Origin of the sequence: Croceitalea marina (assembly GCF_042684265.1) — a bacterium.
Lineage (GTDB): Bacteria > Bacteroidota > Bacteroidia > Flavobacteriales > Flavobacteriaceae > Croceitalea > Croceitalea marina.
Genome location: NZ_JBHULB010000081.1, coordinates 57,672 through 157,724, shown reverse-complemented (window position 1 = coordinate 157,724; position 100,053 = coordinate 57,672). Strand labels below are relative to the sequence as shown.

The window sequence follows — 100,053 nt, the reverse complement described above, 5'->3', positions numbered from 1 at the left end:
ACCTACAGCTCTATCTTGATGAGTTCGTTTACAAACTTAATAGACGGTATTTCGGGGAAAGACTGTTCGAAAGAGTAGTTATTGCTAATATCACAGGGTTATGACACTTAACGGATATTCAAAAAAAGAAATATAGTTACTAGTGACTGTATACAATTTTTGTACTTAATAATGAAAAAAATAATCTGGATAATATTTTTTGCCTTTTCCATGAACTCTTTTTCACAAGAGAGTAATGAACCAATTTGGTGGGAAATGGATAGAAATGGAAAACATCTAGAGGTAGCAAGTTATTTACTCTACAAAGTTCAATCTGATTCGACAAGAAATAAACATGCCGACTTCTTGCATATTGCACGAGCGTATGGATATTTAAATGATTATGAAAAAGCGAGTTTCTACTGGAAAAAATGTGCGGATGACAATGCCGAAAATTGCGATGAACAATTCTGGTGGTATTATAAAGGGACCTTAGCCTTTTTCGAAAGAAATCGCGAGGAGCTCTTAAAGTATATGTTATTATTGAAAAAAAATCATTCAGATTATTATGCAAAGAATGCAAGAATATTAGAATCTCTATATTATAAATTTGATAAAGGATATCAAGAAGCATGTATACCGGAAAAATGAATTACTAAGTACAACAAAACCTAAACGTAATGCGGAGTTTAGAGCTTGGTCGAAAGGTTTGTGTATTTTTATAAAGACCGCAAAATCTTTGGGATTTAGCTTTGGACAAGAAAAAATAAAACTGTACTCGCCGGTACCCAACGGCGCGTTCGGGCGGACAATAAGCTTTAGCCCAAACCGTTAGAACACATTACCAAAAAATTATGAAAAAACTGACAATCCTTCTTGCTATAATTATACTTTCTTGTCAAACAGAAAAGAAAACCGAATGCAACTATATCACTGACTATTACCAAACTGTCTACAAAGCAGATTGGGAATTTGAAACAAAGAACTACCAAAAAGCCTTCAATTTATATAATGAAGCGTTCAAATCTTGTGAAGCAATAAATACAACTAATTACAATGAAATTGGCAAATACACAGAAACTACTGCGATATTAAAAAAATTCGGAATAACCTATGAATATGCTAAAAAGCAAATCTTAAATGGCGTAGAATTAAACACGTTTGGAAACAATGAGAATTTCAATGAATTTCTTAAATCAGAATATGGAGAAAGATTAGTTTCAGAATATCAAAAATTAAGAGAAGAGTTTGAAAAAAATGCAGATTTCAATCTTCGAGACGAACTGATTTCAATGCGAACTGCCGACCAACTTTATAGAAATGGAAATTATCAAGAAAATATTGCTAAACAGGACAGTATTGATGAACTTCATGAAAATCGACTTATTGAAATTTTTGAAAATATTGGTTATCCAACTGACAAAATAGTAGGCCCGCACACAAGAGATTACCCAGTTGATGTAGGACTTTTTCTTCTACATACGGATGACAGTATCCGAATGAACTACTTTGTTCCTAAAATGAAAGAATTTGTACAAAATGGTAAAGCTTCACCTTGGACTTTAGGAACTATTATCGACCAGTACCATCTATATAACGGAGACCCTCAAATTAATGGAACCTATAAGGCACAAGGAGGTGGATATGCTAAAATGATTTCGGATTTGAAAAAAGTGGACAGTAACCGAATTTCAATCGGACTATCACCATTGCAATTAAAAGAAAAAAAGGATAGTCTGAGAAGAATCAAATATGGATTTTAAAACACCTTGTATAACAAAGAACTAAGATAAAAAATAACTCTATTCTAAATTAAGTTTGAAACATAACTACCCTTTACCAGAACCAATCAATAAGTATTATAGTCAAAAAAAATCATTCGTCTATATTCCACTTTTTGGTCAGAACAGAAACAAAGCCGTCATCATAGGGCAATCTAGATTTTGCAATAGATTTTAAAGAATAGATTTGAACTTCAGCAGTTACTCACACTCCCACTTAAAATTCGCAATATTAGCGTTGCTACCGGCGGACAAATTGTAATGCCACCATTCAGTACGAATAGACCAAAAACCGTATTTTTCCATGGTTTCTTTAAGGAGTTTTCTATTGTCTAAAATCTCTTGTGGTAAATCTAAATTATCATGGTAAGCCCGTTTTCCAAAAAAGTCAAAATCAGTACCCATATCCAGCTCCTTACCCTCTAAATCTACCAAGGTAATGTCTACTGCACCACCTTTGTTATGTATAGAGCCTTTTACCGGGTTTGCTACATACTGTGGGTTAGGTACTATCTTCCACATTTTATATTGTACGGAATTGGGCCGATAACAATCAAAAAACTTAATCTTCACCCCTTTTTTAAGAAATTCAGTATTAGCCTTTAATAAGGCTTTGGCAGTCCGCACTCGTGTATAACATTCAGCACAATCGTATACCTTGGCCTTTAAAAAGTTGTTTTCCGTTGCATAGCGCATATCGTATTCAAAATCATGACTGAAATCCGCTAAACGAATAAAGGTGGTGTCCGCTAATCCTTCAAATGATTTTAGAACAGGTTCTTGAATCTTCTTAGATTCTTCTTCTACATGAATACCAGAATCTGTAACCACAACTTTTATCTCTTTTGGAATTTTAGTAGAAGTTGTATTCGCTGCTTTCGGTTTACAGGCTATTGCCAGTAGAATCAGCATAATAAAACTAAGATTTCGCATTAGTCTTGTTTTTGTTTTGCCATCCATTCGTATAATTCATCCGTAGTGTATGCCCTTTCCCAAGAATTATGACCTACATCTTGGTAGCGGGTGTAGGTAACATCATACCCCATCTCTTTAAGCTTTTTCACCATTCTGTCCGATTCATCAACCGCAATTACTTTGTCAACATCTCCATGAAAAACCCATATCGGTAATTTCTTATTGATCCAATGTGCGTAAGGTACCGGTGCCATGCCACAAACTACTGCTAGAGCTGCCCACTTTTTAGGGTACTGAACTGCCAAATCCCAAACGGCACTACCTCCACGACTTAATCCTGACAAATAAATACGTTTAGGGTCTACCCTATTTGTAGCTATGATAGAGTCTAAGAGCTGGTTAACGGCATTTACATTCCACCATTTGCGTTTATATGGGTTTTGCGGTGCCAATACTAAAAAAGGAAACTCTTTACCTTCGACCAATAATTTTGGAGGGCCATTTTTTTTAAGCTCATCAAGTTCTCCACCTGCCTCACCTCCACCATGTAGAAATAACAATAGCCCAAATTGTTCTTTTGGGTTTTCTTCATATTCTGCCGGATAGTATAGGTAATATTGTAGTTTTTCCGTAGTTACAGTTTCAATTTCAGCATCTATCAATTTACTTTGACCTGCACAAGATTGTAAGAGGAGAAAACTAAAAAGCAGTATACTATATCTCATTTTCTATGGTTTTCTAACAATCGACTAGTTCACAAAGTACAGAGTTATTTATTGATTAACTGTATTGATTCAAGATATTCTCAAATAATTCTTGTTTTCCGCTAATTTGTTCAGGCTCTCCATGTTCGCTTGCGTAAGCGTATAAGTCTATAAGGCCTAATTTTCCTGAGACGAACGCTGCACCTTTTCCACTTTTAAAAGAGCTATATCGCTTTTCTAGTAACGATTCATAGGCTGAATTCTGAATAATATTATCGGCTATTAAAAGTGCCCTGGCAAACGTGTCCGCCCCGCCGATATGTGCTAAAAAGATATCTTCCAGATCCGTTGAATTACGTCTGGTTTTGGCATCAAAATTTACACCGCCGCCTTGTAAGCCGCCAGATTTCAAGAAAACCAACATCGCTTCCGTTGTTTCCAAAATATTGTTCGGAAACTGGTCCGTATCCCAACCGTTCTGATAATCGCCTCTATTGGCATCTATACTTCCTAACATTCCGGCATTCGCCGCAACTTGTAATTCATGTTGAAAGGTGTGTTGTGCCAAGGTGGCATGGTTTACCTCAATATTCAACTTAAAATCATCTTGAAGTCCATATTCCCTGATGGTGTTAATTGAAGTAGCCGCGTCAAAATCGTATTGATGCTTTGTAGGTTCCATGGGTTTGGGTTCTATAAAGAAAGTGCCTTTAAAACCTTGTTGCCTCGCATAGTCTTTGGCCATATTTAAAAAACGCCCAATATTATCTTGTTCAAGCTTCATATTGGTATTCAACAAGGACATATAACCTTCTCTTCCTCCCCAAAAAACATAGTTCTCACCATCAAGTTCCATAGTGGCATCTAAAGCAATTTTAACCTGTGCCCCTGCCCTCGCAACTACATCAAAATTAGGATTAGACGCTGCGCCGTTCATATACCTAGGGTTCGAGAAACAGTTAGAGGTACCCCAAAGCAGCTTTACATTTGACGCATTTTGCTTTTGCTTTAAATAAGCTACAATACTTTGTATTCTTTTCTCCGATTCTGCTAAGGTCGGTGCCTCATCGATTAAATCAAAGTCATGAAAACAGTAATAATCAAAACCCATTTTAGTAATAAACTCAAATGCGGCATCGGCCTTTTCTTTCGCTGCGTTCAAAGGGTTGGAGTCCACACTCCATGGAAAGTTTTTCGTTCCCGGGCCAAAAGGATCTCCTCCGGTTCCGCATAAGGTGTGCCAATAGGCCATGGCAAACTTAAAATGCTCGCGCATAGTTTTGCCAGCTACCATCTGCTCAGGGTTATAAAATTTAAATGCTAAGGGATTGTCCGAATCTTTTCCCTCATATTTTATTTTTCCTATGCCTTTAAAATATTCTTTGTCACCTAAAACCGCCATGGTACTTCGCTTAATTGATTATTAATTCTAGTTCTTTTTTCCAGTTTTGATAGGCTTTTTGATAAGCCTTAATATCCTTTAAAGGATTATATGATAGTATAAAATCATTTTTCATAAAGGTCGAAAATTCATCGTATCCCTTCTCTGTAATTGCACAAGCTCTTGCTGCCCCAACTGCACCCGTAGTGTCATAGATTTCAATTTCTTGTCCTATTAATGTAGCTATGGTATTTGAAAACAAACTCGACCTGAAAAGGTTATCGTTTCCGGCTCTTATAACGCTTGGCTGCATACCATCAGCTTTCATTATTTCAATGCCATAAACAAAAGAAAAGGCGATTCCTTCCAAAGCCGCCCTACACATATGAGCTTTCGTGTGTATGTTCAAATTTAAATTAAGTACACGTGTACCAGTGTCTCTGTTGTTCAACATTCGCTCTGCACCATTACCAAATGGAATTATAACAAGTCCATCAGAGCCGACCTTGACCTTATCGGCCAATTCATTCATTTCTTGATATGAACCGACATCCAAATTATTTAGAAGCCATCGGTATTGAATACCGGCACCATTGATACAAAGTAGTTTGCCAATGCGCTGCACCCCTCCTTTTTCGTAATTGACGTGTGCAAAATTATTTACACGAGAAGTTTCTTTTGCGCTTAAAGAATCTGTTATGGCATATACAACACCTGAGGTGCCCCCAGTTGCTGCGACCTCTCCGGGATTAAATACATTAAGTGCCAAAGCATTATTAGGTTGGTCACCGGCACGGTATAAAATGGGGGTTCCTTCGATAAGTCCACTTTCACTTGCACCCTTTTTGGATAAAATCCCCTGCTTGCTAAATGTCTGCACAAGATTAGGAAAATTTTCCTTGGAAAATTGATAATACGCTACTACGTCTTTTGAAATACTATCTTCTTTAAAGTCCCAAAGAATTCCCTCTGATAATCCGGAAACAGTAGTATTGATACTATTGGTAAATTTAAATGCGATGTAATCACCCGGTAGCATAAACTTATCCATTCGTTCATAAACATCAGGCTCATTTTCTTGTACCCATTTTAGCTTAGAAGCGGTAAAGTTCGCCGGCGAGTTAAGAAGCTTCGTATCGCATACATCTTCACCGATAGCGCGATAAGCATTATCACCTATCGCAACAGCTCTACTATCGCACCAAATAATAGCATCTCGTAAAGGATTTCCTGAATTATCGACCAGTACCAAGCCGTGCATTTGGTAGGCAATACCAATGCCATGTATGCTATTTTCTGAAATATTATTTTCTGTGATTACTCTTTTTATCGCAGTACAAACATGGGTCCACCAAAGTTCAGGGTCTTGTTCTGCCCATCCAGGTCGAATAGCGGAAATAGACATTTCTTCACTCGGCTCTTGAACAACGGCCAAACTAGAACCTGTGTTACTATCTACCAATGCTACTTTAACCGAAGAGCTTCCTAAATCTATTCCTAGATAGAACATATTTTAAATCATAGAGACTCTCAAATGTAATAAATGTTCCACTGATTAAAGTATTTCCACTAAAGAGTTCAAAACACTATTACTTCCTCATTTTTTCTAATACAAAAATGAGTTAAAATTATTGGTTGCCTGTGTAACAAGCATAAACAAAGGAGTTCAACAGTTGGTATACTAGTACCGTTTAAAGTTATTTAATTTCAGAATAAGCTATTCTTAGGCTGTAATAAGACATTCATTTTATGATTGGAATCATTTGTATGGTATAAAAAGTAAGCTTAAACTTATTTTTATTACATAAGAAGTAGGATTTTATCGCGAGTAAAGCATGGAGTCCCAATAAAACTATTTTCATGTTGATAAGAAACAGATTCACCTATTTAACCCTTGTATTAATCTGTAATTTACATTTATCTGTACGCAGTCAAGAAGTAGCGAATTATGAAGCAGATTGGACATCTTTACGCACCGTAAACCCTGCTCCGGACTGGTTCAAAGATGCCAAATTCGGTATTTATACCCACTGGGGACCCGTATCATCAGCTTTTGTCGGGGCAGACCCAGAAAAAGTCTATAGTGGTTGGCATGGTATGAAAATGTACGATAACGGAAAACTCAACAAAAACAATATTAGAAAACCTAGTAACAACTATGTCCATCACAAAAAAAAGTATGGTAATCCTAAAAAATATGGTTACACCCATATTATAGAACAGTTTAATCCATCAGCTTTTAATGCAAAAGAATGGGCCGATTTGTTTGCCTTATCAGGGGCGAAATTTGCCGGGCCTGTTGCCATGCATCATGATAATTTCGCCATGTGGGATGAAAACAACGCGATGGAATTCCATGAATTATGGGGGTATTGACCCATCGGCAGAACTTAAGAGAGAAATTGAGGCTCAAGGCATGAAATTTATGGGCTCGTTTCACCATGCCTTTACATGGAAATTCTTTGCCCCTGCACATTTATATGGAGGGGTTTCTGAAAAAGACTATGATTTGTATACAAATCCGCACGAATTAGAATCAAATATTCCAGATAATGATTTTTACGAATCGTGGTGGGCAAAACTCAAAGAATTTATTGATTTGTACCAGCCAGATTTAATTTGGTTTGATTGGTGGTTAGAAAATATGACCGAAGAATCTCGAACAAAATTCCTAGCCTACTACTACAACAAGGGCTTAGAATGGAACAAGGAAGTGGCGGTGTGTTACAAAGAAAGTACTTTTGATGAGGATACCGCCGTTAGGGATTATGAACGTGGTAGGCCCAACCAACCTAAAGCTAATTTCTGGTTAACCGATACTTCACCCGGGGCATGGTTTTATAGGCCGAATGCAAAATTCAAAAATCCGAATGAACTTATTGATATCTTGATAGATATTGTTTCAAAAAATGGAAGTATGTTGCTCAACGTACCACCAAACCCAGATGGTTCCATTCCTTCAGAGATGAAAGACTTGTTGGCAAATATGGGCGAATGGCTGTCCGTAAATGGAGAGGCCATCTATGGGACAAGACCATGGACAATTTTTGGGGAAGGCCCTACACGGCTGCCGGAAGGTGGACATAAAATAGAAAAGATAAAAATAGCTTATACCAATACAGACATCAGATTTACCAAAAAATCGGACAAGGTAATATATGCTATCGTTATGGATCAACCGAATGATAACACACTGATTAAATCATTTAGTACCGAAATAGGTGTGTTGAATTCTAAAATTGAAGAAATAGAACTTTTAGGGAGTAAGGCTAAAATTCAATGGAAACGCGATACAACAGGTTTGGTGATATCAGCTCCTGAATCCTTTCCTACCGATTACGCCCATGTTTATAAGATTACCCTAGAAGGATATTCAGAAAATGACATCGGTGGCGCCGTAGAAGATCATGTTGATTGAGAGTTGATGCTTTTAAATAAAAAGGGGGCGTTTTTACGGGTATTTTTTGTTAAGTGATTGGCGATAGGATTACCACAGGTTTTCCTTTGCGCTCAATGTTGCAAATAGGAAACCCAGCAGCTTTCGCCGCTTGGCTTTTTATTTATCCCAAAACTCAAACTGAAGTTTGGCCTTTCAATAAATAAAAGAACCACGCCAAGGGGCGTGGTTTCCTGAGTATCGTGATCGCGAAAGGATTCGAACCTTTGACCGTCTGCTTAGAAGCTTCTTTAAAGGAACTTCTTCAAAATTTAAATTAAGCATATCTTATTGATTTTTAGTTGTTTAAATACAATTTGGTTTTAAATCATATCATTTGATTTCAAGTATTTGTTTGCAAATTGTTTGCAAATTTTTTTATTACCTTGAAGTGTATGAGGACGTATTTAAGCCTATTATTGGATACTAGAAGAGCCAAAAAAGACGGCTCTTACCCTATCATTTTTCGTCTTACCCATCTCAGAAAAACAACATCAATTTCAACAGGATATTCAATATTAGAGAAATATTGGGATTCTAAAAAATGTACAATTAAAAGGAACTATACTAGAGTAGAATCCATTGCTAGGCTAAACACTTTGCTTCTTAAAGAGGAAGCAAGGGCAAATGATATCATTAATCAACTATATGATAAGGGAAAGCTTAATTATTTTTCTATTACTCAGGTAAAAAATAGGATCACCCGAAACAATACCTATGATTCATTTTATAAATATGGAGAATTACTTTCTGAGGAATTGAAAGTCTCACATCAATATGGCACGTCTAGGAGCTATAGAGGAATTATTTCCATACTAAGGACTTTTACCAAAGGAAAAGACTTAAAGTTTAATGAACTCAACTATGACTTTATAAAGCGATTTGAACGCTACCATCTAGCTAAAGGAAACAGCATCAATAGTCTTTCAGTTTATCTAAGAGCTATTAAGGCTATTTATAACAAAGGTATCAAAGCCGGACTGGTTGAAAAAGAAGCTTATCCATTTGCTAATTATTCCATACGACAAACTCCAACAGAAAAGCGAGCACTGAATATTGATGATATTAGAAAAATTATGGAACTAGAAATTCCGAAGGATATGGTTTTGTATCGATACCGAAACTATTTCATTTGTTCTTTTCTATTATATGGGATGAACTTTACAGATATGTGCTATCTCAAATTGAAAAATATTGTAGATGGTAGAATCAAATTCAGAAGAAGAAAAACTTCTAAACTATATGATATCAAAATAACGGAGCAATTAGCTCAAATTCTTATCATATATCTAAAGGGAAAGGGTAAAGAGGACTATATTTTCCCAGTAATAAAAAGAGAAAATCCAGAACTACAAGAGCGAGAGATTTCTTGGGAACGCCAACGCTACAATAGAGGCTTAAAGACTATAGGGGAAATGTGTGGTATTGAACAAAGACTAACCACATATGTTTCGCGTCACAGTTTTGCCACACAAGCTATGCTCAACAATGTACCTTTGCAAGCTATCTCTGCCATGCTTGGTCATAGTAAACTAAACACCACCCAAATTTACCTAAAGTCTTTACCAACAAATATACTTGATGATTATAATCAGCAGTTGATAGAAATGATATAGGAAAAGTGAATAGTTCCTAAAAATTTAATAAACCAACTAGTTTTAAAAAAAGCCGGTTTAACTAAACCTATTCTATGAAAACTATTTTTCATCGAAAAGCATCAAAAAATCATCTACCTGAACGGATTCTGCTCAATGTCTCTTGGGTCATTCCTAAATACGAGGCTATCATGCTTAACGGAACTCTTTGTAAGATACCAGGGTGAGTGTTGATGAATATTTCATAACGTTCTGCGGCAGTATTAAAATGAATGTTGTCAAGTCTTTTGTCTAACAATAAGATTCCTTGATTACTAAATAGTCGGCCTATTTTTTCGAGTTCACGGCTAGAAGAAAACAGTTCTTCCAATTTAGCATATTCAAATTTCCATAAGACACATGGCTCCAAAGTTTCTATCCATTTATTGCTTGGCTCTCTTGTAAAAAAACTTCCAATGGCTCCAACAAATTCATTTTCTGGGCCTATCCAACAAGTCACATCTTTACCATCTTTATAGAGATAGATTCTGATCAAACCTTTCTCTACAAAATAAAGGTTATTGCATACATTGCCTTCTTCAAGAAGTATCGTTTTAGATGGGTATTCTACCCTTTCGATAGTACTAAGCAGTAGCTTTTCATTTTCGGGGGACAAATTACCAATATCCCGGAAGGTTCTCAATAAGTTTTCCATTCCACGTATTCTCTATTTTTTAATCTTCAAGGTTTCATTTCTAAGACGCTATCACAAGTGTTTTGTTACTTCAAATTTTCACTTTCTTATCATCTATATGTTACGCTCCCTATTATTTGATATATATCAAATATATTCTATTGGCAAATTTTCATTTTTGCCATTCATCAATCAATAATATAAACATGAAAAAAATCGTCCTATTCTCTTTATTCTGCTTAATTAGTACATCAACAGTAATATCTCAAAATGCAATTAACCCATCAAATCTCAAGATAGACAAAGCCTTTATATTTCCAGAAAAGTACACAATGAATATGTTCTTTATTGTGGATTCTCAAAAAATACCAATGGGGAAAATTCATACCTCATTAGTTAAAGTAAACGAGAATATTGCTATCATAACCAAGTTACAAATGCCAAATCAAACGGATGGTCAATGGATAGATAGCACCGTTGTTAATTCTACAAATTTTAAGCCTTTATATCATTCGTCAAAAAACCCTCAACGAGAAATGGTTATGGAATTTGGTAAAAAAATCACCGGTTATTATAAAGATTTAATGACCGGTTCTAAAACTCAAATTTTAGAGACGACTATTGAACCTTTTTTTGACAGCAACTTTTACCCTTATCTAATACGGTTACTACCGCTTGAAGATGAATATGCTACTGCAATATACATGTTTGATTACAACCCAAAATCAAAAATTGGAATTATGAAAGCAACCATTTTGGACACTAAGTCAAGTGAAATTGATTTTAATGGAAAAGAAAGAAAAATTTGGGTGGTTAAAACCACTAATGACATTTCTGATAATAAATTCATTACCACCTTCTATATAGATAAAACAACAAGACAAACACTGAAACAGGTTACTGAAAATGAACGTGGGCAACTTGTTATGGAGCGCACAGAATAAGTAACCATTGACACAATCAAAGTCAATTAAATAAACACCTATAAATGAGCAAAGAAAATAGAACAATAGAATTAGAAAGAACCATTAATGCACCACTAAAACTGGTTTGGAAAGTGTGGACAAACCCAGAACATATTGCCAAATGGTGGAGTCCCAAAGGAATGGAAACCCAAATAAACCATTACGAATTTAGTGAAGGGAACACCTGGAAATATATTATGAAGCTGCCAAATGGACAAGAATTTATTGCTGAAGGCCAATTTAAAGAGATTGAAGCTCCCATTAAAATTGTAACCGAAGCCCATTTTCGTCCAAAAACTGAAGGTGTTCTTCTGGAAACACTCTTTGAGAATCAAGGGTTACAAACCAAATTAAAATTTAATGTGGTACACCCCACCGAAGAATACAAACTGGCACAAGAACAAATGGGCGTAGATAGCGGATGGGAAGCAGCTATTGATAGGTTTGCTGAATGTATATGGAATTTATCATAATCAAAAAATCATATCAACATAAGATTCCATCGAATCAGTATAACCACTACAATAATACTATTTGAAAATAGACGAGTGAATTTCAGCGTAAAATACTTCTTGGATTGGAAGAAAATCAAGTTATGACCAATACCCTTAAAATCAGCATTTTTCTATTCCTAATGGTTCGGAGCATTGGATTTTCGCAACAAAAACAAGATAGTTTAGCAAATAGGATTTCAAAAATTAGTACAGCTACCACTGCAGAAAAATCAACAAAATCTTCCATTCCAGTAGAAACGATGTTCGGTAATCGAAAAGTAAACTATCTGTCAATATTAAATAATAAGTTAGGGAACAGTAAGAAGTTAAGTTATTTCAGTGTAATCACTATTGCTGCTCCATATGATAAGACCAATGGCCCTAATGAATTAATTGTTTCTAACGCATTGACTTATAAATTAAGTAAAAAATTGTTTGCTACGGGAGGGCTGCAGTACCATTTTCTAAAGGGAGTTGTTCCTGCTAGTGGTTTCCAGTTTTTTCCCGCAAATGCCAAATGGCTATTTGTTCTTAGTTCAAGCATTGCTTTTGCGTTAAACACTAGCTTTCAAAATGTTGGTATTATGGAGTTTAAGCCTTGTATTTCAAATATATTAAAGCTATACACCAGAGTACAGGGAATTTATAACATTAAATTAAAAAATAACCTTCATGAAAGAAGTCTTCTTTATCTACGTACGGGACTTACTATTAAAAGAACCAGTTTGGGTTTAGGTTTTAATATGGACTTTTACGGTCCTGATAAAACAAAACAGGAGAACTTTGGGATTTTTATCCATCAATTGTTGTGATATGATTGATATTTTAAAAAAAGTAAATAGCTATCCATCCATCTTGCTACTATTAATATTTATGTGTAGTTGTAAGAGTACCAATCTTTCGTATTTCAACAAAACGCTTCCTACCACAACACCGGTATTATTTGCTCCTAATTTGGTCAATACTAATAGGATTGAACTTAATGTGGTTTTTAATTATGATCATACAGAAATGTTCTTCTCAAGAATTGTAGAGAATAGTTTTGTGATACATCATTCTGAACTTATAAATGGTGAATGGTCCAATATCGAACCCGTTAAAATGTATGCCGATGATGTTTTAGTTTCTGTTGCCTGTGACCCTACTATTACTAAAGACGGAAAAACCATGTATTTTCTTGGTGTTGACCCAGGGTTATATACTAATGATGTTACTAGAGAAGAACTTTATAAAATACCTCCAGACATTTATAGAAGCAGAAAAGTGAAAGGAAAGTGGGAGTTAGCCTCTAAAGTGGATTTTTCAGTTTCCACTGAATATATAGAAACCTATCCTGTGGTTACGGCTGATGGGAGTTTATATTTTCGTTCAAACAGACCCAATAATAAAGGAGGAATGCAGACCTATCGTGCGCATTACCTGGGAGATGGAAAATTTGAAACACCTGTTTTAGTAAACCTTAAGACAGAGCACAAAGAACTAATAACCTATGTTTCACCAGATGAGCGATATGCCATTACCAATGGACAGGGTAGATTTCAAATAACGTTTAAAAAAAATGGCGAATGGACTAAACCGAAAGAAATACCCTTAAACTATGATAGTGATTGGAGGTATTATTGTCCTTACATGTCTTCAGATGGAAAGTATTTTTTCTATTCCAGACGATACAATGACCCCAACAAAAAAGGATGGGTTGGAGTGGAAAAAGGAGAGGTTTATTGGGTAAGCGCAGACATACTTTTAGACGTAAAATAGAATAAAATTTCAGTAAAAAAATTAAAAGATTGGGACACTGATTTTAATTAAAACTTACTACAAATAATGAAAAAAACATACTTAATAAGTTTTGTCTTACTGTTGCTTATAATAGGCTGCAACGATAAGACCAAAAAGTTATCTGAATCCAAAAAAACACCTAGAGTGCCAGATTCATCAAAAGCAACTAAAACATCCAATCAAGAAAAAATAAAACAATTCAATTGGGATGATATAGCCGAATCAACTGTTGATATTGGTGCTTTTCCATATATCTCTCCTCCGGAGGGAATGGTTGTAGATAAAGAATATTCGACGTCTTATGAGTTCGATAAACTCGAATTTTTTGATGGCAACTCTTCCTTTGTTTTAGATGGTAGGGTAGAAAGGATTAAGACAGAAATGGAAGGTGATAAAGAGTGGCAAGAATACTACTTTCAAAAAAGTATTTCAGAATATTTAAAATCCATAGGGGCACAACTACTATTTGAAGGGCAAATACCGAATGAGTTTATCCAGAAATGGGGAGAGGACCCTAATGCCATATATGCCCATATGCATGAATTCTATGCAGGCGATGTTGTGAATTACCCCGTTAGTATTTATGTCCTTAAGACACCGAATAAAAAAATAGGTGTTCAAGTTTCGCCAACCTCAAAAAGAATAGGTATTGTAGAAAACAGTGCATTTGTACAAACTATAGAAAAAATATCAGCAGATGATATTTTTAAGGCTATTGAAAAAGAGGGAGTAGCCACATTGTACATCAATTTTGATACGGGAAAATCTAGAATCAAAGCCACATCTTATGAAGTTATTGGCGAAGTTGCTAAAATGATGATAGACAATCCAAACCTAAGAATTAGTATAGAAGGCCACACCGATGCTACAGGTAACCCAATGGATAACATGAGACTATCTAAAAGCAGGGCTCAAACTGTGCTTTTAGCCCTAACTGATGAAGATGTAGATGCTGCAAGGCTACAGAGCAAAGGTTTTGGCCAAACAAAACCAATTGATACAAATACTACTGAAGAAGGAAAAGCGAAGAATAGAAGGGTTGAATTAAGAAAACTAAACTGATTGAAAAAACGGAGTTATTGAATAAGTTCAAATCTTAAAGCTAATGAAAAAACTATTAATTATCGTCTTTGGAATATCTTCAATATTACAATCATGCAAACATGATAAAGCTAAAGAGATATCAATTTTAAACCAAGAAAAAAAATCATTTGATTATTTAAATGTCGATTTAAAAGAGCAGTCAGACTATTACTGTAAAGTAAAAATCAATAATGACGAAGGGGTTACTACAGATTACCTAATGAGCAGTAGTAATGCCATGAAAAAAGAAAACATATTAACATTATTTGGTATCTCACTGAACGATGCGATGTATGAAAAATATGAACTTTATATCAGCTTAAATAGAGTTCATAACTCTATAGATCCAAAACTCGAAGTTGGAACTTACAAAATAATTCCACTTTTTTCAGATATCGAAGATGATAGTTTAAGCTTTCGAATTGGTGAAAGTGTAATTAGTGAACAAAATTTTGAGGAAACTAAAAAAAATAATCTATTACATGAGATAGAAGGAAGCTATGCACTTGTATCTGATTATCCTAACGTCTTAAAAATTAATGATGTAATCAATTTAGGAATTACAGAAAAAAGCTTGTACTACACAACCGGCAAATATCGAGTAAAAGGAGAAGCTCAACTCGAATTATTAAGTGTTGATACTGAAGAGAAACTAACGGTAAGTATTGACTTCGATGTTGAGCAAGAATGGTATTTAAGCAAAAAGAATCTTGATTAAACTAGAATATCAATAAAAAGAAAAATGATTAAAAAACAATTTTTAGCAATAACTATATTAGCTTTATTAACATTATCTTGTTCTTCAGATGATGACCCGAGAGATAATTACCCCAAAAAAAAGGACATTTCATTTTCTGTTACATCTTCTGACACGGATCGATTATCAAGAGTAACAATTAAGATTATAGGGAATGGTGTGGAAATTTCTAATTCTTCTTATAGTCAGTCCCATCTACCTTTGACAAGGGAATATTTGAAACAATCAATTCCCTTCCAAACACTATTAGGTATTACATATGAAGATAACTCAGGCGGAGAGATTGGAGTTCCTTTTGAGCCATATAATATTAAATTTATAATAAAAGTGGACTCTGAAACTGTTGCTGAAAAAGAGATTACGATTAACGGCCCTGGTACTGTTGATTCTGTTGAGTTTACATTTAATTAAGAATTTGGGTTACAAAGTTTACCCGCAATTTGACAAACTTGAATGTGTTTGGATTTACCAAAATTCCCAAACTCAAAACCAAATCGTATAAATAACTAACGATTCCTACTTTTTTCAATTATGAGAGACTGGTATAAAAAATACACAATGAAACATAGCTTTACATATTATCTTACACTCATAATAATCAAATTAAAAGGTTTAAAACAAAAATTTAGTCAAGACCCTATTGATTATGAATCCATACGCAAAGAAGATGTATATAAACCCAATGGAAAGTTCTTTAAAAAGAACATAACTAATAGGTTACAGATATTAAACACCTCAATTACTGAAATTGGGCTTAATGATTCAAATAAACTCATATTGTTTATACACGGTGGAGCGTTTATCTCTGGTCCTGGTAAACATCACTGGGATACCGTAAAATCTATTGTTCAAAGTACAGATTGCACAATTTGGATGTGCAATTATCCAAAGGCGCCCGAATTTCATATCAGTGACATCTCAGAGAATATTGATGCTGTTTTTATGAAGGCTACTGAAGTGTTTGAACCCAAAAACATAATCTTATTAGGAGATTCCGTGGGCGGAACATTAATCACAAGTTTAGTGCAAAGACTGTTACAAGAAGAATGGCAATTGCCCAAAAAATTACTATTGATTTCACCAGTAATGGATGCTTCTTTTACCAATCCAGATATTGATAAGATAGATTCCTTTGACCCCATGCTCTCAAAAAAAGGGCTGTTAAGTGCAAAGAAAATGTGCGCAAAGGACTACCATTTAAAAGACCCTATCATTTCCCCTATTTATGGAAGTTTTGAGGGTTTTCCAGAAACGATTCTTTATGCGGGGGAAAGGGACATTACCTATCCTGACCAAATTTTGGCCTACAAAAAAGCAAAAAAAGCTAACGTAAACATCAAACTGATTGAGGGAGAGAACATGCCTCATATTTGGCCCTTTTTACCTATTATGAAAGAAGCGAAGATGGCATTAAATGGATTAATAACCAAAATCAAAGAATAATCTAGGTAATTCTCTGAATAAGTTATCAGTTTAATCTCTTGAATACAGTTAAAGACAGTCTAAATCCTAAATATTTTGCATAACAATCCAATTAAAATCACAGCTTTAACCTCTTTCTGCGTTGACTTCTTTCCAGAAATCGGCACAACATATGTAGGTGGTAATTCTTTAAATTTTGCTACACAATGTAGAATATTAGGTCAACCTAATATTTCAGTAATTGGTGCCATTGGAAAAGATACATTTGGAGATCTTATCCAACAACATTTACATAGCTATACTATAAATACTTCTAGAGTATACGCTAGTGGCGAACCTACGGCATCAAACAAAATTTTTATTGATAAAAATGGAGATCGGTTCTTTAAAGAAGATAGTTGGAATGGAGGAGCTTTTGATACATTCAGATTATCTGAAAATGACTGGGATTCCGTTAGAAATAGTCAAATAATAGCCATGCCAGCAGGTGATCCCAATTTAATAGAACTGCTGGATAGAAGACATCCGGATCAATTGGTAGTGATTGATTTTTTAGACTATTTGGGATTAGATTATATAGAAAAACATATAGACAATATTGATATTGTTTTTTTAAGCGGAAAAGAAAATCAATTAAATGACCTTTTTGAACTATCTGTAAAAAAGCAAACTTTGATTGTTCCTACAATGGGGGCAAAAGGCAGTATCGCTTTTTTTGAAAACAAAAGATACTTTCAAAAAGCAATTGAAGTTGATAAAATAATTGACACGACAGGATGTGGCGATGCCTTTCAAGCAGCATTTAGCATAGAATGGTTTTATACAAAAGACATTAAAAAATCCTTATACGCTGGCGCTTTTGCTGCAAGTAAGGTCCTAAGTTTTTTAGGTGGAGTTCAAAAAATAATTAATTAAAAATCTTAATTATGAAGATAAAGACATTTCAAAAAATAGGCGGGTTCTCCTCAATTTCATTAGGTTTAATTTACATCTTAGCCTTCGTAGTCTATGGTGGGATATTAGATTATCCGAGCAAAGAAGCATCTGAAACTGAAAGACTAGCATTCTTGTCAGATAATTACTTAGTGCTATCCTCAATAACTTTTATTAGCTACGTCTTGTTCGGGATAATACTAGCTGTTCTGGTGATAGTTATGCATCAGCGAGTAAAAGATAGTTTTCCCAACAGTTCTTTGGTTACATCTGCCTTTGGTATCATCTGGGTTGGTTTGGTTGTTGCCAGTGGAATGATTGCAAATATTGGACTTAATTTGGTATTGGAAATTGGAATTGAGAATCCTGAAAAAGCCATGACAATCTGGTCTAGCGTGGGTATTGTTTCAGAAGGACTAGGTGGCGGCAATGAGATAGTTGGGGGGATTTGGGTGCTGCTATTAAGTACTATAAACCTCAAAAGTTCCCTTTTTTCAAGGTCATTGAACTTTATAGGCTTGCTTGTGGGTTTTGCAGGTATCTTAACTGTTTTACCTATTGATATATTCAAAGAGGTTTTCGGAATTAGCCAAATCATTTGGTTTATATGGATTGGTATGACATTAATTCGCAAACCAATCGACATGAAATACAATGTAATTTAAAATATGAATTCCAAATTGGCAATCAAGATAATGTTATGGGCATTGGCAGGCATCATATTCTTTCACTTTACCGTCATATTTAAACTGGTGCCTTTTGAAATCACCTGGGGAGGTAGATTAAAAAGTGATATGGAGATGTACATTTTCGAAAGCATTTCAATCCTACTCAACCTACTTTTGTGTACAGCGCTCCTTATAAAGGCTACGTATTTGAAAGAGGTTATATCAATGAAATTCGTAAATATCATTTTATGGTTTTTTCTTTTTCTGTTTGTCTTAAATACGATTGGAAATCTTTTCGCTAAAACACATATCGAGAAATTCTTTGCCATACTCACTTTTATGTTCTCCCTTCTGATTTTTATCATCCTTAAGAAAAAACCACAAGATAAATTCTACCGAAATTCTTCAACAAAAAAATCATGAAACAACTCCTTTACCTTGTAATCTGCTTATTTGGCATCCAAATTTTAGTAGCACAAAATACTCAAACTCAAATTGAGATGATTCCTTCTAATTGGAACGTCCCCAATGATGCCTTGTTTGAAAAATTTGACAATAGAAAAACCCTTGTTCTAAAAAATGGTAGAGCAACAGTAAAGAATTTGAATTTTACTAATGGATCTATCGAGGTAGATGTATATGCTAAATCTAAAAGAAGTTTTGCCGGTATCAGCTTTAGGGAACAAGACGATACATTAGAAGAGGTTTACATGCGATTACACAAATCCAATCAGGCAGATGCGGTACAGTACACACCTATGTTTAACAACGAATCCAACTGGCAACTATATCGGGAACACCAAGCAAATACATCTTTTAAGGATGAAGGTTGGAATACCTTGCGCATAGAATTAAAAAACCGAAGCGTTCAAGTATTTGTGAATAACGTCAAGGTTATGACTGTGGATAACTTAAGAACAGAACAAAAAGAAGGTATTATCGGACTTTGGGCTTTATTTGGGAACCGATTCTCAAACTTTAGGGTTACGCATGGCAGTATTTCTGAAAAGCAAGCTGAAATAGAAACACCAAATAGGGACATGAATATCATAAGGTATTGGGAAATCACAAAAGCGTATCCCTACGAAGAAGGTAAAGTAAGATTCGAAGATTTTTCAAAAGAAAATTACACTACGGTATCAACCGAAGCATCTGGATTATTACCTATATCCAAGTATGTTAAAAAGACAACCTCTGGTAGCTTTGAACGAAATAAGGAAGAATATGTGGTTGCCACTACATCCATCAATTCAAAGACAAATAAAACACAGATTTTTTCTTTTGACTATAGTGATAAAGTTTTGGTATTTATAAACGGTAAACTTTTTTTTAATGGTAATAACGCTTTTAGACAAAAAGGCGTCCAATTTATGGGGCACATAGATATCAATACCAACAAACTATATCTTCCACTTAAAAAAGGTGAAAACAAAATTCATTGTGTGGTTATAGAAAAAGCTAATGGCTGGGGATTAATTGGAAAATTAGAATAATCTTTTACAACAGGGTTGAAACCTTTCAAACTAACTTAAACGGATCATCCAAAAAGGGCTTTTATGGAAGATTTATTATTGAAATGTATAACAACAACGAGCAAATCCTTGGAAGAAGAGATCAGTCCTTTAGAGAAAAAGTTAAAGCCTTTGAAGTTCAAAATGGGTTAGACCATCCTAAATATGGTAGGAGTGTGTTCATCGGCCTATTTTATTATGGATGGAGGTTTCTATGAGTATTATTTGAATGATGATTTAAACAGTAAAGTGATTGACCCTTGAAGTAATTTCAAAAAACCTTAGCCTTGGCAATGAAATGAAAATATAACGCTTTCAGAACTTAGTAAATGGTATACTTGATGTATAAATTTAGATTTACTCAATGAATTCGGAAATAATAGAAACGAAGATAAATAGAACCAAACAGCGTATTCAACTCAGAGATAAAAGACATCTGGGTTTTGCTGAATACGGTCCTCGTGACGGATATCCAATAGTCTATTGTCCCGGCTCACAAAGCTCAAGATTAGAAATGCATTATGATCTTTCTTTTACAATTACCCATCAGCTAAGAATTATTGCAGTAGATAGGCCAGGTCATGGGATGTCAGACTTTAATCCAAAGGGTAGTATTCTTGAATTTGCACGAGACATCAAAGAACTGATGGGGTTCCTCAAGATAGATCGATTCTCAGTTGCAGCCATGTCTGCTGGAGCTCCTTTTGCTTTCGGTATTGTTTATAAAATTCCTGAGAAAATTAATCAAATGGCTATTGTTAGTGGATTTGCTCCTCTAACAAAGCATAATAAGAAAGCTTTGTCTAGAAAAATTAAGCTGATGCTTGGTGTGTCAAAATCATTTCCTAAATTCTTTGCCCTACTCTTAAGGTTTCAGGCGAAGCAAATAGCTAAGAACCCTGAGAAAGTACTTCAAAGTTTTTTAAAAATGATGAATGACTCAGACAAAAAAATCCTTGAGAACCCAGCGGTGATTAAGGTGCTTCAAAATATGTTTACAGAAGCCTATAGAAATGGCAGCAAAGGGGTTGCTTATGAGATTTCTAAGATATTGGTAAAAGATTGGGGGTTTGATTATAGCAAGACACAAGTTCCTATATCATTTTGGCAAGGAGAGAAAGACAATAACGTTCCTTATGAGTGGGCCGAATTTATGGCGAATCAAATAGAGCGATCCAGTTTGAAAACATACCCTAACCATGGACATTTATTGATATTTGATCATGCCGAAGAAATTTTTTCAAGCTTAAAAGATCCCGTATCGTTAAACTGATGATCATGATGAAAATAGTTGACAAAAAAATATTTTATAAAGCTCTAGTAAAATTCTACATCCTCTTTTTATTCTTGTTGGTTGGAGCCTGTGTCCCCGAAAATAAGAATACACTATATACTCTGGAACAGAGTCCGAATCATTTTCCAATTGACTTCAAAAGTGAACTTGTTCCCGAAGGAAAAATCATCCATAGAGGAATTTTTAGCCCCGACCTTAAAGAGTACTATTACACAGTTTCCGACACGAACTTCGGAAACTTTCAGGTCTATATAATTCATAGCCTAAATCATGGCTGGTCCGAACCCGAACTTGCTTTTTTTAATAGTCAATACAATGAGCATGGAATGAGTTTTTCTCCGGATGGAAATACTCTTTATTTCAGTTCTACGAGACCGATTCCAATGGAAGGAGTCAGTGCAACATGGCACCTGTGGAAGTCTGAGAAATTGAATGGACGATGGAGTGAGCCTGTTTTTGTAGACATTCCCAATTTAAGGAGTAAGCTGGTTTCTCATCCCACCGTTACCAATTCAGGAACCCTTTACTTTCATTCGAGTAACCTTGACTATAGTGAAATGAGCATTTATCGATCTAAAAAAGTGAAAGGAGTTTTTCAAGAGGCAAAGCAAGTCTCATTTTTCAACAATTCAGAAATACCAACCTGTACGCCATATGTTTCACCTAATGAAGACTATTTGATCTTTGCTTTGGTTGGAAATCAGCTTGATTTGATGATTAGTCATCGTGATGGTCAGGGGCATTGGTCCAATCCGATAAAATTGGATAAAAAAATAAATACGCATGGACAAGGAAACCCATATGTAACACCAGACAACAAGTTTTTGTTTTTAGCAACTGGCAAAGAGGGAGACTCATGGAAGATTCAATGGGTGAATATTGAAGGAGAATTGGAAAATCATTCATTTCAAAATGGTTACAACCTTCCTTAATAGCCGGGAAAAGTTTGATCAAATAGAACACTTATAAAAACCGATAAAATCAAATTATGAACACAAAAATATTGATGACCTGTAGCGCTACTTTCTTGTTCATAGCAGCTCCTCATAAGCTAAAAAAAATCGGATGAAAAAGATCGGAAAGACAATTTTAGCAGTGCTCGTATTGATTGTTGTAATTCTTTTTGTGTATACCAAAATAGATAAAAGTCCTTCTGAAGATACCATTAGCAAAGAATTAAGGAATTGGAAATCAAACTCGGAAGTCTTTCAATTCCAACAATTCAATATTTCCTATTTCGACACCAAGGATGCATCCAAAGAGGTTATTGTATTGCTTCATGGATATCCAACGTCGTCCTTTGATTGGAGCTTACTATGGGAAGATCTGAAAAAAAACTACAGACTCATAGCTTTAGACATGTTGGGTTTTGGTCTGTCCGATAAACCTAGTGATATTCAGTATTCCATTTCTCTTCAGGCGGACATCCAAGAGGCTATTTTAAAAAATCTCCAGATTAAAAGGTTCCATATTTTGGCTCATGATTATGGAGACAACGTTGCTCAAGAAATGATCGCGCGCTTTATGGAAAGCGGATCAAAATATCCTTTCCAAATCAGGTCAGCAACACTGTTGAATGGAGGCTTGTTCCCAGAAACTCATAAGCCTACCAGGGTGCAATCTTTACTAGCGAGCCCATTAGGAAGTCTTATTTCCCCTCTTGTTAATCAATCACTCTTTGAGAATAGCTTTAAAAAAGTTTTCGGAGCGCAATTCCTTCCATCAAAACAAGATCTTATTGACCAATGGTATTTAATATGCCAACAAGGAGGCAACAGAATCAATCATAAATTAGTTCATGCCAGCAACGACAGAATCGTCAATCAAGAACGATGGAGAAATACACTTGTTCAAGATAGAATTCCCATACTTTTTATAAATGGACTACAAGATCCTGTGACTGGCAAAGAGACCGTTGATAGATACAGAAAGATTGTTCCAAACCCAAACCTAATTACGCTTGATTCCATTGGGCACTTTCCTCAATTGGAAGCACCAAAATTGGTCCAAAAAAATCTTGTTAGGTTTATAAATAATCCAGAAATGATTTTTGAAGAACCAAAGGTCCTTATTAACGTAGTTACAACGAATTTATAAAAAATATCAAATGAAAAAGTTACTGAAGAGTACATTACTCACAATTCTTTCAATTGTCCTATTCCTAATTGTACTTTTATCAATTCAATATACACCTACTTACGTTTATCGACTCATAATTATGAATGTAGCGGATGTTTATGATTATAACAATTTTGAAAATCATAGGATTAAAGGAGCAAAACATGCGAATACATTTATTTCAAATCCAAAAGAGAAGTATATAGAATCCCTATTTGAAGAACTCGTAACTAAAACTGGATTTAACAGCTTTAAAGACTGGGCAACCGGGTCTCAAACGACTGCTCTTATTGTTATAAAAAGAGATACAGTCATTTATGAGAAATATTTTAATGGTTTTAGTAGAGATTCCTATTTCCATTCTCAATCTATGGCAAAGTCTTTTATATCGTTTTTAATTGGGACTGCTATTGATGATGGTTTTATAAAAAGTGTTAATGAACCCATCACAAATTATATTCCTGAACTTATAGAGCGAGATTCAAACTTCGAAAAAATAACCATCGAACATTTACTTGAAATGCGTTCAGGGCTTGAGTACAACACAAGTCGAATACCCTTCACTAATATTCATTCTCCTTGGCACGACGAAGCGGTTGGATACTATCATCCCAATGTTCGAAAGTTGTTGCTTAAGGATGTAGAAGTTTTATCCGAACCAGGAAAAGATTTTCAATATTCTAATTATAATACAAGCTATTTAGGATTAATTCTAGAAAGAGCTACTAACTTATCTGTATCAAATTATTTGGAGCAGAAATTATGGTCAAGAATTATGGAATATGATGCGCTTTTTTCCATAGACAGCAAAGAATCTAATTTTGAATATATGCCAAGTCGTTTGATTGCCCGAGCGATTGATTATGCGCGTTTCGGTCAGTTAATGCTAAACGAAGGAAACTGGAATGGTAATCAAATTATATCCAAAGATTGGGTTTGGGAATCTACTAGAGAAAACAAATCAATTCCTAGAGCTATATACCCTAAATGGTTTGGTAGAGGAGAAAAAAGAATTTACTATAACTACCAATGGTGGGGGCATGTAAATAAAGATGGTTCTTTTCATTTCTATGCAAACGGAAACCTAGGACAGAATATTTACATTATACCACAAAAAGAAACTGTAATTGTCCACTGTGGTAATTCACTTCAATATTACAGCAGTGATTTTGACTTATGGAACGTTGCTTTACAGTTGAAATAGAATTCAATAAGAGTTAGGATTCAAAATGAAAACTGACTGTAACACAGTGTATAAAACATAGCTAATAATTACCAAACCGAGAGGTTTGTATATTCTTATGTTGGCGGTAATTAAACTAAAGAGAACTTGAAAAACAACATAATTAAATTTTCAGCACTTATTTTCATTCTATTTTTAAATGCTTGCAAGCCTGATAAGTCGAACACAAAAGAGAATGATTCATCAAAAAAAGAGATTCTTTACCTAGGTCAAAAACCACCTGGCTTAATACCAGAGCCTTTTGCCCCTGGATTAGTTACTACTCAAGGCTGGGAATATTATGGAGATTTCACACCGGATTTAAAAGAATTCTATTTTCTAAGAGAAGTAGGAAAAACTAAAGAAGATAAGAGAACGGAATTCGTCGTTATGAAAAGAACTCATAATCAATGGCAAGATTCAGTAATATCCTCTAGAGTTGGTACACCTTTTATCTCTCCCGATGGTAAGACTATGCACTTAGGTAGAAGATATAAGGAACGTAATGATAACGAAGAATGGTCTGAAATAAAGGAACTTGATTCTCCTTTTGACAGCTTACCGATCATGCGTCTTACGGCTTCTTCTAAGGGCACCTACTTTTTTGATGAGTTCAAAAAGGACTTTACAGGTGATATTCGTTACTCGCGACTTGTAAACGGAAAATATGAAGAACCGAGGCTACTCAATAAAGAGATTAACAAAGGAAAAAGCTTTCACCCATTTATTGCTCCAGATGAATCATATCTACTTTTTGATAGCAAAAGAGAAGACGGATTTGGGGATTCTGATATTTATATTAGTTTTCGTCAACAAAATGGTTCTTGGGGTAATCCTATTAATTTAGGAAATAAAATAAACACTGAAGCTTGGGAAGCATCGGCGAGTGTTACGCCGGATGGAAAGTATCTTTTCTTCAACAGGAACATGGGTTCAAAAGAATATGAGAATGTGGATATTTTTTGGGTGAGTATGCAAGTTGTAGAGAACTTAAGACCAAAAAATTAAGATATAACTACCGCCAACACGGTGTATAAAACATTGCTGGTAAATGCTAAACCTAAAGGTTTGTGTATATTTAGAAAGTCCGCCAAATTTTTAATTTGGCTTTTAGAAAAAGAAACCATAGAAATTCGGCTCTGTATTAAACCGATAAGTTAGATTCTTTTTAAAATAGACTTATGTCAAAGAATAATTCACTTCAAAATTATTTAATACAAACCATTAAGCTTTCTAAAAGAGAAACAGACTTCGTAAAGAATAAGCTTAATCATTTAGAATTAAAGAAAGGCGATTCATTACTTAATATTGGTGATGTGTGCTCATCAGCTTATTTTATTATTTCAGGAAGTTTCTACCAATACAACCATGATGACGATTTTAATATAAAAGTTATTGACTTATATTCTAAAGAAGATTGGATGTTAAATCATCGAAGTTTTACTTCAAGAAAACCATCACAAAACTCTATTGAAGCTTTTGAAGACAGCACGGTGTATGAACTGTCCATAGAATCAATACATGAGCTCATAGCAATATCTCCTAGTTTTCTTAAGCTTGGGAAAATATTAGATATAGCCAATAATCGTCTAGAGTTTTTTGATCAAAACAAATCTGCTGATGAAAAGTATAGATATATACTAACTCAAAAGCCGATGCTGATTCAAAAATTTCCTTTAACAATTATTGCTTCATATCTGAAGATATCTCCAGAAACATTAAGTCGTGTTAGAAAAAGAATTAATTGACTTTAGTCAAGAGAGAGATCTTAGAATAAGATGAATATTTGTCGATATTTTAAATTTCTCTTCAATGAAAAGTCAATTTTATAAGATTACAGGGATTTCTTTGTCAGCAGGTTCCTTCTTGGCTATCATTACAATGATTTTACATCCATCAGGTGGCAGCTTCCAAGAAATTATTAATCAAGCAGCTAAGATGCAAATTGCACATTCAATTGCTATTGCTTGTATACCATTTATGTTGTTTGGATTTTATGGCTTAACCGATAGGCTTTTAGGTCTAAGAAAAATTTCTAAACTTGCCCTTATTTCGGTTACTCTTGGACTTTTTTCAGCAATGTTAGCAGCTCTATTCAATGGCTTAATATTACCGAATTTTTTAAACCAACACGCAAAAAGTCTAGAACAAAGCGAGTCTTTTTTGAAGATCCTAGTAAGTTATGGTTTTACCATTAATAAGGCATTAGACTATGTATTTATTGTTGCTCTTATTTTTGGAATCTTAATCTACTCTATTTTAATAATTAAAACTCAAAAAATCTCTAAGTACTTAGGCTATTTCGGATTATTAATATTAATATTTTCAATAATTGGTGGTCTTACAGGTTTTGCTTTCACAAGCTTAATTGGTTTTAGGATTTTTGTTTTTAGTGTTGCCGTTTGGATTTTATGTTCAGGAATATCATTAATTCAATCTAACAAGGCGTAGTTATGAACAAACTAAAAATCAAAGCGGCATATAATGAATTAGCCGAAAGCTATAGTAGATTGATAGAGCACAAACCTCATAATGCTTATTACGATAGACCTAATACATTAAGTTTACTTGAAGACGTAAACAACAAATCAGTTCTCGATGCAGCTTGTGGTCCTGGAAAATATGCGGAAATATTGCTTTCAAAAAATGCGCATGTAACTGGATTTGACTTCAGTTCTGAAATGATAAAATTTGCTAAAGAAAGAAACCAAAGTAAAGGTAAGTTCTTTGTGCACGACTTAAGTAGTCCTCTGACAATGATAGATGACAAATCCTTTGATTTTGTTCTATGTGCATTGGCTTTACATTACATAGAAGATTGGAACTTAACAATCAAAGAATTTCACAGGGTTCTCAAAACCAAAGGTCAATTAATTATCTCAATTGAACATCCATTTTTTGAATACAATTACTATGAATCTAAAGATTATTTTAAAACAGAACCCGTTAAATGTATTTGGTCAGGGTTTGGAAAACCAATTGAAATCAATAGTCACAGAAGACCACTTCACGATTGTATTTCACCCTTAACAAAGAATGGGTTTTATATCGACAAATTGATAGAACCAAAACCCTTAAAAGAGTTTGAAAAATTAGATCAAAAGCATTATGAAGAACTTATAGAATTTCCAGCTTTTATGTGTCTTAGAGCAGTTAAGAAATAGAAGGCATATACCGAAGACCTAAAAACAACACTATAAATAAAAATGAATCTTTTGTCTTTATTTCTCCAAACTCTTTAAATTCTCGGAATAAATACGATGTGCACGTGTTAAAAATGAATCTATCCAAACTATTTTATTCTCTTTTTTAGAAATAGTACCTGATTTACTTACAAGTTTTTGGACTTGCAAAAAAAAGTGGACAATCAGATAAAAACTACCATTAAGATTAAAAGGTTAAATAATATAAACCAATACAGTCAGTAGATTTTTAGTCTGCAAACTGTACTCTAATTAATGGACTACTTATAAAACTATACATCACTTTAACATTCATATGAAAACTAGAAGCTATAGATTGCGTGAAGTCTTTTAATTCTTGTAAGGTACTGGAACTATAATATGTGCCATTAAGAATAACACTGTTGATTGATTTTGAATTAGTTATTTTTTTTAAAGGATTTTTGTCTAGAATAACTAAGTCCGCTATTTTTCCGTTTTCAATAGTTCCATATTTGTTTTCCATATTTGCAAATTGTGCAGGAATAATAGTTGCACTTCGTAAGGCTTCTAGGTTTGAAAAACCACTTTTGGTTAACTCTTCCAATTCGTCATGAATACTAAATCCTGCAAAAGTATAAGAGTCTGTAACATCTGTTCCCGCCATAATAGGGACACCTATTTTATTAGCCATATCAACTTGCTTTTTTGAAGCTTCATAAAAAGAAGCACTAAGTCCTTTATTTACTGATGATGTATTTTGCTTTTTATTATGATTGACATCAAATCTCCACCATAGATTTTTTCGTGCCCAAGAAACATATTTTAGTTTGGGATTGCTTAAAAAAGAGTCTTTATGTGCAAGCGCTTCAAATTTCAATGTTTGTAGTGTAGGTGTCCAATACACATCATACTCTTTCATAAGATGCATGAATTCAGTAGCTTTTTCAAAATTAAAATCCTTCACCATTGATTTTTTTGATTTTTGAAAAAACTGTTTCCAGTCTTTAGATACTCTAAGGCTATCTGCTTTAGGAAAAGCTTCATACATAAAAACACGACCATGTTCAAAACTGCGCTGTCCCAACTTTATAGATTCTTCTAGACTTACAAAAACAGGTTTGTGTCCAGCTAAGTGTAATCCATGTTTTGGTGCCTGAGTTGCAAGTCTCTTATAAGCTCTAGGTGAAATCTGCTGATATACTTTTATAAAATCGACATTCTTATTTTTATAAAAGTTTAAAACTGAGTCTACATCTTCATTTTTTTGAAGTTTAAAATATTTTGGGTAGTTGTCTGGTACAGAAAAAGAACCATCCATTTGATAACTACTTTGTAATATATATTTTGGTGCTACTCGTAAATTATTATTAATGTCTTCATTCCATTGTAAACGTTCTTCACTTCCTACCCAATAACTATCTTTTTTATTTAGTTGCCCAGACATATCTCGTACTCCTGTAATACCGTTAGCAATGTACAATGGGTGATGAAGCCATTCAGACTGCTGATTAGAATGCGTATGCATATCCCATAACCCAGGAATTATGTATTTTCCTTTTCCCTCAATTACTAAATCTGTTTTTTGTATTTGGTATTTTAAAGTGTCAATAGATATAATGATATTATCTTTTATTAAAATAGTTCTATTAGACCTTACTTTACCTGATTTAACATCAATTATGTTTATAGATTTAATCAAGGTGCTAGGATACTTTTTTGGGGTCTTAAAATTTGGCAAAGGCCATAAAATAGCTACTCCAAAAATTAGAATAAGTAGTAAAATGAATACAAATAGTACTTTAATTGATTTAATGATTTTTTTCTTCATTAATAGGATTTATTATAAAATAGTAACAAAGGCTAAAACGAATCGTCTCATTTTAAAGAACCTTTAAAAATTTGTATTAATAAAATAATATCTGTCCTTATGGCGATATATATATGAATACCTATGCTAGTATGCGTTTTATAGATATTTTTCTTCTTCTTATTAGTAGCGCTGGGCTTCTGCACGGAATTACATTTGCTATTTATCTTACTTTTTTCAAGAAGAAAAAATCAACTACTAATTATCTTCTATCCTTAATTTTGCTCATTATGGCTTTTAGAATTGGCAAATCTGTTATGCTTAATTTTGGGGATAATTTAGAGCCTTTATTTATCTTTTCTGGTTTGACCTTACTTTTATTAATTGGACCATTATTAAGATGGTATGCCAAGGGAATGACAACAACTGACTTTAAATTTTCATCTTATTCTTTTATTGAAATTATTCCATTCATAACCATTTTTGTTATTAGTTTTTTTGTTCCTGAAAACGTATTCGAAACTAATCAGCAAAACGTTATAATACTATTCAGCAGTATTTTAATCTTTTGTTATTTACATCTCATAACTTATATTTTTATTGTAAGTATTTCTACAAAAAAATTAAAGAAAAAAAATCTAAATCAAACAAAGTCCCAAAGAACAATATTTGAGTGGCTGCGTTTATTAATTATTGGTTTCATCATCATATGGATTTCATATGTTTCAAACATTGTAGACAATTCAATTCCCTATATTATTGGCCCTATTCTTTATTCTTTTGTCATTTATTTTTTAAGCTTTAAAGCTTACCAACTTAAAATAATTGACATAGACGGAAATGTATTTAAAACAAATAATGGCAGCCAATTATTTAGTAAAATATCCTCGCTAATTATTGATGAAAAATTATATTTAGATTCTACCTTTTCGCTTGCTTCCTTGAGTAAATTAATAGGTGAAAGCACTCAAAAATCTTCACAAATTATTAATGAATATGCCAAACAAAATTTCAATGATTTTATCAATTATCATCGCATAGAAGAAGCAAAAAAACTTTTAGTAAATCAAAGTAATGAAAAATACACTATATCATCTATTGCTTTCGATTCGGGCTTTAGTAGTTTATCCTCATTTAATAGTGCTTTCAAAAAATTTCAGGGAACAACGCCGTCTTTATATCGAAAAAAAGGTGTTTAATTTTTTGAAAATAGTAGTACAATATTCATTTACCAAGCATCAACTCATTTTGATTTTTATTGGTCTCTATCTACTTTAGATTCACAATCTTTAGCAAAAGATACCAAACCACTAAGATTATAGAAGTCACCCATATTACCTTGCATAGCTGCCATAATACTGTGCTTTGCTATTAATAATCTATTTAAAGGTTTTTTCTCTTTTAGCAGAATAGATGTTATCATATCCTTGGCCTTAGATTTACCAAACGATTTATAGGTTGATAAGACTTTTACGGCATTTTCTTCATCGGTTACTACTCTTGGTTTTGGTTGATACCCCATTTGCTTAACCATTCCCTCAGCAACGCCCCAAGTTGACCATGGATTTTGTCCTGTTATTATATTATCATCAAAACTAATTTTTTCTAGATATATATCACCTTCATTAAATTTGGCTCCACTTTCAATTATTTTATCTTGTAATAGAAATGGAAATATGGATGCTGCATCCGAAATTAGCAACAACTCTTCTTTGTTGGTGAATGCACTTATCTTTTTATTTTCTAAGAGATGTCGACCATTGTCTAAAGTTACATTTACGAGAGCAGAAGGTCCATGGCAGACTGCGCCTATAACCTTATTAGCTTCATAATGTTTTTTGACGATAGATTGAATGTTTTCGTTATTCGGAAAATCATACATTGTACCTTTACCACCTGCAAAATATATGGCAACGTAATTTTCAGGTTCTACTTCATTTATTAGAAGGGTATTGGCTGCCTTATATTGCGCAATTGAATCATTTAAAAAAGCATAATCATAAGACCCCATATCTTCATCATCAATAACTACTGGTGATTTTCCGCCTTTGGGGCTTGCAATATCAACTTCGAAGCCATTAGCTTCAAACACATAATAGGCCCGCGCTAATTCTGTTAATTCATATCCTGTAGTTTTTCCACTAGTACCCATAGTGGCCGTACTCGTTACTACAACCAAAATCTTTCCTCTTTTGGGTATTCTATTTTGAGACAAGTAAGGCAAATCACCTTTATTTATAGTTTCTAAAGAAAAATCTTTAGGTGGTATTAAGCTTTTAAACCAAAATCCGAAAGAAACAACCCCAATAATTAAAAGAAGAATGAAAATTGATATCCGTTTGACCCATTTATATTTTCTAAACATAATTTTAAATAATTTTAAATTCCGGTCAAAAAAAAGGTTTAAAGCCCATACAAACTGTCGAAATGATAATTCCGTCAGACAATTTTATCAAATAGGAAGATACTTTTATCTGACTTAAAAGACTGATTATTTTAAGTATTTAATAATAAGAATACATAAACTAAACGTTCCTGAAGTTATACCTAATTAGGAAGAAATAATTCTTAGAGGTAAGCTTTGAAGAATTTCTGGTTTCTTGTTTATTAAAATTCCACTACATTCTTTAGCATTATTTAAGTGAAGACTGTCAAATAATTTTACAACTAAAGACAATCCATAATTAGAAAACAATCTACCAATATTTCCTAGTTCTTGAATTATAAAAAAAGAAGTAATTTCAGTAGAATATAACATTGAGGAAAAAAATACTCATAATTAAGCTTCATTTTTCCAAACTCCTTAAATTATCGGAATAAATACGATCTGTGCGTGTTAAAAACGGATCAACAGAAATCACATCTGGCAAAACATCTACTTGGATTCTAAGTATTGTAGAGCTATCCTTTAAATTATGCTGCTCTAAATAGATTGGAGTATCGTTTTTGCCTAAACCTTTTGGATGTTTTTTGAACAAACCTATTTGAATAGGTTCGTTAATTGCAATCTCTTTTTCTTCACCATCAGCCAAAGTTTTATAACGCTTTGCTTTTACTTCCATGATAATTTCAAAAGTTCCATTGTCTAGTTCTTCATAAGAGGATGAGGTAATAGATAAGTCATAACGAACTATTTGTTTCATCCAATCATCAATCAAAGAATGATGTTTTTCTGGAGTGATTTTATATAATTCATTTAAAAACTCCAAAGTATGTACTTCAAATTCTTGACTTTGTTTATATCTCTGTGAAAGTGTTCTCAATACCTGATTCAATTTATCTTCTCCTATAAGATCACGTATGGACAACATGACGAGTCCACTTTTTCCATAATTTAGATACCCTTGACCGGCTGTAAGATAGAGTGGAGACTCTTTTTTTACGGCATAAGAACGGCCCTCAAAATATCGATCATTAGATGCTTGATTCAGTTGCCAAAGTGCTCCTTTTCCGTACATCTTTTCAAGAACAACCCCTTCTGTATATTTGGCAAAACCCTCAATTAAAAATCCACTTCCAGCTAAATTTTTAGCCTTTAGAATCATACCCCACCATTGATGAGAAACTTCATGTACAGTGCGTTTAGAAACAAGATCGAAAGTCCCAGTATTTCTGATATCGATTAGGTATAAATTATCTTCTACCATACCGATAAGTCCAGGGTGCGCTGCCCCTCCAAAATTATGGAAGGACGGTATTTCTGCCATGCGTAAGTAATCAAAAGGGTAATTCCCGAAATTTGTCACAGAATATTTCAATGTGGCTTTCACACTATTGTCAATTGTATTGTGGTTCATATCATGATTTGGATGGTAATAGTGTTCTATTGAAATATCTTTAAAGGCACTTTTTCTTAATTCATACTTACCAGAAATATACGCTAGGGAAGGAATGTTTTTAGAAGGAAATTTATAGTGATAATAATGCCTGTCATTTTCTTCCCAATCCTTGATTAGATTTCCGGCAGCTAAAGCTATTTGATCATTGTCTGTAGATACAATCGTTTCATAAGTAACACTCCCAAGACGTGCTTCTTTGGAAAAAAGATGTGAATCTCCTTCTAGTTCGATCTCTTGTTTGGGAAGCCCTCTTTTTTGACGTTCATAAGCATTGGACAATTCCATGGAATGACGATATCCTAAAGCAGGCTCAAATACATCATGTCGGATATAGCTACCATTTTTTACAATGGTTTTATCCACTTTAAATGGACTGGATTGCTTTGTGAGGTTATAGCGCAATCCAGTTGTTTCGTTTGGAAGAATAGGCTGAGTAAATTTAAATAGGTAGGTGCCAAAAACGGTATCTCTAAAGATTATTTCTGCGTTTTCCAGTGTAATTTCAGAAAGTGATTTTCGCTCAGTGATAAATAGGTGCGTTATTGGAACTTCGTTTTTGTTGATCAAAACGTAATCTGCACTTACGCTATATTTTCGTTCGTTAGGATAGATATCTACTTCTGTTTTCATATCTAAATAATGAAGTCTAGGAATACTGTCATATACTTTGTATTTTCGTTCATATGCCTCAGCATAATTCATTCTTTCATCTGAGTTTAGATACCTGTTTTCAATATTTACCTCATTAAATAACACAATTCCTGAACCAAGGAAAAAGATAAACGAAACGAACATTCCTCCAATCTCCCGTTGTTTCCATTTTTTAAATCGAAAACTCTCTAGAAAATTACTAGTCCTTAATGTGCCTCGTTTCCATAACTTAAAAGACAAAATAGATAGAATTATTCCGAAGGAGGTCCAATACAATGTATATGTGTGAAAAGCAGAGGTTTGTATAGAATACCCTGTCATGTTGGAATACATAGGGATTGGCATATCGCCTAGACGCAGCATTGGGTGTTCTATCCCAATATAGAATGACAGTGAAGAACCTAGAAATAAGAGTACAAAACCAGTGATTCCCATTCCTAAAAACTTATTATTTACAACACTCTGAACAAACACGGCAAGCATACAATATACCAGCATAGAAGCTCCATAATAGTAAAAGATAGAGACGTATTGTTCAAAATCTAGATGGGAAGACCCTTTTGCTAGCTGAAACCCAATGCAAACAATGATTACTGAGGCAATAAGGAGCATCGGCACCAATACTAGTGTAAGTAATTTTGATAAGAAAAACACCCAGTTGACTGTAGGGGTTGAGTATAAAATACTATCCATTTTTCTATCTCTAGCTCTCCAAATAAGTTCTCCACTGTAAAAAACGATCAGAATAAGGCTTAAAATTGGCACTAATTCCATGACTATTTCTATCAGTACGTTTGTTAATGGGTACAAGCTATCACCATAAATACCCCCTTCAGATATTCTTGCATAGACTTCATAAATAGAAGTTACTATGAGTGTCAGAATAATCACTAAAAATGGGAGACTCTTGAAAACACTCCTCATATCCATCTCACATAATGACCAAAAAGCTTTCCATTGTCCTTTGGTATTGATTTGACTAACAACCTTGAAATACGGGGTAATTTCTAAGGGTTCGGTAGTGATTTTTTGTTTTCCAATCGTTTTTTTAGACGTCTTTCTAAAAGAAAATAAACGGTACGTAATAGCGAGAACGATACATGATAGTCCTATCCACAGTATTCTGTTCCATAAATAAAATCCTGAAAATGAAAATGTCAAATGGTTTTTGTCATAAGGTGTCCAAAATTGCGTGTGTTCGAAAAATGTTGCCCCTGAAAATGGGTCGGTCATAGCTGCCATGGCCATTGCTTCGGGTGAAGCAGAGACGGATGATGCAAGGATTGGTGAATTGGAATAAAACGCGATAAGAAAGTACAGCATATAGATGAGCACAGCACTTGCATAAGTGGCGAGATTACTCTTTGATAGTATGCTAACAGAAAAAATAAGCGTTGAGCAGATAAAAAGATTAGGGATAATAATAACGGTAAGGGGCCATATATATGATTGCAAATGAAACGGTGCTATACGAGTAGAATCTAAACCTGAAATAGACAATCCAGTAAAAAAACCCGGAAGGAAAAGGCTAAAGCCCAAAATGCTAAAAATGAAAACACCAATAAACCGACTCCAAAAAAAATGCTTTTTCTTGACCGACGTACTAAAAATAAGCGCTTCCATTTGATGTTTTTTGTCTCTAATGACACCGCTAATGGCAAAGAACATAACAATGAAAACTGAACCTAATGAAAAAATAGTCGCGTAATTAGTGATCTGATAAGCCGAGTTGAAATTTACTTGAGCAGGTGCTTGACCTCTACCTCCAATAAAAAAACCGAAGAAGAAAAAGAGTAAAGCAAAAATGAGCAGTGCGCGTTGCCTTGATTGATATAAAACTTCAAAGCGTACTAAATTTAATAACATCCTAGTCGTTTTTTAATGATTGATTTAAAAACATTTGCGCGAAGTAATAATCTTCTAACCCTACGGTAACCAACTTGAATTTTGAGGTAGGCTGCTTATCAGAAAGCACCCTTATTTGCGTCTCTCCAGCAATGAGTCTAGTAGAAATGACCTGATAATTCTCTTTGTATTCCTCTAACTGATCTTTTGGAATAATCTTACTCCATACTTTACCAGAAATACCTTCTACCAAAGCTGAAGGACTCCCTTTTGAAATAATCTTCCCTTGAGCCAGAATCGCAATTTGTGTGCATAATTCCTGTATATCCTCCACAATATGGGTTGATAGAATAACAATTATATTTTGTCCAATTTCACTTAATAGGTTCAAAAAGCGGTGTCGTTCTTCTGGATCCAGTCCAGCTGTGGGTTCATCTACAATGATGAGCTGTGGATTCCCTAATAAAGCTTGTGCAATACCAAATCGCTGTTTCATACCGCCAGAAAAAGTATGAACTGATTTTTTTCGATGCTGATACAAGTTGGTCTGTTGTAAAAGTGCTGAAACCTGATCTTGACGTTCTTTTCTGTTGAGAATGCCTTTTAAAACAGCAAAATGGTCTAGAAGTTTTTGAGCGGATATTTTAGGGTACACATCAAATTCTTGTGGTAAATACCCCAAGCCTTGACGCATAATCTGTGGTGTTTCAATAATGTCAATATTATTGAATTCAATAAATCCTGAAGAAGGTTTTTGAAGGGCTGCAATGGTTCGCATCAAGCTAGATTTTCCGGCACCATTAGCTCCTAGTAATCCAAACATTCCATTAGAGATATTTAAATTAATTGAATCTAATGCTTTTACGCCATTGGGATATCTTTTAGATACATTTTCAATTACAAGTGTATTCATCGATTTTTAATTTAAAGCGAATCTATTTTTGAACTTAAACACTGGCTAATAAAAATGACCTTTGCAGCTTTTTTTGGAGTATAAAACAGGTAAAATACCACAAACCCTTTCTTGTATTAAAACAAGGGTTATTGATGGCAAATATGATGTTGTTTGTCAATTAGTTTGTATACAGACTTTTACCACCGTAGTTTTAACGTATGAGTTCTGCTGTAAAAAAATATAAAACCTTCGGAATCGCTTTTGTTTTACTTGCTTTAGTTGTATTCTTTTTAGAATGGATGGGCTTCATAAAAATTCCTAAGGATGCCCCTCTGGAAACAGCAATTATCTTTGCTTTTTGGCTGTTGGTTGCCTCTTTTGCTTTATACCATTACAATTACTTAAAAAAGAATAAAGCAATCCTTGTAAAAGTACTGGTACTGTTCATTATTGCCTTTATAACTTTTGAAATAGAAAACCATTTTAACGTTCCAAATCACCCTTTGGTTATTTTTTTAATAGTTCTTTTTTGGCTGGGTGTGGTTTACACATTATTTCCAAAGTTTTTTGCAAAATATAAGGTTCTAATTGTGCTAACTTATGGCTTGTTATTGTGTTATTTCTTATATATACGTTTTGATGAAAACTATCTCGACCTGCACCATCAGAAAGCTATTAATTTACTTGTGTTTCCTATTCCCATTTTATTTTTCATTTGGGCTTACGAGCAATGGAAATGGTTTAATACTCTAAAATCTGAAAAGGCCAAAGCAGAATTAGAATTATTGAAAACCCAAGTAAATCCCCATTTTCTTTTTAATACGCTAAACAACTTGTACGCACTCACAGTTAAACATTCAGAGAAAGCACCCGAAGTGGTTCTAAAACTATCTGATATGATGCGATATACCATTTATGAAGGTAAAAATGACCGTGTTCTTATTACTGAAGAAATAAGTTATCTAGAGAATTATATGGCACTACATAAAATAAGACATCACAAAAATGTAAGTCTTAAATTCAATCATAATGTTTTACCTAATGATGAGGTTGCCCCATTATTATTTATTATTCTGTTAGAGAATGCATTTAAACATGGTGTTGAAAAATTGACTAATGATGCTTTTATTGAGATGACACTTAATAGCACAAAAAAAGATATTCATTTTTCAATTACAAACAATTATGATTCTTCTGTAAAACAAAGTAATAAAGGAATTGGGTTGGAAAATCTAAAACGAAGGCTTTCTCTTACCTATCCAGATTTACACAAACTTACAATTAACAAAACTGCAACGACATATAATGTCGAATTAATAATTAGTAAAGTATGATAACATATATCATAATTGATGACGAACCATTAGCTCACGAGCTCATCGAAGAATTTTGTGGCATGCTACCTCACCTTGAGCTTAAAAGGAACTGTTATAATGCTATGGAAGCCATGCAGTTTTTAAACAATGATTCAGTAGATCTAATATTCTTGGATTTGAATATGCCAAAACTTACTGGATTTGAATTTTTAAAAACACTAAGCAATCCACCTAAAGTTATTGTAACAACCGCTTACAAAGAATTTGCCTTAGAAGGTTATGAATTAAATATTTCAGATTACTTATTAAAACCTTTTAGTTTTGTGCGTTTTGTCAAAGCGATTAATAAAGCTATTGGTCCAGAACCGCAAAAGATTCATGTCAATAAAAAACCTAAAAATCATCTTCGTTTTTTCGTAAAGGGGGATAAAAAATACCATCAAATTAAATCAGAGAACATTTTATATATTGAAGCGTACGGTAATTATACTAAGCTCTACTTTCAAGAAACGTTTATAATTAGTCACGAAGGTATATCTTACTATGATGATCTTTTACCAGTTACTCATTTTCAAAGAGTGCACAAGTCATTTATTATTGCTTTAGATAAAATAGATCAGATAGAAGGAAATAATATATTGATATCCAATAGAAAAGTACCAATCGGGAGAACCTATAAAAGTAACGTTAGCCTGTTATTGTCAAATAAAAAGACTTAACTAAATAAATATGTTGATTACAAAATCCGAAAAAAGAATATTTGAGAAGCTTTATAAAAAATACTACGGATAATTATGTTAATTAAAAATGCCTTCATTGCTCTATATGTTATTACTCCAACAGCGAGCGAAACGTTGTTTCGTGCTGCAAGCCCCAAAACTTACCAAACTTCATCCTATCTTTTTGCGAGGTAAATCACAATTCTTGTTTAAGTGATTCCTTCAAACTTTCCAGATGACTTTGTTCTACATCAAGTTTGAAGTATGCTTTGCCAAATCGGGGTTTTTCCAGTGTGATTTGATTCAATAGTTTCAAAATCTGTATACGCTCCTTTTTCCAGTTTTCTTTAAGCATATAGTTATCGTATTGGGTCACCCTATCCCGCTTTAAGGATTGGTCATACATTTTTTGCTGCAACTCTAAATCCATTCTACTGTTTTTCTCTTCTTGCTCTGCAAAGTCGAATATCTTCTTTAGCATATCATGGATTTTTGGGATGCTACTGTTCTTTTCCCAATTTCGAAGGAGCTCCTCTATATAATCAAACCTTTTGGTCATGTAATGTACGTAACCCATATAGTTCATCAGATATTTGTTTTTTGGGGAGATTTTTGCGCCCTCAAAGAAGTCCATCATCAGTTCCAAAGTCAGGGTATGTGACTTGGAAATTTTCTTTGAAAACTCCCGATATCTTCCAGCGACTATCCGATTGATGCTTATGGCCGAGAATTCACTTTTTTTCTTCTTTTTCAATTTCATTTACAGTAAATTTTTTCAACGTTTATAGGGTCTCACAGGGTTTTTAATGTGTTTTTGATACAAAAAATAATTGTAACGTATCTTCAATTCATTGAAAATCAATGGTTTGTAATCCGTAACATCGCTTTAGCGTGTTACCCTCTTGCTTTACAAACCTTATCCGCTTCGCTACTAATTTTTGTAAACTCTAATCTGATGGTTATGAATTAATTTGAAGATAAAACAAGCTTAGTTAAAAACGAAGAATCTATTTTCCTTGATGGAAATTGAATCAATAAATGTTAAAATTTGATAAATTTTGAAGTGTTTGCAAATTGTTTGCAAATAAAAAAGTCTCAAAAGTGTAAAACCTCTGAGACTCTAGTAATACTAGTGATCGCGGAAGGATTCGAACCTTCGACCGTCTGCTTAGAAGGCAGATGCTCTATCCAGCTGAGCTACGCGACCTATTTTGCGGGTGCAAATATAGTAAGGTATTGTTCAAGTTAAAAATATTTTTTCAGTTATTGTTCATCAATTAAAATGTCCAATAACTGAATTGCCGCCTCCCCTATTTTTGTGCCAGGTCCGAAAACGGCTATAGCACCGGCTTCATAAAGAAAATCATAATCTTGTTTCGGAATAACTCCCCCAACAATAACCATAATATCTTCCCTTCCATATTTTTTGAGTTCTTCAATTACCTTTGGCACTAAAGTTTTATGCCCCGCTGCCAAAGATGAAACACCCAAAATATGCACATCATTTTCTACGGCTTGCTTTGCGGCCTCCTCCGGATTTTGAAACAAAGGGCCGATATCCACATCAAAACCAATATCAGCATAGCCGGTAGCAACAACTTTAGCACCTCGATCATGACCGTCTTGCCCCATTTTAGCAATCATTATACGAGGTCTACGACCGTCTTGCTTTGCAAAAACATCGGCCATTTTTTTGGCCTTTATAAAGCTCTCATCTTGCTTAATCTCTTTAGAATACACTCCTGAAAATGATTTGATTACAGCTTTGTGCCTTCCGAAAACTTCTTCGAGGGCGTTACTAATTTCCCCTAATGTAGCTCTTAGGCGGGCTGCATTTACCGCTAAAGCTAGTAAATTTTTATCCGCAGGCAAGTTTTCATCTCCAGATGACATCTTTAGTTTGGCAGCTTCGGTTAACTCTGACAAAGCCATATTTACTGCTTTTTCGTCCCTAGATTCTTTAATGGATTCCAATCGCTCTAATTGTTGTCGTCGTACCTCTTGGTTATCTACCTCTAAAATTTGAAGGTCATCTTCTTCTTCTAACCCAAATTTATTGACCCCAACGATTACATCTTGCCCACTATCTATTCGTGCTTGTTTTCTTGCTGCGGCCTGTTCGATACGCATTTTGGGGATACCCGCTTCAATGGCCTTGGTCATCCCTCCGAGTTCTTCTACTTCTTCAAGTAAAGCCCATGCTTTTTGCGCCAACTGATTTGTCAAATATTCCACGTAATAACTACCTGCCCAAGGGTCGACAGTCTTTGTGATTTTTGTTTCTTCTTGAAGAAATATTTGAGTTTCACGAGCAATGCGTGCCGAAAAATCTGTTGGTAACGCTATTGCTTCATCTAAGGCATTAGTGTGTAGACTTTGCGTTCCCCCTAAGGTAGCGGCCATGGCTTCAATGGTAGTTCGAGCTACATTATTAAATGGATCTTGCTCCGTTAAACTCCATCCACTTGTTTGGCAATGTGTACGTAATGCCAGTGATTTTTGATTTTTAGGATCAAATTGCTTTACCAATTTAGCCCATAACATTCTGGCAGCACGCATTTTGGCAATCTCCATGAAATGGTTCATACCAATACCCCAAAAGAAAGATAGGCGCGGTGCAAAATTATCGATTTCCAACCCGGCTTTAAGTCCTGTTTTAATATATTCCAATCCGTCTGCCAAGGTGTAGGCCAACTCAATATCTGCGGATGCTCCCGCCTCGTGCATATGGTAACCAGAAATACTGATACTATTGAATTTTGGCATTAACTGGCTTGTATACTCAAAAATATCCGCTACCAATTGCATAGAGGGTTTTGGCGGATAGATATACGTATTACGCACCATGAATTCTTTAAGAATATCATTCTGAATAGTACCGGCAAGCAAAGCTTTAGCTACCCCTTGTTCTTCGGCCGCAACAATATAAAAGGCCATAATAGGTAGTACAGCACCGTTCATGGTCATTGATACTGACATCTTATCCAAAGGAATACCGTCGAACAAAATCTTCATATCCTCAACGGAGTCAATGGCAACTCCAGCTTTGCCAACATCGCCAATAACGCGTTCATGGTCACTATCATAACCCCGGTGCGTAGGTAAATCAAAGGCAACGGACAATCCTTTCTGCCCCGCTTTTAAATTTCTTCTGTAAAACGCATTACTTTCTTCGGCCGTAGAGAATCCCGCATACTGGCGAATCGTCCAAGGTCGCCGTACATACATCGTAGAATATGGTCCACGGAGATAGGGTGGAATACCTGCGGCAAAGTTCAAATGCTCAACAGCTTCAATATCACTTGTATCAAAAAGAGGTTTTACCGTTATTTTCTCAGCAGTTTCAAATACCGAGGTGTTTTTGTTCTTAACTGCACCTGGTTTAACCTTAGCTGAAGCGCTTAAACTGATATTTTGAACATCTTTTCTACTCATCTTTCAGCCTATTTTGTTCTACATCCTCTGCCAAACGTCTCTCAATAATAGGCTCTAGCAAAGTCTTTCTAGCATTTGTTTTCACAAACGGATACAATTCTAAATCATCCTTCATCTTGTCGGATTCATTTAAGAACTTATTGGTTCCTACCAATACTGCTTTTCCGGTTTCAAAAGCATCCTGTTCTTTTTGCGCACTTTCCTTTATTTTCTTTTGAATGGTATGTGCTTTTAAAAGCTTTAAAAATCCCCCTCCTTTTTCAATCGATTTAAAAAGTTCGAGACCTTTATTTGCAAGTTGTTCCGTAAGCGCTTCTATATAGTATGCTCCTTCCGCAGCATTATCAATCTTATCAAAATAACTCTCGTTTTTCAACAATAATAATTGGTTTATTGCAATACGATTTCCAAAGTCGTTCTCTTTATGATAAATCGCATCATAAGGCATATTATATACCATATTTGCCCCACCTAAAACGGCTGCCATACTCTCAGTCGTCGTTCTCAGCATGTTGGTGTTGTAATCGTACAAAGTTTTATTTCTTCTTGTGGGCACTGCAATGATATGGCAAGACTCTGAAACGCCATATTCCTTGGCTAATGCACTCCATAAAATCCGTAAAGCTCTTAGTTTGGCAATCTCAAAAAAGTAATTGGTTCCTACGGAAACCTTAAAGGTGATTTCGATAGGTTTTTCGAAATTGCTCTTAATTTCATTCAAGTATTCATTTGTATGTGCCAACGCATAACCCAATTGCTGAACCATATTTGCCCCTGCATTTTGATACAGGGAAACATCTATACCAATCGTATTTTTAGCGTTAAAACTTAAAATAGTTTTGAGCTCTTCATGGTCTTTTTCTAGGTTATAAAACCAATTTCCGCTTCGGGCCAGGTTTCCAACAATATCAACATTGAGATAAATATTTTCCTTAGCATCACCCACAAAATTTAGCAGGTCTTTAATATATGCTGAAGACAAAAATTGAAGCTCAAAATAAATAGCAGTCCCTTTTGTAATGATGTCTTTTAGGAGTTCTTCTACTTTAACATCCGTTGAAGGAATGACAAAAATTAGACTCTCCGCTCCATTCTCTAGCGCCTCTAGGCCATTTTTATTGGCTAAGACCGCATTACCCGCGTAAATAGATTTACCAATGTGCCATCCTGAAGTTTTTTTGACCTGTATGGGTTTTGTCTCATCATCACTATGATAGAAAGGTTTTACCTTGATACCCTCTGGAGATTCCCAAACTAAGGTTTCATTATAATCGGCTCCTTTAAGGTCAAACTGAATTTTCTGTTTCCATTCCTTGGCTGAAACAGGGTCAAAATCCTTAAATAAGTTGGTAGTACTCATTCTTTAATTCGTTTACAAAGGAATATTTCCGTGCTTTTTCTTTGGCAAAGAAACTACTTTGTTTTGAAGCGTGGTATAAGCTTTGATCAATTTTCTACGGGTATTTTTTGGTAGAATTACCTCATCTATGAAGCCTCGCTCCGCAGCACTGTACGGATTGGCAAACTTTTCGGCATATTCTGCTTCTTTTTCAGCTAGTTTCGCCGCAGGATCATCAGCAGCACTAATTTCTTTTCTGAAAATAATTTCACTAGCTCCTTTTGCACCCATTACCGCAATTTCAGCTCCTGGCCAAGCATAATTGAAATCGGCTCCAATATGCTTGGAGTTCATCACATCATAGGCGCCACCATAAGCCTTTCTTGTAATAACAGTTACTTTAGGCACTGTTGCCTCGCTCAGCGCGTACAATAGTTTAGCACCATTGGTTATAATTCCGTTCCATTCTTGGTCTGTTCCTGGAAGAAAACCGGGAACGTCCACCAATACCAATAAAGGAATATTAAAACAGTCACAGAAACGTGTAAAACGAGCTGCTTTTCGTGAACTTTCCACATCTAAAACACCAGCCAAACTTATAGGTTGATTTGCCACTATACCGATACTTTTACCACCTAATCTTGCGAAACCAACAACAATATTATCGGCATAGTCTTTATGTATTTCGAAGAAGGTGTCTTCATCAATAATACCGTCGATCACATGACGCATATCATAAGGCTGATTGGCATTTTCGGGAACAATACGTTCAAGGTTCTCACGAACCTCATCACCTAGTTCAAATGGCAAATCTGCCGGAACATCTTCACAGTTCTGTGGCATATAGCTCACCATTTGTTTGATTTGGTCGATACACTGAATATCGTTTGCCGCTGTCAAATGGGTTACTCCAGATTTCGTTGCATGCGTTGAAGCACCTCCCAATTCTTCGGAAGTTACTTCTTCATTAGTTACTGTTTTTACTACGTTGGGCCCGGTTACGAACATATAACTGGAATTTTCAACCATAAGTGTAAAATCAGTCATGGCAGGTGAATATACCGCGCCCCCAGCGCAAGGCCCCATAATGGCAGATATTTGTGGTATAACCCCGGATGCCATTACGTTTCTATGAAAAATATCGGCGTAACCACCCAAAGAACGAACACCTTCTTGAATACGGGCTCCACCACTATCATTTAATCCGATAACAGGTACACCAATTTTCATGGCCATATCCATTATTTTACAGATTTTCTCAGCATGGGTTTCCGATAAAGCCCCTCCGAATACCGTGAAATCTTGTGCAAACACACAGACCTTTCTGCCTTTTATTGTTCCGTAACCGGTAACGACCCCATCGCCATAAAAAACCTGCTTATCCATACCAAAATCTTTGGTACGATGTGTTACCAAAGCTCCCATTTCTTCAAAAGAACCTTCATCTAATAAAAAATGCACGCGTTCACGAGCGGTAAGTTTTCCTTTGGCGTGTTGTTTATCTATACGTGCCTGACCACCTCCTAGTTGAGATTGGTTCAATTTATCTTCTAGTATCTGTATTTTGTCTTTCATCTGTATTTTTCCTAAAATCTAAACTCTATTTTTTGACCAATCAGAGGAAGTTGAAACTGCTGTTTTCAAATTCTTTTTGTCATCTAAATACAACTTTAAGCCCAATAAGGCTGCAATTTCTTTTTCCTTGGCATATTGTACCTTGAGTTGTTCCGGAGCATAATAATTCTTTACGAAATGTGTATCAAAATTACCCGAAGTAAAAGCCTCATGCTCACATACAAATTTCCCAAAAGGAAGCGTTGTAGAGATACCTTCAATCTTGTAATCTCCAATAGCTTTAATCATAAGTTGTATGGCCTCTTCCCTATTTTTACCATAGGTGATAAGTTTTGACAGCATAGGATCGTAATGAATAGGTACTTCCATACCTTCTTCAAAACCGTCATCTAGACGAATACCTTCACCAAATGGCTGTTTGTATGTGGTCAAAGTGCCAATACTTGGCATAAAATTATCGAGGGAATCTTCGGCGTATACTCTAATTTCCAAGGCGTGCCCCGTAATTTTTAAATCTTGTTGTGTAAACGGAAGCTTTTCGCCACGTGCTACTTTTATCTGTTGCTCGACCAAATCAACCCCAGAAATCAATTCTGTCACAGGATGCTCTACTTGCAAACGTGTATTCATTTCCAAAAAGTAGAAGTTCTTGTTCTCATCCAATAAAAACTCCACTGTTCCAGCTCCTACATAATCGCATGCCTTGGCTACCTTTACCGCTGCTTGGCCCATAGCTTCACGAATCTCTGGCGTAAGTACTGCCGATGGCGCTTCTTCAACAACCTTTTGGTGCCTTCGCTGCACGCTGCACTCGCGTTCAAACAAGTGCACAATATTATCATGTGTATCTGCCAGCACCTGTATTTCTATGTGTCTTGGTGAACCTACATACTTTTCTATAAAAACGGAGCCGTCTCCAAAAGCGGCTACTGCCTCACTAATGGCCCGTTCCATTTGCTCTGGAAGCTCTTCTAATGTATTTACAATTCGCATTCCTTTTCCGCCGCCTCCGGCAGATGCTTTTATTAAAATAGGAAAGCCTACCTCTGAGGCAATTTTCTTTGCCAATTCCACATCGGTTATGGCCTCTTCGATACCAGGCACCATGGGAATATCATAATCTCTGACCGCTTCTTTAGCCGCTAGTTTATCACCCATTACTTTTATAGCATGTGGTTTCGGACCAATAAAGGTTATTCCATTTTCTTCTACCATTTTGGCAAAAGTGGCGTTCTCACTTAAAAATCCATATCCGGGGTGTATGCCTTCTGCTCCCGTACTTTTTGCGGCCTCAATTACCTTATCCATAACAAGATAAGATTCTGAAGATGGTGCTTTACCCAACAAAACTGCCTCATCGGCAAATTTTACATGAGGTGAATGTCTATCGACCTCTGAATACACGGCTACCGTTTTAATTCCCATTTTCTGGGCGGTCTTCATGATTCGGAGCGCTATCTCCCCCCTATTCGCTATTAATATTTTTTTCATCGAAAACAATATTTACTTTGAATCCCATTATATCGGGAATCCGTTCTTATTCCATTTCTATAATCAATTGCCCTTTCTCAACGGCATCGTCTTTGGCCACCTCAATAGACTTGAGAACCCCATCACCTTGTGAGAGAATAATATTCTCCATCTTCATAGCAGATAGAACCAATAAAGGTGTTCCTTCCGTAATTTCTTGACCAACTTCTACCAAAATATCAAGAATAAGCCCGGGCATAGGGGCTTTAATTTCATTAACTTTTTGAGATGTATTGACCGATAAGCCCATTTCTTCAACCATCTGGTCATAGCTATCTGCAATAGCTACTTGATATGAATTCCCATTAACCTCTATGGTCAAGGTCTTATCCATAAAATTGGAATACAATACATTAGCTCTATAGGCCTTATTGTTCTGGAGTACATGAAATTTACCCGCCTCTAACTCTAAAAGGTCCAATTGACTTGTTTGCTCTTCGGAAAAAGCAAATTCTTCATCGTCTACACTGATTTTATAATTTATCATCTTATGATTCATACATTTGGGATAAATAAAAAAAGAATTAAACTCATCTAATAATTTTAATAGACACAAAATTTACATAATCACCAAGACATTTAGGCTCTTTGCGTCATTAAAATATCAAGAATATTAACTATTATATTAAGAATGTTATTTAAAGTGTAAAAAAATGGATTTAAAATTAACGGACAAATTATTTATAGTAGGCGGTGCGACTAGTGGACTTGGTAGAGCTATCATAGAACAATTGGTTGCTGAAGGAGCTAAAGTTATTGCCGTGGCCAGAACACAACAAAAACTTGAAGCCCTAAAAAAAATTCATGCTGGAATTGAAATTCTCACTGGGGATTTATCCGAAGAAAATGTTTTAGAAGAAATTTTAAATAAAATAGGAAATCGTTTGCTAACAGGTGCCGTAGTGAACTCTGGAGGACCACCGGCAATGCCTACTATGAAAACCCAGCTTTCTGATTGGGATAACGCATATAAGACCGTTATGCGTTGGAAAATTGCTTTAACTCAAGCGCTGTTACCTAAAATGATGGCTGCCGGTTATGGTCGTTTATTGTATATAGAGAGTGTTTCTACCAAGCAACCTGTTGAAAATTTGGTACTAAGCAATGCTATGAGGTTGGCCGTAACCGGTTACGTAAAAACTCTCTCACAAGAAATTGGAGGTTGTGGTGTCACCCTAAATATTCTTGCCCCTGGCTATCATGCCACACAAAGAATGGAAAGTTTATTCATAAAGAATAGTGAACTCAAAGGTGTTTCGGAAACAAAAATTAGAAAAGAATTTTCTGACCAAACTTCAGTAAAACAAATAGGAAGACCCGAGGATTTCGCTTCTTTGGCCGCATGGCTTTTATCTACACATAGCAGATATATAAATGGTCAAACGATTACGGTAGATGGAGGTTTGGTAAAAGGAACTATGGGTTAAAATGTAATAAATTCCTTTGCTACCATTTAACTATAAATATTTTTTTACGATATAGATGACCACACTACCTAGAAAGAATAGAATTACCAAATTAATTTCATCGAGTTTAACATTAGCACCTAATTGAAATCATCAAAAATTATAAAATTAAAATTGATAATGTAATATTGTACTATGGAATTTAGTACCAATCAAGAGGAAGAAATTATGATAGAAAAGAGCATTGAAGAGTCGATTGTATTAAGCATTTTTGATTTATCGAACCAACTTAAGAAAATTGGTGATGAAGTTTATCAAAAAGTAGGTTTAACAACACAACAATGGCTTATCCTTTTACACTTAGCGGATAATCCGAATCTTCCTTTTTTTAAAAGAGAGAAGCATAAAAAGGCCTTAATGGCTAGTGAATTGGCAGAATCCCTAAATGTATCAAGGGCCAATATTACTAATCTAATCAACGTTTTGTTAGAGAAAAATTTAGTAAAACAATATGAAGATGCCGATGACAGAAGAAAAAAAAGACTTCAACTTACCGATGAAGGTATTGAGCTGTTAAATAGAACCCAACCATCGCGTCTTGCGGTTATCATGTATTTGACCGAAGGGTTTAGTCAAGAAGAGAAAGAAACCTTCTTGAGGTTTATTGAGGCCTGTATGAATAAAGTGACTAATGAAGATGAAAAAATTAAGTCTTTTCACCAATTGTTGGTAGAAGCTTAAATATAAAAAAGAAATACTGTTTCCTATGAATGTTGACGCCCTTATACCGACGGACAACTCCACAGAACTCGAAAACCATTTTAAGGAATTCAAACAGCATATTATTGGTGATGATGCTAAGTTTGAATCGGTTCATGGTTCAAAAAAACTACTTTATGCCGATTGGATAGCTAGTGGAAGATTATATGGCCCAATAGAGGACAGAATGCGAAATGTAATAGGTCCAATGGTAGCCAACACCCATTCCTTTTCAAGTGAAACGGGTAAGGCGTCTACGTATGCCTATAAGCATGCAAGGGAAATTATCAAAAAACATGTCAATGCAGGTGACACTGATGTCTTGGTTACGTCAGGTACGGGTATGACTGGAGTTTTATCAAGACTTCAGCGCGTTATGGGCCTACGTTGGCCAGATTCCGTAAAGAACAAAATTGAGATAGATGAAAAGGATAGGCCAGTAGTATTCATCTCGCATATGGAGCATCATTCAAATCATGTCCCTTGGATGGAAACTATTGCGGACGTAGTTATCGTGCCTTGTGATAAGAATAATCTCGTGTGCCCTGTGAGCCTGGAAAAAGAGGTCAAAAAATATTTGGACAGACCCAACAGAATAGGAGCATTTACCGCATGTTCAAATGTAACAGGAATAATTACCCCATATCATGAATTGGCTAAAGTGATGCATAAAAATGATGGTATTTGTATCATGGATTTTGCAGCTTCCGCGCCCTATGTAGATATCAATATGCATCCTGAGGATGTTGAAGAGCGATTGGACGCTATTTGTTTTTCACCTCATAAATTTCTTGGAGGTCCTGGAACTTGCGGAGTATTGGTCTTTAATGAATCATTATACAATACCAATTGCCCGGATGTACCCGGAGGAGGCAATGTTAAATGGACAACTCCGAAGGGGGATTATGGCTACCATCCGGATATTGAGACAAAAGAAGATGGAGGAACTCCCGGCTTTTTACAGGTAATGCGTGCTGCATTGGCCATACGATTAAAAGAGCAAATGGGAATCAAAAATATCGAACAACGCGAAGAAGAACTTTTGGCACTTTGTTTTGAAAGACTTAGAAAAATACCTAACCTCTTCATATTAGGAGATAACTCTGAAAAACGCATTGGTGCAGTATCTTTCGGTATCAATGGTATTCACTATAATCTTATTGTTCGTCTACTTAATGACATCTATGGTATACAAGTTCGCGGCGGATGGTCTTGCGCCAGTACTTATGGTCATTTTCTTTTTAATTTAGATGAGAATACATCAAAACAAATAATTACCCATATAGAAAATAAGAACCTAACGGATAAACCAGGCTGGGTTCGTTTATCACTTCACCCGGTTACCACAAACGAGGAATTATTTTTTATTTGTGATGCGATAAAAGAAGTAGCCGAAAATATTGAGGAGCTAGGTAAAGATTATACCTATAACCCTAAGAGTAATGAGTTCGACCATAATAGAACCGGAGATGAAAAAATAGTGCAAACCGTTGAAGAATGGTTTGCTATTTAACTGAACTTTCTTATTCACAAAAGCAAGGTCGAAAGGAATAACAAATTACAATCCGATTAGGTCACCACAAATTTTAACCTTCACTTTTGCTGTGCCAGGTAGATATGCCAATGGTATTATCTCTTTGGACAGTGTCTTCAAGGTTTCCTTTTTAGCTCCTTTAGCTAATAAGTGTAACGTAACTTTATCAAGAAGTTCTTGCAAGGCTATCTCTTCATTTTTTTGCATGGTATTTACAACCATTTCTTCTTCACTACTAATTTGGGCGATGCAAGCGCCGAAAGCGTTTGCTACCTCAAGATGTTCTGGGAAAAGTACTTCTGAAGCCCCGTCAATACTTTTAGGAAGCAAAAATGCCCCCCCTCCACAAGCGACTACGGGAATATCTTTTGAATCTGTTTTTAGTTTATCCACTAATTTTTCTATGGCGCCTTCAATACTCTTTTTAATCATTTGAAGGGCTTCATCGTACGGAATCCCAGTTTGTTTTTCAATCATGTTCTTTATATCTGAAATTGCAATCGAGCCATCAATCTGAATTTCATTTTCCGCAATAAAAATATCTGATAAAGTCAAGGTATTACCCCCGAAGGCCAATGCTTCCTTTTTCAATAAATACCCAACAGAATCGGGCCCTAATTGACATTCATCTTCCACAAATCTAACAATCGTACCTCCACCAATACCTACGGCGACAATATCTGGCATTCTAAAATTGGTCAGTACCCCTCCTATTTGAGCAGCTTGTGTACTTTCCCTTGGAAAAAAATCGACTAACATACCGGCATCAGAGGTTGTACCTCCAACGTCAATGACAACTCCATTTTTGACTTTAGATAGTGCCCCTGCCCCTCGAATACTATTTGTTGGGCCAGAAGAAATTGTTAGGACAGGAAAGTCCCTAACTTGCTCTAAAGACATTAAAGTACCATCATTTTGACCAATGAATAATTGTGCCGTGAGACCTAAATCTTGTATAGTATTTTTAAATGCTTTCACCATTTTTGTAGCTACCTTTTGTAAGGCCGCATTCAAAATTGCTGCATTTTCACGTTCTAATAAACCCAAGCCGCCAACCTGATGAGAGCATGTTATTCTTATACTATCACCTAATATTTCTTTGGTCCATTCCGCGACCTGTAATTCTTGGTCTGGTAAAGTTTTTGAAAAAATACCTGTAATGGCTACAGACTCTACCATACCTTTCATTTTATTCAAGCAATCCTTTACCTCATCCTCTTGAAGTTCACTAATCGGTCGGCCATCGTATTCATAACCGCCATGCACCAAAAAGTTATGATTGCCCAGAACTTTTTTTAAATCTAAAGGAAAATCGGTCATCGTCGGTATTGCCTTACTAGCGGGCAGTCCAATGCGAATACTTCCAACTTTGTTCAATTCTTTGCGCTCTACCAAGGCGTTGGTACAGTGTGTTGTTCCTAACATGACATACTTTATGCTTTCTTTTGGCACATCACTCTCTTGAATCACAAATTTTATCGCATTCGCAATTCCGGTACTTACGTCTAAGGTGGTAGTTTGTTTGGTCTTCGCAAGAATTTTATTGTCTTGAGATACCAGAACAGCATCTGTATTTGTACCTCCTACATCAACTCCAATTTTGTAGCACATGTTACTTTTGGTTATTTAATTCTTCAATAGGAATATATTGTTCTTGGTATCCGAATTTTTCAGGGCCACCTAAAACAATGCCAGCATCTGTTCGCCACTGTGGGTCTGATTTCATGCCCATTACGATTACCCTTGTTCCGAACTGAATCGACTCCGCTGTAATCGGCTGGGCGTTTTCTGCATCAATAAGTACAATTAAATCTGGCGTCATCGCTATCGGTACATCATCTTTAAAGGCCATTAAAAATTCATTTTGAAAATCAATTTTTAATAAACTGCCATTGTCTTCGTCTAAACCTAAAACTTCACAAACACCCTTATTCCAACGACCATCTATTATCGTTTTTACTGAACTGACCTTTCCCGTGAATAGCTTTATAGCAGCTGCTTTTTGCATAAGAGCGTCCACTGGATTCTGTTTATTCTTTTTAGCATCTAAAATAGCTTCGCCTAAAACCTGAGCGTAACTGACAATACCATGAATCGCAGCTTTTTTAACCTGAGCTCCATTCATAGGGTAACATCCTATAGCACAACTACCGCCCATTTGAATCGTAGTAGCACCGACAAGGGTTTCACCCCATACATTGTCGATAGTATGGTATATGTTCTTATTGCCTTTTTCATCGGCCTGTGCGATAGGAGAAACAGGAATATCGTGTAGGGTAAACGTCACCATCTCTAAACGAGGAAATGCACGCCCCATGCCGTCCGCATCTACTAAAGGAATTCCTTTTTGGGCGGCAACAGAAAATGGAATAACTCCATTTAAGCCTCCAGCTTCCGCAGGCATGACCGCATCGATTTTTCGACCTAAGTAACTTTCCATCATTTCAAAAGCTTGAATAAATTCATCTCCTGAAAATAGTTTCTCTACCAATATCGTAGGTGCTCCAAACGCTGCAACGGGAACCACAAGAGCATCATCACTTAATTCTTCAGCAGCCATTAAGTTTACCTTTCCATATTTTTTAATGGCTTCTTTAGCTAAAAGCTTGCCGATATAGGGGTCGCCTCCGCCACCTGTGCCCAATACTGTAGAACCAAGGGCGATATAATCGATTTCATTTATTCCTATTTTCCGCATCTTACTTTACAATTTTTTGTAATAAAACATAGCATATGGCAGCAACAACAATACCTAGAATATTCTTAATATCTGATGTCATTACCAACATCAGTACAACACCACTCAACCACGAAACAATTCCTTTCCAATTTAGTTTTTGTGGGTTGTCAGAATAGGTCTTAGAAAGAAAATAGTCCGCTATCATTACACCTGCAATTGGTGTGATCGCAATGGTCAATATTGTTATAAAGCCCATGAAGTAGGTTAGTATACCGATTATGGCAAGTCCTATACCCACCAGACCGACAACCAAAGTAACCTTTGAACGTGAAGATTCTTTAAATCCAATCAAATTGGTAAAGGCTAAACCAGAAGAGTAAATATTCACCACGTTTGTGGTCCAAGTCGCTAAAATAAGCGTCGACATAGCAAAGAAGGGATATCCTAAAGAGGAGAATATCTCAACGATATCATAGGTGTTTTGTGTTATTGCGAATATGGCCCCGACCGCTAGCAAACATATGGCAGAAGGGATAATTCCGATAATCGAACCTAAAACGGCATCTTTTTTAGTAGCGGCAAAGCGATTGTAATCCGGAGAAATAACCCCACCTACGGCTACAAAACCAATAGTAAAACCAATAGCCTGAAAGAGTGGCATAGGTTGGGTAGGTCTAAAATTCAGCACTTCATCAAAACTATGTGCTTGAAAAGTCACCATTAAGCCGTAAATAAGCAATACCGTTAAAGCTGGTACGGCAATATAATTCAACCATTTTAGATACTTAAAACCAAAAACAGCAGTAACTATCATAACCAAACCCCAAAATGCAGAGGATAACCAAACTGGAATATCAGTACCACTCATTTCTAAAATAATTTTAGAAAATGAGGCTCCTGCTATATTACTTTGTATGCCGAACCATCCTAAAGTAGATATGCCAATTACCAGACCTACGATAATATTGGCGCCCAAGGTACCGAAACTACTTGATGCAAGTGATACCGTATTTTTTCGCTTTTCTACAGAGGCAATGCTCAAAAACGACATGAAAAGTACTACAAAACCAAAACCTATAAGACCTGCTAGTAGGGTAAATTGAAAACTTAACGCAGCAATCAAGGTACTTCCGATTAAAAGAGAGGGTACACTCACCATACCGCCAAACCAAATGCTGGCTAAGCTAAACCACTTCACATTTTCGTTGCTGTCTGACATAATTACTTTCTTAAATTAATTTTCCGTTTTAACAACTATTTTACCTTTCTGTTTGCCACTCAACATATAATTATATGCTTTAATGGTGTCTTTAAATGCAAACACTTTATCTACTATAGGTTTAAGTGTTCCGTTTTCGATTCTTTCTAAAACATATTTTTTACCTTCTTCCAAGGATTCTTCGGACATGACATAATTGAACATGGAATAGCCATGAAGTGTTGTATTATTTCTCACGACATCAAGTATGGGGAAAATAGGTAATTCGCCATCTAACAAACCATAAATAGCAGCGGACCCGCCAAAGGAAAGAGCAGACATGTATTGCTGATTAAAGCTAGTACTACCTATAGGGTCAAAAACAAATTTCACCCCTTTGTCTTTCGTGATTTCCTTTAACCTTTCTAACGTATTTCCCTCTTCAGTTACAATGACGAAATCGGCACCTAACTCAAACAAAAAATCTTTCTTTACAACTGTTCTTGTAGAACCTATGACAATTGCTCCTGCATCTTTTGCTAGTTTTAAAGCACCTTGTCCTGCAGTTCCTGATGTTGCCGCAATGAATACATAGTCGCCCTTAACCACTTTGCCTAATTTGAATAAAGCATAATAAGCAGTCAAGTATTGCATCCAAAAAGATGTTGCTTCCTCTATTGAGTATTTAGAAGGCACTTTAGTTAAATACATTTCAGGCACGATAGCATATTCACCTTGTACTCCATAGTCTTGCGTATAAAAAGGAATAGAAGTTACCCTATCTCCTTTTTTGAATTTGGTCACTTTCGAGCCAACCCCTACCACTTCACCGACAGCTTCTGAACCTATTCGAGAAGGAAAATTAGGCTGTGTGTAATGCATACCATTGATAAACAATATGTCTGCTTGATTCAAAGCAAATGCCTCTACCCTAAAAAGCACTTCTTTCTCCTGAGGTTTGTTTTCAGGTACTTCATCAAACTGCAACACTTCAGGGCCGCCTATCCTATGAAATCTTAATATCTTCACTGACTCTGATTTAATACATAAATAATCTTAGTATCCTCTAAAACATTACCTGCCTGTGCTTCACCTGCATTGATATAAACCGCATTTCCTTTTTCTAATTTACCAATAGGATGCCCTTCTTCACTTAACATTTCTATACAGCCTTCAATTATAATTGAGATTTCATTAAAAGGATGTTTAGAGAAACCTGTCTCTGGAATACGCGTTCCTTTCTTTAAAAAAACCGTTCCACAGATAGTAGCAACACCAGCGTTACTTTGAGATATCAATTCTTTGTTGTAGTACTCATCAGGTTCTGGATAGCTAACCTTTTTTAGTTCCATATTATACTAGTTTGTAGTACTCCTTCGCCTCTTTTGAAGTTATATAGCCGTTTTTCACATCTAATAAAACCTGTTCTTTAGGCCTTTTTTCAGGTTTACCATATCCTCCACCAGTTGCCGTAACGCAGCGAACAATGTCCCCTTTTTCCAATTCAATATTTGTACCTAGATTGTGTCTTTCTTTTGTACCGTCTTTTCTTATTATCATGAAATAATTATAAGAACCGTCCTGCCCTCCGTTCATACCCCAAGTCTTTGTTTTCTCGCCTAAAAATGCTCCGGTTACATAGGCACCATCTGATGTGATTTTGTAATCTAGATACTGTCCGTTACCACCTTGGAATTCTCCATACCCCCCACCTTCATTATGGAAGGCATATTGTTCTACCTGAATGCCATAGCGCATTTCACGTATTTCAATAGGAATATTGTACGACTCACCACTTCCGCAAGAAAGTTGCCCTCTATTTCCGTCGTGGGTCGCGGATGCTCCCCAACCACCAGCTAGAGGCTCTGCCTGAATATAGAATTGATTGGTATCGGGATGAATTCCAGATATAAATGTGGCACATACCGAACGCATATGCCCTGCAGGTAATTTATCTGGAATCAACGGTGCTAAAATTTTCCAAACCAAATCTATAGCAGTAATCATAACCTCATAATACACAGAGACAGCGGACGGTGTTTCTGCACTTACTATCGTCCCTGGCTCGCATATAACCTTCATTGGCCTAAAAGTGCCCCCATTGGCGTCCATTTTGGGTGTGGTAATAGCTTTGAAAAGACTTCTACAACCTGTTACCAGAGCGCTATATGACAAATTCGTTGCTCCTCTAACTTGTGGATGAGAACCGTTAAAATCTGCTATAAACTCAGTATCCGTAACTGTTATCTTTGCTTTTATCGGAAAAGGACCTTCTCCAAAACCATTATCCTCAATTTCCGCTGTTCCAAAATAAGCTCCATTAGGAATCTCTTTCAGCGCTTCCAAACACATACGCTCACCATACTCCAAAAAGTCTGTAATGGCCAATTCAAAAGTCTCTAAACCATATTTTTTAATAATGGAGCAGACCCTGTTGGCCCCCACCTCTGCCGCCGCTATACCTGCAAATAAATCACCCAAAGTACTATCGGGTAACCTAACATTTGCCTTGATCAAATCTATAATGGCCTCATTTATTTCACCTTTAGATTTTATTTTTATGAAGGGAAAATGGAGTCCTTCTTGATATATTTCAGTTGAAACTGTTGAAACCGAACCTGGAAAAGTACCTCCTAGTTCTGTCCAATGCGCTTTATTTACGGTAAAAGCCACGAGTTTCCCGTCATAAAAAACTGGAAAGATTATTGAAACGTCGGATAAATGTGTTCCACCGCCTGCATATGGGGTATTTGCTATAACAACATCCCCCTCCCTTAGCATATTCTCACCGTGAAATTTTTTTAAGGTGTCCCGTACCACTGAATCCAAGGCGGCCAGAAACGCCGTAACACCATTACCTTGAGCTAATAATTCTCCTTTAACATCAATTATGCCAACGGCATAATCTAAGGACTCATAGATAATAGGACTCATACTGGTGCGTTGCAGGGTCTGAAACATTTCGTCTCCGGCTGCTACTAATGCATCTTGTATTATCTCAAGTGTGAACCTTTCCATTTTAATGTTGTTAAAGTGTCAAAATCAAATTTCCATATTCATCTATACTAACATCGTGCTCTGGCGTAACTACTGTTGTTGTTGCTTTCTCAGCAATTATAGCAGGGCCTTTAAAATTCATTCCTGGCTCCAAACCTTCTCTTCTATAAAATGATGTTTGCTGTTTTCCTAAATCATCAAAGTCTACTTCTCTTTCATCAAAAACAGCTTGTTCAACCTGTTTACCAGAACATTTCATTTGTGGAAAATCTGGTTTATCAACTTCAACTTCAGCTACTAAGTGATAATTAACCAACTCTACCGGAGCATCTAGCTGAAAGGTAAACTGTCTTTGATGTTCTTTATGAAAAGTCATAATCACATCTTCTAAAAAATTAGCACTTGAAAGACCTTCGAGCTTTACTTTTACATAATGTTCTTGCCCCATGTACCTTAAATCTGCGTAATGCGAAAAACTTGCTTGAGCTTCTTCATAATTATCCTTCTTAAAGTTTACCAATGCTTCGTTCTTCATATCTTGAAAGTTGGCGGTAATTACATTCGTTGCATCTTGATTTAATGAAATTACACTAGTTCTAATATAGTCTCTTCGGATATCTGACATCAACATGCCAAAAGCAGAGAAAACGCCTGCGTTTTGAGGAACGACTAACTCTTTTACTTGTAATTCGCGAGCCAAATCCGCACCGTGCATCGCACCACCACCGCCAATAACAATCATGGTGAAATCTCTTGGATCATGTCCTTTATTTACAGAAATTAATTTTAGCGCATTTATCATATTGGCATTGGCTACACGTAAGATACCTTTTGCTATCTCTTCTTTACTAGCTTTTAAAGCAGTACAAAGTGGTTTGGAGGCATTTTCGATATTGTGGTAATCTGGTTGTAGTTCTCCGCCCAAAAAATAATCTGGATGAATTCTACCTGTAATGATATTGGCATCCGTAGTAGTGAGGTTCTCGCCTCCACGACCGTAAGCTGCTGGGCCAGGAATAGCACCTGCACTTTTTGGACCTACGTGCATTTTACCGCCTTTATCTATCCAGGCAATACTTCCGCCACCATTACCAATTTCTACAATCTCTATGACTGGGGTTTGGATGGGATAACCAGCCTTTGTTCTAGAATGTTCTATTTTATAATTAGTGGTAATCTTAACTTGCCCGTTTTCTACTAATGCACACTTAGCGGTTGTTCCTCCAATATCAAGTACAATCAAGTCTTTTCTACCTATTACTTTCCCTAAGGCGATTGCTCCGAAAACCCCGCTAGCCGGTCCGGACTCGACCATGGTAATTGGATTGGATTTCACATCATTAATGGTCGTAATGCCGCCATTAGACTGCATGATGTAAGGTGCATCTCTTAGTCCATTCTTGTTCAGTTTTTCTTCTAAATTGCTTAAATATCTCTTTGCGATAGGAAGCACATATGCTGATAGCACTGTAGAACTCGTACGTTCATACTCCCTCCATTCTCTTGTAACTTCATAAGAAGAAATTATCTCAATATCCGTGTTGAGTTGAGCTATTTCTTTTGCTATAGCTATTTCATGTTCGGGATTTTTATAAGCATGTAAAAGACAGATGGCAATGGCCTCTACTTGTTCTTCTTCACATGTCTTAATAATTGCTTTTAACGTACTTGTATTAAGACTCTTTAAAATTTCACCCTTGTAATTGATACGTTCCTCAACTTCAAATCTGAGAAATCGCGGAACAAAAGGGGCCTGTTTTACAAAATTAAAATTGAATAAGTCAGGTCTATTACAGCGAGCAATCTCAAGTACATCCCTAAACCCTTTTGTTGTAATTAAAGCTGTTTTCGCACCTTTTCTTTCCGTTAAGGCATTAATGACTACTGTTGTGCCATGCGCAAAAAAATCAATCTCCTTTAAATCAATAGTAGCTTTTTCAATGGTATTTAAAATACCTTCTTCAAAGTTGGCGGGTGTAGTATCAGATTTGCCAACGCGCACTCCTATTGGTTTACCGCTTTCTTGATCAAATTCCAAACACACCAAATCCGTAAAAGTTCCACCAATATCTGTAGCAACCCTCATAAATATTTTTTTTTAAGAAAAAGAAAACCACCAATACTTTAGTGGCTTTCTTAAACTAACTCTCACTCAAACTTAATTTTGTAGCGTAAATGCCTTAATTAAAACCTATAGGTTAAAGTAGCACCGTAAGCAGAAGGCTGACCTAACCAGGCCAAATCAGAACCTCCATTGGAAAAGGTTTGATCGAAAAATTCGGTAATATACTGGGTATCTGTAAGGTTTGTTCCCCATAGACCAATGGTAAACTTTTCGAATGTAAAATTAGCCCTGGCATTCAATAAACTGTATCTAGGAGAGACAGCCGCATTATCTTCATGCCAATACATTTCACCTGTTCCTTCTAAATTAACATTACCATTAAAAGCAATCTTATCAGAGATATCAAAACGAGATTCCAGTCCTAAGCTATAACTATCTTGCGGTACCAACGGGGTGGCATTGCCAGAAACATCTATTGTTTCATTCGCTCCCGTACTAACAGTTGAGGTACCATTTTCAATTCTTGATTTACTTACACCGTAACTAGCTAAAATATCTAACCAATTACTAGCTCTAATTCGCATGTCTGCCTCAAATCCAACAGATAGACTCTCTGCAACATTAAAGTTTCCAATAAGTATCTGCCCTGCTCCACCATTAAGTACTAGTGCATACAGCTGTTGGTCTGTAAAGTCTATATAGTATCCCGACACATTCAAAATAAAGCGATTGTCCCAATAAGAATTTTTAATGCCTATCTCGTAATTATCCGTTGTTTCAGCATTAAACGAGGTATCATAACGAACGGTTTGCCCCTGATTAAAACCACCAGTTCTATATCCTTTACCGTAGTTGGCATACATCAACATATTGTCTGTTGCTTGAAAAGCCAAGGATACTTTAGGTTGTAATTGTGTATCTACTCTACTTGGCTTAGTTCCTTCACTTCTATTGTCTTGACTAATATTGTCACTATCATATCGTAACCCTGCCGATAGCGTTAACTTGTCCGAAACTTTAAAATCCATAAAACCGAATACCGCGAACGTTTTGTATGTATTGGTAAAATCTCCTACGGCTAGCGGACTCTGGGTACCTGTTGGCTCAAATGGAGGGCCAAAGAAACCAAAATCAGCAGATGCTCGAGTAATCAAGGTTTTATCCAAATTTTGATAGAATGCTCCTAAATCCCAATTTATCTTGCTATCTGCATCAGTAACCGATCCTAAACGGATTTCTTGATTAAAAGTCTTGGTATCACTATCTTGGTCTTGCCTAAGAACATCTGCTGGAGTAAAGTCTAAATCACCAAAGGCATTTCTTTTTCCCTCATTATAGGTAGTCAATGATGTAACCTTAACCTTATCTAAATTAAAATCTACTTTTAAGTTTCCGTATGTACCCTTAAGCGTACCAACACCTCTTTGATCGGCAACAATACCTAAATTATCGTAATCATCTGGTGCAATTTTAGCACTGCCATTGGTTGGTGAAGCATAGTAAACCGCTCCCGCTTCAGTATCAATTATTTGACCTGTTAGCGTAGCAGAAACTTTTGAAGATAAGTTGGCCTTTATTTGTGCCCTTAAAGATAAATCTTCAATAAAATCAGGTGAGTTATTCAATGTCTCATTATTTAATAGGCCATCCCCCTTTTTGTAGGATCCTGAAATGCGGTAAAATAGTTTGTCCTTTACCAATGGTCCTGTAGAGGACAATTGTGCCTGTAACAAATTACCGTTTCCGTAACCTACTTGAAATTTGTTTCTGAACGTATTGGTAGGTTCATTGGTTACAATATTAATTGCTCCTGCGATTGCATTTTTACCATATAAAGCACCTTGAGGACCTTTTACTACTTCAATAAGAGCAACATCGAATAGTTCTTGATTCAAAAGGTTCGCATCTGGCAATGTAACACCATCTATTACAAATGCGATAGGCGCATCACCATTTCTTATTTGTGAAATACCGCGCACTGTAATAAAATTATTACCCACATTCTGAGAAGTCGTAAAATTTACATTAGGAATTTGGTCTGCAAAAGTTTGCACATTGCTAATACCCTTTGTTTCGATATCTTTTGCTGTAAATGTGACTACAGATTCGGGTATAGATTGGACGGATTCTGCCCTTCTTCTGGCTTGACCGACAACATTTTCGAATCCTTTTACCACGACCTCATCCAATTGTGAAGCATCCTCCTCCATGGTAACATCTATCGTATTTCCTGTTACTGCAACTTCCTGCGTTTTATAGCCTAAATACGAGAAAACCAATGTAGCACCATTTCTTACGCTAATGGCGTAATTTCCCTTGTAATCTGTTGTCGTTCCATTTGTTGATCCCTTTTCCACAACGGACACTCCTAAAAGAGGGCCTTCCGAAGCCGTAACATTACCGCTGACCTCTGTCTGCTGGGCAAACATTGCACTCGGCACAATCAATAGAATTAAAATAATAGCTCTGAACATAGTCTTTTTAGTTGTTAGTTATTCCCTAAATGTAAATTATCTATTATTCCAAATCATTTATTCCAAATAGTTTTTATATTTTTAGTAATTCCAATATAAATAATTGGAATTTTATGGAATATAAAAAACTTCAATCAGATAATAGTCCTTTGTTGCTCACCAAATACACCTTTAATACTTTATTAGAGGCAATTGTTCGACATTTTAAAAAATCGCATGCTATTGAAAACTACAAAGATTTTCAACTTTATGGTTTCGGTAATTACGATAGTGAAAAGCCAAACTTAAAAAACGACTTGGAACTAGTCTTAAAGGACTATGTGAATGGAAAATACCTCTACAATAAGCAACGTGAGTTAGTATCCGGCAAGCCCATTGTGAAAATAAGTAGAGAATATCGAGATTTATTTTTTAACTATTTGGGGTATACAGGGGTCTATGACTTTATAGAGAAGGAAATCAGTAGTAAAGATGAGCACTTAAAACAAATAACACTCCTGCAGAATCTTTCACAAAATGAAGAATTCTACTATGTATGTTACTATTACGGTGAAGATAAAAAAATGACCAAAGGTCAGTTAACCATCCATAATAACTGGAAAACTTTTGAACTCACTTTTGTTTATCTAAACTCGCAAAACGAACCTGTTTTTTATGACTTGTTCGGCACTATAAAACAAGAGAACAATTTTGTTCATTTTGACTGTAAGCACTTCATTCAGAATAAGAAAATACAAGGTTCAAAAATGATTTTTTATGTAGGCATGGCCTCATATTCTGAAAGGCCCATTTTAATTGGCGCATACTCCTCATTTGATAAATACGACCATAGTATTGCTGGAAAATTAATGCTGGTGCAAATGAATTCTCAACAAGAAATGGAACAAGAATCAAAATCTGTCCATTTTCATCCTGCTATATGCCAAGAGCTAATCAAATTTCGTCATATAGTTCCTAGTAGAGTTCCAATACAATTATCAAAAATATCGCCACAAAGCCCATATGCTAGCATATTTGCTAAAATACCAAATGATTATAAGGCTATCTTTTCGTTAGAAAATGAGCAGATTGAGCTAGATTTTCGCATTCAAAAATATCACTATAATATATTAAGCAATATTGAGGATATTGAATTAGAGAATGATAGAGTTACCATTGCGGGCAAGGGTCAAATATTGGAACTTCACTTTGATATTACTGGTATTTTTAGGTTACTAAAGGCTTCTTTGTACATTAAAAATTATGAGCTTCTTTCTGAAAACAAAGCAGGTACAGGAACCTTTTCTGGAGTAGACATCAATAATAATCCTGTTTCAGGAGCAGTGAGGTTATTAAACATAAACGACTAATTTGAATAGGTCATAACAAGTAACATATTGATATTCATTAAAAAGGGTATAAATCTTCATCCATCAAAACAAAGGTATCCTCTAAAAATCCGCTTTAATCTTGTGCCTACCTCGCATCCTGCTTAATCGTATTTAAATTCTTAGGTAAAATAACCTATCAGCCCAAGAACGCCATTATAAGAAATTACACAAGAAAAAAATAAGGCCCCTAATAAGCTTAAATTGACAAGCAAACTCGTCTTATATAGTTTTCTTGATTTTTTATTATTGATCAAGATCAATATTCCTATGATTACAAGTGGCAACACAAAAACATTAAATACTTGAGATACAATTTGCATTTCTATTGGATTTGCTCCAAAAACAGGAACAATCAAAGCGAAAAGGCATGCAAAAAAGGTAATTAACTTAAATTGACGTGAAGTAGTATCTAGTTTTCCTGATTGGTAATCCGCAACTAATATAGGCGCAATTAGAATACAGGGGAATATTGACGATAAACCAGCACTTAAAGTTCCAAAAAAGAAAAGGGTAAGTGCAAATTTTCCAGCAACTGGCTCTAATACTTCAACCATATCTAAAACCTTGGTTACAGGTTGCCCACTCTGAAAAAGTGCACCACATGCAACAGCCATAATTGTAGCACTGATAAAAAAGACCAAACACGCTGCGATAATGGCATCTTTCTTTTGTTGTTTAAGGTTCTTAATTGTCCATCCTTTTCCTTGAACAAATAAAGGTCTCGAAAGAAATGTAGCTGCTGCCATTGTAGTACCTACGAATGCTGCCACCATCATTTTACCTCCTTCTACAGAAGGAATTGAAGGAACTAAACCTTTGGCCACCTGAATGGGTAAAGGATAAACCATAAAAAGCGATATCAGAAAAGAGAACGCCATTATGGTTACAAAAACAACCAAAATCTTTTCAAAAAATGTATATCTCCCTACCATTAGTAGGCCATACATAATAGCAATTACTAAAATTGCTATTATTAGAACAGTCTCATATTGATGGTCACCGACTGTTGGAAAATAAATATGAATAATTTCAAAAATGATATTTGATGAAATACCTAAAATTCCCATTAGTGAATTCCACTGACCAAATGAAATACCAATAATTATTAAAATGGCAATCAACTTACCGTATTTCAAATGTTTTTTAAATGCATATAATCCTGTTTCGCCAGTAATTAAAGCATAGTTTCCATAAACATACATTAAGATTCCTGAAAAGAAAGAACTCAACAATAACACCCATAACAGTTGCATGCCATATGTACTGCCAGCAACGATCATTGAAGTAACACTACCAGTGCCAATGGTATAGCCGATAGCAAAAATACCTGGACCAAAGGCTAGTAGCGCTGCAAGCATTTTTTTGAGTAATGATGTATTACTTGCGCTTACCTTGTCCATACAACCTAGCTTCTTACTTGGGTAATAGTCTTTAAAGTAGTACGGACTTTTTCTTCAAGTCCTTTAAAATCCCCATTGGAAAGCATCTCTTTGCTAATTAGTTTAGAGCCCATACCAACACAAGTTACACCAGCATCGAACCATCCTTTTAAGTTTTCTTCATCAGTACTAACACCACCGGTTGGCATGACACGCGTCCATGGTTGTGGCCCCTTAATGGCCTTGACAAAACCTGGACCATAAGTAGATCCCGGGAATAGTTTAACAATTTCACAACCTAGTTCTTCTGCATTGTTGATTTCAGTTAACGAACCGCAGCCTGGTGACCACAATACTTTTCTTCTATTGCAAACTTTAGCAATATCTTCTCTCAATGAAGGCGTAACAATAAAATTAGCACCCATCTGCATGAACATACTTGCCGCAGCAGCGTCGGTAATTGAGCCTACTCCCATAATCATTCCTGGAAGCTCCTTAATTGCATATTTGCTCAACTCTAAAAACACTTCAAACGCAAAATCACCTCGAGCAGTGAACTCCATCAATCTTGCTCCGCCATCAAAACATGCCTTTAGTACCTTTTTACCCACTTCAACATCAGGATGATAAAATAAGGGAACCATCCCTGATTCTTTCATCACATTTGCAACTTCTATTCTTGAATATTGTGCCATAACTATATCTATCTTGCTACACGACCAGAAGCATCTCCACCCATTAATTTTTCAACTTCTGCTACCGTAACCAAATTTGCATCACCTTTAATGGTATGTTTTAAACACGAAGCGGCAACAGCAAAGTCTAAAGCATTTTGATCATCCTCAGGGTATTTTAACAATCCGTAAATGAGGCCTCCCATAAATGAGTCTCCTCCACCTACTCTATCAACTATATCCGTAATTTGATATTGGCGCGTCTCATACATTTTATTTCCATCATATAAGACACCTGCCCATGTATTATGAGAAGCAGAAATAGAGCCCCTCAGAGTGGTAATTACTTTTTTTGCCTTTGGAAACTTCTTCATCATCTGTTTACAAACTGATAGAAAAGCCTCAGCCTTCACCTCATGACCATGTTTATGAACATCTAGACCTTCTGGATGGATACCAAAGTGCTTTTCTGCATCTTCTTCATTACCTAAAATAATATCGCAATAGCTTGTCAGTTCTGTCATGATAGCTTCTCGATCACCACCATATTTCCAAAGTTTCGCTCTGTAGTTAAGGTCAGTAGAAATAGTAATACCTTTAGCCGATGCCGCCTTTACAGCTTCTAAACAAACATCTGCAGCCCCTTGAGAAATGGCTGGGGTAATACCTGTCCAATGAAACCATTCAACCCCATCAAAGACAGCATCCCAATCGATCATTCCCTTTTCTATTTCGGCAATTGCGGAATGTGCCCTATCGTAAACTACTTTTGATCCCCTTGAAACTGCACCGGTCTCTAAAAAATAAATTCCTAATCGGTCTCCTCCAAATACGATTTTATCTGTACCAACACCACGTTTGCGCATTTCCATCAAGGCACAATCACCAATATCGTTTTTGGGTAATCTTGTCACAAAATCTACTGGCACACCATAGTTGGCCAAGGATACCGCCACATTAGATTCTCCACCCCCATAGACCACATCAAAACTATTGGCCTGAGAAAACCTTAAAAATCCCGGAGGTGCTAAACGAAGCATAATCTCACCAAAGGTCACTACTTTCTTCATTTGAATACTTTATTATTTTGATTGCTATTTTACTGTTAAGTTGTATTAACTAAAGGCCAAACCGCCGTTTATATCTATATTGTTTCCTGTTATAAAAGAAGACTCATCAGAAGCTAAATAAGCAACTAAGTCTGCAACTTCTTCCGCAGCGCCCTCTTTTCGTAGTGGTGTTGAAGCCGCTACTTTAGCACGAATCTCATCTTTTGTAAAGTCATCATGGAATTTTGTACCAATTAGACCAGGGCAAATTGCGTTTACTCGAATCCCCTTTGGACCTAACTCTTTTGCCATTGCCCTACTAAAGGTTGTTACAGCTCCCTTAGAAGAAGCATATAGTGCCGAACCACCACCACCACCATCTCGGGAAGCTTGGGAAGAAAGGTTTATTATTGAAGCTCCTTTATTCATTGCCGACTCAAAAGCTTGACTTACGAAGACCGTCGATTTAAAATTAACATTCATGACCAAGTCATAAAATGCTTCGTCAAATTCTTGTAAGGTCTTGCGAGCGAAAAGTCCGCCGGCATTATTTACCAAAATATCTACATTATCACCAAAGGCTTCCATGGTCTTTTGTTTTAAATGCTCGATATCTGAAAGCTTTGAAACATCTGCTTTTACTGCTATTGCTTCTTGATCTAGTGCTTTTATTTTTGAAACAGTTTCATTTGCACCTGATTCAGTATTGTAGTAATTAACTACAACCTTAGCGCCTTCTTTTGCAAGCTTGATCGCTATTGCTTGACCAATATCTCTAGATCCTCCGGTAACTACAGCTACCTTTCCTTTTAGTTTACCCATTTGGTTTAAATTATATTCCTAAAGCTTGTCCGCCTCCTATTTGAATCGTTTCCGCCGTGATGAACGAAGCATCCTTGCTCGCCAGAAAGGAAATTACTCCCGCAACATCTTCGGGCTGCCCTAACCTGCCAAGCATGATATTATTCGCCCACGAAGCAAAAACCTCTGGCTTGGTAGCCTTTATCTGTGCATGGAAAGGCGTGTCTATAGTACCCGGTGATACCGCGTTCGCCCGTATCCCGTACTCCGCCAAATCTTTTGCCAATGCCCTTGTTATCGCATGGACCCCCGCTTTTGACGTGCCATAGATACCTGCTCCAGGACCTCCTGCCGTCCAACCTGCGTTCGAAGTGTAATTGATTATCGATGGATGTTCACCTTTTTTAAGAAAAGGTATCGCGGCCCTTGAAGCAAAAAATACCGAATCAAGGTTAAGGGCCATTACGAACCTGTAAAAATCCGTCGTCATCTCTTCGAATCGTGATCTTCCGCCTAGGCCTCCGGCATTGTTCACAAGCACGTCTATTTTACCGTACTTCTCCCCAATCTTGGTAATATTGGACGTCACGGCTTCTTCACTGGTAACGTCGAAACCATAATATTCAGCATTGATACCCTTGGCAACAAGCTCTTTTACCCGTTCCGCACCGACCTCATCTTCTATACCGTTCAAAACTACGGTATAACCATCTTCACCTAATCTTTTTGCAACTTCAAAACCTATGCCTCCCGTTGCTCCTGTTACTACCGCAACTTTACCTTCGTTATTACTCATATTTTATAAGTGTATTGTTAAGTATTATATATTTATTTTTTGTCTGTTAAAGGTTCAATCTTCGGACATAAGACCAACACACTAGTCATAGCGATTATTGCCAATGCCGCTCCGATAATGAAAGCTGGGGTATAGTTTCCTCCCGATGTAAGCCATGGAACCAATGCAGTTAACCCAAATGCTCCTAACTTAGCAGCCATACCGGCAAATCCTGCTAGGGTACCAACCGATTTACCTCCAAAAAAATCACTAGGCAAAGTCTGTACATTTCCAATAGCCGTCTGGAAACCAAATAATATAACTGCCATTAATACCACAGCTGTTTCAGGTCCCCCTGGATTAGCCATCGCCAACAAAGTGGGTAACATAATCAAACATCCAAGCGTAATTACCAACTTACGCGTTTTGTTAACAGTCCAACCTACTTTAATACGATTTTGGGCCAAAAGTCCTCCAAACCATGCTCCGAGCATTGCTCCAACATAAGGCACCCAAGCATAAAAACCAATTGCCTTTACATCCATTCCATAAACCTCATTCAGATAAATTGGTATCCAAAAGATAAATAACCACCAAATGGGATCAATAGCGGCAGATGCTATAATTACCCCCCAACTTTCTTTATGGGAAAGCATTTTACCAGTATCTGGATTATATCCTTCGTCAAATTCCCCATCAGCATCTATATCTTGGTTCTGTTGCCCCGTTAAAATATATTGGCGTTCCTCATCTGTTATCCACGGATGCTTTGAAGGTGGCGATTTTACTAAAATCCACCATGGAATAAGCCATAGCAAGCCTAGTAGGCCTACTATAATAAAAATGTAACCCCAACTGAAATAGACCGAAAGTAATCCTATTGTTGGGAAGGCAATAATTCCTCCAATAGCCGCACCAGAGTTAAAAATACCTTGTGCGAATGCTCGTTCCTTGGTCGGGAACCATTCCGCATTTCCCTTAGCGGCACCTGGCCAGTTTCCAGCTTCTGAAATTCCCAATAAGGAACGAAAAATACTGAGGCTGACAACCCCTTTTGCAAAAGCATGTAATGCGGTAGCAATTGACCAAAAACCTATAGAGAGTGTAAACCCTATCCTTGTTCCGACCCTGTCAAAAATCTTTCCGAAAATAGCTTGACCAAAAGCATAAGAAAATATAAAAATGGTAGAAATAATTGCATAAATACCCTTACGTTCGTCAGTAGTTTTATCGGGATATAAATCCTCCGCCATATCAGGCCAAAGGACAGGTAGTGCTTGTCTATCTATGTAATTAATTACCGTAGCCAAAGCAATCAGCGTAATAATCCACCATCGTAATCCTTTTACTTTCATAATACATGTTCTAATTACTATTTGGCAAACCCAATAAACAAGTCATTTAAGCCTGTTCTAAGACATTTACCATTAAATTCAATAAAGTAAAATCGGATATCAAAGACCAACCCAAAAAATTGCCTTTATTTAATACATCAAATTTTACTCCCTCCTTGTACTATAAATTGAAAACAGAATCGTGCATTTTCTGCTTTCAAAATTCGATTTTAGTTATTTGTATGATAACAATACTGATATAATACGTTGAAATGAACTTTCATCATTTCTTTAGCCCTTTTCGGATTTTGGTCCTTTATGGCCATAAATATATCTTCATGTTCTTGAATACCCTTAAATGATTGGTTTGAATCGCAGACATGATACTTTTCAAAATTTGTGATAATCTCAGGTGTAATAATCAACATAAACGTATTCATTGAGCTATTTTTACTTGCTTTGGCAATAGCCAGATGAAATAACAAATCTTCTTCTAAAGCATCTTCTTTATTCAGAACCTTTTTTTTGTAGGCATTCAGTGCAGATTGCAATGCCTCTAAATCTTCTTCTGTTCTTCTCAGTGCAGCTAACCGCACGGTTTTAAGCTCCAGAAGAATTCTTGTCTCCACCAACGATTTAAAATCCGGCTCTTCCAATCCAAGGATATCCTCCATCATTCCGCTCATAGCAACACGCCCAATATCGGCTATAAATGTTCCACTTTGAGGTTTGGAATATAAGATTCCATAAAACTCCAATTTCTGAATAGCCTCCCGAATGTTACTTCTACTAACTCCAAACTTTTCAGAAAGCATTCGTTCCGATGGTAATTTATCACCGGGCTCTAAGTTTTTATACTCAATTAAATCACGCAGTTTAGCAATTATACTTTGCTGTACATCTTGTTTCTCAGTGTTGGTTAAAACCTCAACTTTCATAGTAAATTTTTAATTGACCAAATTGGTTAACCAGATTGGTTTGTTAAATTTATGAAAATTACTTCAACTATTTGTTATTGATTTCAATTATATAAACATTAATTTTCTTGTAGTTTACATAGGCTGTCAATGACTGAAAATTTAACAGCCCATGTCATAACTAAACTAACTCAAATACTTATTAATGCTCAACTATTAAATCGTAATACTTAACCATTGCAAACCCCTCTGAATCTGTTGTTTGCAAATAATTTCCTGCCTTGAAATAGTTTTCAAAAACACCCCATTTTTCTATATGAACGCTATCAAACACTTTAGAATCACTATCGTTTAATATCACTTCCATTCTTCCTTCCGAAGCTTTTATTTCAATCGTAAATTTTTCAAAATTTACTTTTTCAGGAAAAATAAAACTTTCACCATCTTCCCAAGAGTTCGTCTCCAGTATTTCGATGCCCGTAACATTCAAATCTTTTAAGGCTTTTGTCAAAACTCTAACAGCCCCATCTTGCCAATAAATTTTTAACATCGGGGGCGCGTTATTATCATTTTCACCTATCAAATCACGTTGTGCATTTGTTAACCTTCCGTGAATTTGCATAATCATGGTTCGGTGATAATCGCCGTCATTATCCTTCGAAATTTCTTCTAAAGAAAGTGTCCCTTTCATAGTTCCACCCTCTACAAAAGTCCAATTCGTTGAATTACTACCAGGCTCCATTTGCTCCCTTAACTCGGTTCTCGAATACGACGAATTCGTTGTTGTAGCATCTGGATAGGTATAAAAAACTAATGCTCCATTAATTGAATCATTGTACATAAATGGTTTCAAAACCTGATTGTTAGCATAATCTAAGATTTCCGGTGGTTCGACTTCAATTGGTTTTCCATTGCTTGAAATCGGCAATGTCACCTTCCAATTATTTAAATCTATTTCTGGCAAAGTAAATGATTGGCTATCTTCAACCACAGCCTCTTCTTCAACAATAACCGCTTCCTCTATTTCTTCAACTACAGTTTCTTTTTCATCATTACTACATGAGTTTAGTACAATACAACTGGTAACAAATACGAGAAGTTTTATACTTATAAGCTCATATGAATTAAAGTTTCTAGTTGTTCTCATTATCAACAATTTAATGCTCAACATTTAACTCAAATACCTTAACTCTTGCATATGCACCCTGATCTCTGGTTTGAAAATAATTACCTACTTTAAAATAGTTTTCAAATATTCCCCAGCGCCTAATACTAACATCATCATAAACGAAAAATTCATTTTTATTTAAAGAGACCACCATTTTGCCATCGGTAACTTTTACTTCTATTGTAAATTTTCTAAAACCAACCTCTTGTTCAAAGTTTTTACCTTTATCATCAGTCCAAGCTTCCTTGAATAAAATGCCTTTTTGATCCACACCGGCATACTTTAAAACTTTTGTCTTTACTCGAATCTTTCCATTTTGCCAATAAATCTTTAAAATAGGTGGAGCGTTATTATCTTTTTGACCGATCAGTTCACGTTGTTCATTTGTTAACCGCCCATGAATTTGAGCAATAATTACCTTATGATACTTTCCATCATTAGCCCTAGAAACTTCGCCCATTGCCATTTTTGCCTTTAGATATCCACCTTGAGAAAATGTCCAATTAACCTTATCATTACCAGGCTCCATTTGTTCTCTTAGCTCTGACCTAGAATATTTGGTGTTCGCTGTAGTAGCATCTGTTGGATAGGCATGAAAAACCAAAGCTCCTGAAACTGAATCATTATACATAAATGGTTTTAAAACTTCATTACTCGCATAATCAAGAATTTCAGGTGGTGAAACACTTATCGCCCCTCCCTTACCTTTGCCTTCAGGAATCGTTACCTTCCAATGACTTAAATCAATTTTTGGCAGCTTTACCCTCTTTTTTTTATTCTTTTTCTTTTTTGCACTAAATTGTACATCAGTTCTATCATCATCAGATTTTTGTGCTGATGTAATAGCGCTGGTTAGAATAAAAAAACAAAAAACTACCAAAAATTTCATTAAGCTTAATTATGGTTTATCCCTAATTAACTGCAGTAATAGTTACAGAATCAATTCTAATCTCTTCATCTCCGCTTGAAAAACCATATCTGGCAAAATCGGCAGGATCTTCAGGACCTGCATTTCCAATTCCTCTTATATACAGAGCAACGCTATCATTAGATCCAGAGTTGAATATGAATGTAAAGGTTCTGTATTCGCTGTCTGCTGGATTAGTGACCACTTGAATATCCAAGTTGTTATCTGCAATTAAAGTCTGATCAACAGAAGTATAGCCAAAACCAGACTGCGGAATCTCAGTAGTATCAGTAAAATAAGCAGGAGTATAGCCATCAACATAACCCTCACCGGCCAGCACACGAATCTCTAACGAACTTGGCAAATTACCGGTAGCAATATCCGATTGAAATAAATACGGTATTTCCACTCTATAATCGGCGTTTGGTGTAACTGCAAACTCTTGATAAACATGGTCTGGTTCACGATCATCAAATTTTAAAACATCAGAACCATTTCCACTACTTGATTCTCCTTGTTCACCTACATCCGTATTAATCCATCCAGAACAAGTACAATCTGAACCTGAAGATTTCGGCGACCTTACAAACTCAGGATTTAACAATACCGGGTCAGGTACTGCCGGAGCATCTGGCTCAATCAATTCAAATGTCTCTGAATAAACATCCGTTTGGCCTAAAGCGTCAGATACAGTAAGTGTTACTGTAAACTCACCCTCTCCTGGATAAATTACTACAGGGTCTATATCAGTCGAGGTTGTGCCATCTCCAAGGTCCCAAAGAAAATCGGTAGCATTATCCGATTGATTTGCAAATTGAACCTCATTAAAATTTTCAACTTCAACACCTGCAGAAAATGTAAAAAATGCACTAGGCGGTGTTTCATCATCAATAGAATTAGCCTCAGGCAAATCTTCTATAAATTCACAACCAGCAAATACCATTGTAATGACCGCAAATGCGCCAATTCCAATTTTTGATATCATACCTTTTTTTAAGTTTATTGTCTTCATAACTCTATTTTATTTTTTAATATCCTGGGTTTTGCACCAATAATCCTTGACTTATAGATATTTCAGCAGAAGGAATAGGTAATAATAAATCTGTTGCCTGAAAATTAAAACTGTTTGCCGCAGAAAATGCTGATAGCACCTCTTGTGCTACTCCAAAGCGTTTTAAATCTAAGAAACGGTGATTTTCAAACGCTAGTTCAACGCGTCTTTCATCCATTAAGTCTTGCTTAGTAATATTTGTTACGGTATCGGTAAGTCCAGCTCTATTTCTAACCGCCTGAAAAGAAGCTAGGGCGGCAGCAACACTGGTTTCTTGACCACCAGCCATTATAGCCTCTACATGTAACAATAAGACATCTGCATATCGTATTACAATTAAATCGTTACCTGCAATTCTAGGGTTCGCAGGTGCAGAGGTAACTCCAACTTCTTCATCGATGATTGGCAAATATTTTGCACACTGAAACAAGCCAGGGTTACCCGGGTCTTCTCTAAAAGAGACCGGACCTCTGTTACCACCTATCACGTCGAAAAGTGCAACAAGTTCTGAGGTGGCATAATTTGATCCCGTACCACGGCCAACGGCATCTAAAAATTCAGCCGAAAAACCTTGACTATCATTAACAACGGTATCATCATAACCTATTGCAAAAATTGTTTCGTTGTTATCTTCATTATAAAAAACATCTAAAAGACTATCTTCTAATTGGTAATCGCCACTATCTATAACATCTTCCAATAAACGCTGTGCAGCCAAATAATTTGTACCCAAGGTCATATACACCTTAGCTAGTAAAACTTGTACTGCGGCTTTAGAGGCTCTAGTGCGACTGCTATTATCCAACTCACTAGCCTCTGCAAATTCTAGATCACCTAAAATCAAATCGTAAATTTGACTCTCAGCAACTCTGGTAAAACCAATTTCAGTTTCTTCTGGGCCTATTACCCTATCTACCAATGGTACATCTCCGTAATACCGAACTAAATTGAAATAGGCATAAGCTCTTAAAAATCTAATTTCAGCCTCAAAGACATTTCTGTTTCCGGTTGAAGCGTTATCCAAATTTTCAAGTACTAGATTTGCTCTAAAAATGACATTATACATACTGCGGTAGTATGTGGTTACTGCTAAAGTTTCCGGCAATACATCAAAAGTTTCAAAATCAAAACCTTGAGGTGAACCACTTTTGGTTCTTCCATTATCACTTAATGTCTCACCAAGCTGATACTCCACCTGTACAGATAAGTATGGGTTATTAAAACCACCTTCACCTTCTAATGGATTGCTCCCTTGAATTCCATCATATATGTTGATGATTCCTGAAAGTATTTCATCATCATCATTGAAGAAGTTTTCAACCGTAGTTGCTGACTCCGGAATCGGGTTTAAGTCACATGACCCTATTAAAATGGCCAAACTTAACAATGAAAATATTCTTATTTGTTTCATAAGTCTTGTTTTTAATCTATTAAAATTCAACATTTAGCCCAAAGGATATTGTTCTGTTAATTGGTGTACCTCCTCTTTGATAACCAAAAGTTTGAACACCTAGAGGTAAATTTCGAATATGTTCCGGATTCCAACCTGTGTAATCCGCGGCTGTAATGAACATTAGGTTTTGACCAGTTGCGTATAATCTTAAACTAGACAAATTTAATTTAGAGGTGATTTTTGATGGGAAATTATAGCCTAAACTTACGGTACGTAGTGCTAAGTAACCGGCATTTTGAACCAATTGACTTGTAAAAATTCGCTGTACCAATAATTCTTGGTTAGGTGTAGTAGCCCTATCAAAATCTACCGTGTTACTATTAAAGAAATCAAAAACATACTGATCACCTAAATTATAGGTCTTAGCCCCGTGACTTCCTTGAAATAAGAAACTAAAATCTAAATCACCAATTTTTAAGTCGTTACCAAAACTCCAAACAAGATCAGGAAAAGGGTCTCCAAGAATAGTTTTGTCGTCATCATCAATTATTCCATCACCATTCAAGTCTTTTGCATATACGAACTGCGTTCTATTACCTACTTGTCTAAAGGGATCATTTAAGTTTTCGAATGCAATATCCCGATCAAACACATAACCATAAAAAGATGATATCGGCTGTCCTTCTAAATTAATCCATTCAACCTGTCTACTTCCATCACCCGTATTCACGACCTGTCCGTTAGAATCAGCTAAATCCGTTAATGTATTTTCGTTAAAAGAACCTATAAATGAAGCACTCCATCTAACTTTCTCGGTGTTTAAGATTCTTGTTCTCAATTCGAACTCGATTCCTTCATTCTCTACTTCACCAAGATTTACAAGTCCATTTGTAAACCCTGTTGTACCTGCAACGGGATTATTCAATAATAATTTATCACTGGTTCTTTTATAATAATCAAATGATCCAGAAATAACATTATTAAAAAAGCCAAAGTCAACCCCTGGGTTTATTTCCACCGAACGCTCCCATTGAAGTAATTCATTTGGTAGGTTCGCTGGGTTAAACGCACTTGTTACCGTTCCATCAACAACTGCACTCGAAGTCTCTAATAATGCCAATGACGGATAATTGTCCGTTAAAAAACTGGTATTTAAATCATTAGTACCCGTAACACCATAACTAAAGCGGAACTTAAGTTGATTAACAACATCGCTATTCTTTAAGAAATTTTCATTTGATGCTACCCAACCTGCGGAAACAGCAGGAAAATTACCATACTTAACATCAGCTCCAAAAATAGAACTACCATCACGACGTATACTAGCATTAAACAGGTATTTATCATCGTAAGAATAAATAACCCTACCTAAGAAACCGTTCAAAAAGTTTTCATAGAAAAATGCAGTTCCTTCATTGATAATCGAACCACCACCAACGTTTGGTATTAAATCCGAAGTAAAACCTGATGTTTCCAACTGAGATTCTTCAAAATCTCTATGCTCAAAAGTAGCACCAACAATTGCATTAATCTGATGTTTACCAATTGTCTTATTAAAACTTAAGATATTATCATTGATTAAGGCCAGACGACTTCTGGTATCATATGAGGCGTTTGCACCAGCAGCACCATTCCTTGATTCATTAATACCCTGATAGTCCGTATTGATTCTATTCTCATAAGTTGCCGTAAGGGTCGATTTAAAACTAAAATCATCTGAAAGCTTATAATCCCCATACACACTCCCATAAAACTTATATCTATTCTCAAAACGTTCACGTTCTAAGAGCTTTGCTAAAGGGTTAATATTACTTGTGTTACTTACATCCGTTCCGCTTCCAACAGGAATTCCTATAAAGTTACCATTGGCGTCAAAAATACTGGTAGCACCCGCTGGAAATTGAAAATCATCAAACATTCTTTGCAGTACGTAATCGCCCACTTGAGCATCAGCGTATCTACCACCATCCCTAACTCTATTTACAAAATTGATATTGGTCTCATCTAAACGTGCCGGCACCCATGAAGGCTGACGAACAACATCATAAACACCCGTAGCACTGAATCTTCTTCGTTTAGAAAAAGAAGGGGTGAAACTGGCTCCTAATTTTAGCCTATCCGTGACTTGCGAGCTTATTTTTGCTTGTGCCGTATATCGCTCAAAACTATCGGTCAAAAGAACACCATCATCTCTTACATAACTAAAGTTTAAATTAAACTTAGTCTTCTTAGTACCACCTCTGGCTCCAAAACTGTGACTGGAAATAGTACCACCGTTGATGATAATATCTTGCCAGTTGTTTTCGGCATTAATTAATTGACGCATTTGGCTACCTAGAGAAAGTCCTCCCGTAATAGCTATTTCTCTGTCTAATTCTCCTTGAAAATCGATGTCATAAGCATCACTTTTATAACCTTCCTTAAAACCAGTGAATGTGTTATACGTAAATCTAGTTTTACCTTCTTTACCTTGTTTTGTTGTAATTTGAATAACACCGTTTGCACCTCTCGAACCAAAAATAGCTCCTGAAGCAGCATCTTTAAGCACTTCAAAAGACTCTACATTGTTCATGTCGAGGTTGGTCAGAAAGTCAGAATCGACTACAGCCCCATCAACGACCACTAAAGGACCGCTATTTGAAGTTATCGAACCAACTCCTCGAATTCGTATCGTTGGTGCAGAACCGGCTTCACCTTCCGAGTTTCGAATATTCACACCAGAAACCTGACCTATTAAAGCTTCATCGACTCTGGAAACAGCAATCTGATCCAAATCTTCATTTACAACTTTAGATATTGCACCGGTAAGCAATGATTTTTTTTGCGTACCATAACCAATAACTACAACTTCATCCAATTGCTCTGTATCTTCTTGCAAAGTAATGTTGATTGTTGCCTGACCATTTACAATCTGTGTTTGGGTGGCATAACCTATGTAGGAAAACTGCAAGACGTCATTATTTGACGCACTAATGGAATAGTTACCATCAAAGTCTGTTTGAACACCACGCGTAGTATTTAGTACGACGACATTTACACCTGGAACAGGAACCCCATCAGAATCAGTAACGGTACCTGTAACCGTTAAGTTTTGAGCTATTAGCTGAATATTTATCAGCAAAATAGCAATCATTAGTATTCTCTTTTTTATATTCATGAGTTTTGAATTAATTTTCAACTACTTATAACAAAAACCATGGACTGGTATTTGTTGAAAAATATTTTGTTTATTGGATATTATAAAATGGTTTAAACGCTTAAATTTTAAGCTTTTATGAACCCGACAACCTTAGGGTTGACGGGTTTAATTTCTATTCAAATTAATTTAAACTTGGAGTTTCTATTTCAACATCTGTTAAAAACACTTCATTATCACCAGTAACAGTACTTGTAGGAGCAAAATAAAGTATCACAAACTCTTGGTCAACTGAGGTCAATATTCCACCTGTAGCTATACTTTCATCCACTCTACTTTGAGGGAAATTAAAAGTTGATTCAGCTATGAAACTAAATGAAATTTGTTGCCACTCATTAATTCCATTCGATGTTACTGGTACCGTAGCTAAGGCTATCGAAGCCAAATCAGTTTCATCTGATGGCTGATCTGATAAAATATAAAAAGTACCCTCTACATTGCCTACAGGCGTGGTTTCCGACTTAACAAAAGCAGAGATACTATAAAGAACACCCGTTTCTACTTCAAATGGTTGGTACGCCCTTTCACCTGCACTATCCATTTTATAAGATCTATCTGAAGTTCCGCCTGCAGAAGTCGCGTCCGTACCTGAAGAACTTGCCTTATCAGTACCGCCTATTGCTGTGACAAAAGCTTCTAAATCATCATTTCGCCAGAAATTAAAAGGTGTATCGCTGTTATCATTAAAAGTATTATCCGGATCTATAGTCCAAGCATCAACTAAGTCGTTATTATTCTGCTCTGCTGTTGGATATGTTTGCATGTCACCATTTTGCAAAGCGGCAGCAAAGGTAGCTTGAAGCCCTGGGTCAGCCGTTACAGAAACACTTTGCGTAGTGGTAGAAGAAGTCTCGCCCAATACATCATCAAAGGTAATTGTTAGGGCAACTTGATAGGTGCCCGCTGCACCATAGCTGTAGCTAGGATCAGCAAGGGCCGAAGTACCTGTTCCATCTCCAAAATCCCAAGCATATGCGGTTATATTGCCATCATTGGCCAAAGACGCATCTGTAAATTCTACATCTAAATTAGTCGCAACAAAAGTAAAATCAGCTACAGGAGCAACAGGTCTGGGTTCAACAGTAATCATTTCAGTTACCGTATCGGTATCATCAGTTCTACTTGTTGCTATTAAAGAAACTGTATATGTACCACCTGCTGCATAAGAATAGGATGGGTTTTCCTCTGTTGACGTTCCTGCACCATCTCCAAAATCCCATTCATAGGAAACACCATTAACAGAAGTATTGGTGAAAGCTACATCTAAGAAATCAATCTCACTTGTAAATGATGCAGACGGATTAATCATCTCCCTTCCGACAGTTACTTCTCGAGTCACAATTTCTTCTTGACCTCCTTCACCTTTTACTACTAGTGTAATAGTATAAGTACCATCTGCTTCATAGGTATAACTGGGCTCAAACTCAATTGAAGTATCGTCATCTGCATCTTCTACTCCAAAATCCCAAGCGTAAGCGCGTCCATTAGCAGAAGTATTAGTTGTCGAAACTTCTAAAAACACGGAAGATGTCGTAAAGTTCACCGAAAGCGGGGCTGGATCATCTTGACTTTGGTCAGCGCGCAAACCTTCTTCTTCATTCTCACAAGAAAAGAATACAATGCCCAACAAAAGCATCCAGAAAGACCATCGGTTATTTAGTAATAATTTGTTTTTCATGATAAAGTTCTTTTATAACTTTTAGTTTAGTTTTTAAGTTCATTCTCATTTAGTCAATTACAAAAGCTCAAATTGCTATCCTAACAAAGTAGTAGTATTAACAAGTGACTTTAGTTAATCACATTTCATGGACAAATTTTACGTGGAATTTCATTACTTTTGAGTTCTTCAAATTTGCATTTAATGTGTATTTGTCGAATTTTACTTCCCTCCGAAAGAAGTAATCTTTTTGAAAAGGATAGGCGTGCACCTATCCTTTTTTTATGCTTAAGGTTTTATCATATAAATAATTTAGTTTTAGTGTTTTTGTTTGGTAAACCAAATTGGTTTACCAGTTTGGATTACCAAATATATGTTATTGAATCGTTAATAAAAAACGATTTCTTTATTTAAATGTTAAAATTTTAGGAATTATGTGGTTTTGTTTAACTTAAAAAAAATAATTCTTGACAAAACAAAATGAGCCACTCCACATGGACCCAATCCTAATGATTTTGAACTAGTTGTTTTTCTGCACTATTTGTCTCCGAAATAAGAGACAGCGCCACCACTTAAAAAATCTTCTCTTACAGGGCTAAATGTGTCAATTAGCATTCCTTCTTCTAAACAAACTGCACTGTGCAATAAATTAGGTTCAATGTAAACTCCATCACCAGCTTCTACAATTTGCTTAACCCCATCAATTTCGAATTCAAATTTACCCGAAACACAATAGGTTGCCTGGGTGTGAAAATGTTGATGTGGAGAACCCAGCGCTCCTTTTTCAAACTTTACTTTTACCATCATTATTTGATTATCGTAACCTAAGAACTTTCGAGAAACTCCGCCTCCTAGTTCTTCCCATTCCATTTCTTTTGTGATGATATATTTTTCACTAAATCGTTTCATACTATTTAATTTTATTTGAAAAAATACGGTCCTGACCACGAATAATCATTCCCATTTATGTTTAAATTATGTTTACTAGAATTGCTTTCATCTTTATTTGAAAGAATAAATACGTACTTCTCACCTTTTATATCTTCGATGACTATTGCCGTATACTTCTCATCGTCACGTACCTTTTTTACAGATGCAATGTTACTTTTTGAATTCACGGCGAACTCTGAAACAGGACTATAACTACCATGTGATTCTAGTACCGACACGAAAGTGGTATGCTGGGTATCTTTTCTTCGGAGCATTAATCCAGCATCGCGTCTGAGGTTAAACTCTGGGTCGTTCGCCCCTATTCGCACAAAACGCATTTCATCAGCAGCGGTTGTTGTTGTGGTAAGGGTGTAAAAACGACGTTCATTCATCCAGCTGAACTTAGAGTTATCTTCACTGGCCTTGCCCTGCCCTTCAGTCCATAAATGTTGGTACCCGTATTTTTTTCCTAAGGGCTCTATGGTTTCTGGGGCATTATACTCAAAGTTAGTTTGAATCACTTGTCCCATAAAATAAAAAGGCAGGTCATATTGATTTTTACTGTCAGATGTTACTTTAAGAATATCCAACAGAAAAGGCTTTTCAAAACTATCTCCTTTTATCAAGGCCATGGTACGGTGCATTTCAGTACCGGGATATGCATTGCTTTCTTTAGCACTTACTACCTGTACTGTGCTTTGTGAAGCATCAAAAAAGTATAATTGCGAGTGGTGCTTGCTGCCGATTTCATATTTCCCTTTAAAATGGGAAGTCTCGTTCTGAACTAAGGTATTATGTGAGATAGTCTGTTTTGCCCATGTCTTATTTTCCTTTAAGTAATTACCACCGCCTTTTTGTTCGATATTCACGAATCTCGATAAACCATAGTCTTGCAAAACTTCATCACCCTTTTCAAAAAAAGAATAGGATAATTTGTCATAATGCCCATGACTTAAACCCTGTGCGGCATATTTAAATACCAAAGTCAAATCTTCGTTACCGTAGCGCAAAATCCCAACGCCACCTTGTTCTCCTTTAGGACCGTCGGATAAATTGATTGATTTTTTTTCAAAGGGTTTCGCTAGACCATCTCTAATACCAACGGCAACATCCAGACCGGAATCATCTAAAAGTACTTGACCTTGTTCTTGTGCGATACTTAATAACTGTGGATTTTTTCCGCCATAACGATAAGCAATATCTACTGCACTGACCAAGGAAGAAGTATAAATAGACATTCCTTTTTGTCCATCGTTAAGTGGAAAGAATTCACCATCTGCATCCGACAAGTTCAAAAGGGCATTCACCGCTCTAAGTAAAACCCCATCTTTATATTCTAATATTTTCAACTCCGGTTTCACATTTTCTAAACCCTCGGCAAAAATCAAGAAAGGATACATCGCATAGCGCTGGTAATAAGGCCCTTCGGTGTAGTATCCATCAGGCGAAAAGGGTTCATCTAGATTCGCTAAAAACCCTGCTCGGCCATCATCTGAATAAATAAATCCGCCGTCATTATCTTTTTCACCGGTATTTACAGGTGCGTTTTTTAAACCATACAAAGCTCTATCGACGAGTTCATCATCACCCATTAACAAGCCAATCATACCCACTGCCGCATTGCCCCAAGTACTATGGTTGTGCACACGGTTATAGAATTGCGGATTCTCAACGGAAATCCAATCTGCAAAGGGTCTGAATAAATTTTTCTCTAAATTTTTACGCTCCCTTTTAGAAAGAAAATCATAAATACAATCATAGGCCTGACTCGCATATACCAACCAATTGGAATCATTTAAGCATTGCCAAAACAATTTTCCTCTGGCATACGAACGTGTTTTCGGATGCGCGGGTAGCGTAGGATAAAGCTCTGCATATTGCAAAAGCATATCGCGAACATAAATCGCATACTTTTCATCATCTAAAATCTGATAAAGTACCCCAGCTTTTTGAAGTACGAACCAATTTTTTTTATGCCTAGTGTGTGTGTAGCCACCTGAATAATCTTTTGGAATAGGAGTATCTATGCCCAATGCAATTTCGGCATCCACTTCATTTTTAAGTTCTTCTAAGGATTCGTCAAATAAGGGCACTTTACCTAATTCAGCCCTGATTTTCTCCACACCAGCTTTGGTGAGAATTAATTTAGGATGTTCTTGTGAATGAAGTGCGGAATTAGATATACATAATGTCACCGTTAAAAGCCACCCTAAAAAAATATTGGTTTTCCTCTTTTTCATTTTATTAGAGTCGTTACATATTGACTTATAAGATAGATTAACTAAACACACCTCAACTTTCCAATCAACTGATTTAATCATTCTTAATGAAATATCCTTCGTTAGACACGGCATCGTTGCTTATGATAATACTTGCGGTTTTAAACCAAACTTCGGCGTAATTGCCGTCTGCATATTGTTTTTGTATGTCACCGCCATGCGTTTCTGCACCCGAACACCAATTTTGATTTTCTTCTGGAGATTTTCCATTGGTTTGATTGTAACAACCCAATTTAAAAAATAAACCTTCGCTGGCATATGCAGTTGCTCGTTCTACACCATCTTGACCAATAGGGGCAAATAATTTTCGTGTTTGCTCTGGCATATCACCACTCGTGGTATATTCTGATTTAACTAAATTCTTGATAAACGTTTTGGTGTCATGACCTTCACTTGCAAACGTTAAGTTCATCATACCATCAGTAACCTCGATTTGATAACTGAATTCTTCACCCAATGCGATTCCGTCTTCTGGCTCGTCTGGATAGGAGTTCGCTTCGGCTCCAACAACAGAGAAATCATGCCCCCAAACGGCTGAAGAATAATCCCATCTCCCTGAATTGTCACCACCCTTTGTGTTTATTTCATAATGCCAAAAGACAGAACCCTTTTCATGACCTGGAAATTTTTTATAAAATATCTTAAGCGGTTCGTTCTCATGGCCATCCGCGCTGTGAATCTGACCGACTACTACGGAATGGGTTGAAGCGACACGAGCATCACCGGTCGCTGACACATTCATAACTTTAAGTGTGGCTGATAATTTATCATTGGCGGTTTTCGGATACCATTTTTTTAACTGTGCCAATTCGGTTCTCGTATTATTAGAAGTACCATGCGTATCTCCACCATTTGGGGTTTTAAAAACTACCCAATCACTCTTGCTATCATTGGTGGTATAAAAGAAATCTTTATGTACATAGTCCATGGCCGGCCCCGCATTAGAACCATCACCCAAAATTAAATTCCAATGTTGAAAAAACGGTATGACATCATTCGGCTTGATAACCTCAGCTTTCATTTTTGAAGCAGTAGCGGCATTTTCTTTTTTATTTTTATCTCCACAGTTGGTACAAAACAGTACTGTACTCGCTAGAAAAGTGAATATATGAAAACGAGAATATTGACGCATTAAAGCCATAGTACCTTTTGAATTTATTTATTCGGTTGTGTAGCTGCCCCTAAAGTGGCCTCTTTAAACCAGACTTCGGCATAACTCCCATTTGCGTATTGTTTAGTGATATCTCCACCGTAAACTTCTGAATTGGTCGACTTGGCATTCGCTTGATTGTAACAGCCTTGTTTAAAATACTGAATCTCTCCGGCATAAGCAGTATCACGCTCTACACCACCACCTTTTTCTCTGTTTGCGTAAACTTTTAGCACTTGTTCCGGTATGTTTTCCCTTGTTGAAAATTCCGATTTTATCAAACTTTTCATAAAGTGTTTTGTTTCATGGCCTTCACTAGTAAAAGTGAGATACATAATACCCTTGTAAACATTTACCTCATAACTGAACTCTTCGCCCAAAGCAATACCATTTTCTGGTTCTTCAGGATATTCATTCGCACTGGCACCTACATCAGAAAAATTATACCCCCATACCGCAGTGGAATAATCAAATCGCCCGATATTATCTCCTTCCGTATTGATTTCATAGTTCCAGAAGATTGACCCTTTTTCATGGTCAGGAAATTTCTTGTAGTAGATTTTCAAGGGTTCATTTTCATGCCCCTCATCACTATGAATTTGACCAATCACAGTTGAAAAGGAAGAGGCTTTGGTAGCATCTCCAGTGGTCGATACATGCATGACTTTTAGAGTGCCCGCTAACTTTCCGCCTATTTCAGGAATCCAATGCTCTTTTTGCCCTAATTCTGTTCTTGTATTACTTGAAGTTCTTGATGTTATTCCTGCATTGGGCGTCTTATAAACTACCCAATCGGTCAAACCATCATTTTCTACATAGAAAAAATCTTCTTTTGAAAATTCCACCAAATCCTCAGACCGCGTTCCATCGCCGCAAAGAATTTTCCAGTTCTCCATAAACGGAATTACGTCATGAGGGTATTCCTTGGTTTTGACAATCTCCTTTTGAACCTGCTTGGCCTTTTCTTTACAGCCAAAAATCATCAAAAATAAACTCGTTAACAGTAGTGGTTTTAAATAACTACTTTTCATATTTTTAGATTAATACATCAACTTTAAAGGAAGATTTTCTTGAACTACCAAGTCGCCTGAATTTTTTAATTCATTATTTTCATGTGAATTATTTTTTGCGCCCCACAAACGTGCGACCATTTTCACTCGATTGTCAATGAATTTGTTTCCAGAAATATCTACATTGATAATACCATAGGTATTTATTAAAATCCCATTCTCTTCTTGAGCACCGCACTCGTTAAATGAGCTATTGGTAACCTTTAGATTTCCACCAACGGTAGATTCATCATAGCCCCCCCTATAATAGTTGATAGTATTCTTCGAAACATTAATAAATTGGCAATTTTCGATAAATATATTTTCAGCATTATAATCACCCTTGTCGTCGTTTTCTGCAGCTAACTCCAATCCATTTTTACAGTCTTGAATTAAGGTTGAATTGAATTTGATATATTCTGAAAAAGAGTATTTATACCCTTTCAAAACATATTCAAAATCTACTATTTCACTATTCAACACAGTAAGATTATACAAGCTGGACATATTGCTTTTTAAACTAGCAAAAGCGTATTGACTATTTCCTCCTTTAAGTGAAATACCATCTAATGTCAACTGGCCTTTCGGATTCATTTCAAACAAGGGAGTTTTAGCATCACCATTATAAACAATGGTTGCCTTGTTCTTCGCATTTGATGAACGAATAGTTAACTCTTTATCTATCTTAATGGATTGACCAAGCTCGTATAATCCTGGTCCCAAGGAAATCACATCGCCACTCTTGGCCGCTGCAATTGCAGAAATCAACTCACTTTCCTTAGCAACCGCATGTGTTTGAATTTCATTAGTATCCATACTACTAATATCATACCAAATAGGCCCGTATTTTGATTTATCCATCAAATTTGGTGTGCTCTTCGGGGTACCCGAGATTGCCCCCACCCCATTTATATTCTCTCGAGAATTACCAAAAACATCTTTCTTGATTTGGTCAAACTCAAAACCTTCATATAATTTAAAATCTGGAAGATCAATGGTCGGTATAAAAATGTTATCCTCAAGTTCAGAAATTACAAACTCTTCTTGATCAAATCCAGAATCATAGGGAAATGCTATACCTTGATTATTGATCAAATTACTTTGAAAGTGAATCCCGTCTAGAGAGTCATGAGCCACGACGGGCATGACATCTCCCTTTTCATTATATATCAAATTATTAGCAACTACAGTGCGTTTAGCTCTTTCCGAGCGTATTTCAGAGGCAGGCAAGACATCTTTTTGGTCCACATTCGATCCTACTCCAAATTGTAATGGAGAGGTACAATTTATCCAAGAATTGTGCGCAACTACGACATCAGTAACTTGAATATATCTATTTAAAGGTGACTTCGGAATACCGTTCATAACTGCCAACGGACTTCTAAAAACCTTCCCTTTTAAATTGTAAAAGTAATTGTTGATGACCCAGTGTCCTGTTCCTATTAATCGGATACCTCCTATTTGTTCCGAATTCTCATCACCGATAAAATAATTACCATCTACAGTACAGTAATTACCGTGTCTGGTAACTAAAGAACCTTCGCTTTTATAAAAAACGTTATTTCGAAACTCATTAAAATTGGTTTTGCTCGAAATCACCTCTACTTCCCCATTGCAGCGATCAAAGAAATTATTTTCAACCAAGGTATAACTCGGCGACATTGAAGTGAAACTATTTCCTATTTGAATGGTTTCGGCACTCGGTCCACCCTTTGGAGGTCTTGGCCCAAAATGGTTATTTATGATTTTATGGTAATTCTTTATATTTCTATTACCTTCTAAGTCTACACGCACCGTTGGTCCTCGATTTGATTTACCTGCAATGTAGCAATGATTCACTTCATTATGTCTTCCCTTTAGGAGTACCCATAAATCTGTTTGATTACGTTGCGCCTTGTTAAAGTCTTCAATCACACAATTAGTGAGTTTTGAATGATTTGCCACGGTATTTTTATCAATGGCAAACTCAATAACCGCATTCGAGGGTGAAGCACCATCTCTAAAATGCAATCCATCAACAATCAAATATTCGCCCCCCAATTTTAAATCCGATTTGCCTTTTATAATTACCCCACCTGCAGTTTCTGCTTTTAAGGTTATTGGCCTGTCTTTCTCTCCATAACCCGCAAACTTAATTTCAATGTCATTCCAATCACCATTGGACATGATAATTTCATCACCTGGAGTTACATTCGCAATGGCCTCATTTAATTCACTGATATTAGTAACAGTGATTCCCGTTTTTACAATATTTTCTGTGCAAGAAATAAACAAAAGAAGGCTACTAAGTAGCGAAAAACTATATTTTTTCATATTGATAATATCAGAAGATAGCCTGTCATTTCAAAATTGGTTAACCAATTTGGTTTACCAAAAATAGATATATTTGTAAGACTCGCAAATTTTTAACCTAATTTCTATTAATTAATAACATTTCATTTTCAAAAATGAATATATCGAAAAAAGGAATATCAAGAAGGAAGTTTACCAAGTTGTCAGCCGCTGCAGCAGGAAGTTTACCCTTTATGAAATTTCAAAATACCCTTGTCAACGCGATTCAAGAACATAGCGAAACCATTGAAGTACACTTATTTTCAAAACACTTACAATTTCTTGATTTTAACGCAATGTCGGAAGCGGCCGCCGAAATGGGGTTCAATGGTTTAGATTTGACCGTGAGACCAAAAGGTCACGTATTACCGGAGAGGGTAAGTGAAGATTTGCCGAAGGCCGTTACAGCTATGGAAAATAGTGGCCTTGAACCTAAAATGATGACCACTAACGTTTGGGATATTACCCAAACAGAACAGAAAAAGGTTTTAGAAACTGCAAGCAATTTAGGTTTTACCTATTACCGTACTGGGTGGTTAAAATATCCCGAAGACAAGGCGATAACGGAAAGTCAATCCAATTTTGGACAGCAAGCCAAAAAATTAGAGGACGTTAATGAAACCCTCGACTTAATCGGTTGTTATCAAAACCATGCAGGAAATCATGTGGGTGCGCCTATTTGGGACCTACCCCCTATTCTGGAGACTACCAACAATCGATATATCGGCGTACAATATGACATTAGGCATGCTGTTGTCGAGGGAGGAAGTAGTTGGGAGTTAGGTCTAAAACGAATTAAACCCTTCATTAAATCAATTGTAATCAAAGATTTTAAATGGGGAATAGTGGATGGCAAATGGAAACCTATAAACACACCCTTAGGAGAAGGTATGGTCAACTTTAAAAGATACTTCTCATTGCTTAAAGAGTATGGAATCAATGTTCCTGTTTCGCTTCATTTAGAATATGACTTGGGAGGCGCTGAACATGGGGCCACGGAAATAACTATGGATAAAAAAGAGGTTTTTTCAAAAATGAAGAAGGACTTAACTTTTCTGAGGGCAGTGTGGGAAGAAGCAGAATAACTTAAATCAATTTTTATGACAAAAGTGTCAAAATCTACAAAAGACAAGTTAAAAAAAGTCAGCACAGCAACCATCGCCACTTGTCTCTTTAAAAAAGGACTTAAAAATCAATTTATTCAAAACGTAAAACCTCTGAAATTAGGCAAACCAATCATGGTTGGGGAAGCTTATACCCTGCGTTATATTCCCGCTCGAGAAGATTTGAATCCAATCACCGTTTTTAAAGACCCTAAACATTTGCAACGGGTTGCCGTTGAAGAATGTCCTGAAGGTGCTGTCTTGGTCATTGATAGCAGAAAAGATGCAAGAGCGGCTTCTGCAGGTTCAATTTTGGCAACAAGATTGATGGTAAAAGGCGCTGTTGGTATGGTGACCGATGGAGGTTTTCGGGATTCGGCCGAAATTGCAGATTTGGATATGCCCTCGTTTCATAGCAAACCTTCTGCTCCAACGAATTTAACACTACATCAGGCGATTGCAATAAATGATCCTATTGGCTGCGGGGATGTTGCTGTTTTCCCAGGAGACATTATAGTTGGCGATGATGATGGGGTAATGGTTATTCCAGCGAACATCTCGGATGAAGTAGCAGATGAATGCTTACAAATGACCCTGTATGAAGAATTTGTGATAGAGAAGGTTCAAAAAGGAGAGAAGATTATCGGTCTTTACCCTCTTACGGATGAAAAAATTAGTATTGAGTTTGAGAATTGGAGGAAGAAAAAAAATTAAATAGAACTACTTTCTAAATAAAAAAGCCAATTCAAAAATGACCTGACTTTTGTCGGGGTAGCAGACTGAGATTACCCATCTTACCACATTGATTTTCAATATTTTACCATGCCAATTTAAAGCTGCACACCGTATTGCAATTTTTAAACTAAATAGACACAAATGATGTAATACTTTATATTATAAAAATAATAAATTCACCAATCAAAATCAAATCCTATCGGGTTAATCTAATAAGTAAATAAAAATCTAGTGACAAAGTAAATCTGCTTCCAGGTTAACCTTTTATTGCCGTTTCTGATTTTAATTTATACTTCACAATTTTTTTAAAATTTAAAAAATAGAACTAAGTTGTATTTTTAACTTCTCGGAAGTTTTTTATGGCATGAATGTTAATCAATTAATAATTTGGATTGTAATTACATTAGCAGCTATTTTTCTTTTGGCACTCATAAGTTTACCCGGGAAAAATTACGGGAAAAAGTTGCTAATAATTTTTGTTTTAAATTTTGTACTTCATTTTCTGAACATTTATTTTTTAGAATTTTCACAAGTATCCATTCCAATCAATTTAAATCCATTTTTTTCATTAAACTATGGGCCCACTCTATGGCTATACTTTATAAACTTTAAAGGGAATACTAATTCAACAAATAAAAAATCAATTCTTTACTTTTTTCCCGCATTTTTGTTTCTTATTTGGGGAAGCTTTAATGATTTTACCTTTAATGAGATAACAGTAATTACGATACTTATACTTCTATATAATATTGGTTTTATCATTAGTTGCATAGCATATTATTTTAAGAACGAAAATATCTTTAGTTTATCTGAAAGAAAGTGGCTTTTGTCTTTAGTTGGTATATTTGGAGTTCTTTTAATAACGGTTGGTGCTAATCTTTTCTTTTCAATAGCTGAGAAAAGTACTTACCACAACAAGGCAACCACACTCATATTTATATTAGCTGCATTTCTAATAGGTACATTAGTATATTTTAGTATCATTGCCCCTGAAGTTTTTAAGAATTTTAAGGCAAAATACTTGGGCTCTGGTTTAAATAAAAAAGAAAGTTTAATCCTTTCAAAAGAAATTACTTCTTACCTGCTTGACAACGAAAGATTTGTAGATTCTAACATCACATTAGAAAAACTATCTAATGAATTAAATTTTTCCCAAAAGAAAATCTCTCAAGCTATTAATCAACATCTAGGAAACAACTTTTACGATTATTTGAATTTTTTAAGGGTTCGAAAAGCTCAAAATATGTTTTTAGATTCAAAAAGCTCAAAAATGGCAATCAAGAATGTTATGTATGATTGCGGATTTAATAATAAAGTAACTTTTAACAAGGCTTTTAAGGAACGTATCGGTTTCACTCCTACAGAATTTCGAAAAATAAAAAGGTAAGCCTGCAGCTATATTTACTGAAACTTCCTTAACAACTATTTCTTTTGTCTCTTAAAATCATTGAAACATGAGAAATAGCACCTGCATATTACTATCTTTTTATGGAGCCAATGCCAGCCCAACTTCAATAAGAATATTTGACATCTACTGATGGACTCTATGTTTTTCTATTAAAAAACAAGGAGAAGTGCACCCCGACCAGTTTAAAAGTATAAACAATGTTTAAAGTAAAGTGGAGTCTAAAGAATTCATTCTTCCAAAAGCAACTATATCCGACCTTATATTATCTGACAAAACTATTAAAGATGACATTTTTACTATGACCGATAAAAAACTAAAACTCATTAAAAATTAATATAGAATGAAAAAATACGTAATTGATTTTTTTGCAGGAGTGATTTTACTAATTATAGTCATTCTTATTATGAAATTTATCACATTAGACTTAAGAGTAATAACTCTTATTGCTGCAATATTTCTGTGTTTTTATTCTTATTTGACAACTCCTAAAAGAAATGTTAGCCTTCTGTCCATTTTTTTAGTGACCCTGCCAATTTCTATCGGTTTTGTGTTAGGTATATTACCTGAACTACCAAGCATGTGGATATCAATTCTTATTTTTTTTTATGCTACATTACTTGGCAACTGGATTCACTCAAAAAAAATTGCAATTTTGGGGGTATTACCATTTTTCTTTTTTTCTTACTTAATAGTCCCAAAACTTGTAACAAATAATCTTTTCCAGCTTGTAAATGAGATAGCTCCCTCAGTATCAATGGAATCAATCAGTACTCAAGAGAAAATAAATCTAGATGATTTTAAAGGAAAGATAGTCGTAATCGATTTTTTTGGTACATGGTGCGCGCCATGTATTAAAGAGATGGAAGAACTGAAAGAACTGAAGAAGAAATATAAAAACAGAACTGATATTGAATTTTTACTGGTCTGTACAGAATTTGCAAAGGATAATCCTGAAAAAGCCAAGAGATTTATTGAAAAACGAGACCTTAATTTCAAAGCATATTTTGATTTTAAAAATGAAGCACATAAACTTTTTGGGTTTACAGGTGTTCCAGCCCTAGTAATTTTAGACAAAGAAAACAACATCCGTTTAAAACATGAAGGATACAATGAATCTGAAGACTTAAAAGGTAATTTGATAAAATTGATTGAATTATTAAGTAATTCCCAATAATAATACTAACTATAAGGCAAATCTAATAACGTATATTCCCGCGCCAGTTTTTGAACCTTTTTTTAGTGTATACAGTTATTTTGTTTAAATTAAAAAAATTGTATTTTGAGATAAGATAAAACAATCCAAAATATCTAAATGAAATTAATCCCCATTGTAGCTATTATAGGTATCGTTCAAGGATTATTTCTAAGTTCAAATCTTCTTATACCAAAAAAAAATAGTAGTGTAAATCTCTCGAAACTTTTTTTAGGTTTTTTAATATTGCTTTTATGTATTCATATAACTGATTCTGTTTTAACTTACACTAAAGAATATTACAATTACCCACATTTTTTTGCTGTAAAAGACCCATTTGTTTTATTGTATGGTCCTCTTATCCTATTCTATTCGCTTAGTGTTTTAGTAAAAAAGTTTAGGCTCCGTTGGATTCATCTTTTACATATAGTACCATTCATTTTTTTTGTTTTTAGAATTTTTCCTCTTTATCTAAGATCAAGCACCTATAAAAAAAATATTTTAGACGCTATGTATGAAAATTACAAAGCGGTTCGTGATTTAGAAATTAATATCCTGTTTAATGCTCATATTTTTTTTTATTTATTAGCGGCAATATTTCTGCTAACAAGAGCATTTAAGTCGAATAAAAAGCAGAATATTCTTCCACTTAAAACAGATTTAAAACCTGCCTTACTAGTCATATCTGGAATATTCATAGTTTATGCTATAAATCTAATTCGATTTTGGACTTCATATAATGCTGAAACAATTTTATGGATGCCATTGACCATTGCAGCACTCTTATTTATTATGGCCTATAGAGCTTTACGTATTGACGATGTAGTTACAACCACAATAGATGGTAAGACTAAAATGGAAATTTCAAGATCTTTGGTACTGATTTCAGTATTGGAAGAAGAGTTAAACGATAATAAATTGTTTTTAAACCACAATGAAAACCTTGATACCCTATCAAAAAGACTAAATACCAATAGACAATATTTATCCAATGCAATAAATGATGTAAAAGGTGTATCTTTTACTAAATACATAAATTCATTTAGAGTTACCCACGCAAAACGATTAATTGCCTCACCCAATTATGAACAATATACTTTGGAAAAGATAGCTCAAGATTCTGGTTTTAGTTCTTTATCAACGTTTCAGCGAGCTTTTAAAGAAAATGAGGGTATAAGTCCTGCAAAGTATAGAATCAAAAAACAAGTCAATTTGTAAATTGACATCATATTTCATTTCAATTTTAGTGAGATGATTTTCGTTTGCTTTAATTTTGGATTTTAAAATTAAGGCGATTTGAGGTTATTAGAAATCATATTGGTAGCATTACTAAGCATTCATTTCATAGGACTGTTTGTTAGGATATTCAATCAAAAAAGTAGAAAGTGGTTTCTACTTTTTACTTTACTCCTTTTTATATTCCACTTATTAATAGAGGGTTATAGATGGCAAATGATTCCTTCTTATTTAGTAATGTTTAGTTTAATATTAATCTATTTTTATAGAAGAAAGATTAAAAAAACTTTATCCATAGTTCGAAATACAATTCTCCTTTTTTTAGTAAGTCTATCTATTTTTTTAAGTTTTTCACTTCCAGTTTTACAATTTAAAAATCTCAACAGCAAGTACCCTGTAGGAATCAAAAGTTATCAATTAATAGATAAGAAACGTGCAGAAATATTAACAGAAAAACCAGATGACTTTAGGGAGTTATCTATTCGAGTGTATTATCCGACACCTCTTAATCATAAAGAGACTTATCCTTATATTCCAAATTTTGAAGTAATACGCCATACCTATCAAAAGAAACTGGGATGGCCTTCATTTCTTCTTGATTACCTCAAATTATTTACAATTGACGCTATGGAGAATGCTCCGCAATTTGAAAATGATTTATTCCCACTAATTTTTTATTCTCATGGACTTACTAATAATTATAATGAAGCCTCAGGTAGATTGATGAATATTGCAAGCAAGGGATACGTTGTTGTTGCCATAAACCATAGTTACAGCAGTGACTTTGCAATACTATCTAATAAAGAAGTTGTTGGCTATATGGCATTATCTCAACTTGGAGACCCAATTGAAAAAATAGACAGCGTTAAAACCATTATAGCTAATCAGTGGCTCAACGATGTTAGTTTTGTAAAAGAATATCTAACTGATAAACAGCTTTCAAAAAATATCGATTTTGAAAATATTGGACTCATGGGCTTCTCTGCTGGTGGTACAATGGCCACTCTTGGAAGTCATAAACTCGATAATATTAAAGCAGCTATTAATTTAGATGGTACACCAAGAGGAATGCTGGAAACCGATATTTCCAAGTCTCCGATACTAGCAATTTTTAGTCAACCTTTAACATTTACCGATGCTCAAATCAATGCTTGGGGTATCACAAGAGAAACCGTTGAAGCACCAAAAAAACTTATTCAAAAAAGATCCATGAAAGTGTTAAATTCTGCTCCAGAGGCAAGCTATGTAATCACATTCCCAAAAACCAAACATTCCAATTTCATAGAATATCCATTAATCTCTCCACTCAGTAAGTATTTGGATATAGGAGGCAATATAGACTCAAAGAAGTCATATGAATACTTAAATAACATTATAGTTGCTTTTTTGGATCAAAATTTAAAAAATAGTGAAGAAGCGCATCTTAAAAAGATATTAAAAACAGGTGTTCAAGAATTTAATCTTGTTATACAAGAATAGTCTGTGACTGTAAAATCATAGTCTTAGGTTTAAATGTTTATTTGCATAACTTAGGAGTAAAAACTTGAGTATATGCAAAGCATTTTAATAATAGGGCTGATACAGGACGCTATATTCCTATTACTAAATCTTCAAAAATTCCCAAAAAAAACCGTGGATAGAATATTAATTCTATGGTTATCTGTATTTGGAATTCACTTAACAATACTTTTGTTTGCAGAATTTGAATTTCATAATTCTTTTACGGAAGTAATTGCAAAGACTATTGTCTTGCTTCATGGGCCAATTTTATGGGTGTATGCATTAAAAATATTTGATTCAAGGGCTAAGACCTTTTTTATTTACCATTTATTGCCTTTTCTAATAATATTGATTTCTGGATTCGTATTCTATGAAAATCAACGAATAGTATGGGAAAATATACTATTGATTATTAAACTAATTTCCATTTTATCATATCCTATATATTCAATTTTTTGGCTTTCAAGAAGAAATAATTTACTAAGAAATGAAAGCTCCAATAATATTGTTTTAGAAATGAATTGGATAAAAACTTTAGCCTTTCTACTCCTTTTCTCATTTATCGCTAGCTTATTATTTGTAGCTGCAAATCAAATATTTGAATGGAATCTCAACAATAATTTTGACATGATTATCTATGTTATAATGATCACAATTATGGGGTATTATGGATTAAAACTAGGAATTGTGTTTAATCAAGAAATCACCCAAGAGAGCAAACCTCATAAGGCAAGTAGTTATAAGCATAGTCCACTCAACAATGAAAAACTGTCTAAAATAAAGCATGATATAGAATTGTTTTTCATTAAAACAGAGGAATATACCAATCCAAATTTTTCTATGTCGCATCTTTCCAAAAAATTGAACGTTCCTAAGCATCATTTATCCCAAGTTATAAATGTCCAAATGCAGACCACATTTTATGATATAATCAATACAAAACGGGTAGAATATGTAAAAAGAGAAATAATCGCAAAGAAAGATTTAAAAATAACCTTTGAAGCCTTAGGTTATGATGCAGGTTTCAACACTAAGGCTGCATTTTATTTTCATTTTAAAAAAAATACAGGCAAAACCCCTGGTCAATTTAAAAGACAAATGAGTATTGATTAATTAAACAATTCCTTAGAGCATCTAACTTTCTGTTTTTTTACGGCAAATTACGTTAGATGAAAAAAATAATTCTGTTCATATTTTTTGTTCTTTTTCTTGCCTTTATTTATTGGTTATTATTTCCTTTTATAGTATCAGAAAACAACTCTACGGGTGAAGAGATATCTGGTCTTTTAAGAGGATATACACCAACTTTTGCTGCGCTTTTGACTATTCTTTTTACCACCAAAAGGAAAGGGTTTAAAGATTATTGGCATAACATTATGAGGTTTAAAGCATCAATCAGGTCATATCTAGCTGTTTTCTTAATACCGCTTTTTATAAATGTTGTGGTAGTAATAGTAACCTCGCAATTTATTGACAGTTCCATTTCATTTATAGAATTAAACTATCCGAAATTTTTAGCAATCTATTTTATTTTCATTTTTCTTGATGGTCCTCTTGGGGAAGAATTAGGTTGGAGGGGTTTCTTATTGCCAGAGGTATTATCCAAGTTTAGCCCTTTAGTATCTAGTTTGATTATCGGGTTGGTAATGTTCTTTTGGCATATAATTATTTTTGACGCAGATGGACCTGAACTTAATTCAAGTTTTATTGTAAAATACCTAATCTCAATTTTAGGAATCTCAGTTATTTTTACTTTTTTCTATTTGCGTTTCAGTAAGTTTCCCATAATAGCTGTTTTACTACATACCTCAATAAACTACTTTATATTTTTTAGAAATAGTTTAATCCCTGAAATGAAAGAAACTCCAGTTGACAATATTACTTATGTAGTCACAATAGTTCTAATAGCAATGATATGTTTAATTCTACTTAAAAATCATAATCTAAAAAATAATTAAAGAAGATACTACATGGTATAAAGAAAGAGACCTGTCTTATTATCATTAAAGATTAATTAATACAGACAACTGATTAATTAAGTAGAGATAAAAAAATGAATATAATTACGTAATTGCAAAAAATCAACACATAAAAATCACAAACAAAATAACTATTTATTAGCACGGTGAGTACAAGTTCACCACCTATCTAGTAATTGAAAACTTAAGTATAAAAAATGAATTCAACTTGCAAAAATTTATTTGTATTGCTCTTTCTTACAACAGCTATTATTAATGGACAAAATCATATCTCTCTAAAACCTTCAGATTTTCAATGGGACTTAAAAACCCTATTTAATGAAAAGAATACGTGGGATGAAGAGATAAAAAAACTACGACTAGAAACGGCTTCTATACTAAAACTGGAGGGACTCATAGCAAAAGATTATAAAAATCTTGAAATGGTTCTAGATAGGGTTTCAAGTTTAAGAAGTAAAGCAGCCAAACTAGTTGTTTATACAGCTTTAAAGGAAAATTTAGACTATACTTCATCAATAGCTCAACAAAGGTTTCTAACTGCTTTGGAAATTGAAGATGAAATCGAAGCGGCTACATGTTTTATTAATAAAGAAATAGCGGATATTTCTGAACAAAACCTGGCAGCCCAGTTAAAAGGAAATGAAAATCTTGAGAAACATCTTAAAAGAATAAATAGAATAAAAGAAGAAGGTAATTACAGGTTGTCAAATGAAACTGAGAAAACTCTTTTAGGGATGAAGCGATTATGGCTCCAATCAGGACAAACCCATCAAGCAATTTTTGAAAATGAAAAATTAGATTGGCCAGAAATAACATTATCAAATCAAGAAAAGGTAGTACTCACACCAAGTCAATTTTATAGGCTACGCAAACATAAAGAAAGAGATGAGAGAACAAATGCGTCTATTACTTTTTTAGAGTACTTAGAAAAGTATAAAGATATCTTGGCAATTCAGCTTACAAAAAGAATAGAGATTGAGCTACAATTAGGTTTATTAAGAGGGTTCCCTTCTGGCATTGATTCGGAATTCTATATGCGTGATGGTTTTCCAATCGGATCAACGGATATATTTAGAAAAGCAGCTCTGGATAATAATAAACAAATACAAAGATATTGTTCAATTATATCCAGCCTAAACGATGGTGGAAAACAACATTATTCTGATATATATATTGGGACTGCAAGTGTTGATAGAAATTTCTCTTTGGGTGAGAGTATAGATATTGTATATAAGGCTACCGAGCATTTTGGGGAAGATTACACAAAAAAATTAGATTCTCTTCTACAAGAAAAAACTTTCCATTTAGAAATGACAGATACTAAACGAATTATGTGGGCTATTTACCCTCCCGTAGGTGGTGCAAAACCCTACACCATTATGCCGTACGATGATAGTTTTAGAGCGTCCAGCGTAATCTCGCGAGCATTAGTAGGTAATCTTGCACAACATCATTATCTACCAGATACAAGAGATGATCCTCCAGTTTACAATAATGGAATAATCTATGTGGGCAGCTTATTACATAGAGACTATTTTGTGAAGCAAGCAAAATCCAAAAAAGAAAAGTTAACCTATTTACAAGCAGCTGCTTATGGTTTGTATAATACTTTCTTCAAATATGCCGTCTACGCAAGTTTTGAACATAAAATTGAACAAAAACTTATAAACGGAGAATCTCCAAATGGAGAAGAAATCTCTAAAATATACTATGAGGTGCTTAAGCAATATTTCGGGGACGAAATAGAAATCCCCGACGCATATGCCTATGAATGGATGACAATAGCGCAACCATTTAATACCTACGAACATCAATATTGGCCTGTAGCCATGGCAGCTGCTTGCGGAATTATGGAAAATTTAAATAGCCCAGATATTATGAATTTGCTTATTGGAAAAACCACACCAGAAAGTGATCGATCTTATCAAATTTTAAAAGCTGCTGGAATTGACTTTTTAGAAGCCGATTCCTACACCCCGCTATTCAATAAAATGAAAGTATATCTTGACGACATTGAAAAACTCATAAATAAGAAATAACCAATATATGAGGAATCTTCAAAGTTTTAAAAAGCAACAAATTTTAAGTCCTAATAATTTAGAATTACGCATAAAAAAAAGCCTTCCTTAAATAAAATAAATTTTCTTAAATGAATAGTCGGCTACCTTCATAGAATAAGAATAAATGTTGCAATTCATCAATGATTAAAAAGAACACCCTTTACCCATCATCAAAATAAAAACGCAGTTTATGATAAAGAAAGATATCTTTTGCATTTTAACATTATTTTTTTCAGTCTCATGTTTTAGCCAATCTAGAACTTTTGAGAACCCACCTAAGTTAATTGTTGGGATAGTAATTGACCAACTTCGGTTTGATCACCTCTATAAATATCAAGATAAGTATTCAGAAGGCGGCATAAAACGTTTGATTACAAATGGCTATAATTTTAAGAACACACACTATAATTATGTTCCAACAGAAACCGCACCAGGCCATGCTTCAATTTATACTGGTACAACTCCTAGTATTAATGGTATTATTGGGAATAGTTGGTATGACCGTTTTACAAAAGTTGAAGTGGGGAATGTTAAGGATTCAACTACTATAATTATTGGTTCAGACCAACCAAACAGCAATGGTATTTCTCCCAAAAATCTACTTACCACCACAATTTCGGATGAATTGAGAATGTCAAATCAATTCAGATCCAAAGTAATTAGTATTTCTCTAAAAGACAGAGGAGCTGTTTTACCAGGTGGTTATACCGCAAATGCATCATATTGGCATGATTGGCAGACGAGCAGTGGTAATTTTGTGTCAAGTTCTTATTATATGGACGTTTTGCCTAAATGGGTAAAAGATTTTAACAAGCAAAAAAAATCTGATAGATATTTAAATAATACGTGGAATACACTATTTCCTATAGAATCTTATACAGAGAGTGCCCCAGATGATAATGACTTTGAACGAATATTACAAGGGAATAAAAAGCCCGTATTTCCATACGATTTTAAAGAATTGAGAAAAATCTATAAAAGTCTTGGCAGAGAATATATATTAATGTGGTTGTCTCCTTTTGGAAATACTATATTGACAGAGTTCGCTAAAGAAGCAATAAAGCATGAAAGACTAGGTGAAGATAAACATACGGACTTATTAAATATAAGTTACTCTGTCTTAGACGTTCTAGGTCATACGGTTGGTCCACAATCTGTGGAATTTCAAGATGCGTATTTGCGATTAGACCGAAATATTGAAAGTTTATTAAGCTTCCTTGATACTCAAATAGGTTTAGAAAACTATATAGTATTCCTGACCTCAGATCATGGTTCAGTCCCAACAAGTTCATATTTAGAAAAACATAATTTAAAAACAGGTATCTCAAGGGTAAATGAATATGAAGATAAACTCAGTAAGTTCTTGATTAAAAAATACGGTCAAGACAAATGGATACAAGAGTTTGGGTATGAAAATATCTATTTGGACAGAGATAAGATTATTGATGCTAATCTTAATTTAATCGACTTTCAAACTACGGTAGCAAATTTC

At 35.4% G+C, this 100,053-nt stretch carries 82 protein-coding genes, 1 tRNA gene and 2 pseudogenes (1 of these 85 cut by a window edge); 43 read left to right on the top strand and 42 right to left on the bottom strand.

Features of this window, described 5'->3' with window-relative positions; all coding sequences use genetic code 11:
• The 3 genes and pseudogenes from ACFSQJ_RS17725 to ACFSQJ_RS17715 form a co-directional block, all read left to right on the top strand.
• A pseudogene (locus ACFSQJ_RS17725) lies at nucleotides 1-104 on the top strand (IS1595 family transposase); the annotation flags it as partial.
• 67 nt (nucleotides 105-171) lie between these two features.
• Entirely contained in the window at nucleotides 172-630 is a 459-nt protein-coding gene (locus ACFSQJ_RS17720) for a hypothetical protein (RefSeq protein WP_377768230.1), read from the top strand.
• A 203-nt stretch (nucleotides 631-833) separates the two neighbouring features.
• On the top strand, nucleotides 834-1,742 hold the full coding sequence (locus ACFSQJ_RS17715) for a hypothetical protein (RefSeq protein ID WP_377768229.1): 909 nt from the start codon (nucleotides 834-836) through the stop codon (nucleotides 1,740-1,742).
• A gap of 219 nt (nucleotides 1,743-1,961) precedes the next feature.
• On the opposite strand, the gene ACFSQJ_RS17710 is transcribed toward ACFSQJ_RS17715, so the two are convergent.
• From ACFSQJ_RS17710 to ACFSQJ_RS17695, 4 genes are read right to left on the bottom strand one after another with little or no spacing between them, the layout of a single operon-like run.
• On the bottom strand, nucleotides 1,962-2,693 hold the full coding sequence (locus tag ACFSQJ_RS17710) for a M15 family metallopeptidase (protein WP_377768228.1): 732 nt from the start codon (nucleotides 2,691-2,693) through the stop codon (nucleotides 1,962-1,964).
• Nucleotides 2,693-3,400: a carboxylesterase family protein gene (locus tag ACFSQJ_RS17705; protein WP_377768227.1), complete on the bottom strand. Its 708-nt coding sequence runs from the start codon at nucleotides 3,398-3,400 to the stop codon at nucleotides 2,693-2,695. The genes ACFSQJ_RS17710 and ACFSQJ_RS17705 overlap by 1 nt, the downstream gene beginning before the upstream one ends.
• A 55-nt stretch (nucleotides 3,401-3,455) precedes the next feature.
• On the bottom strand, nucleotides 3,456-4,781 hold the full coding sequence (xylA, locus tag ACFSQJ_RS17700; protein WP_377768226.1) for a xylose isomerase: 1,326 nt from the start codon (nucleotides 4,779-4,781) through the stop codon (nucleotides 3,456-3,458).
• A 10-nt stretch (nucleotides 4,782-4,791) separates the two neighbouring features.
• On the bottom strand, nucleotides 4,792-6,270 hold the full coding sequence (locus ACFSQJ_RS17695; RefSeq protein ID WP_377768225.1) for a xylulokinase: 1,479 nt from the start codon (nucleotides 6,268-6,270) through the stop codon (nucleotides 4,792-4,794).
• Between the two features lie 350 nt (nucleotides 6,271-6,620).
• On the opposite strand from ACFSQJ_RS17695, the pseudogene ACFSQJ_RS17690 reads away from it, so the two are divergent.
• The 3 genes and pseudogenes from ACFSQJ_RS17690 to ACFSQJ_RS17680 form a co-directional block, all read left to right on the top strand.
• Nucleotides 6,621-7,716: pseudogene (locus ACFSQJ_RS17690) on the top strand (alpha-L-fucosidase); the annotation flags it as partial.
• Nucleotides 7,717-7,725: 9 nt separating this feature from the next.
• Entirely contained in the window at nucleotides 7,726-8,178 is a 453-nt protein-coding gene (locus ACFSQJ_RS17685) for an alpha-L-fucosidase C-terminal domain-containing protein (RefSeq protein WP_377768233.1), read from the top strand.
• A 413-nt stretch (nucleotides 8,179-8,591) separates the two neighbouring features.
• Entirely contained in the window at nucleotides 8,592-9,812 is a 1,221-nt protein-coding gene (locus ACFSQJ_RS17680; protein ID WP_377768224.1) for a phage integrase SAM-like domain-containing protein, read from the top strand.
• 109 nt (nucleotides 9,813-9,921) lie between these two features.
• On the opposite strand, the gene ACFSQJ_RS17675 is transcribed toward ACFSQJ_RS17680, so the two are convergent.
• Nucleotides 9,922-10,485 (bottom strand): Crp/Fnr family transcriptional regulator, encoded by a 564-nt coding sequence (locus tag ACFSQJ_RS17675; protein ID WP_339144556.1) that lies wholly within the window; start codon nucleotides 10,483-10,485, stop codon nucleotides 9,922-9,924.
• Between the two features lie 185 nt (nucleotides 10,486-10,670).
• Between ACFSQJ_RS17675 and ACFSQJ_RS17670 the strand changes: the two genes are divergently transcribed.
• The 20 genes from ACFSQJ_RS17670 to ACFSQJ_RS17575 all read left to right on the top strand — a co-directional run bounded on the left by ACFSQJ_RS17670 (nucleotide 10,671) and on the right by ACFSQJ_RS17575 (nucleotide 27,874).
• Complete coding sequence (locus ACFSQJ_RS17670; RefSeq protein ID WP_339144558.1) at nucleotides 10,671-11,408, top strand: DUF3108 domain-containing protein; 738 nt, start codon at nucleotides 10,671-10,673, stop codon at nucleotides 11,406-11,408.
• Between the two features lie 44 nt (nucleotides 11,409-11,452).
• The gene (locus ACFSQJ_RS17665) at nucleotides 11,453-11,902 is read left to right on the top strand and encodes an SRPBCC family protein (RefSeq protein ID WP_339144559.1); all 450 of its coding nucleotides are present in this window, start codon (nucleotides 11,453-11,455) and stop codon (nucleotides 11,900-11,902) included.
• A 104-nt stretch (nucleotides 11,903-12,006) separates the two neighbouring features.
• A complete protein-coding gene (locus ACFSQJ_RS17660; RefSeq protein WP_339335015.1) occupies nucleotides 12,007-12,735 on the top strand; it encodes a hypothetical protein in 729 nt (242 codons plus the stop codon).
• A gap of 1 nt (nucleotide 12,736) precedes the next feature.
• Nucleotides 12,737-13,681 (top strand): hypothetical protein, encoded by a 945-nt coding sequence (locus ACFSQJ_RS17655; protein WP_339144563.1) that lies wholly within the window; start codon nucleotides 12,737-12,739, stop codon nucleotides 13,679-13,681.
• 66 nt (nucleotides 13,682-13,747) lie between these two features.
• Nucleotides 13,748-14,764, top strand: coding sequence for an OmpA family protein (locus ACFSQJ_RS17650; protein ID WP_339144565.1), 1,017 nt, complete (start codon nucleotides 13,748-13,750; stop codon nucleotides 14,762-14,764).
• Nucleotides 14,765-14,807: 43 nt separating this feature from the next.
• Nucleotides 14,808-15,503, top strand: coding sequence for a hypothetical protein (locus ACFSQJ_RS17645; RefSeq protein WP_339144566.1), 696 nt, complete (start codon nucleotides 14,808-14,810; stop codon nucleotides 15,501-15,503).
• Between the two features lie 24 nt (nucleotides 15,504-15,527).
• Entirely contained in the window at nucleotides 15,528-15,953 is a 426-nt protein-coding gene (locus ACFSQJ_RS17640) for a hypothetical protein (protein ID WP_339144568.1), read from the top strand.
• 147 nt (nucleotides 15,954-16,100) lie between these two features.
• A complete protein-coding gene (locus ACFSQJ_RS17635; protein WP_339144570.1) occupies nucleotides 16,101-16,985 on the top strand; it encodes an alpha/beta hydrolase in 885 nt (294 codons plus the stop codon).
• Between the two features lie 75 nt (nucleotides 16,986-17,060).
• Complete coding sequence (locus tag ACFSQJ_RS17630; RefSeq protein ID WP_339144571.1) at nucleotides 17,061-17,879, top strand: carbohydrate kinase family protein; 819 nt, start codon at nucleotides 17,061-17,063, stop codon at nucleotides 17,877-17,879.
• A gap of 11 nt (nucleotides 17,880-17,890) precedes the next feature.
• Entirely contained in the window at nucleotides 17,891-18,562 is a 672-nt protein-coding gene (locus ACFSQJ_RS17625) for a hypothetical protein (protein ID WP_339144572.1), read from the top strand.
• Nucleotides 18,563-18,565: 3 nt separating this feature from the next.
• Entirely contained in the window at nucleotides 18,566-18,988 is a 423-nt protein-coding gene (locus ACFSQJ_RS17620) for a hypothetical protein (protein WP_339144573.1), read from the top strand.
• Nucleotides 18,985-20,058, top strand: coding sequence for a family 16 glycoside hydrolase (locus ACFSQJ_RS17615; protein WP_339144575.1), 1,074 nt, complete (start codon nucleotides 18,985-18,987; stop codon nucleotides 20,056-20,058). The genes ACFSQJ_RS17620 and ACFSQJ_RS17615 overlap by 4 nt, the downstream gene beginning before the upstream one ends.
• Nucleotides 20,059-20,440: 382 nt before the next feature.
• Nucleotides 20,441-21,349 carry an alpha/beta fold hydrolase gene (locus ACFSQJ_RS17610; protein WP_339144577.1) on the top strand — a complete coding sequence of 303 codons (909 nt, stop codon included), beginning with the start codon at nucleotides 20,441-20,443 and terminating at the stop codon, nucleotides 21,347-21,349.
• A gap of 5 nt (nucleotides 21,350-21,354) precedes the next feature.
• Nucleotides 21,355-22,302 carry a TolB family protein gene (locus ACFSQJ_RS17605; RefSeq protein WP_339144579.1) on the top strand — a complete coding sequence of 316 codons (948 nt, stop codon included), beginning with the start codon at nucleotides 21,355-21,357 and terminating at the stop codon, nucleotides 22,300-22,302.
• A 133-nt stretch (nucleotides 22,303-22,435) separates the two neighbouring features.
• Nucleotides 22,436-23,467, top strand: coding sequence for an alpha/beta fold hydrolase (locus tag ACFSQJ_RS17600; protein WP_339144581.1), 1,032 nt, complete (start codon nucleotides 22,436-22,438; stop codon nucleotides 23,465-23,467).
• A gap of 10 nt (nucleotides 23,468-23,477) precedes the next feature.
• A complete protein-coding gene (locus ACFSQJ_RS17595) occupies nucleotides 23,478-24,692 on the top strand; it encodes a serine hydrolase domain-containing protein (protein WP_339144583.1) in 1,215 nt (404 codons plus the stop codon).
• A 126-nt stretch (nucleotides 24,693-24,818) separates the two neighbouring features.
• Nucleotides 24,819-25,718 carry a hypothetical protein gene (locus ACFSQJ_RS17590; RefSeq protein ID WP_339144584.1) on the top strand — a complete coding sequence of 300 codons (900 nt, stop codon included), beginning with the start codon at nucleotides 24,819-24,821 and terminating at the stop codon, nucleotides 25,716-25,718.
• Nucleotides 25,719-25,891: 173 nt separating this feature from the next.
• Nucleotides 25,892-26,458, top strand: coding sequence for a Crp/Fnr family transcriptional regulator (locus ACFSQJ_RS17585; RefSeq protein WP_339144586.1), 567 nt, complete (start codon nucleotides 25,892-25,894; stop codon nucleotides 26,456-26,458).
• 64 nt (nucleotides 26,459-26,522) lie between these two features.
• Entirely contained in the window at nucleotides 26,523-27,161 is a 639-nt protein-coding gene (locus ACFSQJ_RS17580; protein WP_339144588.1) for a hypothetical protein, read from the top strand.
• 2 nt (nucleotides 27,162-27,163) lie between these two features.
• Complete coding sequence (locus ACFSQJ_RS17575) at nucleotides 27,164-27,874, top strand: class I SAM-dependent methyltransferase (protein ID WP_339144590.1); 711 nt, start codon at nucleotides 27,164-27,166, stop codon at nucleotides 27,872-27,874.
• A gap of 268 nt (nucleotides 27,875-28,142) precedes the next feature.
• Here the strand turns inward: ACFSQJ_RS17575 and ACFSQJ_RS17570 are convergent, their stop codons facing one another.
• Nucleotides 28,143-29,702, bottom strand: coding sequence for an amidohydrolase family protein (locus ACFSQJ_RS17570; protein WP_339144592.1), 1,560 nt, complete (start codon nucleotides 29,700-29,702; stop codon nucleotides 28,143-28,145).
• Between the two features lie 131 nt (nucleotides 29,703-29,833).
• Between ACFSQJ_RS17570 and ACFSQJ_RS17565 the strand changes: the two genes are divergently transcribed.
• Entirely contained in the window at nucleotides 29,834-30,880 is a 1,047-nt protein-coding gene (locus ACFSQJ_RS17565; RefSeq protein ID WP_377768223.1) for a helix-turn-helix domain-containing protein, read from the top strand.
• 56 nt (nucleotides 30,881-30,936) lie between these two features.
• Here the strand turns inward: ACFSQJ_RS17565 and ACFSQJ_RS17560 are convergent, their stop codons facing one another.
• The 3 genes from ACFSQJ_RS17560 to ACFSQJ_RS17550 form a co-directional block, all read right to left on the bottom strand.
• A complete protein-coding gene (locus tag ACFSQJ_RS17560; RefSeq protein WP_377768222.1) occupies nucleotides 30,937-32,046 on the bottom strand; it encodes a type 1 glutamine amidotransferase domain-containing protein in 1,110 nt (369 codons plus the stop codon).
• A 421-nt stretch (nucleotides 32,047-32,467) separates the two neighbouring features.
• Nucleotides 32,468-36,037: an ABC transporter permease/M1 family aminopeptidase gene (locus ACFSQJ_RS17555; protein ID WP_339144598.1), complete on the bottom strand. Its 3,570-nt coding sequence runs from the start codon at nucleotides 36,035-36,037 to the stop codon at nucleotides 32,468-32,470.
• 1 nt (nucleotide 36,038) lies between these two features.
• Entirely contained in the window at nucleotides 36,039-36,929 is an 891-nt protein-coding gene (locus ACFSQJ_RS17550) for an ABC transporter ATP-binding protein (protein ID WP_339144599.1), read from the bottom strand.
• Nucleotides 36,930-37,129: 200 nt separating this feature from the next.
• On the opposite strand from ACFSQJ_RS17550, the gene ACFSQJ_RS17545 reads away from it, so the two are divergent.
• Nucleotides 37,130-38,245 (top strand): sensor histidine kinase, encoded by a 1,116-nt coding sequence (locus tag ACFSQJ_RS17545; protein ID WP_339144600.1) that lies wholly within the window; start codon nucleotides 37,130-37,132, stop codon nucleotides 38,243-38,245.
• On the top strand, nucleotides 38,242-38,946 hold the full coding sequence (locus tag ACFSQJ_RS17540; RefSeq protein WP_339144602.1) for a LytR/AlgR family response regulator transcription factor: 705 nt from the start codon (nucleotides 38,242-38,244) through the stop codon (nucleotides 38,944-38,946). The genes ACFSQJ_RS17545 and ACFSQJ_RS17540 overlap by 4 nt, the downstream gene beginning before the upstream one ends.
• A 196-nt stretch (nucleotides 38,947-39,142) precedes the next feature.
• Here ACFSQJ_RS17540 and ACFSQJ_RS17535 read toward each other — a convergent pair whose 3' ends face one another.
• From ACFSQJ_RS17535 to ACFSQJ_RS17505, 7 genes are all read right to left on the bottom strand, one after another.
• Complete coding sequence (locus tag ACFSQJ_RS17535; RefSeq protein WP_339144603.1) at nucleotides 39,143-39,706, bottom strand: BfmA/BtgA family mobilization protein; 564 nt, start codon at nucleotides 39,704-39,706, stop codon at nucleotides 39,143-39,145.
• A 373-nt stretch (nucleotides 39,707-40,079) separates the two neighbouring features.
• Nucleotides 40,080-40,153: transfer RNA gene (locus ACFSQJ_RS17530), tRNA-Arg, on the bottom strand.
• A gap of 56 nt (nucleotides 40,154-40,209) precedes the next feature.
• Nucleotides 40,210-42,381, bottom strand: a complete 2,172-nt coding sequence (gene scpA / locus ACFSQJ_RS17525) for a methylmalonyl-CoA mutase (RefSeq protein ID WP_377768221.1) — start codon at nucleotides 42,379-42,381, stop codon at nucleotides 40,210-40,212.
• Nucleotides 42,374-43,741, bottom strand: coding sequence for a methylmalonyl-CoA mutase subunit beta (locus ACFSQJ_RS17520; protein ID WP_377768220.1), 1,368 nt, complete (start codon nucleotides 43,739-43,741; stop codon nucleotides 42,374-42,376). Before ACFSQJ_RS17520 ends, scpA begins: the two co-directional genes overlap by 8 nt.
• 12 nt (nucleotides 43,742-43,753) lie before the next feature.
• A complete protein-coding gene (locus ACFSQJ_RS17515) occupies nucleotides 43,754-45,295 on the bottom strand; it encodes an acyl-CoA carboxylase subunit beta (RefSeq protein ID WP_377768219.1) in 1,542 nt (513 codons plus the stop codon).
• An 18-nt stretch (nucleotides 45,296-45,313) separates the two neighbouring features.
• Complete coding sequence (gene accC / locus ACFSQJ_RS17510) at nucleotides 45,314-46,786, bottom strand: acetyl-CoA carboxylase biotin carboxylase subunit (RefSeq protein WP_377768218.1); 1,473 nt, start codon at nucleotides 46,784-46,786, stop codon at nucleotides 45,314-45,316.
• Nucleotides 46,787-46,832: 46 nt separating this feature from the next.
• A complete protein-coding gene (locus ACFSQJ_RS17505; protein WP_377768217.1) occupies nucleotides 46,833-47,312 on the bottom strand; it encodes a biotin/lipoyl-containing protein in 480 nt (159 codons plus the stop codon).
• 166 nt (nucleotides 47,313-47,478) lie between these two features.
• On the opposite strand from ACFSQJ_RS17505, the gene ACFSQJ_RS17500 reads away from it, so the two are divergent.
• From ACFSQJ_RS17500 to ACFSQJ_RS17490, 3 genes are all read left to right on the top strand, one after another.
• Complete coding sequence (locus ACFSQJ_RS17500; RefSeq protein ID WP_377768216.1) at nucleotides 47,479-48,252, top strand: SDR family oxidoreductase; 774 nt, start codon at nucleotides 47,479-47,481, stop codon at nucleotides 48,250-48,252.
• 174 nt (nucleotides 48,253-48,426) lie between these two features.
• Nucleotides 48,427-48,972: a MarR family winged helix-turn-helix transcriptional regulator gene (locus tag ACFSQJ_RS17495; protein WP_377768215.1), complete on the top strand. Its 546-nt coding sequence runs from the start codon at nucleotides 48,427-48,429 to the stop codon at nucleotides 48,970-48,972.
• A gap of 25 nt (nucleotides 48,973-48,997) precedes the next feature.
• Nucleotides 48,998-50,503 (top strand): aminotransferase class V-fold PLP-dependent enzyme, encoded by a 1,506-nt coding sequence (locus ACFSQJ_RS17490; RefSeq protein ID WP_377768214.1) that lies wholly within the window; start codon nucleotides 48,998-49,000, stop codon nucleotides 50,501-50,503.
• 45 nt (nucleotides 50,504-50,548) lie between these two features.
• On the opposite strand, the gene ACFSQJ_RS17485 is transcribed toward ACFSQJ_RS17490, so the two are convergent.
• From ACFSQJ_RS17485 to ACFSQJ_RS17450, 8 genes are all read right to left on the bottom strand, one after another.
• Entirely contained in the window at nucleotides 50,549-52,135 is a 1,587-nt protein-coding gene (locus ACFSQJ_RS17485) for a hydantoinase/oxoprolinase N-terminal domain-containing protein (RefSeq protein ID WP_377768213.1), read from the bottom strand.
• A 1-nt stretch (nucleotide 52,136) separates the two neighbouring features.
• Nucleotides 52,137-53,222: a DUF917 domain-containing protein gene (locus ACFSQJ_RS17480; protein ID WP_377768212.1), complete on the bottom strand. Its 1,086-nt coding sequence runs from the start codon at nucleotides 53,220-53,222 to the stop codon at nucleotides 52,137-52,139.
• A gap of 1 nt (nucleotide 53,223) precedes the next feature.
• On the bottom strand, nucleotides 53,224-54,423 hold the full coding sequence (locus tag ACFSQJ_RS17475; RefSeq protein WP_377768211.1) for a cytosine permease: 1,200 nt from the start codon (nucleotides 54,421-54,423) through the stop codon (nucleotides 53,224-53,226).
• A 15-nt stretch (nucleotides 54,424-54,438) separates the two neighbouring features.
• A complete protein-coding gene (locus ACFSQJ_RS17470) occupies nucleotides 54,439-55,431 on the bottom strand; it encodes a zinc-dependent alcohol dehydrogenase family protein (RefSeq protein ID WP_377768210.1) in 993 nt (330 codons plus the stop codon).
• Entirely contained in the window at nucleotides 55,428-55,754 is a 327-nt protein-coding gene (locus ACFSQJ_RS17465; protein ID WP_377768209.1) for a hypothetical protein, read from the bottom strand. Before ACFSQJ_RS17465 ends, ACFSQJ_RS17470 begins: the two co-directional genes overlap by 4 nt.
• A gap of 1 nt (nucleotide 55,755) precedes the next feature.
• Nucleotides 55,756-57,420 carry a hydantoinase B/oxoprolinase family protein gene (locus ACFSQJ_RS17460; RefSeq protein WP_377768208.1) on the bottom strand — a complete coding sequence of 555 codons (1,665 nt, stop codon included), beginning with the start codon at nucleotides 57,418-57,420 and terminating at the stop codon, nucleotides 55,756-55,758.
• A 10-nt stretch (nucleotides 57,421-57,430) separates the two neighbouring features.
• Nucleotides 57,431-59,485 (bottom strand): hydantoinase/oxoprolinase family protein, encoded by a 2,055-nt coding sequence (locus ACFSQJ_RS17455; protein WP_377768207.1) that lies wholly within the window; start codon nucleotides 59,483-59,485, stop codon nucleotides 57,431-57,433.
• Nucleotides 59,486-59,583: 98 nt separating this feature from the next.
• A complete protein-coding gene (locus tag ACFSQJ_RS17450; protein WP_377768206.1) occupies nucleotides 59,584-61,938 on the bottom strand; it encodes a TonB-dependent receptor in 2,355 nt (784 codons plus the stop codon).
• Nucleotides 61,939-62,051: 113 nt separating this feature from the next.
• Here ACFSQJ_RS17450 and ACFSQJ_RS17445 point away from each other — a divergent pair, with 113 nt between their 5' ends.
• Nucleotides 62,052-63,287, top strand: a complete 1,236-nt coding sequence (locus ACFSQJ_RS17445) for a hypothetical protein (RefSeq protein ID WP_377768205.1) — start codon at nucleotides 62,052-62,054, stop codon at nucleotides 63,285-63,287.
• A 140-nt stretch (nucleotides 63,288-63,427) separates the two neighbouring features.
• Here ACFSQJ_RS17445 and ACFSQJ_RS17440 read toward each other — a convergent pair whose 3' ends face one another.
• From ACFSQJ_RS17440 to ACFSQJ_RS17355, 18 genes are all read right to left on the bottom strand, one after another.
• Nucleotides 63,428-64,708, bottom strand: coding sequence for an NRAMP family divalent metal transporter (locus tag ACFSQJ_RS17440; protein ID WP_377768204.1), 1,281 nt, complete (start codon nucleotides 64,706-64,708; stop codon nucleotides 63,428-63,430).
• Nucleotides 64,709-64,713: 5 nt separating this feature from the next.
• Nucleotides 64,714-65,382 (bottom strand): bifunctional 4-hydroxy-2-oxoglutarate aldolase/2-dehydro-3-deoxy-phosphogluconate aldolase, encoded by a 669-nt coding sequence (locus ACFSQJ_RS17435; protein WP_377768203.1) that lies wholly within the window; start codon nucleotides 65,380-65,382, stop codon nucleotides 64,714-64,716.
• Between the two features lie 8 nt (nucleotides 65,383-65,390).
• Nucleotides 65,391-66,431, bottom strand: coding sequence for a PfkB family carbohydrate kinase (locus ACFSQJ_RS17430; protein ID WP_377768202.1), 1,041 nt, complete (start codon nucleotides 66,429-66,431; stop codon nucleotides 65,391-65,393).
• 45 nt (nucleotides 66,432-66,476) lie between these two features.
• Nucleotides 66,477-67,232, bottom strand: a complete 756-nt coding sequence (locus tag ACFSQJ_RS17425; RefSeq protein WP_377768201.1) for an SDR family NAD(P)-dependent oxidoreductase — start codon at nucleotides 67,230-67,232, stop codon at nucleotides 66,477-66,479.
• Between the two features lie 10 nt (nucleotides 67,233-67,242).
• A complete protein-coding gene (locus ACFSQJ_RS17420) occupies nucleotides 67,243-68,007 on the bottom strand; it encodes an SDR family NAD(P)-dependent oxidoreductase (RefSeq protein ID WP_377768200.1) in 765 nt (254 codons plus the stop codon).
• Nucleotides 68,008-68,039: 32 nt separating this feature from the next.
• Nucleotides 68,040-69,341, bottom strand: a complete 1,302-nt coding sequence (locus ACFSQJ_RS17415) for an MFS transporter (RefSeq protein ID WP_377768199.1) — start codon at nucleotides 69,339-69,341, stop codon at nucleotides 68,040-68,042.
• Between the two features lie 209 nt (nucleotides 69,342-69,550).
• Nucleotides 69,551-70,258: a FadR/GntR family transcriptional regulator gene (locus ACFSQJ_RS17410; RefSeq protein ID WP_377768198.1), complete on the bottom strand. Its 708-nt coding sequence runs from the start codon at nucleotides 70,256-70,258 to the stop codon at nucleotides 69,551-69,553.
• Between the two features lie 181 nt (nucleotides 70,259-70,439).
• Entirely contained in the window at nucleotides 70,440-71,384 is a 945-nt protein-coding gene (locus ACFSQJ_RS17405; protein WP_377768197.1) for a polysaccharide lyase family 7 protein, read from the bottom strand.
• A gap of 10 nt (nucleotides 71,385-71,394) precedes the next feature.
• Nucleotides 71,395-72,294 carry a polysaccharide lyase family 7 protein gene (locus ACFSQJ_RS17400; RefSeq protein ID WP_377768196.1) on the bottom strand — a complete coding sequence of 300 codons (900 nt, stop codon included), beginning with the start codon at nucleotides 72,292-72,294 and terminating at the stop codon, nucleotides 71,395-71,397.
• Nucleotides 72,295-72,316: 22 nt separating this feature from the next.
• On the bottom strand, nucleotides 72,317-73,324 hold the full coding sequence (locus tag ACFSQJ_RS17395; protein WP_377768195.1) for a PKD domain-containing protein: 1,008 nt from the start codon (nucleotides 73,322-73,324) through the stop codon (nucleotides 72,317-72,319).
• 16 nt (nucleotides 73,325-73,340) lie between these two features.
• Nucleotides 73,341-74,774, bottom strand: a complete 1,434-nt coding sequence (locus ACFSQJ_RS17390; protein WP_377768194.1) for a RagB/SusD family nutrient uptake outer membrane protein — start codon at nucleotides 74,772-74,774, stop codon at nucleotides 73,341-73,343.
• Between the two features lie 19 nt (nucleotides 74,775-74,793).
• Nucleotides 74,794-77,913 carry a SusC/RagA family TonB-linked outer membrane protein gene (locus tag ACFSQJ_RS17385; protein ID WP_377768193.1) on the bottom strand — a complete coding sequence of 1,040 codons (3,120 nt, stop codon included), beginning with the start codon at nucleotides 77,911-77,913 and terminating at the stop codon, nucleotides 74,794-74,796.
• 163 nt (nucleotides 77,914-78,076) lie between these two features.
• Nucleotides 78,077-79,630: a PKD domain-containing protein gene (locus tag ACFSQJ_RS17380; protein ID WP_377768192.1), complete on the bottom strand. Its 1,554-nt coding sequence runs from the start codon at nucleotides 79,628-79,630 to the stop codon at nucleotides 78,077-78,079.
• Between the two features lie 516 nt (nucleotides 79,631-80,146).
• Nucleotides 80,147-80,518 carry a cupin domain-containing protein gene (locus tag ACFSQJ_RS17375; protein ID WP_377768191.1) on the bottom strand — a complete coding sequence of 124 codons (372 nt, stop codon included), beginning with the start codon at nucleotides 80,516-80,518 and terminating at the stop codon, nucleotides 80,147-80,149.
• 11 nt (nucleotides 80,519-80,529) lie between these two features.
• Complete coding sequence (locus ACFSQJ_RS17370) at nucleotides 80,530-82,779, bottom strand: alginate lyase family protein (protein ID WP_377768190.1); 2,250 nt, start codon at nucleotides 82,777-82,779, stop codon at nucleotides 80,530-80,532.
• 73 nt (nucleotides 82,780-82,852) lie between these two features.
• Nucleotides 82,853-83,950, bottom strand: coding sequence for a polysaccharide lyase family 7 protein (locus ACFSQJ_RS17365; RefSeq protein ID WP_377768189.1), 1,098 nt, complete (start codon nucleotides 83,948-83,950; stop codon nucleotides 82,853-82,855).
• A 23-nt stretch (nucleotides 83,951-83,973) separates the two neighbouring features.
• The gene (locus ACFSQJ_RS17360; RefSeq protein ID WP_377768188.1) at nucleotides 83,974-84,999 is read right to left on the bottom strand and encodes a polysaccharide lyase family 7 protein; all 1,026 of its coding nucleotides are present in this window, start codon (nucleotides 84,997-84,999) and stop codon (nucleotides 83,974-83,976) included.
• 9 nt (nucleotides 85,000-85,008) lie between these two features.
• Nucleotides 85,009-87,330 carry a chondroitinase-B domain-containing protein gene (locus tag ACFSQJ_RS17355; RefSeq protein WP_377768187.1) on the bottom strand — a complete coding sequence of 774 codons (2,322 nt, stop codon included), beginning with the start codon at nucleotides 87,328-87,330 and terminating at the stop codon, nucleotides 85,009-85,011.
• Between the two features lie 134 nt (nucleotides 87,331-87,464).
• On the opposite strand from ACFSQJ_RS17355, the gene ACFSQJ_RS17350 reads away from it, so the two are divergent.
• The 10 genes from ACFSQJ_RS17350 to pafA form a co-directional block, all read left to right on the top strand.
• Nucleotides 87,465-88,433 (top strand): sugar phosphate isomerase/epimerase family protein, encoded by a 969-nt coding sequence (locus ACFSQJ_RS17350; protein WP_377768186.1) that lies wholly within the window; start codon nucleotides 87,465-87,467, stop codon nucleotides 88,431-88,433.
• 15 nt (nucleotides 88,434-88,448) lie between these two features.
• On the top strand, nucleotides 88,449-89,165 hold the full coding sequence (locus tag ACFSQJ_RS17345; protein ID WP_377768185.1) for a ribonuclease activity regulator RraA: 717 nt from the start codon (nucleotides 88,449-88,451) through the stop codon (nucleotides 89,163-89,165).
• 385 nt (nucleotides 89,166-89,550) lie between these two features.
• Nucleotides 89,551-90,573: a helix-turn-helix domain-containing protein gene (locus tag ACFSQJ_RS17340; RefSeq protein WP_377768184.1), complete on the top strand. Its 1,023-nt coding sequence runs from the start codon at nucleotides 89,551-89,553 to the stop codon at nucleotides 90,571-90,573.
• 361 nt (nucleotides 90,574-90,934) lie between these two features.
• Entirely contained in the window at nucleotides 90,935-91,768 is an 834-nt protein-coding gene (locus ACFSQJ_RS17335) for a TlpA family protein disulfide reductase (protein ID WP_377768183.1), read from the top strand.
• A 528-nt stretch (nucleotides 91,769-92,296) separates the two neighbouring features.
• The gene (locus ACFSQJ_RS17330; protein ID WP_377768182.1) at nucleotides 92,297-93,004 is read left to right on the top strand and encodes a helix-turn-helix domain-containing protein; all 708 of its coding nucleotides are present in this window, start codon (nucleotides 92,297-92,299) and stop codon (nucleotides 93,002-93,004) included.
• Between the two features lie 78 nt (nucleotides 93,005-93,082).
• Entirely contained in the window at nucleotides 93,083-94,501 is a 1,419-nt protein-coding gene (locus tag ACFSQJ_RS17325; RefSeq protein WP_377768181.1) for an alpha/beta hydrolase, read from the top strand.
• 153 nt (nucleotides 94,502-94,654) lie between these two features.
• On the top strand, nucleotides 94,655-95,635 hold the full coding sequence (locus tag ACFSQJ_RS17320; RefSeq protein WP_377768180.1) for a helix-turn-helix domain-containing protein: 981 nt from the start codon (nucleotides 94,655-94,657) through the stop codon (nucleotides 95,633-95,635).
• 56 nt (nucleotides 95,636-95,691) lie between these two features.
• Entirely contained in the window at nucleotides 95,692-96,480 is a 789-nt protein-coding gene (locus ACFSQJ_RS17315; RefSeq protein WP_377768179.1) for a CPBP family intramembrane glutamic endopeptidase, read from the top strand.
• A gap of 218 nt (nucleotides 96,481-96,698) precedes the next feature.
• Complete coding sequence (locus ACFSQJ_RS17310) at nucleotides 96,699-98,540, top strand: hypothetical protein (protein WP_377768178.1); 1,842 nt, start codon at nucleotides 96,699-96,701, stop codon at nucleotides 98,538-98,540.
• 211 nt (nucleotides 98,541-98,751) lie between these two features.
• Nucleotides 98,752-100,053, top strand: partial view of an alkaline phosphatase PafA gene (pafA, locus tag ACFSQJ_RS17305; RefSeq protein WP_377768177.1) — the 5' portion only. The gene runs 390 nt beyond the window's last position; 1,302 of the gene's 1,692 nt are visible here — the first part of the coding sequence; the start codon lies at nucleotides 98,752-98,754; the stop codon falls past the right edge of the window.

Excerpts from the sequence above, each read along its gene's own strand:
- ACFSQJ_RS17555 (WP_339144598.1), bottom strand. The coding sequence starts at position 36,037 with ATGTTATTAAATTTAGTACGCTTTGAAGTTTTATATCAATCAAGGCAA.
- ACFSQJ_RS17605 (WP_339144579.1), top strand. The coding sequence starts at position 21,355 with ATGATGAAAATAGTTGACAAAAAAATATTTTATAAAGCTCTAGTAAAA.
- ACFSQJ_RS17390 (WP_377768194.1), bottom strand. The coding sequence starts at position 74,774 with ATGAAACAAATAAGAATATTTTCATTGTTAAGTTTGGCCATTTTAATA.
- ACFSQJ_RS17435 (WP_377768203.1), bottom strand. The coding sequence starts at position 65,382 with ATGGCACAATATTCAAGAATAGAAGTTGCAAATGTGATGAAAGAATCA.
- ACFSQJ_RS17315 (WP_377768179.1), top strand. The coding sequence starts at position 95,692 with ATGAAAAAAATAATTCTGTTCATATTTTTTGTTCTTTTTCTTGCCTTT.
- ACFSQJ_RS17330 (WP_377768182.1), top strand. The coding sequence starts at position 92,297 with ATGTATGAAAATTACAAAGCGGTTCGTGATTTAGAAATTAATATCCTG.
- ACFSQJ_RS17445 (WP_377768205.1), top strand. The coding sequence starts at position 62,052 with ATGGAATATAAAAAACTTCAATCAGATAATAGTCCTTTGTTGCTCACC.
- ACFSQJ_RS17365 (WP_377768189.1), bottom strand. The coding sequence starts at position 83,950 with ATGCGTCAATATTCTCGTTTTCATATATTCACTTTTCTAGCGAGTACA.
- ACFSQJ_RS17565 (WP_377768223.1), top strand. The coding sequence starts at position 29,834 with ATGCGTTTTATAGATATTTTTCTTCTTCTTATTAGTAGCGCTGGGCTT.
- ACFSQJ_RS17655 (WP_339144563.1), top strand. The coding sequence starts at position 12,737 with ATGATTGATATTTTAAAAAAAGTAAATAGCTATCCATCCATCTTGCTA.
- ACFSQJ_RS17340 (WP_377768184.1), top strand. The coding sequence starts at position 89,551 with ATGAATGTTAATCAATTAATAATTTGGATTGTAATTACATTAGCAGCT.
- ACFSQJ_RS17560 (WP_377768222.1), bottom strand. The coding sequence starts at position 32,046 with ATGTTTAGAAAATATAAATGGGTCAAACGGATATCAATTTTCATTCTT.
- ACFSQJ_RS17495 (WP_377768215.1), top strand. The coding sequence starts at position 48,427 with ATGGAATTTAGTACCAATCAAGAGGAAGAAATTATGATAGAAAAGAGC.
- ACFSQJ_RS17355 (WP_377768187.1), bottom strand. The coding sequence starts at position 87,330 with ATGAAAAAATATAGTTTTTCGCTACTTAGTAGCCTTCTTTTGTTTATT.
- ACFSQJ_RS17475 (WP_377768211.1), bottom strand. The coding sequence starts at position 54,423 with ATGTCAGACAGCAACGAAAATGTGAAGTGGTTTAGCTTAGCCAGCATT.
- ACFSQJ_RS17375 (WP_377768191.1), bottom strand. The coding sequence starts at position 80,518 with ATGAAACGATTTAGTGAAAAATATATCATCACAAAAGAAATGGAATGG.
- ACFSQJ_RS17350 (WP_377768186.1), top strand. The coding sequence starts at position 87,465 with ATGAATATATCGAAAAAAGGAATATCAAGAAGGAAGTTTACCAAGTTG.
- ACFSQJ_RS17360 (WP_377768188.1), bottom strand. The coding sequence starts at position 84,999 with ATGAAAAGTAGTTATTTAAAACCACTACTGTTAACGAGTTTATTTTTG.
- ACFSQJ_RS17455 (WP_377768207.1), bottom strand. The coding sequence starts at position 59,485 with ATGAGGGTTGCTACAGATATTGGTGGAACTTTTACGGATTTGGTGTGT.
- ACFSQJ_RS17715 (WP_377768229.1), top strand. The coding sequence starts at position 834 with ATGAAAAAACTGACAATCCTTCTTGCTATAATTATACTTTCTTGTCAA.
- ACFSQJ_RS17460 (WP_377768208.1), bottom strand. The coding sequence starts at position 57,420 with ATGGAAAGGTTCACACTTGAGATAATACAAGATGCATTAGTAGCAGCC.
- xylA (WP_377768226.1), bottom strand. The coding sequence starts at position 4,781 with ATGGCGGTTTTAGGTGACAAAGAATATTTTAAAGGCATAGGAAAAATA.
- ACFSQJ_RS17345 (WP_377768185.1), top strand. The coding sequence starts at position 88,449 with ATGACAAAAGTGTCAAAATCTACAAAAGACAAGTTAAAAAAAGTCAGC.
- ACFSQJ_RS17710 (WP_377768228.1), bottom strand. The coding sequence starts at position 2,693 with ATGCGAAATCTTAGTTTTATTATGCTGATTCTACTGGCAATAGCCTGT.
- ACFSQJ_RS17645 (WP_339144566.1), top strand. The coding sequence starts at position 14,808 with ATGAAAAAACTATTAATTATCGTCTTTGGAATATCTTCAATATTACAA.
- scpA (WP_377768221.1), bottom strand. The coding sequence starts at position 42,381 with ATGAGTAGAAAAGATGTTCAAAATATCAGTTTAAGCGCTTCAGCTAAG.
- accC (WP_377768218.1), bottom strand. The coding sequence starts at position 46,786 with ATGAAAAAAATATTAATAGCGAATAGGGGGGAGATAGCGCTCCGAATC.
- ACFSQJ_RS17385 (WP_377768193.1), bottom strand. The coding sequence starts at position 77,913 with ATGAATATAAAAAAGAGAATACTAATGATTGCTATTTTGCTGATAAAT.
- ACFSQJ_RS17405 (WP_377768197.1), bottom strand. The coding sequence starts at position 71,384 with ATGAGAACAACTAGAAACTTTAATTCATATGAGCTTATAAGTATAAAA.
- ACFSQJ_RS17540 (WP_339144602.1), top strand. The coding sequence starts at position 38,242 with ATGATAACATATATCATAATTGATGACGAACCATTAGCTCACGAGCTC.
- ACFSQJ_RS17670 (WP_339144558.1), top strand. The coding sequence starts at position 10,671 with ATGAAAAAAATCGTCCTATTCTCTTTATTCTGCTTAATTAGTACATCA.
- ACFSQJ_RS17310 (WP_377768178.1), top strand. The coding sequence starts at position 96,699 with ATGAATTCAACTTGCAAAAATTTATTTGTATTGCTCTTTCTTACAACA.
- ACFSQJ_RS17680 (WP_377768224.1), top strand. The coding sequence starts at position 8,592 with ATGAGGACGTATTTAAGCCTATTATTGGATACTAGAAGAGCCAAAAAA.
- ACFSQJ_RS17485 (WP_377768213.1), bottom strand. The coding sequence starts at position 52,135 with ATGTGCTACAAAATTGGAGTTGATGTAGGAGGTACAAATACAGATGCT.
- ACFSQJ_RS17535 (WP_339144603.1), bottom strand. The coding sequence starts at position 39,706 with ATGAAATTGAAAAAGAAGAAAAAAAGTGAATTCTCGGCCATAAGCATC.
- ACFSQJ_RS17640 (WP_339144568.1), top strand. The coding sequence starts at position 15,528 with ATGATTAAAAAACAATTTTTAGCAATAACTATATTAGCTTTATTAACA.
- ACFSQJ_RS17395 (WP_377768195.1), bottom strand. The coding sequence starts at position 73,324 with ATGAAGACAATAAACTTAAAAAAAGGTATGATATCAAAAATTGGAATT.
- ACFSQJ_RS17675 (WP_339144556.1), bottom strand. The coding sequence starts at position 10,485 with ATGGAAAACTTATTGAGAACCTTCCGGGATATTGGTAATTTGTCCCCC.
- ACFSQJ_RS17705 (WP_377768227.1), bottom strand. The coding sequence starts at position 3,400 with ATGAGATATAGTATACTGCTTTTTAGTTTTCTCCTCTTACAATCTTGT.
- ACFSQJ_RS17720 (WP_377768230.1), top strand. The coding sequence starts at position 172 with ATGAAAAAAATAATCTGGATAATATTTTTTGCCTTTTCCATGAACTCT.
- ACFSQJ_RS17480 (WP_377768212.1), bottom strand. The coding sequence starts at position 53,222 with ATGCGGAAAATAGGAATAAATGAAATCGATTATATCGCCCTTGGTTCT.
- ACFSQJ_RS17695 (WP_377768225.1), bottom strand. The coding sequence starts at position 6,270 with ATGTTCTATCTAGGAATAGATTTAGGAAGCTCTTCGGTTAAAGTAGCA.
- ACFSQJ_RS17505 (WP_377768217.1), bottom strand. The coding sequence starts at position 47,312 with ATGATAAATTATAAAATCAGTGTAGACGATGAAGAATTTGCTTTTTCC.
- ACFSQJ_RS17450 (WP_377768206.1), bottom strand. The coding sequence starts at position 61,938 with ATGTTCAGAGCTATTATTTTAATTCTATTGATTGTGCCGAGTGCAATG.
- ACFSQJ_RS17685 (WP_377768233.1), top strand. The coding sequence starts at position 7,726 with ATGAAAGACTTGTTGGCAAATATGGGCGAATGGCTGTCCGTAAATGGA.
- ACFSQJ_RS17520 (WP_377768220.1), bottom strand. The coding sequence starts at position 43,741 with ATGAGTACTACCAACTTATTTAAGGATTTTGACCCTGTTTCAGCCAAG.
- ACFSQJ_RS17500 (WP_377768216.1), top strand. The coding sequence starts at position 47,479 with ATGGATTTAAAATTAACGGACAAATTATTTATAGTAGGCGGTGCGACT.
- ACFSQJ_RS17620 (WP_339144573.1), top strand. The coding sequence starts at position 18,566 with ATGAATTCCAAATTGGCAATCAAGATAATGTTATGGGCATTGGCAGGC.
- ACFSQJ_RS17440 (WP_377768204.1), bottom strand. The coding sequence starts at position 64,708 with ATGGACAAGGTAAGCGCAAGTAATACATCATTACTCAAAAAAATGCTT.
- ACFSQJ_RS17425 (WP_377768201.1), bottom strand. The coding sequence starts at position 67,232 with ATGGGTAAACTAAAAGGAAAGGTAGCTGTAGTTACCGGAGGATCTAGA.
- ACFSQJ_RS17575 (WP_339144590.1), top strand. The coding sequence starts at position 27,164 with ATGAACAAACTAAAAATCAAAGCGGCATATAATGAATTAGCCGAAAGC.
- ACFSQJ_RS17370 (WP_377768190.1), bottom strand. The coding sequence starts at position 82,779 with ATGAAAAAGAGGAAAACCAATATTTTTTTAGGGTGGCTTTTAACGGTG.
- ACFSQJ_RS17400 (WP_377768196.1), bottom strand. The coding sequence starts at position 72,294 with ATGAAATTTTTGGTAGTTTTTTGTTTTTTTATTCTAACCAGCGCTATT.
- ACFSQJ_RS17610 (WP_339144577.1), top strand. The coding sequence starts at position 20,441 with ATGAATTCGGAAATAATAGAAACGAAGATAAATAGAACCAAACAGCGT.
- ACFSQJ_RS17585 (WP_339144586.1), top strand. The coding sequence starts at position 25,892 with ATGTCAAAGAATAATTCACTTCAAAATTATTTAATACAAACCATTAAG.
- ACFSQJ_RS17650 (WP_339144565.1), top strand. The coding sequence starts at position 13,748 with ATGAAAAAAACATACTTAATAAGTTTTGTCTTACTGTTGCTTATAATA.
- ACFSQJ_RS17515 (WP_377768219.1), bottom strand. The coding sequence starts at position 45,295 with ATGAAAGACAAAATACAGATACTAGAAGATAAATTGAACCAATCTCAA.
- ACFSQJ_RS17380 (WP_377768192.1), bottom strand. The coding sequence starts at position 79,630 with ATGAAAAACAAATTATTACTAAATAACCGATGGTCTTTCTGGATGCTT.
- ACFSQJ_RS17415 (WP_377768199.1), bottom strand. The coding sequence starts at position 69,341 with ATGAAAGTAAAAGGATTACGATGGTGGATTATTACGCTGATTGCTTTG.
- ACFSQJ_RS17595 (WP_339144583.1), top strand. The coding sequence starts at position 23,478 with ATGAAAAAGTTACTGAAGAGTACATTACTCACAATTCTTTCAATTGTC.
- ACFSQJ_RS17625 (WP_339144572.1), top strand. The coding sequence starts at position 17,891 with ATGAAGATAAAGACATTTCAAAAAATAGGCGGGTTCTCCTCAATTTCA.
- ACFSQJ_RS17335 (WP_377768183.1), top strand. The coding sequence starts at position 90,935 with ATGAAAAAATACGTAATTGATTTTTTTGCAGGAGTGATTTTACTAATT.
- ACFSQJ_RS17635 (WP_339144570.1), top strand. The coding sequence starts at position 16,101 with ATGAAACATAGCTTTACATATTATCTTACACTCATAATAATCAAATTA.
- ACFSQJ_RS17490 (WP_377768214.1), top strand. The coding sequence starts at position 48,998 with ATGAATGTTGACGCCCTTATACCGACGGACAACTCCACAGAACTCGAA.
- ACFSQJ_RS17545 (WP_339144600.1), top strand. The coding sequence starts at position 37,130 with ATGAGTTCTGCTGTAAAAAAATATAAAACCTTCGGAATCGCTTTTGTT.
- ACFSQJ_RS17465 (WP_377768209.1), bottom strand. The coding sequence starts at position 55,754 with ATGGAACTAAAAAAGGTTAGCTATCCAGAACCTGATGAGTACTACAAC.
- ACFSQJ_RS17420 (WP_377768200.1), bottom strand. The coding sequence starts at position 68,007 with ATGAGTAATAACGAAGGTAAAGTTGCGGTAGTAACAGGAGCAACGGGA.
- ACFSQJ_RS17550 (WP_339144599.1), bottom strand. The coding sequence starts at position 36,929 with ATGAATACACTTGTAATTGAAAATGTATCTAAAAGATATCCCAATGGC.
- ACFSQJ_RS17580 (WP_339144588.1), top strand. The coding sequence starts at position 26,523 with ATGAAAAGTCAATTTTATAAGATTACAGGGATTTCTTTGTCAGCAGGT.
- ACFSQJ_RS17430 (WP_377768202.1), bottom strand. The coding sequence starts at position 66,431 with ATGAAGAAAGTAGTGACCTTTGGTGAGATTATGCTTCGTTTAGCACCT.
- ACFSQJ_RS17665 (WP_339144559.1), top strand. The coding sequence starts at position 11,453 with ATGAGCAAAGAAAATAGAACAATAGAATTAGAAAGAACCATTAATGCA.
- ACFSQJ_RS17410 (WP_377768198.1), bottom strand. The coding sequence starts at position 70,258 with ATGAAAGTTGAGGTTTTAACCAACACTGAGAAACAAGATGTACAGCAA.
- ACFSQJ_RS17615 (WP_339144575.1), top strand. The coding sequence starts at position 18,985 with ATGAAACAACTCCTTTACCTTGTAATCTGCTTATTTGGCATCCAAATT.
- ACFSQJ_RS17600 (WP_339144581.1), top strand. The coding sequence starts at position 22,436 with ATGAAAAAGATCGGAAAGACAATTTTAGCAGTGCTCGTATTGATTGTT.
- ACFSQJ_RS17570 (WP_339144592.1), bottom strand. The coding sequence starts at position 29,702 with ATGAAGAAAAAAATCATTAAATCAATTAAAGTACTATTTGTATTCATT.